Below are 115,343 nucleotides of genomic sequence, written 5' to 3' on the forward strand. Positions count from 1 at the left end.
TTGTTTTTAGTGCATACCCTCTATCGTATTGTTTTTGCAATTAATGCGGCAAGCCATTGCTGGCCTTGTTCCCAGCTGTCCAGACCGGATTCGCCGTTGATATGTCCTCTTGCACCAACGAGGTGCAGTTCCGCGCCCCAGTTTTTTGCCCATTCCTGTGTCAAAAGTAGCTCACACCAGGGATCATTCTCTGAAGCAACTACGCAAACCGGGAACGGAAAAACAACTAAAGGCATGGGAGCAAAACTGGCTGCCGGAAAATCTGCCCGGCCTACATCCGGCGGCGTCACCAGCAGGGCTGCCCTGACCTTGTTTTTGTCATTCACACCAGGCATGCCAGACGCCACCCACCATGCCGTCATGGCGCAACCGAGGCTATGGGCGACCAGCACCACCTCATCTGTTGCGGCATTGATGGCTGTTGACAAAGTTACCACCCATTCTGATCTTTGCGGCGTATCCCAATTTTGTTGCTGAACCCTGGATACGTCCGGCAACAACATTTCCCAGCGGGTTTGCCAGTGGCTGGCATCAGAATTATAGAGTCCCGGTAAAGTCAGTATCCGCATGATGGTTCTGTCAAACTTATTGGCCGCGTATCTTCAGGATGATGCCGTCGAGGCTGTCGAGGTCGGCAAAATCTATCACCAGTTGTCCCCTGCCCTTGCTACCCATTTTCAGGCTGACCTGAGTCACCAGCAAATCAGACAATTCCTCTTCCAGTCGCGTGATGTCACGTGATTTTTCTGCCTTGTCACGCGGCTTGCTGCTGGCACCCATTTCTGCCGTGGTTTTTGCTACCAGTTTTTCTGCTTCGCGTACCGACATGCGTTTGGCAACAATCTGGTTCGCCAGCTGAATTTGAGTGGCTGCGTCAGTGGCCAGCAGGGAACGCGCATGACCCATATCGATATCGCCAGCCATCAGCATGGTCTGTACCGGCTTGGCCAGGTTCAGCAAACGCAGCAGATTGGAAACGGCGCTACGCGAACGGCCCACTGCCGTTGCCGCCTGTTCGTGGGTAAAAGAAAAATCGGTGATCAGTCGATGTATACCTTGCGCTTCTTCCAGCGGATTCAAGTCTTCGCGCTGGATATTTTCGATCAGGGCCATGGCCGCCGCGGCCTGGTCGTCGACATCCTTGACCAATACCGGCACTTCATCCAGGCCCGCCATTTGTGAAGCACGGAAGCGGCGTTCACCGGCAATAATTTCGTAGCGGATCACGCCATTATTCTGACCGATAGGGCGAACCAGGATAGGCTGCATCAGGCCCTGGGCCTTGATGGATGCGGCCAGTTCGGTCAGTGCGCCTTCATCCATGCGCGTGCGTGGCTGGTATTTGCCAGCCTGCATTTGCGCCACATTCAGGCTGGTAGGTGCGCCGCTGACATTGGGTACGGCTTCAGCGAAATCGGCAGCACCGCCGAGTAAGGCATCGAGACCACGTCCCAGGCCCTTTTGTTTTTTTATTGCCATGCTCATTTTTCCAGTTGTTTAATTCTTTCCACCATTTCCGCGCCGAAAGCGATATACGCTTGCGCGCCCTTGGATGCCGGGTCGAATACGACCCCCGGGATACCATAAGACGGTGCTTCGGCCAGACGGACATTACGTGGAATCAGGGTTTTAAAGACCTTGTCGCCAAAATGCTGCTCCAGTTGATCCGACACCTGTTGCGACAGGGTCATGCGCGGGTCAAACATCACGCGCAGCAGACCAACTATCTTCAGATCCGGATTCAGGTTGGCCGATACTTTCTTGATCGTATTGGCCAGATCGGACAAGCCCTCAAGCGCATAGTATTCACACTGCATGGGAATGATCACGCCATTGGCGGCACACAGGCCGTTCAGTGTCAGCATGGACAAAGCCGGGGGACAATCAACCAGGATGAAATCATAGTCGCCATCGACTTTGGACAAGGCGTCACGCAGGCGCTTGTCACGGTTTTCCAGCGACACCATCTCGACTTCAGCACCGGCCAGTTCACGGTTGGCGGGCAAGACATCGAAACGGCCGGATTCTGAACGTACCCTGGCCGTCACCACATCCGACATGCCGAGCAAGACTTCATAGACAGAAGCAGTCAATTTGGATTTATTGATGCCCGCACCCATGGTGGCATTACCCTGGGGGTCAAGGTCAACCAGCAAGACCCTTTGATCCAGCATTGCCAGACCAGCGGCGAGGTTAACGGTGGTCGTGGTTTTGCCAACGCCACCTTTTTGATTTGCTACACAAAAGATTTTTGCCATGTTGGTTTTCTGTTAATTCAAGCCGGGGCCGGAGTTTTCTTGATAAAGACCAGGTGACGTTCGGCCTGCAAGCCAGGCACCGTCAAAGGCTGCAATTTTTCTACCTGCCAGCCAGCTGGCATACTATCGATTTCCTGATTCGGGGCAACACCTTTCATGGCGATGAATTGCCCATCCTCTGCCAACAAATGGCCAGACCAGTTGATGAAATTGCTGAGGTCGGAAAAAGCCCTGGAAGTAATCACGTCAAATTTATCTTTGACCTGCAAGGCTTCCACCCTGCCTGTATGTACTGTCACATTTTTCAGGCCCAGTTCAGTCTTGGCCTGGTTCAGAAAAGCAGTCTTCTTGCTTACTGTATCTATCATCGCCACTTTAAGCTGTGGATAAGTAATCGCCAGCATCATGCCTGGCAAGCCGCCACCTGCTCCCACATCCAGCACATTTTTTGCCTCTTTGAATGCGGGTGCGGCAGACAGGGAATCCAGCAAATGCTGCTTCACCATTTCTTTAGGGTCGCGGATTGCCGTCAGGTTATACACAGAGTTCCATTTTGACAACAATGTTAAATAAGCAAGCATCTGCTCAAGCTGGGCATCCGAGATATCCAGGCCTAATTCTTCGATACCTGATTTCAAGACTGGTTTTAATGCAGCACTATCGACATGGCTCATACTGCACCACCTTCAGCAGCGGCCTCTGTAACTACATCTGCATCCACCTCTATTAATGCATCGCTGTTAATAATGAATTCTTTAAAGCCGCGTTTTTTCAGGTGTACCAATAGCAGGGAGATAGCAGCAGGTGTCACGCCCGAAATACGGCCACACTGGCCCAGGCTTTCTGGCTGATGCTTGTTCAGCTTTTGCCTGACCTCTATCGACAAACCATTGACTTCCATATAGTCAAAACCGACTGGCATCTTGAGGTTTTCAAAGTGCACATGGCGCTCTACCTCTTTGGCCTGCCTGTCGATGTAACCAGCATATTTAACCTGTATCTCTACCTGCTCACGCACTGCGGGGTCTGCTACACCCGGACCAGCCAGTGCCTGCCCTTCGACCCCATGCAAGCTCATCAGGCTTTCATACGTGACTTGCGGACGACGCAATAAATCAGCGAGAGAATATTCACGCTCTAGCGCCTTGCCGACAACACGCTCTGCTTCGACATCTGCGAGTATGCGCGGATTAACCCAGGTAGAGCGCAGTCTTTCCATTTCACGTGAAACACTTTCACGCTTTTCTTCAAACTGCTGCCATTGTGCATCACTGACGCAACCCAGCTGACGGCCTATCTCGGTCAGGCGCATATCGGCATTGTCTTCACGCAGGCTGAGACGGAATTCGGCACGGCTGGTGAACATACGGTAAGGCTCTTGCACACCCTTGGTAATAAGGTCATCCACCAGCACACCCAGATAAGCTTCGTCACGGCGTGGCACCCAGGCTGACTTACCCTGCGTTTGCAAAGCGGCATTCAAGCCTGCCAGCATCCCCTGGGCTGCGGCTTCTTCGTAACCTGTCGTGCCGTTGATCTGGCCTGCAAAGAACAGACCCTCTATCTGACGGGTTTCCAGCGAAGACTTCAAACCGCGCGGATCAAAGTAATCATATTCAATTGCATAGCCAGGACGCAGGATGTAGGCGTTTTCCATACCGCGCATGGAACGCACCAGATCCAGCTGCACATCGAATGGCAGGCTGGTAGAGATACCGTTGGGGTAGAACTCATTCGTGGTCAGGCCTTCAGGCTCCAGGAAGATCTGATGTGACTCCTTGCTGGCGAAGCGGTGTATCTTGTCTTCTATCGACGGGCAATAGCGTGGCCCTACCCCTTCGATAACACCTGTGTACATGGGGCTGCGGTCCAGGCCGGCACGGATGATGTCGTGCGTTTTTTCATTCGTATGCGTAATCCAGCATGGCACCTGCCTTGGGTGCATGCTGGTGTTACCCATATACGAGAAGACGGGCACTGGATCAAGATCACCTGGCTGTTCCTGCATCAATGAGAAATCGATGCTGCGGCCATCAATACGAGGTGGCGTACCTGTTTTCAAACGTCCCTGTGGCAAAGCGAGTTCTTTCAAACGGGCAGACAGGGATATTGCTGGCGGGTCACCTGCCCTGCCAGCGGAATAATTATTCAGACCAACATGGATCTTCCCATCCAGAAAAGTACCTGCTGTCAGCACTACGGCACGGGCGCGGAACTTGATACCGACCTGGGTCACCGCACCAATAACACGGTTACCTTCGACCAGCAAATCATCGACGGCCTGCTGGAATAGCCATAAGTTAGGCTGATTTTCCAGGCGGCTGCGTATGGCCTGCTTGTACAGGATGCGGTCAGCCTGAGCGCGAGTGGCTCGCACTGCCGGGCCTTTGGAGGAATTCAATATGCGAAACTGTATACCAGCCTCATCTGTAGCAATCGCCATCGCACCACCCATCGCATCGACCTCCTTTACCAGGTGCCCCTTGCCTATACCGCCTATCGACGGATTGCAGGACATCTGACCAAGGGTCTCGATATTATGGCTTAACAATAGGGTAGATTGCCCCATGCGTGCAGCGGCAAGGGCGGCTTCAGTACCGGCGTGACCACCGCCGACGACGATGACATCGAATTCTTTTGGATAAAACATGGCTAGCTTCTGACAACTTGGATCTGGGAGGCACGATTATAGTTTGTTTTGGGAAGTAAACCTTTAGCCCGCTAAAGATTCTCTTCTTATTTGGCAAAACATTCGTTAAATTGTTTCACGTGAAACACCACCATAAAATAAAAAAGGGAAGGCCAAGCCTTCCCTGCTGATCCTACATGCACTGTTTCACGTGAAACAATTGCCAAACTACAGCCTGTTACTTCAAAAATGCATCATAGGAAGTCTTGCATATCAGTGCCACTACCACGCCCAGAAACATCTTTCGAACGAATGAAGTCCCATGTTTAATTGCCAAATGACTACCTAGTAGAGAACCAGCAATGCCGCATATTGCCATCAGTAAACCCAGCATCCAGATCACGTGCCCACTATAACCAAACCATGCAAGAGCAGCTGCATTACAGGCCACGTTCAACACTTTCGCCACAGCTGAGGCCCGTAAAAAATCATACCCAAAGATACGGACAAACAAGAACATGAAGAAGCTGCCTGTACCAGGGCCAAAAAAACCATCATAGAAACCTATCCCTGCACCCACCAGCATTGCCATCTGCGTTTCACGCTTACCTGCAAATACCGGTACATTGCTTGCACCGAACTCTTTCTTTTTAAAGGTATAGATCGCTACGCCCAGCAATATAAAGGGCAGGGCCTTGCGTAGATAAGTGGGTGGGATGTGCGTCACCATATAGGCACCCGCAAAGGAAAACAAAAATGCCATTACCGCCGCTGGCACGACCATTCCCCAGCGCAACTTCACGGTACGCAGATAGTTCCTCGCCGCGACTGTAGTACCCCAGATACCGGCAAATTTGTTCGTGCCCAGCAAGGTTGCTGGCGCTGTGCCTGGCAAGAAAGAGAACAGGGCTGGCACTTGTACCAAGCCACCACCACCGACGATAGAATCAACAAAGCCGGCAAAAAGTGCGGCCAGGGCTAAAAGAAAAATGTCCATTGCTTGTCTTATAGAGTTTGTTTTACTTGATTTTTTTGGCTGACAGATAAAAAGCAGGAAGGTCGCGCAGGAGCAAAGGCACTGCTACAATAAAGCCGCTCATCATGCACCCTCACCTTATCCCACGAGGCATGGCAAACACAAGATACAGCTCTTGAAGGTTTGCACAAAACAGATGGTTCAGTCTTTTACCCCCGACTGTCTCCGACACAAACACCTGAAAAACCAGCCCGCGGAATTTTCGCTTATAGTAGGCATGGAACACGCTCGACAATACAGAACGATTGGCAAACTTGGAAAACGAAAAATGAATGATTTTGAATTTAGGACCGTCCCCAGCCTGATCAATGAAACCGGTGCAGCAGCACGCCTGGGTAAAATTATTACGCAACAATTCTCAGGCATTCAGCATGTCTTGCTGGTGACCGATGCTGGTTTTCTGCGTACCGGCCTGGTGCAGCCTGTCATTGATAGCCTGGAAACGGAACAACTCAAAGTCAGCATTTTCTCAGACGTGATTGCTGATCCGCCAGAAGCAGTCGTCTTGCAAGCGGTGGACAATGCCCGTGGCTTGCAGGTAGAACTGGTCGTTGGCCTGGGTGGCGGCAGCTCCATGGACGTGGCCAAACTCATTGCCATCCTGGCGGGCAGCGACCAGAGCCTGTCCACCATGTATGGCATAGGCAATGTCAAAGGCAAGCGCCTGCCGTTGATACAAATACCAACCACGGCTGGTACCGGATCAGAAGTCACGCCCATCTCCATCGTCACCACCGGTGCCACTACCAAGATGGGCGTGGTCGCACCACAACTGTATGCCGACATCGCCATCCTTGATGCGCAACTGACAACAGGCCTGCCCCCCAAAGTCACTGCCGCCACCGGCATTGATGCCATGGTACATGCGATAGAAGCGTATACGACCAGGCACAAAAAGAACCCGCTGTCGGACATGCTGGCGGTACAAGCGTTAAAGTTACTCTGGAACAACATCGATGAAGCCTGTACCAATGGTAATAATCTGGCGGCAAGGCAGGCGATGTTGCTGGGTGCCATGCTGGCCGGCCAGTCCTTTGCCAATGCGCCCTGTGCTGCGGTGCATGCACTGGCCTATCCGGTAGGCGGCATCTTTCATGTGCCGCATGGTCTGTCGAACTCTCTGGTTTTGCCACACGTGCTGCGTTTCAATGCCAGCCATGCAGCAGACCTGTATGCCGAACTGGCCACCATCATCGCACCAGATGCGTCAGGCACGGCAGAACAGCGTTGCCACGCCATGATCAAGGCCATGGAAGACCTGGCAGTAAGAGTAGGCATAGAAACACGCCTGAGCCAGGTAGGCATCACCGAGAAAGACCTGGATCAGCTCGCCAGCGACGCCATGCTGCAAACGCGCCTGCTGGGGAATAATCCACGTGAAGTGACGAAGGAAGACGCCAGGGCAATTTACGCAGCAGCCCTGTAGAGAGAAATAAGGTCAGAATAAAGCCAGATGCTGCATGGGCGGCATCTGGTCACAGCGTCAAATAAGCGTCAAATAAGCATCAGATAGAATCAACCAGTACCGCATTCGCCTGATCTACAGGAGCACCACCTTCCATCACTACGATATGATTAATGGTGCCTGCACTTTTTCCCTCAGGCGCAACCAACTCCCTGACTGGCCCTATCATCGTGCCATTCACCGCGCCCTTCGCATCCGTCCTGAAGACACCACTCACACTCGCCTGCCCATTCACATACACGCTATAAGTCGTGCCCGGCTTCAGCTTGAACAGCGACACTTCCAGCGCATCGACCACACCCAGATTACGCAAGACCACAAAACCACGGGCATCACCCTTGACGGGCTGCAAACGGATATTGCTGGGCTCGCCATTGCCACGCGCTAACAGATTGGCGCTGCCGTCGCCGCTTTCCACCACATGCGACAAATACACCAGCGCCTGCGGTGCTTGGCCGCCCCCCATATGGGCAAGCACCTTGTTGCTGGCGGTATCGATGACTTCCACCCCATCGCCATTTTCGAGACCAACATACACACGACTGCTGTCATCAGAAGTCCAGATGCCATGCGGCAAAGCGCCGGTAGCAATTGTCGCCAGCAATTCTGTATTCTTGTCCGTGGTATAAACCTTGACCACATTCTCGCCACCTATGCTGACATAGGCCACAACTCTGCCACCGACTTTGGCAAAGGCAATGTGGTTAGTGATAAAGCCGGTATCAAACACGCCAATGACTTCCAGGGTACGTGTATCAATGCGTGTGACCTTGCCGACATCCTTATGCGTCATCCACATTTCCCGCCCGTCTGGCGTGAATTGCAGGAACGGTGAAAACGGGCTGACGACAGGAATCTTTTTTATTACCTCATGCGACCTGACATCCACCACATCGACAGCCGCCGTAAAACTGGAAACCACAAAAGCCAGTTTGCCATCAGGATGAAACTGCACCATGCCTGGCCCCAGACCAGTCTGTATACGGCGGGTTTCCTTGAAGCTGATGGGATCAATCACAGACACGTAATCTTCGCCACGCACCACCACCCAGACCTCTTTGCCATCGGCGCTGAAAAAACCTTCATGTGGCGAACGGCCAACATAAGTCGTGCCTTTGACTTTATTGGTGGCAGTGTCGATAAAACTCACCGCATTCGAACCATTCGAAATTGCCAGCAAGGTTTTATGGTCAGGCGAAAAACCCAGACCATGCACATTGATCTGCCCTTTGTACAAGGGAGACAGCACATCGGGGCGCGCATTGCCAAGGCGTATCTGCCCAACCAGGGTATTCGTGGCGGGATTGAATACAGACACCGTATTGCTGTTCTGATCTGCTGTGTAGACACGGTCTTGTGGTGGCGGCAGGGCCTGTGCAGATGGCAAAAGCAAACCCATTGCAGCGGCAGCCAGTAGATAAGAAGATTTTTTCATGAAATTCATTTTTCGTGAGGGAAGGATTTATTTTTTCTCTGAATCATCAGCGTGATGTTTCAGCCAGGCTTGCATGAGGCGGATTTCGTTTTGCTGTTCCGTAATGATGCCAAGCGCCAGATTGCGGATTTCCGGGTCTGTGGTGTACAGCAGCATCCCTTTAGCCATATCCACCGCACCCTGGTGATGCGGGATCATCATCGTGATGAAATCATGTTCCGAAACACCGTTCATATAGGCGCGCTGCATGCCGTCATCCATGACGGCCATGGCATCATCCATCAGCTTGGCGAAGGGCTTTGCTGTGCTGGCGACAAACACTGGTGGCGGGCCTGATGTCGTGGCATTACCGTGGTGGTGATGTGCTTCCTGGGCGCTGGTCACAGCAGCGGACAGGCCGAGACTAAGCGCTACTGCCAAATGCCATAAGAAGCTGGAATTGCAACTACGCATGAAAAACCCCTCTCAATGATGGAAAACTGTCCCCGCATCTTAAAAGGCAGATGCTGAACTTCTCATGTCTTTTGGATGACAAATTTGTCATCCTGAAATGCAGGGTCAGGAGGTAAAATCATTTTCATGATTTGTGTGCAGCAGCAATAACAGGACGACAAATGACCCTACTCGTCATTGAAGATGATCAAAAAACCGGTGACTACCTGAAGAAAGGTTTTCAGGAATCCGGCTATGCCGTTGACCTCGCCCGCAATGGCATAGATGGATTGCACCTGGCACTGGAAGGTGAGCATGAGCTGATTATCCTTGACGTCATGATGCCGGGCATGGATGGCTGGACCTTGCTCAGCGCGCTGCGTGCCAGGCGTGATGTGCCGGTAATTTTCCTGACCGCGAAAGACCGTCTCGACGACAAGATTAAAGGCCTGCAACTGGGTGCCGATGATTACCTCGTCAAACCATTTTCATTTGCAGAACTGTTATTGCGCGTGCGCACCATACTGCGTCGCGGCGTTACCCGTGACACCCGTGATGCAGATATGTTCCAGATCGGTGACCTGCAATTTGATGCGATCAAACACAGGGTCACACGGCAGGGCGTGCAGATCGTGCTGACAAAAAAAGAATTCATGCTGCTGCATTTGCTCATCAAACGACAGGGTGAAGCCCTGTCCCGCTCCGTTATCGCATCCCAGGTATGGGACATGAATTTTGACAGCGACACCAATGTCGTCGATGTGGCCGTGAAACGCCTGCGTGCAAAAATTGATGCGCCCTTTGAACAAAAACTCATCCATACCGTGCGCAGCGTAGGCTATATGTTTTCGGACCAGCCATGAGATTCTGGAACAACTGGGAACTGCGCTACCGCGTCGCTGCGCTGTTTGGCCTGGTGGCCTGTCTGGTCATGGCCGGACTGGGTTTCTACCTGTATGCGTCGGTAAGGCAGGCGATGGAGATGCGCGCTGACTATACCCTGATAGGCAGGGTGGAACATTTCCGCAATCTCTTCCATGACCTGTACGACATCCAGCAGATGGAAGAACGTCCGGGCTTGTTTGAAAGCATGCTAGGCAATGAACAAGACGTGCGCATTTTCAAACGTGTTGGTGACGCGCCGTTTATACAGGTGAACCCCGGCAAGCTGCCCCCACCCGCCATGCCTGCGGTGCCGGTAGGAACAGCCATCAGCATCGATGCACTGCATACCGGGCAATCCGACAATGGCGTGCGTGTGCGCTGGGTAAGCGCGCTGGCCAGGCTGGGTAGCAACAAGGATGAGATAGAGATCACGGCAGCCTACGTCATGACCCAGGAATCCAGGGTCCTGTCCACCTATCTGTACCGCGTCATGGCCGCAGTCGCCCTCACCGCCCTGCTGACCACGGCACTGGCTTTCATCATCCTTCGCCGTGGTCTGCGGCCCATCCAACTCATGCATGACAAAGCAGCAGAAATTACCCCGGCAAAATTGTCGGTGCGCTTTGGCATGCAAGACGCCCCGCCGGAATTACGCTCACTGACTGAGGCGTTTGATGCCATGCTCGACAGGCTGGAAAAAGGCTACCAGCATCTGAACCAGTTTTCTGCCGACCTCGCTCACGAAGTGCGTACGCCCGTCAACATCATGATGGGTCAGTCGCAAGTCGCCCTGCGCCAGGCCAGAAGTGCGACTGAATATGAGCAGGTACTGGAATCGAATGTGGAAGAATTATCCCGCATGGCACGCATCATAGAAAACATCCTGTTTCTCGCCAATGCCGACCAGGACACAGTGGTCGCAGACCGGGTAGAAATTGATATGGCGGCTGAGCTGGAAAAGATCGCCGACTATTTTGAACCACTGGCGGAAGAAAAACAGATGCGCTTTGAAGTCACGGCAAATGGCAGCATCTTTGCCAACCTCATCATGTGGCGTCGCGCTGTCAATAACCTGGTATTGAATGCCATACGCTATGGCAAATCCGGTACGGCAATCCAGCTGATCAGCGGCCAAAATGAAGGGGTTGCGGCGATCTCTGTCATCAATCAATGTGAGGCACCACAGCCACCCGATACAGACCGCATGTTCGATCGCTTTTATCGCGGCGATGCATCACGCAGTGCCTACACGGAATCGAACGGCCTGGGCCTGTCCATCGTGCGTGCCATCGTGCATCTGCATCATGGTGCGGCCGATGTGACCTATCTGACGCAGGAAAATACCCTCTGTTTTACCCTGTCGTTTCCAGACAAGGGCGTCAGCAAATGAAGTATGGCTATGGCTTCAGGCAACTAGCCTTGCTCTTCAGCATAAGAAAAATAAATCTTGTCTTTGGCGGCTTCGATGCCTGCTACGCGCCTTGGCCCGCCTTTTTTCAAGGGCTTCAAATTCCAGCTCACATCGCATGCACCACTTGTCTTGCCCGGCTTGCCAAAACGCTCGACCAGGATTTTTTTCATTGCCTCACACTTGTCGGCACCAGTAAAACTCGCCTGTATCATACTGACCGTTGGCGTCTCACTACCTGAAATTGTCAGGCTCTCGACATCGGTATTTTTAGTGCATTCAACGTTACCATTTTTAATCAGGTCAACACCGGTACGTGTACTTTTCTTGCACAAACCATTCAGCGGCGCCAGAATTTTGCTGAACGACATATCGAAAACCCTGGGGTTGCTGATGGCATCGAATACTTGTTCAAAGGGTGAGGTTTCTGCATGGGCATGCAATGCGGGAAAGGCAAACAAGAGGCACAGTAATTTTTTCACGAATTGGTTTTCTATATGTTGAATATATTATGTTGGCAAAGCAGATAATGAACGACGAATCATTTCCTGTCACCCTTGCATAAAAAAAGCCCCGCGAATTTCTTCGCGAGGCTGTCTTCAAGCAGAGCATGTTTATACCCTAACCTGTCTTGGTCTTTCCAGAGCGTTCCACATAAGCCATCAATTCACCTACAATACCGCGGCGGAAAGCCAGTACACAGACGATGAAAATCAGGCCGGTAACAATGGTGACGGAATCGCCGATAGTGCGGAACCATTCCACCGTCGTCACATTCGCCAGCAGGTTGCCCAGGTCACCGAGTTTGTTTTCCAGGGCGATGATGATGACAGCGCCAACTATCGGGCCCACCAGCGTGCCCAGACCGCCCACCAAGGTCATCAAGACCACCAGGCCTGACATGGACCAGTGCGCATCCGTCAGCGTCTCTGAGCTGAATATCAGCGTTTTGGTGGCACCTGCCAAGCCAGCGATGGCTGCAGACAAAACAAAGGCGAGCAATTTGTATTTATCAACGTCATAACCGAGCGAGATGGCGCGTGGTTCATTTTCTTTGACCGCCTTCAATACCTGGCCGAACGGCGATTGCACCGTGCGCATGATGATGGCGAAACCGGCAATGGCAATGGCCAGCACCAAGTAATACAGGTTCAAGTCTACTGTCAGATCTATCATGCCCAACAGCTTGCCACGCGGTATGCCTTGCAAGCCATCTTCGCCACCGGTGAACTTGGCCTGTAAAAACACAAAATACAGCATCTGCGCCAGCGCCAGTGTAATCATGGTGAAGTAAATACCCTGACGCCGTATCGCCAGCAAGCCCATCAACAAACCAATTAGAGCCGCCGCCCCCACGCCAAACAAAATACCTAGTTCGGTTGGCAAGCCAGCGTCACGCAATACCCAGCCGGTGATATAACCGGCACCGCCGAAAAACGCTGCATGGCCAAACGACAGCAGGCCGGTAAAACCGATGAGTAAATTGAAGGCACAGGCAAACAGGGCGAAACACAATAACTTCATCAGGAACACTGGATACACGACAAACGGTGCTGCCAGCAACAACGCAAAAGCGATACCGTATCCGACTTTTTTATTCATCATGGGTGCTCCCTTATTTTTCTTTACCGAACAGACCGGCAGGGCGGATCATGAGCACAATAGTCATGACGATAAAAACCACGGTGGCCGACAGCTCAGGATAAAACACCCGCGTCAGGCCTTCGATAATACCCAGGCCCAGACCTGTCAAAATCGAACCCAGGATAGAGCCCATGCCGCCTATCACCACCACCGCAAACACCGTGATAATCAGGTTGGAACCCATCAGTGGTGACACCTGTATGACAGGCGCTGCCAGCACGCCGGCAAAGGCGGCCAGTGCCACACCAAAGCCATAAGTCAGCGTGACCATCAGCGGTACATTGACACCAAAGGCTTCGACCAGTTTGGGGTTTTCAGTACCGGCACGCAGGTAAGCACCAAGCTTGGTTTTTTCGATGACGAACCAAGTGGCAAAGCACACCACCAAAGAAGCCACCACAACCCAGGCGCGGTAATTTGGCAAGATCATGAAGCCCAGATTGGTCGCCCCTGTCAATGCTTCCGGCACCTGATAAGGCTGGCCGGATACACCATAAATGGAACGGAACACACCTTCCAGCAGCAAAGTAATACCGAAAGTCAGCAACAACCCATACAGATGATCCAGCTTGTACAGCCAGCGCAGCATGGTCTTTTCTATGATGATGCCAAACAAGCCCACCAGCAAAGGCGCGGCGAGCAGCATGACCCAGTAATTGACGCCAAAATAATTCATGCCCATCCACGCAAGGAAGGCACCCATCATATACAGGGCACCATGGGCAAAGTTAATCACATTGAGCAAGCCAAAAATCACGGCCAGCCCCAGAGACAGCATCGCGTAAAACGAGCCGTTGACCAAGCCCAGCAAAAGCTGGCTCAGCATCGCTTGCAGCGGAATACCAAATATTTCCATGGCACGCTAAATAAAAATGGATGGAAAGGCGAAGACCTCTCAACACAGAGACATGGAATCATAGAGAAAAGCAAAGAGAAAATCCGACTCCTCCTTAACCACATTCTCATCAAATCCTGACGTCTCTCAATAAGATGGTTTCTACTTTTTACACAGTTGAAGCATCGTTTTTAAACGATGCTTCACGTAGCTAAAACAACGGCGATTTTGAAATTCAATTATCGGGATGCAGAGCAAGGCGCAAAACATAGCAATACGAAAGTATTGCGAGGCTTTGCAACGCCGCTATGCGCCCGAGAATTGGATTTCAATTATTTCCAAAGGGCACACTTGGATTCGGATTTTGTTGTGAAGGCCTGTTCACCCGGAATCGTCTGCGCCACTTTGTAATAATCCCATGGCTCTTTCGATTCAGCGCTGGTTTTCACCTGCATCAGATACATATCATGGATCATGCTGCCATCGCCGCGGACATAACCGTTTTTGGCATAGATGTCATTGATCTTCATGCTCTTCAGTTTTTCCATGACTTTTGCAGTGTCATCGCTACCGGCAGCCTTGACGGCATTGAGGTAAGTCAGCGTTGCAGAATAATCAGCCGCTTGCAGGCTGGAAGGCATCTTCTTCATTTTTTCGAAGTAACGGCGTGACCATTTGCGCGCCTCTTCATTCTGGTTCCAGTACCAGCTGTCAGTCAGGTACATGCCTTGCGTGGCGTTCAGGCCCAGTGAGTGGATGTCATTGATAAACATCAGCAAACCTGCCAGCTTCATGGTCTTGGTGACGCCAAATTCATTGGCGGCTTTGACCGCATTGATGGTGTCGCCACCGGCATTGGCCAGGCCCAGGATTTGTGCTTTGGAAGCTTGTGCCTGCAACAGGAAGGAAGAAAAATCAGATGCCGACAATGGATGTTTGACTGAACCTGCAACTGTACCGCCATTGGCTTTGACAACATTGGCCGTATCACTTTCCAGGGATGCGCCAAACGCATAATCGGCAGTCAGGAAATACCAGCTTTTACCACCTTGCTTGACGACGGCAGAACCTGTGCCTTTGGCCAATGCCACCGTGTCATAAGCATAGTGAACAGTATGTGGGGTGCATTCTTCATTGGTCAGGCGGGCAGAGCCAGCACCGATGGAGATAAAGACTTTCTTCTTTTCATTAGCCACTTTAGACATGGACAAAGACGTACCTGAATTGGTACCGCCTATCAACATATCAACGCCGTCACGGTCAAACCATTCCTGCGCTTTGGCAGAAGCAATATCAGCCTTGTTTTGATGATCAGCGGTAACCAATTCGATTTTTTTACCCAGGACAGTACCGCCAAAGTCGGCAATCGCCATGCGTATGGCTTCTGCACCGCCTTTGCCGTCGATATCAGAATACAAACCAGAAATATCAGTGATGAAACCGATTTTGACTACGTCACCAGAAATCTGCGCATTTGCATTAAGGGCAAAGCCAGCCAATGCGGCAGATACAGCGAGACTTGCTACTTTAATTTTTGCGAATTTTGCTTTCATGCGTCTTCTCCAATCACTTATTATCTAATCTGCATCACCAGGACGGCAAAGCAGTTTTGCTCAGTTTACCTACACACCCAACAACTCATTCAAGACCGGCATTTTTTCCTGCAACTGTGCGGCAGCAAAGGTTTCAACGATCTGCCCATGCTCCATCACATAAAACCTGTCCGCCAGCGGAGCAGCAAAGCGGAAATTCTGTTCCACCATGACGATGGTATAGCCCTTGGATTTCAAAGTCGTGATCATGCGCGCCAGCGCCTGCACGATGACCGGGGCCAGGCCTTCAGATATTTCATCGAGCAGCAATAAACGCGCACCCGTACGCAAGATGCGCGCAACGGCCAGCATTTGCTGTTCGCCGCCTGACAAGCGCGTACCCTGGCTGGTTTTACGCTCGGCCAAGTTGGGAAACATCTCGTAGATCTCGGCCACCGACATACCTTTGTGCTCGGTCGATACCGAAGGCGGCAGCATCAGGTTTTCTTCTGTGGATAAGGAGGAAAATATCCCTCGCTCTTCCGGGCAATAACCAACGCCCAGATGGGCCACCTTATAGGTAGGCAGGTTGATTGCCTCGTGACCGTTGATCTTGATCGAGCCTTTGCGGGTGCCCGTCAGGCCCATGATGGCGCGCATGGTGGTCGTACGGCCAGCGCCGTTGCGGCCAAGGATGGTGACGACTTCACCCTGGTTCACCTGCAGGTTCACATCATGCAGGATATGCGATTCACCGTACCAGGCTTGCAGGCCAGTGATTTCAAGTGCCGGGCTAGTATTCATACTCATGCATGTGCCCCTTCCAGTTCAGCACTGGTGCTGCCCATATAGGCTTCCATGACTTTGGGATTGGTAGAGACTTCTTTGTAAGTGCCCTCGGCCAGCATGGCACCCCGCTGCAAGACAGAGATCTTGTCGCAAATACCGGACACGACATTCATATTGTGTTCCACCATGAGGATGGTGCGACCAGCCGACACCTTCTTGATGAGCTCGGTCACGCGGTGCACATCTTCATGGCCCATACCCTGCGTCGGTTCATCGAGCAGCATCATTTCAGGTTCCATCGCCAGTGTGGTGGCAATTTCCAGCGCGCGCTTGCGGCCATACGGCAAATCAACAGTCACGGTATCAGCAAATGATGTCAGGTCAACTTCGGCCAGCAATTCCATGGCACGCGCATTGAGCTGGTTCAGCGACTGCTCACTCTTCCAGAAATGGAAAGAGGTGCCGAGTTTTCTTTGCAGGCCTATGCGCACGTTTTCCATCACCGTCAGATGCGGGAACACTGCCGATATCTGGAATGAACGTATGATGCCCTGTCGCGCAATCTGGGCTGGTTTGGCCGAGGTGATGTCGCGGCCATTGAACAGGATTTGTCCCGAAGTCGGGACAAGAAATTTGGTCAGTAAATTGAAACAGGTGGTCTTGCCGGCACCGTTAGGGCCGATCAGGGCGTGGATATGCCCACGCTGCACCTGCAAATTAACTTCGCTCACAGCAGTGAAGCCCTTGAACTCTTTGGTCAGGCGCTTTGTCTCCAGGATGACGTCGGTCATCTCTTCTCCTTATTGTCTGGCTTGTGTGGTACTCAAGCAAAACCAGCCCGCTATGTTGCAACTTGACCGCACGGTTCCGGTGCGGCTTCGCCTTAGCGGGGCAATTCTGTTCAAGTCCTGTGGCTCTTGGTCCAACGCGACAACTGTTCTGGCAATTTACCAGAATTTTTATTAGCTTTTGATAGTAACCAGCAAACTGTTCTCTCAACAATACGGTATAACTACTGTATGTGGTGTACAAAATTCTGTTTCAGGATTGCGAACGAGTCTAAACCGGGGCAGGTTCAGACGCAACATGCCTTGCAATTCGAAGGTGTTTTCCCAATCAAAACCGGCACGCCTCTTTCCAGGCAGAAAATTTAATCGTCAGTTAACCTTCCAATATACTCTTTGCCGCCTTCTCGGCAATCATTATTGTTGGTGAGTTGGTATTACCAGAAGTTATGGTTGGCATGACTGATGCATCTGCCACACGCAAACCCGCGATACCACGTACTCTCAAGGCGCTGTCGACCACAGCCATCTTGTCGTCCATCCGCCCCATCTTGCAGGTACCTACGGGGTGGAATATCGTCGTGCCTATGTCACCGGCAGCATTTGCCAGTTCTTCTTCGGTAATGAATTGTGCGCCCGGTTTCATTTCCTCAGGCCGGTATTTTTGCAAAGCTGGTGCAGCGACGATTTTGCGTGTCAGCGTCAAAGAAGCCGCAGCCACCTTGCGGTCTTCCTGCGTGGTCAGGTAATTCGGTACGATTTTGGGAGCAGCAAAGGCATCATTGTCAGCAATGCGCACATGGCCACGTGACGTAGGGCGCAAATTACAGACACTGGCCGTAAACGCAGGGAAATCATGCAAGGGATCGCCAAACTTTTCCAGAGACAATGGCTGTACATGGTATTGCAGGTTGGGCGCGACCTGGGAGGCATCTGAGCGGGTAAAGGCGCCCAGTTGCGAAGGTGCCATCGACATGGGTCCGCTTTGAAACAGCGCATATTCCAGGCCTATGCGTGCTTTGCCCAGCAGGCTGTTTGCCATCTTGTTCAGGGTCTTTGCGCCATTGATTTTGAACGATGAACGGATCTGCAAATGGTCTTGCAAATTCGCCCCGACACCAGGCAAATCATGTACAACAGGCACGCCAACGTGTTGCAGATGACCGGCATCACCTATGCCTGAATGTTGCAGGATTTGCGGTGAACCAATTGCACCGGCAGCCAGGACGGTTTCTTTCACTGATTCGGCAAACCAGGTGCGGCCGCCGCCGACAAATTCGACACCACTGCAACGCTTGCCCTGTTCGTCATTCACAATACACAAGCGTCTGACCTGGCAACCGGTCATGATGGTGAGATTGCTCCGTGTTGCGGCCGGTTTCAGAAAAGCCTTGGCCGCATTCCAGCGCACCCCGCGTTTCTGGTTCACATCGAAATAGCCACAACCTTCATTGTCGCCACGGTTGAAGTCATCGGTCTTGGGGATGCCCACTTCTGCTGCGGCATTGCGGAAAGCATCCAGGATTTCCCACGACAGGCGTTGTTTTTCCACCCGCCATTCACCACCGCTGCCATGGAACTCGGAACTGCCGTTGTAATGGTCTTCGCTCTTCTTAAACAGGGGCAAGACATTGTCCCAGCACCAGCTATCGTCGCCGGTCAGTTTAGCCCAATGCTGGTAATCGCCTTCCTGCCCGCGCATGTAAATCATGCCATTGATGGATGAAGACCCCCCCAGCACCTTGCCGCGCGGATAAATCAGGCTGCGCCCGTTCAACCCGGCCTCTGCCTCGGTACGGAACATCCAGTCGGTACGCGGATTATTGATGCAATACAGATAGCCTACCGGGATATGTATCCACATATAGTCATCCTTGCCACCAGCTTCGATCAGCAAGACACGATGACCAGGGTTTTTCGACAGGCGATTGGCCAGCACGCAACCTGCCGTACCTGCCCCGATGACGATGTAATCGAATTGTCCTGCTGCTTCCATGCTTATTTTCCTTTTTTCTTCTGATAAGCCCGGACTCAGGCTTGCATTTCAGCGACCAGCACGGCCATCAGTTCGGCCACCGGTAAGTCCCTGCTGGCAGCCACGCCCTGGCCTACCCACAGCGACATGAATTCTGTACGGTTGTCCTTGGCTGCCGCCGCACGTATGGCCCCGGTCAGCGCATTTTGTATGGGGTAGGCTGGTACCTTGTCGGCAACCTCGGCCATGACCTGCATGAAATGATTATCGAGGCCACGTGCAATCCGGCCTGAAAAAGCCCGTGTCTGCCGCGTCGTATCCGATCTTGCTTCCAGCAGGCGTTGTTTATAAGCCTGGTTGATACCCGATTCTCTGGTCGTCAAAAATGCCGAGCCCATCTGCACCATGTCAGCACCCGCTGCCAGCGCATCGGTAATTGCCTTGCCATCCATGATGCCGCCAGCCGCGATGACAGGGATATGCAGATGTGGCCGGCATGCTGCCAATAAGGCAGAAATGCCCAGGCTTGAGTCTTTTTGCGCGCCGATGAAAGTACCGCGGTGGCCACCGGCTTCAACGCCCTGCAAACATACGGCATCCGCCCCCATCGCTTGCCAGACGATGGCTTCAGGCAAATTGGTGGCCGTACCCACCACCAAAATCCCGGCATCATGCAGACGCTGCATCTGGCTACCATGCAAGACATCAAAAGTAAAACTGGCTACCGCCGGACGCGCCGTGATCAGGGCATCAAGCTGTGCCTCAAAATCTTCACACCAGCGGGTAGGCGTAGGCAGGCTATCCCAGCCCAGTTCCCTGCAAACCCCTTGCAGCAACAGCTTGGCTGATTCCAGCGCAGCAAAATCTATCTGTGGCCGCGTCTGCACAAACAGATTGATGGCAAATGGTTTGTCCGTCAGGCGACGGATATGCTCAGCCTGCTCGATGATTGCCAAAGGTGCCAGCAAAGGCGCCGCCAGCGACCCCAGCCCCCCGGCATTCGACACGGCCGCCACCAGTTCGGGTGTGGTCGCACCACCCGCCATAGGCGCCTGGATAATCGGATGAGGGCAGAGGGTTTGCATCGTCAGCATGGTGGCTCCGGTTGATGTTGGTTGAGTGACTCGGTCGTTTTCAGTTTCAATACGATGACTGATACTAGATGAAATTAACAAGCTATGGTGTTGTACTGCTGGTTTTGACTTTGCTTTTGATTTTCGCCTTTGATTCACCCCGCTTGGGACGCCGCCGTTTGTGCAGTACAGAAAATGGATCAGAAATGAAGGCTGTCTGAGCGCAGCGAGTTTCCTTCATTTCCCATTTTTTGTATTGCACAAACGGGCACTCCCGAAGGGAGCAAGTCTGCGGTCGCCTTTTCTTTGGATACTTACTTTTGGCGAAGCAAAGAAAGTATCTCGGCCGCCGGGCCGAGACCCGGCTCGTGTCCACAAAGGGCAAGCAACTGAATCAAAGCACGGCATGCAACGAACGCCGCTGGGCTCCAGCCTGCGCTGGAGCGACGTTAATTTAATTATCGCTTATTGGCAAACCCCTATCTCATCCCATCCTTCTTCTTGAAAGAGAAGGAGTAAATCAAATTATTTCGCTACCGGCATCGTAAACTCAGCACCCTTGCCTATGCTATCTGGCCAGCGCTGCATGATCGATTTATACCGCGTATAAAACCGTATCCCTTCTTCCCCATAGGCATGCACATCACCAAACAGCGAGCGCTTCCAGCCTCCAAAAGAATGCCAGGCCATAGGCACGGGAATCGGCACATTGATGCCCACCATGCCAACCTGTATGCGGCGGGAAAATTCGCGCGCGGTGTTACCGTCAGACGTGAACAGCGATACGCCATTGCCAAATTCATGACGGTTGATCAGTTCCAGCGCTGACGCAAAATCCGGCACACGGACTATGCACAAAACCGGGCCGAAAATTTCCTCGCGATGGATTTTCATGCCCTCTTTCACATGATCAAACAGACAGCCACCGAGGAAGAAACCGCCTTCATGCCCAGGCACCTGAATGCCACGGCCATCGACCAGCAACTGCGCGCCCTCGGCAATGCCTTCATCGATATACGAAATAATTTTGGCCTTGTGTTGTGCCGTCACCACCGGCCCCATTTCGGCATCAGCTTCCATGCCATTCTTGATGGTCAGGGCTTGCACGCGCGGTATCAGCGCATCGACGAGTTTGTCGGCAATATTACCGACAGCAACGGCAACAGAAATGGCCATGCAGCGTTCACCGGCAGATCCATAGGCAGCGCCCATCAGTGCATCCACAGCCTGTTCCAGATTGGCGTCAGGCATGACAACCAGGTGGTTTTTTGCGCCACCCAAAGCCTGCACGCGCTTGCCCATGCGTGTACCTTCGCTGTAGATGTATTCAGCGATCGGTGTAGAGCCGACAAAGGAAATGGCCGATACATCAGGGTGTTGCAACAAGCCATCAACCGCCACTTTGTCCCCTTGCAAGACATTGAAGACACCATCTGGCAAACCTGCCTTCTTCAGCAACTCGGCAATCAGCAATGCACATGAAGGGTCGCGCTCTGACGGCTTCAGGATGAAAGTATTACCAGTCGCAATCGCCAGCGGTGCCATCCACATCGGCACCATGAAAGGAAAATTGAAAGGTGTGATACCCGCCGTCACCCCCAGGGGCTGGCGCAGGTTGTAGTTATCGATACCACCACCGATATTGTCAGAAAATTGTGATTTCAACAGCTGCGGCATACCGCAGGCAAATTCAACAATTTCTATACCGCGTGTGACTTCGCCCATGGCGTCAGACAAGACCTTGCCATGTTCACGCGTGATCAGGGTGGCCAGCTCCTTATGATGCTGGTCGAGTAACTCCTTGAACTTGAACATGACGCGGGCACGCCTTAAGGGTGCTGTTTCAGCCCACGCAGGCGCGGCTGCTTTGGCAGCGGCGACCACGGCATTGACTTCACCCATATCCGCCAGCACCACGCTGGCGACGACTTCGCCGGTTGCCGGATTGAAGACATCTTGTTGACGGCCACTGGTCGAATTGAAAACCTGACCATTCATGAAATGCTGTAGTACGTCTGGCATAAGAAACCCTGATAAGAAAATCTGACAATGGAACAAGCCTGAAGCGTGAGATTAATTCACCAGTCTGGCAAAATCCAATGAGTTATTATCAAGCCAATCATAAGGATAGCTAATAATGGATCTGACACAGCTTCGTGCCTTTATCATGGTTGCCCGGGAAGGCAATCTGACGCGCGCCGCAGCGCATCTGCATGTCACCCAGCCCGCAGTCAGCCTGCAAATCAAGGCTTTGCAAGATGCTTTACAGCTGCAATTATTCAATCGCAGTGCCACAGGTATGAGTTTGACAAATGATGGTGCAAAACTATTGCCTTATGCCGAGCGGGTGGTAGCCGGCATGGCAGAATTTCGCCAGGCGGCCGATGCCCTGCACACTACCATCTCTGGTGAATTGGCCATAGGAACGATACTCGACCCCGAATTCACGCGTCTCGGGGTTTTTCTGAAGCGGCTGGTAGAAACTTATCCACAGTTATCCACAAAATTACAGCAGGGCATGTCTGGCACCGTATTACAGCAGATACGCGCCGGTACGCTGGATGTCGGTTTTTATCTGGGGCAGGCACCGGACGATGGCAAAACACCTTGCCATAGCCAGGTGTTGACGCAGTTCACTTATCGCGTAGTGGCCCCCAGTGGCTGGAAAAACCGGGTAGCCGGCCAGGGCTGGAAAAGCCTGGCAGCCTTGCCCTGGCTATGGACACCGCCAGAATCTGCCCATCACCGCCTGTTAAGCAAGATTTTCGCCGAACATGCTGTCACGCCAAACATTGTCGCCCTCGTTGACCAGGAACCATCGATGCTGGATCTGGTGAAATCCGGTGTCGGTTTAAGTCTGATACGCGATGCCATCGCCATACGCGAAGCCCATGCCCACGGCCTGGTGATTGCCGATGCAGTCAGCGTGCAAACCGAATTAAGCTTCATCTGCCAGGAAAAAAGACAACATGAAGCCATGATTGCGGCCAGTTTTGCCTTGCTGCGCCCAATCTGGGGCTAAAAGTCCACATATCCCATCAAAATATCCGCCAAAGACCAAAATTCAGCGGTATATTTCCAAAACTCAAAAAAATGTGGGAAGAACGGTAGTGAAATTTTTATCAATCAAGCTGATGTTTTGCCTGGCTGCCCTGCCAGCGCTGGCGCACGCCGAAAACATGAAGTTATTGATACAGGAATTTGCACCCTTCACGCATACCGACCCCAAAACCGGTGAAATTCAGGGAGCATTGACAGAAAAAATGCTGGAAATCGTCAGACGTGCGGGCGATACCAGCACCATCAGCAGTACCTCGCTGGCACGTGGTCTGCATGCTGCACTGAATGAAGACAATACCTGCCTGTTTGGTTTCCGCCGTACGCCAGACAGAGAAAATTTCTATAAATGGGTAGGCCCGCTGGTGAACGATAACTGGGTCTTGTATGGCCGCAAGAATGATGGCCGGGTATTGAAAAATTTTGAAGATGCCAAACCTTATTCCATCGGTTCTTACAAGAACGCGGCGACCGGGCTGCAACTGAGTGAGCAGGGTTATAAAATCGAATTTGCCAGCCAGGACGAAGATAATCCACGCCTGCTGGTCAATAACCGCCTGCATTACTGGATCGTTTCTGAATCGCATGGCATGGCTATCGCCCAGCAACAGGGCTTCGGCAATGATATTGTGCGTGCTGTTAAATACAAAAGCATAGAATTGAATATGCTGTGCAATATCCGCATGGACAAACAACGCATAGACCTCTATAACAAAATCAATAAAGACCTCGATAACGACGGCACCATGGAAAAAATCATGCGCAAATACGGTATCAAATAATGGCGCGCTCAACCCGGGTCAGCGCCGCAGTCAACCGCCTGCGCGAACGCAGCAACAATGCCCCCTATTCCATGGTCACCATGGCAGACGGGCGATTTTTTCTGATACTCGCCAATGGCGATGACGAAGCAGAACCGCTGAACGAACCCATGGAAATGGATGAGTTTGTCGCCTTCGTCAACAGCATCAAGAAACTGGCGCCAAAAAAAGCCAGCAAACTCGATATCGCCTTTGAAGCAAAGCTTCAGGCCTCAAAAAACAAGTAGGTAAAAAATAGACTGCTGCAATCCCATATCCACCTCAATAAGGATAAATACATGAAAAACCGTTTCCTGATGACCCTGACTGGCACTCTGTTGGCCTGTGCTTTCTTATACACGCCTGCCAGCAATGCCCAGACACCGGCTTCTGCACCGGCAGAAAGCATGGTCACCGGGCCGACAGTACAAAAAATTGACCAGGTCGTCGGGAATGGCAGGGAAGCACACACAGGCAATTCAGTATTCGTTCAATACACAGGCTGGCTGCATGATCCCTTTGCCAAAAAAGAGCAGGGCAAGCTGTTTGACAGTTCCAAAGGCCGCCCACCGTTCACGTTTACCCTGGGTGCTGGACGTGTCATCAAAGGCTGGGATCAGGGTGTCGAGGGCATGCGTGTGGGCGGAAAGCGCACGCTGATCATACCGGCCGAACTGGCCTACGGTGCACGCGGTGCGGGAAATGGCGTCATCCCCCCTAACGCCACACTGATTTTTGAAATTGAATTACTTGAAGTACGCTAATGAAGTATGCTGAAAATTCAGCTTAAAGGTCTGCCCAGGCCGACTCATAAGAATAAATCGCATAAAAGAAGCTGGAAACCGCCAGTACTGTTGCCAGCGTTCCGGTAAAAAATAGAATATTCAGGCCCTCTGGAAAAATATACTGATACCAGCCCAGCAAGGCCGCTGCGATCATGGCAAGAAACGCCATGCTCATCAGGTGGCGGCTTTTACGCATGATGCCAAAGGCAATGAGTATCAGGGCAAGTAGAGACAATACAAAACTGAATAATCCCGGCACGTTATACCTTTCTTGCTTTGCTCAATTGATAATAGTAAATTCATAACGACTATAGCAAATTCCAGGATTTTTGCCACAATTTGTCATGCCAACCAGAATATTTAAGGATATGAAGGACACATATGGCTTATCTGCTTGCTCTTGATCAGGGTACCTCCAGCTCGCGCAGCATTATTTTCAATGAAACGGGGCAACTGATTGCATCTGTCCAGCAGGAATTTCGCCAGATTTTTCCCCAGCCTGGCTGGGTCGAACATGACGCCAGTGAAATCTGGCAAAGCCAGCTCGCCACCTGCCAGCAGGTATTGGCAAAAGCCGGCCTGCAGGCCGCTGACATCGCTGCATTGGGTATCACCAATCAGCGCGAAACCACCGTCTTATGGGACAAGAAAACCGGGCAGGCCCTGGCCAATGCCATCGTCTGGCAAGACCGGCGCACTGAAGCGTATTGTGAACAACTGCGCCAACAAGGCCATGCGGCGCTGATACAGGCCAAAACCGGCCTTATCCTCGACCCGTATTTTTCAGCGACCAAATTGAAATGGCTGCTTGACCACCTGCCAGATGCAAGACGTCGTGCCCAGGCCGGTGAACTGGCTTTTGGCACGGTCGACAGCTGGCTGGCCTGGCAACTTAGTGAAGGCAAACTGCATGTCACTGATGTCAGCAATGCTTCGCGCACCATGCTGTTCAATATCCACCAGGGCCAGTGGGACCAGGAATTGCTCGACTGCTTTGATATTCCCGCTGCTGTCTTGCCCGAAGTTTTACCGTCCAGCCATATTTTTGGGGAAACCACTTTATTTGGCAAAGCCATACCCATCGCCGGTATTGCCGGTGACCAGCAGGCTGCCCTGTTTGGTCAGGCTTGTTTTACGCCGGGCATGGCAAAAAATACCTATGGCACGGGCTGCTTCATGCTCATGCATACGGGTGAAAATTGTCCGACCTCACAAAACGGCCTTATCAGCACAGCCGCCTGCCAGACGGATAGCCGGACGCAATATGCCCTCGAAGGCAGTGTATTTATTGGTGGTGCCGTCGTGCAATGGCTGCGTGATGGCCTGAAAGCGATACAACATTCGCCAGATGTCGAAGAACTGGCAGCCAGCGTGCCGGATTCAGGTGGCGTGGTATTCGTGCCTTCGTTCACCGGTCTTGGCGCACCGTATTGGGTACCGTCGGCCAAAGGTGCCATATTGGGTTTGAGCCGCGGCAGTACCGTTGCCCATATCGCCCGCGCTGCACTGGAATCCATAGCTTTTCAAAGCACGGCCTTATTGCAGGCCATGGTGAAGGATGCCGTTTTTCCGATTTCAGAGTTGCGTGTCGACGGTGGGGCGGCAGCCAATAATCTCTTGCTGCAATTCCAGGCAAATTTATTGGGCATACCCGTCATACGACCGAAAATCACGGAAACAACAGCGCTTGGTGCCGCCTACTTGGCGGGCCTGGCGACAGGTATTTATCAGGGTATCGATGAATGTGCATCTTTATGGCAGATGGACAGACAGTTTCTGCCAACCATGAGCCGTGATGAGGCCGGCACACTCATGCAAAACTGGGAAGTCGCTATAGGAAGAATACGTTAAGCAGTACAGAAGCTTGTTAAAACCTTTTCCACCCTTATGCAACTCGTATGCAATTCTTGTGCCGTTGTTGTACAACACGGTCTTACCCATCTCAACTGGAGCTAAAAAATGAAAATCATCAAATGGATAGCCGGTATTCTCCTGACCCTGGTCATCATCATTCTCGCCGTTGCGTACAGCCTGCCAAATGAATACGAGGTCAGCCGCAGTACGACCATCAGCGCCGCACCAGAAAAAATCTTTCCCTTGATCAGTGTGACCAAAGAATGGAAAAACTGGTCCGTCTGGAACCAGCGTGACCCTGCCATGGAAATGCAGTATTCAGGTCCGGAATCTGGCCCCGGTGCTGCCTGGGACTGGAAAAGCAAAAGTCAGGGTAATGGCGGCATGAAGTTTACTCAAGTCAACGCGCCGCAAAAACTCGACTATGAACTGCATTTCGAAGGCATGGGCAAACCTTCTACAGGTGCTTTCTTGCTTGAAAAACAAGGCGATGGCACGAAAGTCACCTGGAATATGCATGGAACCAGTGAAGGCAACCTGATGATGAAGCTATTCGCACCATTTATGGATAAAATGGTGGGTCCTGATTTTGAAGCTGGCCTGGCCAACCTGAAAAAAATCGCTGAACAAAAATAGTGAAAGCCTTTTATCCGGCAAGATCAGGGTAAACGGCTCTCTGTGAGTTTGAAATCCCTGGTCTGATTGCATCAATGAAATCCAAGTTTCCCCTGAAGTCTGCGTCTACATTTGTATTACTACTGGCAATGCAACTGCCGGGTGCAGCCATTTTCGCTGCACCGGCAGTGAATGCATCAACACCGTCCACGACGGTTAAACCTGGCCAGGGCACACAAGCTGTATTTGTCGTTGCTCCCGAAGATTTGTCCAAGCAGGGTGGTGTACAAATAGACACACCCAGGATGGCGGCACCGCCAAAAAGCAGCAAGCCTGATATTCCGATACAAGTCTGGTCGGGGCCGGTTCCTTTGTCAGGTGGCCTGTTTGTACTGGTGGCTTCAATGCCAGTGGTGGCGTCGCTGTATTTTGCCTATCAACTGATGTTGTTCATCCGCACGCGCAGACGCCGCTTGTCCACAGAACGCCCGGGCTGATACGTCAGGCGGAATATCCTTATCCGCCTTGCCGGAATAAGGTGGCATAAAGCTGGCATTCTGAACTTCGTTGTTTTTGTAGTTTACTTATCTGTTTTTCATCGAATATTCACAGAGCTGTCACTTGCCTGTCACCTGACCATCTTAAAGTCTTCCTTATCTAAACCATAAGCGGAGACCAGCATGTCCACCAAATCCTTGATAGACAGTGCCGTTTTCAATTCCACCACGTCCGGCCTCAAGGGTGTGGCAGACAAGCTGTTTGCGCACTGGTTCAGCCGCCTCGTCTATGCCCAGATCTGGGAAGATCCGCAATCTGACCTTGATGCCCTGCAACTCAAGCCAGGCGCGAATATCCTGACGATTTCTTCAGGTGGTTGCAATGCTCTCGCCTATTTGTCGGCAGAACCAGCGGCTGTGCATGCCGTAGATTTAAATGCCGCCCACCTCGCCATGCTGGACATGAAAAAAAAGGCGATCAAGCATTTGCCTGATTACCAGGCTGTGCTGGCTTTTCTTGGCGATGCCAATCACACTGACAACCTGAAAAGATATAAGCGGCATATACGTCAGCAATTGTCAGACGATGCCAGCAACTTCTGGGAAAGCCGCTCTTTATCAGGCAAGCCACGCTACCATTATTTCACCAGCCAGGCGTATCAGCATGGCCTGCTCGGCAATTTCATCGGTTTTGCCCATTTCTTCGTGCGCCTGATGGGTGGCGACATGAGCAAGATGATGCAGGCCCGCAATCTCGAAGACCAGGCCCGCCTGTTTGAACAATATATCGCGCCGGTATTCGAAACCCGCCTGTTCCGCCTGATCGCCAGCCAGCCGCTGGCCTTGTATAGCCTGGGTATCCCCCCTTCACAATTCCAGGAATTGAAACAGGATGCCAAACAGGGTCTGCATGTCTTGTTCAAGGAGAGAATGCGCCATCTTGCCTGCGATTTTCCGCTTGATGAAAACTGCTTCGCCCAGCAAGCTTTTGCACGCCGTTATGATTGCCAGAAGCAGGCCGCATTACCCATGTATTTGCAACGCCAGCATTTTTCCAGCCTGCGCAATAATGTAGACAGACTGCATCCCCACCACACTACACTGACTGATTTCTTGTTGGGACAGCCTCGGGCTTCCATGGATGCCTACCTGTTTTTGGATGCACAAGACTGGATGGACAAGCAACAGCTGACAGAATTATGGCGAGAAGTGACCCGCACGGCGGCACCCGGGGCCAAAGTTGTCTTCCGCACCGGGGGCACCGCATCGCCACTGGAAGCAAAATTGCCAGCAGAAATACTGTCTGTCTGGCATACAGACAGCGCGCATAACAGCGCCCTGTCTGCAACCGACCGTTCAGCCATCTATGGCGGCATGCACTTATACACAAAAATCTGATTTCATCTTTGAATACTTCATTACCGCCACGTGTGGTGGCTGATGCATTGTGGTTGCTGGCGGCACGTTCACGCGGTGGCCAGCACTGGGTCAATAATGCCAGTTGCAATATAGAATCCATCGATATTGCCGGCCTGCCCCAACCCGTCAGCCTGCTGGAGGGAAGCACATGGCAAGAAACCTATGTCTCCAGCCCACGCTCGACCTGGCTACGTTATTCACGCCAGGAAATGCTGCGCCAGCTCAGTCCGGCCCTGGCCATCGCCGCCCGGCTCGCGAGTTGTACCATTTTCGGCCCTTTATCAGCACTGCTCAATGGCAGCAAGCTGGACCAGGCAGCAATCGTTGGTAATCATCTGATATCCACAAATCTGTATCCCGACTGGGACACGCTCGATATCGCCATGGTGACCGAAAACTTGCTAACAAGTTATCAACAGCGTCCGCTGATGATGCGCAATATCTGCCCCGCAGTGAACCCCGGGCTGGCTAGTGCACTGACAGAAAGTGGCTGGCAAATGCTGCCTTCGCGCATGATTTACCTGTGCGATCCCCGGCAAGACAGTGTTTGGAAACATAATCATGTGAAACAGGATGTCCGCCTGCTAGCCAATGCTGACATGGAAACGCTAAGCCTGGACAGCCTGCAAACCCATGATATCCCGACATTGCGGCACTTGTTCAGACAGTTATTCATCGATAAGCATTCGTATCTGAACCCGGATTTCAGCCCGGCATTTTTTGAATTATGTCTGGAAAGCCAGTTCCTGGAACTGCATGCCTTGCGCTGGCAGGATCGCCTGGTGGGTGTGCTTGGCCTGTATTGCCACCCTGAAAGCGGCTGGATAACCACACCCCTCATTGGTTACGACACCAGTTTACCAAAAGAACTGGGACTTTATCGTCGTCTGATGGCTTTGCTATTGCAGAAAGCAAAAGAGAAACAGTTGAAACTGCACTACAGTTCTGGCGCCAGCCAGTTCAAACGTGCGCGAGGTGGTGTGCCACAACTGGAATACACGGCTATTTACAGCGCACACTTACCGGCACACCAGCGCCGCAATATCCAGATTTTCAGCAAACTCTTGCTTAATTGCGCACCCCCCTTGTTAAAACGGGCTGACAAGATTTAATTTTAAATACCATAAAGACAGCAAAAATGCCTGTTTCTGCTGTGGATAAGTCTATGCATATCCCCAGGATGAACTGTGCAAAACTGCCTGAACTGAGATAAGTCAGATTTTTATCCCAAAACTATACTTTTTTCATACAGGGCTTATCAGCACATCTATACATGGACTAAGTCATTGTTTATGTGGACAAATACGGACTTATCCACAAAAAATCGCGCCGTTAACTACTATTACTATGTATATATAAACTAAGTTATCTAATTAAAGCGTTTTTTTAAAATCTTGAAAAACAGCCTCGTTCAAACGAGATCACGGATAACAATCACAAAGTTTTAAAACAAAGCTCGTCAATTTTTAAAAATGCGAGTTATTCCATTTTTAAAACATTTTGCGCCTAGGCCAAACGACTGTTCATAAAGCCTGATTTCAAAAACTCAGTCCTTTTTTAAAAAACTGACACACATCTGCTGATTCTTTTTGATACCAGGCAGTCAATCCAATTTTTGGATCTTGGTCGTCAAAACAAATTCACTTGGCTGATGAAAAACATCTGAGCTACAAGCCTGTTTTTATAAAAAGTAATTTTCTGGTCGCTGAAATAGTGATTTTTGAGATTTTCATTAAAGAATTCAGACAATTTCAGCCTAAAAACAACAAATTTCAAAAAAACTTTGTGGATAAGTCAGTCGATATCCACTGCATGCATTGTGTGTAACTCAAAATTTGTTCATTCAAAAAGATTCTGTACAGATTTTGTCCTGTGGATATACAGACTTTTATCACCGCCTTATCATTTGTCTAAACTTTTGATTCTGTGGATGTTTACCGACTTATCCACAGCAAAGTGCCGCTGTTAACAACTACTACTATGTATATATAAACTTATTCAATTTAAGGTTTTCCACCGCTCAAAAAAAACGAAAAAACAAAAGTAAAAAATTCCCGTAGAATCCGTAACTCATTCTGGAACAAGGAAATTTTCATGAAACTTTGGTCGAAACTACTCATCGCAGCCATGCTGGTTTGTGGGTCTGCGCATGCTGAAAAACCAAGCGAAGCTTCACTGAAAGAAATGCTGACTTTGACCAACACCCAGCAAGTATTGAAAAGTGTGGAAGCCCAGATGGATGGCCTCATGAAAAACATGATGCAAAAAGCCATGAAAGATCAGCCGCTGAACGAGCAACAGCAAAAGATCATGGATAAATTCAGGAATAAAGTCATTGCCATCCACAAACAGGAAATGACCTGGGAAAAACTGGAACCGACGTTTATAGAAATTTACGGAAATTCCCTGTCACAGGAAGATGTTGACGGCATAATTGCCTTTTACAAATCACCGGCAGGCAAGTCTTATGTGAGCAAAATGCCTGTGCTGATACAGCAAAGTATGTCTTCCATGCAAAAAATGACGGCCCCTATGATGGAAAAAATTGCTGAAGCCGCCAAAGAAATGACAGCGGAAATGCAAAATTCAACGCAGAAAAAATAAGCCGAACTGTATTTGTCTTATAGATGATTTTAAAAATCAAGAAGATAGAAAGAATTGAAGATATTTAGACAGATGTAAGATACATTTACGATAAAAATGTGATTTTATAAGTAAAGTGACAAAAATGCATTTTCTTAGTAAATGACGCCTACTCTACTTTCTCCGAGACATTTTATTTTCATATGCATGGGGACTCTGGGGGACGTATTTCCCCTGTTAAGCCTGGCAGTTGAAATGCAGCGACGTGGCCATGTCTGTACCGTATTGCTGGCGCCAGTCCATGCAATCCATGCAGAAATGGCAGGAGTTGCCCACAAGATTATCGGTACGCAAGCAGAATACGATGCGGCCTTGCGTCATCCCGATATGTGGAACACCCGCAAGGGCATGGGCATAGTCCTTGAATCTTGCAAATGCGTATTTACCGAAATACCAGATTTTGTCGCCTCTTTGCCTGAAGATTAGGATTGTGTCCTGGTCGTTCATCCTCTGGGTCTGCCAGCCGCAGATCTGGTACGCAGTTTTCGTCCTGATATTGCTGTCATAGGTACTTACCTGGCACCATCCAATTTAAGGACAGTGCAAAATCCCCTGGTCATGGGTGACTTGTTCATCCCACCCTGGTTGCCAATATGGATGCGACAGTGGCTATGGACCTATGCGGACAAGAATTTTGTTGATCCGGTCGCGCTACCTATCATTAATCAGGCCAGGCGAAAATACAATTTACCGCCTGTCGCCAGTATGGCGATGTATATGTATGCCGTACCGGATCTCAGCATCTGTTTTTTTCCTGCATGGTTTGCCGCCGTGCAGCCTGACTGGCCAACACCCATGTGCATGGGCGAATTCCAGCTATATGACAGCAGCCCTGATACTGACTTATCCACAGAGTTGGAAGAATTTCTTGCTGTCGGCCCTGCACCAGTGATTTTTACACCGGGTTCCGGCAACCTGCAGGCAAACTATTATTTTCAATGCGCGCAACAGGTGGTACAAAAACTGGGTTTGCGTGCAATATTCCTCACTCCATACCGTGAACAGATCACGACTGAATTACCCGCAAACATACTCTGGCAAGCTTATCTGCCTTTACGCAGCATTTTGCCGCGTGCATCGGCAATCATCCATCATGGCGGCATAGGAACAACGGCAGAAACCTTAAAAGCGGGAATACCACAACTGATTACTGCCCTGGCTTTTGACCAGTTCGATAATGCCGCCCGCGTACAAAAACTCGGTGTCGGTGATTTTGTGGCCATGTCGCGTCTGACAACACGTCAACTGAGCCAGCGCTTGCAAGGCTTGCTCAGCTCAGAAGCAATTAAAACCAATTGTGCACTTGTTGCCGCAAAGTTCAAGAAAAGTGCGCATGCTGATTTTTTATGCGACGTGATTGAAGTAGCAAAATGCAGACAGAAAAGCTAAACAATCTGTATAAAAAATAAGGCATGACAAAGCAAATTAATCTGCCTTTCATACCTATCTTCCGTATTGTCTTTCCTTTTCAAACGCGAGCATTTTTGCTGCACAAGCTTAAAAATAAAATGAAAAAAAGGTGCAAAGCCACGTCCTGCCTGGCTTTCAGGGCTGTTTCATAGTAAGTGTTTTACGCGACTATTCGACATCAATGAAGACTTTTATCATATCCGGCATTGATCAATCGTTTATGTCAGGAGTTTTTTCTATGTCTTTATCATCCCCATCTTCAACGCCATTACCTACCGCTGCTGGCAGTACGGCAGTCACTGGCATTCATGTTTTTCTCAAGTTGCTTCCACTATCTCTTTCAGTTTTCATTGGCTTTCTGACCATGGGTATGCAGTTACCTGTACTTCCCCTGTACCTGCATGAAAGCCTGGGCATGAGTACATGGATAGTGGGACTGGTCATTGGTGCGCAGTTTATTGTTGCCCTGCTTTCACGTGCCTGGGCTGGCAATTTTGCCGATAGCCGTGGTGCCAAACGTGCGGTGGTGACAGGCTTGCTCATCATCGCAAGCTCAGGTCTGGCTTATCTTGCCTCATTGCCGTTTGTGACAACACCTGCAACATCGGTCTGGATATTACTGGCAGGGCGTGTCTTGCTAGCCATAGGCGAAAGCCTGGTCGTCACAGGCTCGCTCGGTTGGGGGATTGGTCTGGTGGGACCGCAAAATGCGGGCAAGGTCATGGCCTGGGTAGGCATTGCCATTTATGGTGCCTTTGCACTGGGTGCACCGATCGGTGTTGCCGTCAATGTAAGCTGGGGTTTTGCCGGTATCGCTATTGGCACCGTATTGATCCCTTTCGTGGCCCTGATGACGGCGATCAGCGTGACCGCTGTTCCTGCAACTACAAACACCCGGGTTCCATTTTATAAAGTATTGAGTCTGGTCTTGGTACCAGGCCTGGGTCTGGCACTGGCAAGTACAGGTTTTGGCATGATCACCGGTTTCATTGCATTGTTGTTTGCAGCCAGAGACTGGGGTAATTCTTCTTTGGCATTTACTGCTTTCGGGGTGGCTTTTATCGGCGCGCGCATTTTATTCGGGCATACACCTGACAAGCTTGGCGGAGCCAGGGTTGCGCTCGTCAGCGTAATCATTGAGGCAATCGGTTTAGTACTGATCTGGTGGGCCGATACGACCACTATTGCCTATCTTGGTGTCGCGCTGGCAGGATTTGGCTACTCGCTGGCTTTCCCAGGTTTTGGTGTTGAAGCCGCGCGCCGCGCACCACCGCAAAGCCGCAGCGTTGCCATGGGGGCTTACGTGGCATTCCTGGACATCTCGCTGGGGATCGCCAGCCCGCTGGCAGGTGTCGTTGCTGGCCACTGGGGTGTGAATACCGTATTTCTTGCTGCGGGTGTGGCCGTTGGCTTGTCCGTACTGGTGGCGCTGCGTTTGCTGGGTAAAACATCAGCAGGTGTCTAAGGTATTTACATTTCCAAGGGTGTGCGATGTGTGGCATGTATGCCATGCGCGCCCATAAAACTGGTACGACATGAATTGATCAGGCTTTCATGAAGCCTGATCAATTTCTTTTACAGGTTTGATGTCATCAGCTTTGCTTTTAAGCTTGCTCAGGTAGACGCAAAACATATCCGCCAAGGCATTGGCATAGTCATCTATCCTGTCAGCAGGATAGCCATTTGCTGAAATATGTTCGCCTGCGGCACTCAGCGTGGTCGATATCAGTTCTTCCAAAATGGAGCGTGTTGCTTCAGAGGCTGTGGGTAACAACTCTTCAATAAATATCTGCACGGTACGGTCCCAGGACAGCCATGCCTCCCTGGCTTCGGGATCATCGTTATACAGCGGGGCGATATCGGTGAGGGCCTTACGTATTTCTGCTTCTTCACATTCTGAGCGCACGAAAGCATGGACGAGATTGCGCAAACGATCCAGCGGTGCCTGTTGAGCATCCTGAAGGATGTCGCGTAACATCCCCCCGGTTTGCCGCCATTCATCGCTTTGCAGGCGAAACAGAATGGCCGCCTTGTTGGGAAAATACTGATACACAGAGCCTATGCTGACCCCCGCCCTTTCTGCCACCCGTGCCGTGGTAAATTTTTGCGCGCCTTCCCGCTGCAAAACCTGAAGGGCAGCTTCCAGTATGGTGGCCACCAGGTCAGCAGAGCGGTTTTGCTGGGGCCGCTTTCTTGAAGAAATAGTAGGAGTCCGGGGTTTGTTCATGAAAATATGAAATGAGATTTAAGCCAATTCTTTGAATGGATAAGTAGAGCGAATACCAGAAACATGCGTTCGCTCCTCCTCTCCTCCAGGGTTCATATCACACATCAAGGCTCAGCACAATTTTACCGCGGGTACGTCCGCTCCTGGACAGTTCAAAAGCTTCCTTGATTTTACTTAGCGGCAAAACGGTCTCGATATGGGTCTTTAATTTACCTGCTTCAAGCAATTGACTGATGGACTCAAGCTGTCCTGAATCAGGCTTGCACTGTACCCGTGCTACGTCTACACCATGTTGTAAGCCCTCGTCCTTCGGAAAGGCTACCGAAGTCACTAAAAAGCCTCCTTTTTTAAGCGTTGACAATGCCCGCTTAAAAGTATCGCCGCCAACGGTGTCGAAAACAACATCCATGTCTTGCGTCATGTCCCGCACGACCTGCTCAAATGGCTGCGCAGTGTAGTCGATAAAAGCGTCTGCACCCAGGCTGCGTATAAATTCCTCGTTGCGTCCCGAAGCCATGGCAGTCACATGCGCGCCTGCAGCTTTGGCCAGCTGGATAGCCATGGAACCGACACCGCCAGAACCACCAGTAATCAAAAGGCGTTGGCCGCTGGCGAGTTTTGCCAGATCGAACATTGCCTGCCATGCAGTCAGAGACGCAAGCGGAACAGCCGCCGCATGTATGAAATCAAGCTGGGCAGGTTTAATGACCATATCGGCTGCCTTGACCACAGCATAGTCAGCAAAAGCCCCGGATTTGACGATGCCGTAAACAGCATCTCCTTGCTTCAAGCTGGTGACGCCGTGGCCCAGCTTTACTATGGTGCCGCTTAATTCGCTGCCCAGATGGATAGGAAAAGTCATGCCCATACGCTCACCCGCGCCATCCCGGATTTTCCAGTCCACGGGATTGACGCCGGCAGCATGCACTTTCACTAAAACCTCATCATCTCCAACTTCAGGACGATCAATAACTATGCAATTCACCACGTCATTATTACCGTATTGCTTGATCACGACTGCTCTCATTTTTTCCCTGATGTTTTCGCTCATGTTTTCGTTCATGCTTTATTTCCCTGGTTAATTTGTTCTCGCTTGGTGAAGCCATGATAGGCTAATGGCTTTACGATGTGATGCCAGCATGCATCGCTGAAAGGCCAATTTGCAGCAAGCATCTTTTAGTCTTCACCGTGGTGTCAAATTGCAAGGTGGCGGCGAACCCATGCATTCCCATGGACAGGCGCAACTGACTTTTGCCGCCTCGGGGATGGTGCAAGTGCATACAGGAGAAGGTCGCTGGCTCGTGCCCTGCCAGCTTGCGGTGTGGATACCGGCAGGAGTTGAGCATCATGTAGAGGTGCTGACGGATGCCGAACTCTGGATGGTGCACTGGGAGCCATCGATCTTAAAAGCCTGGGCTCCGCCCATACCCCTGGAGCGGGCATTTGCATTGCAGATAACCCCGCTCATGCGCACCCTGCTTGATACAGCTTTTGCAGCCAATACCACAGTGGACAAGACCGAACTTGTCGTCAGGTTAATGCTGCATGAACTGACTGAAACAGCGCATGCGCCGACGTTTCTCCCTCTACCCAAGAGCGCTGTTGGGCAGCGCATTGCCAATGTTGCTTTGGGCGACCGTCGTAATCAATTGAGTGTAAATGAAATAGCCTCACGCGCCGCCACCTCAGTCCGTACCCTGAGCCGCGTGTTCCAGGCTGAAACCGGGCTCACTTTCAAACTTTGGCGGCAACGAGCGCGTATCGTGCTGGCGATGGACAGACTAGCCCGGGGAAGCGCGATTGCGCAGGTGGCTGCAGAATTAGGGTTTGCCAGTACAGCTTCATTTTCATGTGCGTTCCGACAGGTCACGATGCTCACGCCCACAGCTTTTATCGGTGCGGCGGACTAAGCAGCAGGTGAGACTGTCAGTCAGCTTCAGAGTGTCACACGGTCGATTTTTAAATAACGCCCTGGAGTTTCGCCAAGAACTTTGCGGAACATGACCACAAAATTGCTCGCGTTTTCGTACCCCAGACCATCTGCGACATCTTGGACCGTTGCACCCCTGGCCATCCATTGCAGGGCAAGCAAAATATGAAGTTGTCTACGCCAGCGTCCAAAACTCATGCCGGTTTCCCTGGAGACCAAGCGTGAGAGTGTACGCGGACTGATGTCCATCCGGCGCGCCCAGGAATCGATGCTTCCCGGATCAGACGGATTCGCCATGATCCACTCGATCAATTTACGAAGTCGCTTGTCCATCGGCAGTGGAAGATGAATTTGCCCGGACTTCGCCAAAGCCATTTCATCGAGAAGTAGCGTCATTATTCTTGACGCCATGCCGCCTTCTTCATAGCGCATCGGCAATGCGGCTGAGCGAATGACCAATTCACGCAACAAGGGGGTCGTTGACAATGTGCAGCAATCTCGCGGCAACGCACCGCTCACTGCAGGATCTACATAGACCACGTAACATTCGATAATGCCAGCAGTCTCCATTCGGTGCTGCACGCCACCGGGCACCCAAATGGCGCTTCCTGGTGGCACAAGCCAAAGGCCGCCTGCCACCTCGCAGGTGAGCACGCCACGCATCCAGAGCAGGAACTGCGCTTTTCGATGGTGGTGGAAATCCGCTTCCTTGCGGCCATCAATCGCAAGCGCATCGTCATGTCCTTTGACAGCCATGTCCACACCAGCTGCTCCAAGAGTGATCACTGGCCTTGGGACGACGTCAGGGTCCTCCCAATCGATAGACGAATCTCCACTGAGAACAGGCATTGGCAACTTTCAAGATGATGGATCAGCGTGGCAAGAATTCAATATAACATGGCATATTGGATTATTGTGTCCAGTGCATGGAGCGCCTAACATGGTCGTTGAAATCACAACCACGAAAGCTCTCAGCATGGAACCAAGGAAGAAAATATTGATCTGCGGCGGCGGGATCGCCGGCCCGGCATGTGCCTGGTGGTTGACCAAATACGGTTTCTCCGTGGTCGTCGTTGAAAAGGCCAGTACGTTCAGGGATGGCGGACAAAATGTCGATGTGAAGGGCGCAGGACAGCAAGTCATCAACCTCATGGGTTTGACAGAACAGATTGAGGCTCGCAACACGCTGGAATGCGGGCAAAAGTGGCTGGACGCGGCTGGCAAGGTAGTGGCAGTTTTTCCTAAGGGCGGTTTTGGCAGCCTGACCAGCGATTTCGAAATCCTTCGTGGCGATTTCGCACGCGTTCTGTTCGATGCAACCCGCAGCACTTGTGAATACCGTTTTGGCACCTCAGTCGCTGGCATTGAAGAGATTGAAGATGGTGTGCGTGTGACCTTCGTTGATGGCTCGACAGAGGAATTCGAGTTAATCATCTGCGCCGACGGATTGAGTTCGTCGACGAGGGACCTGGCGCTTGCCCAGGAGACCCGACTGCGTTACCTCGGTGCCTACATGGCGTTCTTCAAGATTCCCCGCCGTCCAGAAGACGACTTCTGGGCCTGCTCCGTCAACGGTATTGGCGGAACAATGATTCACCTAAGGCCTGGAGGCCCGACGGAGACAACCGTCCTGATCACCTATCCGGTCAGTGATTTTGTCCTGCAAAGGCCGTCGACGCTATCCCGGCAGGATATGCTCCGTACAGTTTTGAAAGGCCGGGGCGCGGTAGCCGAGCGTATCTTCGATGAACTTGATGAGGTACAAGACTTTTACTTTGGACCGATGAGCCAGGTGCAAGCATCTGCCTGGTCGAAAGGCAGGCTGGTTTTGCTGGGTGATGCGGCGCATTGCCCGACTCCGTTCACAGGGAAGGGTACAGCTTTGGCTCTCGTTGGAGCCTATGTCCTGGCGGGGGAGATCAAGATGCGCTCAACGCATGTCAAAGCCTTCCAGACATATGAAAGTATCCTCCGCCCGTATGCCGAGCGTTCGCAGCAGGAACTAAGCCCTCGACTCATCCGGCTCATGCACGTAAAGACCCGATTCGGAATCTTTGTCGCCCGTATTGTGCAACGGTTCTTCGGTAGCATGCTCATGCAGGCGCTATTGAAACCAAGCGCTGCGGCTAAAGCTCGCAAAATAGATGAGGACTTCGTGCTCCCAGTCTATTGGTGATGGGATAATGCACCGTACTATGTCCTATCTGGGTGCTACGTTGCTTGTTGTGCTGCAGCTTGTTCTCTGGCAGCTGTTAGCACTCTTCATATTGAAAGTGGCGCTTTGTCGTCTTAGCCCCGATTGTTTCCGTTTCCCCTCTTCGCCTCGGCTACAAATATTTACTATATGTTTCAGCTATAAAAAAAGCTCCTGATTTCAGGAGCTTTCCACTTACTGCGACGAGACAAAAAGCGATCAGGTCGCCAGTGTCATCAAACTCGCATTGCCACCGGCGGCTGTCGTATTCACACAGAGTGCCCGTTCAGCCATCAGACGCCACAAAGGTATTTCAGCATGGTCCTGGGTTTCGACGACAGAGACGATGGCTTCATCTAGCCCGGCAAACAAGAGTTTGTAATGCGACAGCAAGCCACCTTCTACCAAGGCCAGCTGGGCACCGCATTGTTCTGCTTCGGCAGCGATGATGAGCTTGCTGACTTCCGCTGGCAAACCAGCTGGCAGGATCGCCAGGGTTTGCGCTGGCAAGACAGGCAGGTTGCCAGTCGCCAGTGTTGCGGCCAGCTGGTTGATCGCGCAATTGACTGTCGTTGCCGCGCAAAAGATACGGCCACGTGGTGCGAATGACAGGGTATTACGTTCACCCGTCGGGCCAGGCAAGACCTGGGTTACTTTGTAAGGGCTGTTGTGGGCATAATGCTCACCCAGCTCGGCAATTTTTTGATGACCAAAGGTTTGCGCCCAGACCAGCAAGGCTTCCAGTGCTGGTGGGGACTGACGTTCATACACGGTATGTCCACCCAGACCGGTGACGGGTGTGCGTTGCAGGCGCTTCAGGTAAAGCGGGCCGCCAGCTTTGGGGCCGGTACCGGACTTGCCTTCACCGCCAAAAGGCTGTACACCCACTACCGCACCAACGATATTGCGGTTCACATAGATATTGCCGACATGAGCGCGGGAGATGATGAAATCTATGGTTTCATCGATGCGTGTATGGATGCCCAGCGTCAGGCCAAAACCGGTGCCATTGATCTGGTCTATCAATGCGGGTAAGTCATTGCGCTTGTAACGCAAGACATGCAGTACCGGGCCAAATACTTCTTTTTTCAGGTCGTCGAGGTTAGCGATTTCTATGACGGTAGGTGCAACAAAGGTACCAGCGCGGCAGTTGGCTGCCAGATCCAGCGTGTAGAAGGACTTGGCCTTGCCACGCATGCCATTGATATGGCTCATCAGGTTGTTTTGCGCTTCAGCATCGATGACAGGGCCAATATCAATAGCCAGCCGGTCGGGTTGGCCTATGCGCAATTCCTGCATGGCACCGTGCAGCATTTCTATGGTCTTGTCGGCGATATCTTCTTGCAGGCACAGCACGCGCAGGGCCGAGCAACGCTGGCCAGCACTGTCAAAAGCAGATGACAGCACATCATTGACGACTTGCTCAGGCAAGGCGCTGCTGTCAACGATCATGGCATTCTGGCCACCGGTTTCTGCAATCAGCGGGATATCGATGCCTTCAGCCACTGCACGTTTCGCCAGCGTGCGGTTGATGATTTGTGCGACTTCGGTAGAGCCTGTGAAAATCACACCCTTGACGCGGTGGTCGGCCACCAGTTGTGCACCAACGACTTCACCCGTACCTGGCAAGAATTGCAGCGCACCACGTGGTACACCAGCTTCATGCATCAGTTGTATGGCGCGATAAGCGATCAACGGGGTTTGCTCTGCCGGTTTGGCCAGCACCACATTACCAGCAGCCAGTGCGGCGCTGACTTCACCGATGAAGATCGCCAGCGGGAAATTCCATGGGCTGATACAAACGACCGGCCCCAGCGCCTGGGTATTTGGCAAACCTTCTACCTGGGCTGCGTAATAGCGTAAAAAATCTACTGCTTCGCGCACTTCTGCCAAGGCATTCGGCAGGGATTTACCGGCTTCACGTATTGCCAGTGCCATGAAATCCAGGGTTTGCGCTTCCAGCAAATCGGCGGCTTTTTTCAGGACGGCGGCGCGTTCTACCGGCGCTGTAGTTTGCCAATCCATGGCATATTGTTCTGCTGCATGCAGGGCGGTTTGCACATCCTGGGCATCGGCTTCGATGACTTCACCAACGACATCGAGCTGGTTCGCTGGGTTATTCACAGGGCGCGCCTGAGTAGCAGATACCTGGCCATGCAGGATAGGTGCGGCTGTCAAACTTTGCTGGCTACTCTCGGCAAAGTGTGCGCTGATTTTTTGCAGTTCCAGTTCATTCGAAAAATCCAGGCCAGAAGAATTTTTTCTTTCCTTGCCAAACAAATCCTTGGGCAAGGCGATGGCGGCATGCGGTGCGCCACCGAGTTCACGCGAGACCGCGATAGGGTCAGCCAGCATGGATTCTATCGATACGCTCTCATCAACGATCTGGTTGACGAAGGATGAGTTCGCGCCATTTTCCAGCAGGCGGCGTACCAGGTAAGCCAGCAAGGTCTGGTGAGACCCCACCGGTGCATAGATACGGCAAGGCTTGTCCAGCTTGTCTTTACCAACGACCTGGTCATACAAGGTCTCACCCATGCCATGCAGGCACTGGAATTCATAATCAGTGATACCGGCTTTTTGTGCCCAGGTATAAATAGTCGATAAAGTCAGGGCATTGTGCGTGGCAAACTGCGGATAAATCACATCCGTCGCAGCCAGCAGTTTTTGTGCGCAAGCCAGGTAAGACAAATCGGTATACACCTTGCGGGTGTAGACCGGGAAACCACTCATGCCATCGACCTGTGAACGCTTGATTTCCGCATCCCAGTATGCCCCCTTGACCAGGCGCACCATGAATTTGCTGCCACTGCGGTGTGCCAGATCAACCAGATAATCGATGACGAAGGGGCATCGTTTTTGATAGCCTTGCACAACAAAACCTATGCCTTCAAAACCTTTGAGGTCGTCATCAAAGGCCAGTGCTTCCATCAAATCCAGCGACAATTCCAGCCTGTCGGTTTCTTCTGCATCGATATTCAGGCCGATATTGTATTGCTTGGCCAGCAAAAGCAATTTTTTCAGCAGTGGCAGCAATTCACTCATCGTGCGCTCACGCTGGGCGCGAGAATAACGCGGGTGCAAGGCAGACAGTTTGACCGAGATACCAGGGCCATTCTTGATGCCACGGCCATTTGAGGCCTTGCCTATCGCATGGATCGCGGTTTCATAGGCCTTGTAATAGAAGGCCGCGTCCTTGGCTGTCAGCGCAGCTTCACCCAGCATGTCATAAGAATAACGATAACCACGTTTTTCATTGTCCTGGCTGTTTTTCAGCGCTTCTTCTATGGTCTGACCAGTGACAAACTGGTTACCCAGCATACGCATGGCCATATCAACACCCTTGCGTATCAGTGGCTCACCACCCTTGGCGATCAAACGTGTCAGGGCAGAGCCCAGGCTTTGTTCGCTATTCGTGCTGACCAGCTTGCCAGTCACCAGCAAGCCCCAGGTGGCGGCATTCACAAACAGCGAGGGTGATTCACCCAGATGCTTGCGCCAGTCGCCCTTGCTGATTTTGTCAGCAATCAGGCGGTCAGCGGTTTGATGATCGGGGATACGTAACAAGGCCTCGGCCAGGCACATCAGGGCCACGCCTTCTTCTGAAGACAAGGAAAATTCATGCATCAAAGCATCGACCCCAGAAGCGCGGGTGCGTTGCTGGCGTACATTGCTGACCAGACGGTGTGCCAGTTCTGCAACACTCTTTTGCTGTTCCTCATGGGGATTTACATTGCTGAGCAACCATTGCACGGCATCTGGCTCTGATCGGCGGTATGCTTCGGTAATGACAGTTCTGAGAGCACTGGCAGGGGGGAGCAGCTCTGCCTTCAGGGCAGAAAAAGGTGGGTTATTGGCTGGCACGATGGTCGCAATCATATATAAAAATAATTAAAACGAATATGATTTCATTGTATAGAGCCTTAGCTATGATTAATTCTGGAAATCAGAACATATATCGAAATTTTCTTTTTTGTGAGAAAATAATGCCGAATATTATTAACCACCACACTGACGATTTCTGACTTCTTATGCTCGACAAAATCAGTAAAAGAATTCTGGCCGAATTGCAAAACGACGGCCGTATCAGTAATGTAGAACTGGCAACACGGGTTAACCTGTCCCCTGCTGCCTGCCTGGAACGCGTGCGCAAGCTGCAAGAGTCCGGCTACATCCTTGGATACACAGCCCAGCTAAACCCGCATCTACTGGATGTGGCTTTGCTGGTTTTCATTGAAGTTGTACTGGACCGAACGACACCCGATGTCTTCGATGCTTTCCGGCGAGGCGTACAAGCCATACCCGAAGTGCTCGAATGTCATATGGTGGCCGGTGGCTTTGATTACCTCGTCAAGGCGCGTGTCAAAGACATGAATGCCTACCGCGACTTCCTAGGCAAATCCCTGCTGCAATTGAATGGTGTGCGCGAAACGCATACCTATGCAGTGATGGAAGAAGTGAAAAATACCAGTTGCCTGCCGATTAAATAAGCTGCTGGCAGCTTGCACTTCAGGCTTTGCTGAGTTTGTCATTCATGCCGCGTCCTGATGGAGGCGGCATGTTTTTATTTGCGCTCCTGACTCCTATCAATGTTTGTCAGACAGTGCCAGCTTAATGCCGAAAGAAACAAACATCAGACCAATGAAGCGGTTCATCCATAGCGTAACAGCCTGGTTGACGCGCATGCGCTGTCTGGCAAATGCCGTAGAGACCGCCAGAAAATGACACCACAGCATGCCATTGAAATTGAAAATACAGCCGAGTACGATCAGTGCCAGTGGTTTGTTGCTGGCATCTGCTGCGATAAATTGCGGCACAAAGGCGAGGAAGAAAATCGCCACCTTGGGATTAAGTACATTCGTCAAAAAGCCCTGCATGAAAATCTTGCGATAACTGAGTGCCGGCAAACTGGTTTTGGCAGACACTGTTTGTTCAGCAGATTTTGCCCTGCTCAATAACATGGCTGCACCCACATACAAAAGATATGCCGCGCCAGCCAGCTTGACGATGGTAAAAGCTGTGGCAGATGTGGCCAGCAAGGCCGACAAGCCCAGCGCCGCCGCCATGATATGCACCAGTGTGCCAGTACCAATGCCCAGCGCAGCTGCTGAGCCGGCTCGCCAGCCCTGCGTTGCACTGCGTGTCATGATCAGGATGGAATCAGGCCCGGGGGCAATATTGAGTAAGATACCGGCGATGACGAACTGGGCAAGGTCTTGTGTGCCAAACATGGAAACTCCTGGGTTGGTTGGGGCGGACAAGAACTTGATTATACTGGCAATTAACTAATCGCTTTTTGAGGTAAATTTTTGCATGTTCACTTATTCAAAAATGAAATCGCACTGGCAAAATTTATCTCCAGCCTGGAAGACGCTAGCGGTTTGCCTGATGACGGAAATGCTCTTGTTTGCCTTGTTGATGGTACTCAGCCAGTCATTGACGATCACGCTCATCCTGCAATTCATGGTGTTTGGTCCGATAAGTTTATTCCTCGCGCCTGCTGCGCACAGAAAATATCAGGCACCGCTCACCAGAAAAAAACGGTTTTCACTGTCAAGATGACGAGAATGAACTGCGGCTGGGTCTGCCACGCCTGCGTGGCAGAAAATAGTCAACAGCTACAGCAATGCCATGCTTGCGGATGCGCTGCTTTTGCCAGCGTACAGCAAATGGAAAAATATACTGTTGTAAAACGCAAATCAGATTTCAACCTGTCACGCGAATGGGCGGTCAGTGTCTTGTTTTGGGTGGTTGTAGCAAGCATCGCGCTCTTTCTCAGATTTATCATCTGAGCTTGTACGGGCCGTTTTGTGCTCCCGCAATAAACCCCATCCTTATTTGTTGCATAATGATGCTTTTAGCTGCCAAATTCGTTTAAAAGCGAATGGAAGTTTTTACCGGGTCCGGTTAAAGACTGGCGGCTTGATATTTCATTTCTCCTGCATTTCATGTCCACATCTGCTCATACAGTAACATCCACCGATTTATCCACATTGCATACCCTGGCAGAATTATTTGCCTGGCGGGTAGCGCAAACCCCTGACGCAGAAGCTTACCGGCAGTTTGATGAGCCTACTGCACAGTGGATATCCTATTCCTGGTTGCAGACGCAAGAACGCGTCAAGGGCTTTGTCAAAGCGCTGTCGCCGCTGGCACTGGACCATGGCTCGCGTATTGCGATCTTGTTGCCCAACGGCCTGCATGCGATATGCATGGACCAGGCGACCCAGGCTTGCGGTTTTGTACCGGTGCCCATGCATGCACTCGATAATCCGGCCAGTATTGCCTATATTCTATGTGACAGCGATGCTGCATTCTTAATCGCAGCGACTGACCAGCAATGGAAAGACATCGCTGATGCTGGCCTGGAATTGCCAGCCTTGCGCCAGGTCGTGGTTTTGCAAAAAACCTTGGATGCAGCCGCCTTGCCAGCCAATGTGCCGGTGCTTCAAATTGAAGAATGGCTGGCTGCTGCTGCGCATCTGCAAGTCACGGCGAAAGGCCCACAGGCTGAGGATCTGGCGGCCCTGGTCTATACCTCGGGTACGACAGGCAAGCCTAAAGGCGTGATGCTCACGCATACCAATGTCATGTCGAATGTGAAGGCAGTTGTGCACAGGGTTTCACCAGTCATTACGGATGTGTTTTTATCCTTCCTGCCTTTGTCGCATACCTTCGAGCGTACCGCCGGTTACTACCTGCCGGTTGCTGCCGGTGCTTGCGTCGCTTTCTCCCGTTCAGTCAAGCAATTGCCACAGGACTTGCTCGAAGTGCGGCCAACGATATTGATTTCTGTCCCCCGTATTTATGAGCGCGTGTATGGCGTGATCCAGACTAAACTCTCAGCATCAAAACTTCAGTCAGATTTGTTTAACCTGGCGATTGCCACTGGCTGGCGCCGCTTCAGCCGAGAACAGGGTTTGCTGAAAGGTGACGGTATGACCGCCTTGATGGACAGCTTGCGCTGGCTGGTACTGGAACCGCTGATCGCCAGCAAACTCAAGAAGCAGTTTGGTGGCCGCCTGCGGGTCGCAGTCAGTGGCGGCGCGGCCTTGTCGCAGGCGATTTCGCAATGCTTCCTCGGCCTGGGCATACCCATCGTCCAGGGATATGGCATGACAGAGACCGCACCTGTGGTGGCCTTCAACGCACCGGATGATAATGACCCTGCCACTGTGGGCCGTGCTGTCGAAAATGTTGAAGTGCGCATAGGTGAAAATGCTGAATTGCAGGTACGTGGCCCGAATGTCATGCGCGGTTACTGGAAACGTGAAGAAGATACTGCCAAGACCTTTATTGATGGCTGGTTGCGTACTGGCGACCAGGCGTCCATCGTCGAAGGACGTGTACGTATTTTAGGGCGCGTGAAAGAAATCATCGTCACCTCTACCGGTGAAAAAATTGCCCCGGTCGACCTGGAACTGGCAATCACCAACGATGCCGTGTTTGAGCAGGCCTATGCGTTTGGTGAAAATTCACCTTTCATTGCCTGTGCGGTTGTACTGAGCCGTGCGTACTGGCTGGAATTATCGACTTCGCTGGGTTTGAAACCGGATGATGCTGCCAGCCTGAAATCTGCCAAAGCAGTTGAAGAAGTGGTCAGGCGCATTCACGGGCTGACCAAAAACTTTCCGTATTATGCGCAGCCACGTGCGGCGATTTTGACACTGGACGCCTGGACCATAGAAAACACCCTCATTACCCCTACCTTGAAGCTTAAGCGCAATAACCTGCTCGCGCATTTTGCAGATGATATGAAGGCGATTTATAAGCGCTGAAGCGCTAGCAGCACTGCGTGCTTTAACTGAGCAGTCTTTACGGATGCGCATGCAGATCACATCTGATCCGCAGGCGCATCCGTATCTGTTTTATACAAACGGTATGAAGTCTATCCCGTTCTGGATTTTGGCAATCACCTGCGCCTGATTCTCTGTGCTTTCACTGAAACCGGCCAATGCGGTGGCCTGGGTGTCAGCACCGGTGCTTAATTGTTTCAGCCAGTAATCCAGTCCCGCCTGGTCTGGCGCACGGTGCAAGACGTTTTGATAATAGGCGTTAATCACCTGTTCATTGGTCGGGCTATTGCCATACAGGCGGTGGAATTCGTCTGAGGCCACAAAGCTCTTGGCAACATCCCGCAGGGTCTGCCCCTTGTCCATCTGCCCTATCCAGTAACCCAGGCCAGCGAGGTCGGGTGTGCGGTTAAAGGCTGCCTGGTAGATGCGGTAGGCAACCCCTGCCGTGCTGTTGATGTCCAGCGCTACCGTCATGTCGGCAAATTGCAGGCGTTCTACCTGGTTGACGGTATCCGTGCCTTCGGCGCCGGTCTTGTCCTGTACCGTAAAATTTGCACCTGCCGCCGTAATCGTGAAGTCGGCGCGTTTGCCGGCGTAAATGGCGGTATCCAGCCCGGCACCACCGCTGATGGTGTCATTGCCAGCCAGACCGGTAAATATGTCGTTGCCATTGGTGCCGGTCAGATTGTCATTCCCTGTCGTGCCAACGATGCCACCGGTCGTGATTTTGGTCGCGGTGGTGAAGGAATAACTGCTGGTACCGATGAAATCATTACCTGCCAGATCTTTGATGCTGCCAGAAGGAATGGACAGCTTGTAAGTGCTGCCGGCATTCAGGTCATTGGTCGGGTTAATGGTGACCGTGTTGCCGGATATGCTGACATTGCTGCTGTTAGCAATGTTGTAGCTGGCTACGATACTGCCATCTGCATTTTGCAAATTAATCACACCCGTGCCGGCTTTGACGGTTTCACTAAATGTCAGAACGATATCGGCACTGGTGGCTACGCCAGTTGCCAGAGTGGCAGGACTGAAGCTGATGACAGACGGCGGCGTAATATCGGTGCCACCAAAAAAACTCAGCAAATCAAGGGTATCCTGGCCATTGTTGAACACCAGTTTTTCCATGTTTAGCAGCGTGGCATGCAGTGCTCCGCTGGCGCTGGAAATGGAATCGACGTGAACTGCCCCATCGGCGCTTTTGGTGATGGTATAGCTGGAACGCAGGGAAGTACCCAGATTCAGCGTGTCGACACCGCCTTTACCGTCCAGCGTAAAGGTAGAAGGGTTGACGACTGTCCAGGTGTCATTGCCGTCGGTGCCGTTAATGGTTGCCATGATGTTCTCCGGTTACTGATGTAAAGCAAAACTGATTTACTGAATTTTAACTATCCTGCCGTACTGACCCCAGGACGCTGCATATGCATTTCACCATGCTGGTCTATCGCCAGGTAGCGCATGCCCTGCGCGTCCAGATAGGCCAGTGCATCGGCTTCCTTCAACATGGCAATCGTAGTGCAACTGCCTGCAACAGAAGTCAGCGGTGCCAATACACTGATACTGCGCCAACGCCTTACCGGCAAACCGCTATGCGGATTGAGAATATGGCAATAACGCTGACCTTCAACTTCAAAATACTTTTCATAATCCCCACTGGTTGCCAGTGCGCCTTCACGCAGAGGGATACTGGCAACAATTTTCCCTGTCTGCCGCGGATCTTGTATGCCCATGATCCAGGCTGTTCCATCCGGTTTGGGGCCTAGTACGCGTATGTCGCCTCCCAGATTCAGGTAGGCATGCACGGTGCCGCGCTCCTGCAAAATTGCAGCGGCCCGGTCGGCTGCGTATTCTTTTCCAAACCCGCCAAAATCGATTTCCATCCCTGCTTGCGGCAGCCGCAGGCTTTGCTCACCGCGTTCTACCTTGTTCCAGCCTATCTTTTCGCACAGAGCCTGTAATTCTTCCTGTGCCGGGAGGTGCTTACTCCTGAAATCCCAGGCGCGTCGCAAAATGCCTGCGGTGATATCGAACAAGCCATCACTGGCGGCATACAGGGCATCTGCATAATCAAGTAGCGACCAGGTTTCTTCATCGCATTCAACGGCTTGCCCACCGGCCTGGGCGTTGATGCGGGACACCATGCTGTCGTCGCGATAACGCGAATACTTGACTTCTATTCTTCTTACTTCCGCAATCGCTTCCTGCGCGATCGCAAACATCTGTTGCTGGTCTGCCGCCGCTATGACTACTTCACATGCGCAGGCCATTGCATGGAAGGGAATCCGGTAAATCTGCATGGCCTGGTCTGACTGCTTATCCAACATTATTTTTCAAAATAAAACACATTGAACTGACTAAAACTGACGTGACAAGCCCAGTTGCACGGTCTTCGCACTAAAGGGTAGTAAGCCAGTACTGCCGCTGCCAAACAGCCGCCATGAACTGCGCTGGTCATATTGTTCAAATTTGATATCCATCTGCCAGTCTTCATTGATCTGCTTCGCTACTTTTACGCCTATGGTGCGTGCGCCATAAGCGGATATCCGCTGGTCTTCTGAATAATTGAGGGCATTCTCAGGCAGATTGGGGGCGAAAGGGTAAATCGAAGGGTCCGCAGCGACATAAAATTCAGCCGCACTTTGCGTGTATAAACGCACGATCGGTGTGACACTCCAGCCCTGGCCAAATGGCTGTGTATATTCGGCATTCAGAGTATGGGCCTTGATTTTCCATGAATCGCCAAAATAGCGATAGCTGAGACGGGCACTGCCACCAGTTGCATCGAAATGGTGGTTCCAGCGCGCCATCAGGGTATAGCTGTCACGGTCTTTCGGCCTCTTGTCAAAAGCTTTATAGGGATCGGACAAGTAGCCGTGGCCGTGTGACAGGCCAGCATTCAGTTGCAGGATATCATTCGCCGTCAGTACCTGGGTCAGGCTCAGCAGGGCATCGACGACCTGCTTGTTTTCACCCTTGACAGCACCGGTAGATGCGCTGACCGTGTCATTGGCAAAGCCGATACCAGCGGTCCACGTTGTATTCTTGTCTTCGCTGAACTGGCTGCCTTGCAAACTCAGACCACGTGAAATGTAATCGGATTCACTTGAGACGCTGGCGCCCAGCGTGACAGAACTGTGCGGGAAATAACGGGTGACATCGGCATCAAATGCACGGCGGAAATCTCTGAGCTTGCTTAGGGCATAGCTGTGGAAAGCCGGTGATGCACCGGAAATACTGTCGGTGACATAGGTGGCGCCTACTGCCCATTCGTCTGATAGAGGGGCGACGATCTTCAATGCACTGGCCTGAACTTTCACCCGGTCTTCACCTGGCTGGCTATCCTGATAATCGAGCACTTTCAGGCTGATCAGGCCCTTGTCTGGCGCTGATTCTGCATGGGCGATGGTGGCGACATGCGCCAGCGGCAATACCAGTGCTGCGGCCAGCAGGCCCGAACCGCGCCTGTCGTTCCGGCTATTTTTATCCCTGGCTTGTGTCATCGCTGAACCTGCTTGTGCGTTTGATGTTGGTTTCATATGGCGTTTCCGTATTCATCAGTTGCAACCACAACCGCCACCGCCGACACCGGTGCCACCAAAAGCCGATTCCTTGCTTGAATAGATATGCTCGGCAAATTTGTTTTCCAGTGCATCATGGTCAAACGTCATTTCCTTTTTCGCCAGCTTGCCTTTTTCCCATGGCTGTACGGTTTGCATGCCTGTGCATGCCGTGCAGGCAGCAATCAGTAACAGCATCAGCAGTTTTTTCAGCAATCTGTTTTCAAGCGCATGGTTCATCATTTATTTCCTATGCTGGCAGCAATGGCCTGCTCGATTTTTGCCTTGCTGGCTTCATTAAAGCCCGCATGTTGCAGCAGGATCTTGCCATCGCGGTCTATCAATACACTGCTGGGCATGCCCTTGATGTCATATTGACGAGGCAATACACCTTTGGCGTCATAAGCGATATGAAAATTGGCTGGTACCGTTTTCAAGAACTGGCTGGCATCTTCTGCCTTGGTATCAAGATTGACCGCGACCACCTGAAAACCGTGTGGGCCGTATTTGGACTGCATGGCATTCATCCACGGGAAAGACTGTTTGCAGGGGCCACACCAGGATGCCCAGAAATCGAGGTAGACGATCTTTCCCTTGTAGTCGCTCAGCTGTATATTGCCGTTGCTGCCCGGCGTACTGAATTCAGGAGCGGGCTTGCCGGTTTCCAGCGCATAGGCGCTGCTGCACATCATGCCTGACAGCGCCATGATGGCTGAGAGCGCTAAGATCGATTTGAAGTATTTCATTATGAGAAACCTTGTTTTGAAACCTTGTAGAGATCGCGAAATAAACATCTTCAATGATGTCATTTGATTGGGCTTCTCATCCATCATAAGCGGTACAAGGCCCAAATCAATCTTACCTGAAGTAAATAAACCGGGTTTTTCGTAAATATCTGTAACCTCAAATGCTGTTCAGATAAGTCTGCCTACAGACAGATTGTTAAAAAGATATTTTATCCATTTTTGCTTTGCTACGAAAAAACAACATATTTATCCCTGGCTTTGACCCTATCGCCTGATGTAGCTAGGATTCCCCATCACTTTTGTACTGGAGCCAGTTTAGATGGATCAACAATTTGAAGCGGGTTTGCAGATGCGCAAACAAGTCATGGGCGAAGCTTTTGTCGAAAAGGCATTCAGCAATACCGATGCCTTTACCGCCCCTTTACAGGAATTCCTGACCCGCAATGCCTGGGGTACGGTCTGGTGTCGTGACGGCCTCGATCTGAAGACCCGCAGCCTGCTTACCCTGTCCATGCTGACAGCATTGGGGCGCTCACATGAAATCCGTGGTCATGTACGAGGCGCAGTGAATAACGGCGCCAGCATGCAGGAAATACAAGAGGTATTGTTGCATGCCAGCGTATATTGCGGCATGCCGTTGGCGGTAGATGCATTCCGTTCCGCCCATGAAGTACTGCTGGAAATGGAGAAAATAGATCATGAGTGAAACCAAAAAAGCCGTTGCCATCAATGCAGACGGTATTACAGAACCGTTCAGGATAGACGATGTGCCATGGGAAGAATATTCACACGGCGAAAGGTTTGGCAGCCGTTTTCGCCAGGTGGGTACGCATGGTGGTTGTCAGCGTGTCGGCGTGAGCATAGAAGAACTGTCACCCGGCAAGCGTGCTTGTCCGAATCACTATCACCATCTTGAAGAAGAACAGATGATGCTGCTCGAAGGCAGCCTGACTTTGCGCCTGGGTGACAAAACCCATGTTATGACGGCGGGTAGTTATGTGGTTTTCCCTGCCGGGCAAAAAGCCGGACATAGCTTGTATAACCACACCGGGACAGTTTGCCGTTATCTGCTGATAGGTGAGCGTAATCCGCATGATGTCGTGGTGTATCCCGATTCCAACCGCGTCAGCGTGCGCCTGACCGGTGAAGGTTATGACAAGGCTGCCACCATGGAATATTGGGAAGGTGAGCAAGTCTGAGCCAGGCAAACCCACCTGCCGATGTAAAACCAGAGCCAAATTAAGCGATTAGAAGCAATAAATCCTCAATTCGTGTCATGAGAAAAGCTGCTTGACCAAATTTGCGTAATACTTCGCCTATGGCATCAAACTGGTGAAAGGATTCCTGATGCGTCGCATGTGGCAATTTTACGGCCTGGCCTGGCTCGCGTATTCCATTCTGGTCTGTTTCGTGGTGCAGATTGACGGTTTGTCAAAAGGCCATTTTGATTTTACCGTCGCCCTGCAATCCGAAGTCAGCACCGTGCCGGCGGCCTTGATGCTGGCCCTGGTCTGGCCCTTGACAGGGTATATAGAGCGCAAAGACTATAGTGCTTTCACGATTGCCATCGTGCATATTCTGTTTTCACTGGTGTTTGGGCTGTGCTGGCATTTGCTGGTCAGTTTCTTCATGCAAAATGTCGAACACATGGAAAGTGCACAGCAGACCAGATCGCTGAGCGCCTATATCTGGCCGTTTTTATACAGCTTGATGATGTATGGCGTGGTTGCCAGTATTTTTCATACGGTGCGTTCTACAGAAGCCACACGCCAGCAGGCACTGGCAGTCAGCCAGGCGCAAAGCTTGCTGGTGGTGGCAGAACTGGCCAGCCTGCGTAATAAGCTTAATCCGCATTTCCTGTTCAATACCCTGCATTCCATCATCGCCCTGATGCGCAAGGACGGCAAGGCGGCCGAGGCTGCCTTATTCCGCTTTTCCGACATGCTGCGCTATGTGCTGGATACCGAAAAAGGTGGCAATGCCCACGTGACACTTGATGAGGAATTGAATTTTGTCCGTGATTACCTGAACCTGGAAGCATTGCGATTGGGTAATCGCTTGCATGTGGAGTGGGTGCTTGATAGCGAAGCTGCCAATTATTGCGTGCCTGCGCTGAGCATACAGCCACTGGTTGAAAACAGCATCAAGCATGCGTTTAATCCACGAAGCCAGCCTGGCAGGCTGTTGATAAAAACCCGGCTCAGGGCCATGCACGGGCAATTTGAAATCATTATCCGCGACGATGGCCCGGGCGCAGATATGGCGCAATTGCAAGCGTCCAATGGCATAGGTGTGAAAACTGTCGAAAGACGCCTGCAACTTGAATACGGTGCGCGCGCAGGCTTCCAGGTCAATACCGCTCCCGGACAGGGGTTTGAAGTCGTGCTGACCATCCCCTTAACTCCGGCCTGATTCAATACTACAGATGCAGGACATCTCTTATGAGCAAAATAAAAACGGCCTTCATTGCGGAAGACGAGCCGCTGGCACGTGAAGTCTTGCGTGATGCCGTCAGCAACCGGCCTGAACTGAGCCTCATAGGCGAAGCTGCCGATGGCGTCAGTGCACTGACACAAATCAATCTGTTAAAACCCGACGTGGTGTTCATGGATATACAGATGCCTGAAATGACCGGCCTGGAAGTCTTGCGCCGCCTTAGCCATGTGCCAGAAATTGTATTCACCACAGCCTATGACCAGTATGCGGTAACGGCATTTGAATTACATGCCATTGATTACCTGCTCAAACCGTTTACCATCGAGCGTTTCGATGCCGCGGTAGACCGCCTGCTGGAAGCCGCACCATCCGTACAAGTCATGGAACAGGCCCTGGCACAGGCGACAGGCCGTCACGGCGGCCATATTGAAAGAATTTTGGTGCGTGACCGTGGTCATATTTTCCCGGTCAACGTCAACGATATCGCCTATCTCAAAGCCGATGCAAAATACACCGCCATCATCGTTGGCGACAAAACCCACCTGGTCAGGCTGGGTATATCGGAACTGGAAACCAAACTCGACCCGGCACGCTTCATACGCATACACCGCTCGCTGCTGGTGAACCTGGATTTTGTCGAATCCATGAAGGCCGATGAACAATCACAACTGCGCCTGCATATGCGTGATGGCAGTGTGTTGCTGGCCAATCGCGAGGCGTCAAGGATGTTGCGGGATATGTCCATCTGAGTTGTTGTGGTTTTGCTCCTTCTCCTTCAAGGGGAAGGTTGGGATGGGGATGGGTTTCTGTCGATTGACGATGATCCTATTTTCTATGCCCCGTAGAAGCGACTTCAGCCGCGAACAATACGCCGTACCGCATATTCCCGTCTGTATCGACTATTCGCGACTGAAGTCACTCCTGCAACGCCTATCCGTCCCATCCCTGCATCATTTCACGCCCCCTGCCAGCAATTCGCGCCTTTCGGGTGCACCTTCGTCGCATACCCCGACAAGCCCGCTGCATTCGCATCAAGATATGGGTATCGCAAGTGGCGATACCAACTACGGGAGACAGACGGTGAAGCACTATTTTCAAACTATTATTTTGGCTGCGGGTGCTGTATTTGCAGCCACTGGCATGGCACAGGCAGCAGATTTGACAGTAGAAGTGACAGGGCTCAAAAGCGCCAGAGGCAAGATCATGGTCGCTGTGTATGACAAGTCAGAAAATTTCCTCAAACAGCCTTTCAGGGCGGCAGCAGTCGATGCCCAGACCGACAAAGTCAAACTGCTCATTACTGACCTGCCGCCTGGTGATTATGCCCTCAGTGTGTTTCAGGACGAGAACAATAATGGCAAGCTCGATACCAATCCCATAGGCATGCCTGTGGAGCCTTATGGCTTCAGCAATGATGCTGCTGGCAACTACGGGCCGCCTAGTTTTGCGCAGTCGCTGGTGCAATTACCAGATGCTGGCAAGCTCATCAGCATCAAACTGCGCTAAGGAGAACTAGCCATGGACAGGCGTCATTTCCTGCGCGGCGCATTGGCAGCGCTGCCAGCCATCTCATTGCCAGCCGGGGCATATGCAGACCAAACCAGGGACGCCTTTCTGGCGAGCCTGCCAGCTCATCAGCGCCTCGCCGCGCTCAGCAGCCACGATGCAGATATGCCCTTTGCCAGGGCAGTCATCGAAGGTCGCTGGCCTGCCGGGCTCAACGGTACTTTCTATCGGAATGGCCCGGCGCGCTTCGAGCTGGGTGACGAGCGCTATCATCACTGGTTTGACGGCGATGGTATGGTGCATGCGTGGCAAATGGAACATGGTCGTGTGCGGCATCAGGCGTATTTCGTGCGTACCAAAAAATTTGTCGACGAGTCGGCCGCCGGGCAATTTCTCTACCCCGCCTTTGGTACCGGCATCAACCGCCGCGCCGTCGGCAATAATGATACGGTCAATACTGCCAACACCAATGTCGTGCCGCACGCAGGCAAGCTGTATGCGCTGTGGGAGGGCGGCTCAGCGACAGAGCTCGACCCTGCCAGCCTGGCTACCCAGGGGATCAAGACCTGGCGCGAAGATCTCGCGGCCATGCCATTTTCTGCTCATCCGAGGGTCGCACCGGATGGCGTGCTGTGGAATTTTGGCGTCGCACCAGGTGCCAACAAACTCCTGTTATGGCGCATAGCTGCGGATGGCAGCCTCGGTAAGTTCGGCATGATCAACATACCTCACTTGCCCATGGTGCATGATTTCGTATTGACGGCGAAGTATATGGTCTTTCTGGTGCCACCGTTTGACATGCGCAATTCGCCAGACCAGAGTTATCTGGGCTCGCATATCTGGAATGCCAAGCGCCCCATGCGAGCCGTGGTGGTGGATCGCGCAGATTTCAGCCTGCGCCGCATCATAGAAATGCCCGCAGGCATGGTCTTCCATTCCGGTAATGGCTGGGATGAAGGCAATATGATACGGCTGGATGCCAGTATGGCGGCAGATGACAGCAGTCTTAGGGCGTTGGCAGGCATCATGCGTGGTGAAACCAGGCATTTGCAGAATGCTGATACGGTGCTCATCACACTGGATCTGAACAAAGGCATTGCACGCAGTGAGCGCCTGATGAGCGGGACAGAATTTCCCCGTGTCGCACCTGCCGACATGGGTTTGCGCAACCGCCAGCTCTTCGTCACGACTGGTGATAAATCGCCGGAATTTGGCATGACAGGCGTAGCCCGCATTGATATGGAAACTGGCCGCCAGGACAGATACGACTATGGCCAGGACTGGGTCGTGGAAGAGCACATTCCCGTACCCAAAGCGAAGGGCAAAGGTGTATGGCTGCTCGGTGTGGCTTACGACGTGAGAAAGTCGCAGACTGCGCTGAGTGTGTATGACGGGGCACATTTGTCGCAAGGCCCGCTGGCCCGCGCGCGTCTGCCCTATGCGGCACCGCTATGCTTTCATGGTAATTTTTTGGCGGCCTGAGCCTGCCCCGAAACAGGGGTTGGCTTGCCAGTCCCTGCTCACCTGTTTAGACTGTCATGATGAAACTAGCACCTGCCAATCCAGCCAAGCCAGCCAAGCCAGCCCGCCCAGCCAACACTTCAACCAGTAGCAAGGAGGCCAGCGACCATCCCCTTGCATTGATCCCCATTTTCCGTCGCTGGCAGCCGGGCATACTGCGTGACCTCGTCTATACCTTCATACTGGGCCTGGGTTTTGCCCTGTTCTTTTTTTCCCTGTATGCGTATAACCTGTCGCGAGATCAGTTGGCGGCGCAGTTGTGGAATGATCTTGTCATCGCGATGTCGATCTCTTATTCCATCCATCTCTTGTTCGGGCTCAGTTCTTTTTTGCTCGGGCCAGAGCTGGAGAATATACGTGGCTGGAAGTGGGCAGCTTATTACACTGTTGTGCCTAGCGGCGGTGTTTTTGCTGGCTATTTTCTTGCTGTCATACTCATCAATCCGGCGGCGTTGCATCTGAATTTTTTCAAGCCCGGCGTCATTTTTAACTTCGCCATCATTTCCATGCTGGTTTCCTGCGTGCTCCTGTTTGCCTATCTGATACGGGAGCGCGAGTTGCTGGACAAGGAAAAAATCGCGACTGAACAGCGGCGTGCACTGGAATCCGAACGCCGTGCGCTTGAAGCCCAGCTACGCATGCTGCAAGCGCAGATAGAGCCGCATTTCCTGTATAACACCCTGGCCAATGCCGTAGGCCTGATTGCGCCTGATCCGGCGCGTGCCCGTCTTTTGCTGGAGCGTCTCATCGATTACCTGCGCGCCACCCTGTCGGCCAGTCGTGACAGCGACACTCTGCTACAGAGCGAGATCGATACGATCACCGCCTACTTGGAACTGATGAAGCTGCGCATGGGCGAACGCCTGCGCTATCGTATAGAACTGGCGGACGAGGCGCTTAAGCTTCCCATCCCGCCCATGCTGTTACAACCCGTTGTGGAAAACGCCATCAGCCATGGCCTGGAACCGAAAATCGAAGGTGGCGAAATCCTGTTGAAGGCGCACTTGGAAGTGAATCATCTGCATGTCGTCATCAGCGATACCGGCGTGGGTTTTCAGACTGTTGCCAGCAGCAAGCCAGGTGGCGGGGTAGGCCTGTCGAATTTGCGCGAACGCATAGCAGCGCTGTATGGCAAACAGGGCAGCCTGAACATCACGGAAAATGCCGCAGGCGGCGTCAGCGTGAGCCTGTATCTGCCTTTGCCGTCTGCCACCCTCATTCAACTTTAAATCCAACTTTAAGCTTTAAGCCCGTACATAAAACATGCATACAGCATTGATCGCAGACGATGAAGTCACCCTCGTCAATTTTCTCAAGGCCGAGCTGGCAGTGCTCTGGCCTGAACTGAAGATCGTTGGCCTGGCCTGCAATGGAATAGATGCGATGCGCTTGATCGATGAGCTGTTGCCTTCCGTCGCCTTTCTGGATATCCGCATGCCAGGTATGAGCGGGCTGGAGCTCGCAGGCAAATTGCACCAGACAAAGGGGGCACCGCTGGTGGTCTTTGTGACTGCTTACAACCAGTATGCGGTAGATGCATTCGAGCGCGAAGCTGTTGATTATCTTCTCAAGCCGCCGACCAGGGAAAGGCTGGGCCGCACCGTGGAAAAACTCAAACGACAACTCACCGTGTCAGATGGGGCAGCACCTGCTGCTGATGTACTGGCAAGGCTGATGGCCGCAGTAACGCAGATACCTGCTCCAGCTACAGGCCGCCTGGACTGGATACGTGCTGCCTACGGTAACGAGACGCGATTGATCGCCATTGATGAGGTGGTTTATTTTGAGGCCAACGACAAGTATGTGTCTGTTTTTACCGAGACGGACGAGTCGCTGATACGCACACCGCTCAAGGAGTTGATGGATGGGCTGGATGCAAGCCGCTTCTGGCAGGTACACCGCCGCACCGTCGTGGCGGTCAGGCATATCGCCAGCACCACGCGTGATTTCCGTGGCCGCACCTTGCTCAAACTTAAAGGGCGGCCAGAAGAACTGCTGGTCAGCCGCGCGTATCTGCATTTGTTCAAACAGATGTAGGCAGGAGGATGACACTGCTATCCAGAATAATTATCCCGGTTGACACTAAACAGCAATGAAGTCAGAGTTCGCGCTTAAAACGCCTTTTCTTGAAAGGGAGAAAAATTACGCCATACTCCAGTTGGCGAAATAAGGACTCATCTCACACCACGCCGCCAAACCTGTCCCTGAAAAATCCGGGTGCCGTTCCCAGATGCTTCATGAAACTGCGGTGCAGGGTATCGAGACTGTTATAGCCTGAATGGTCGGCAATTCTGGCCAGCGGCCAGTTTGTCGTGATCAAAAGGTTCTTCGCAAACTCCAGCCGTGCCGCATCGACAAAACGGGCCGGGGTGTTGCCTGTTTCCTGCTGGAAGATGCGCGAGAATGTGCGTTCGCTCATGTGCACCCGGGCGGCCAGTGCCGGGGTGCGCAGGTCACCAGTAGGCTGGGTCAGTATCTCGTTAAGTAATTGCTGCAGTCTGGTGCTGGTCGTCGTCTGTGATGAGACCTGGCTTTTCAGGGTGTGGCTGTATTGCGATTGTCCACCGGCGCGGCGCATGTACAACACCAGTTCACGTGCTACCGTCAGGCTCAGGGCAGAGCCACCATCTGCTTCCAGCAGGGACAGGCACAGGTCTATGCCAGCGGTGACACCTGCCGAGGTATAGATGGGGCCGTCAGCAGTGAAGATCGCATCGGCATCGAGTTTCACATCAGGGAATAGCTTTTGCAGCAAGGCGCAGCAATTCCAGTGTGTGGTGGCGCGGCGGCCATTGAGCAAACCGGCAGCAGCCAGCACCAGTGCGCCTATGCAGACGCTGGCAATACGACGCGTGGTGCTTGCAGTGCTGCGCTCCCGCAACCAGGGCAGCAAGATGTTTTCAGCAGCGGCTTCGCGCATTGCAGCTTCGCTGCCACTGGTGACGATGATGGTGTCTATGTCTGCTGGCAAATCCCTGAGCGCAGATATCCCATGTATTTCCAGCCCGGCATGGGTAGTGATATTGCCCCCATGCGGGCTGGCGACTATCAGGCGGTAGGCAGGCATGCCGGGCGGTTTGTGCAGGTTTGCCATGGCAAACACTTCCATCGGGCCGGTGAGGTCCAGGCTTTGTACGCCATCCAGGGTAATGAAGACGATCGTGCGGGTATTGTTATCCATGGCAGAATTTGCGACAAAATTGGCATTTTAGCCATGTTACAAGGGATTATAGTGTGCCTGCAGATAAATCGCACTGCGCATTGATGCAAATATTGATGAAAACAAAATCCCTACTTTTCCTGTTCCTGATTTTCAGCTGTTCCATGGTCAGTGCCGAAGCATTACCTGTCTACCAGCCACGTTTCGGTCGTGCGCAGCCTGTTGTAGCCGTAGTCGCCGATAATGAAATGACCGAGCTTACCGATTTTGTCGTGCCGTATGCCGTGCTCAAGGCTTCGGGTGCCGCGCAAGTCTTGTCTGTGGCAACGGGTAGCGGTGTGGTCAATCTCTACCCTGCGCTCAAAATGCAGGCTGAGACAACGATGGCAGAATTTGACAAGAATTATTCACAGGGGGCTGATTATGTCATCGTCCCGGCGCTGCACAATGTGCAGGCAGCAGCCCTGCAAAACTGGGTCAAGGCCCAGGCTGCCAAGGGGGCGGTCATCGTTGGTATCTGTGACGGGGTCTGGGTACTGGCGCACGCGGGTTTGCTGGAACAGCACCGCGCTGTGGGCTTCTGGTATTCCATGGACAGCCTGCAAAAACAATTTCCCGCGACGACCTGGGTACGCAACCAGCGTTACCTTGCTGATGGCAAGATCATCACCACAACCGGGGTAACAGCATCCCTGCCTGCATCGCTGGCCCTGGTTGCCGCTATCGCCGGCCACGAGCGTGCCACGGCCCTTGCCAATGAACTGGGGATAAGAAATTACTTATCCACACACGACAGCCAGCAATTCAAAATGAGTGTCGCCCATGCCACAACCATCGCAGGCAACTGGTTGCGCTTCTGGTCACATGATGAAATTGCCCTGCCCCTGAGCGCAGGGGTCAATGATATCGCCCTGGCCCTGTATGCGGATGCCTGGTCGCGTACTTACCGTTCGCAAGTCAAAGCCTATGCGAGCAGCATGCAGGCTGTGCAGACCCGATACGGCCTGCAACTGTTGCCAGATGCCGTGGCAGATGCAAGTACGATGGACAGGATCAAAAAAGAGCACAACTGGCTGGCCGACATCGCCCCGGCCCAAGCCATGGACAAGGCCTTGCAGCAAATAGGCAAGACCTATGGACAGGCAAGCAGAGCCATGGTCAGTACTTTCATGGAATATCCGCAATAACATCTCGTCGTAGATAATCAGTGCTAGCGTAAGTAGTTGAAAAAAAACGATAGTGAAGTTAATGGAAAAAAAATGAATTTAAAAAAAATCTTGGCAACATCAGCAATGCTAGTGTTTGGACCTGCCCTGGCTGATCCCCTTACTGTCACTAACGGAAAATTTACAAAAGATGGAAAGCCGTTCAATGGTGTTGGAGTCAATTATTTTGATGCGTTCACGCGTTATGCAGAAAATAAGTATGACACTAGCTGGAAAGATGGGCTGAAAACCCTCAATCATTATGGCATCCCATTCATCCGCATCAACACCTTTGGCTACTGGTCAGAAGAGATAAAAACACACTATCTGAATAACAAGCCGCAATTTTATACTCGCCTTGACGAGTTCATGAATGAAGCAGATAAACAGCATGTTGGCGTGATTCTGAATCTGTTTTTCAATCTCTCAGCCTTCACAGAATTGAATAGCAATGACTACAGTGAACTGGCCAATAAAGACAGCCGGACACGGAAAATGATGCGGGACATCACGGCTGAAATAGTTGATCGTTATAAGAATCATCCTGCTCTGTGGGGGTGGGAATTCGCCAATGAAACCAATCAGCTGGTGGACTTGCCTGCCAACCTCAACAACAGCCAGTATTTACCGCGCAGAGACCCGGAGGGGAAACTGCAAAGAACAACGCGAGATAATTATGGCGTAAGTGCAATTATCCCCACCATGACGGAGTTTGCTGAAATCATCAGACAAAGGGATATGAAAACACCGGTTTTTACCGGCAATGGCGCGTCGCGCGAATACTCGTATCACGTGTCCCAGCTCAATAAGTGGGATCAGGATACGCCTGAGCAGTTTGGCTTCATTGTAGGGCGCGATAATCCGGGGAAAGTCAATACGCTTACCATGCACGTTTATCCAGAGCAGGAAGGGCATTATTTTGGCAGCCCGGCAAATAGCAGCTACTCAGCCATTATTGCTGCTGTGATGGCCCGCTCGAAGATTGATAGCAAGCCCTTCTTCCTAGGGGAATTTGGTGTCAACGAAAAAAAAGCCGACACATATAACATCAAGACAAAATTCAAGGAAGTCACCTCTGCCATCATGAGCAACCGTGTCCCCTTGTCAGCACTTTGGGTATTTGATAAACCGCAGGAAGGTGAAAAGGAGAAATTCAATGTCAATACACCTGAGCGTATCTATCAGCTTGAAGCCATTCAGAAAATGAATAAAGACATGCAATCCTGGTGAGCAGGTGCCAGGGGGTACCTGATGCCCAAACCGTGATCACCCAGGAAGAATTAAAACCTTTAATAAACCGCTATGCATGGCTACATGCCGATGCAGCAGCCAGCACGCAAAACCAGGCAGCATTGCAGGAAATGGCTCTGCGCTATAGTGCCGCCAGCCGCAAACTGGGCAGTCTGTTCATGGAATATCCCCAGCAGGTAGAATAGAGCAATAGAGCGTTACATTTCTGTCAGGGCTGTCAAGGAACCAATCGACATGCCGTGCGGTCATTGAACTACCCTGATCTACATCGTGCTGAAGAAATGAACATACCTGCTCGCATGAAAACTTTTATCCGCCTTCCGCATTTACTGATTTCATATCTGTTGTCCGGTGCGCTGACACTGGCCACACCAGTGCATGCACAGGATGCCGCTGCGCATTTTCCCGGGAGCACATGGGAAGACCTGCCTGTCAGTGCGCTGAAGGCAGAATGTAGCCAGAGCCTGCAAACACTTGATACTGAACTGCACAAAGGCCACACCACAAGCCTGTTCGCGGCCAGGGGCGGGCGCGTATTGTTCAGCTATGGTGCGGTGGATAAAACCAGCGTTATAGAATCAGCTCGCAAAAGCATCTTGTCCATGTTGTATGGCAAATATGTCGCAAATGGCACGATAGATCTGGAGCAAAACCTGGCTGCGGCAGGTATAGACGATATCGGCGGTTTGTCCACTCTGGAAAAACAGGCGCGTATACGTGATCTGCTGACTGCACGCTCAGGCATCTATCACCCGGCCTCAAACAGTGGTGATGACACCCAGTACGCGCCGCCTCGCGACTCACAAAAACCGGGCAGCTATTTTTTGTATAACAACTGGGATTTCAATGCCGCCGGTGCCGTGCTGGAAAATGCCACGCATCAAAATATTTACCGCCTGTTTGACCACGATATCGCCGCCACTTTGCAGTTGCAGGATTTCAGATTGCAGGACCAGAAAAAACTCGGCGATAAAAATAAATCGCAGTATATGGCTTACCATTTCACCCTGTCCACCCGCGACATGGCACGCCTCGGGCAGTTGGCGCTGCACCAGGGTAACTGGCGCGGCCAGCAGTTGATACCGGCAGACTGGATGGCGTTGACTACACACACGGTGACCCCTTCTTCAGACATGCATCCAGCCAGTGCGGTTGCGCGCAAGATCGGCTATGGTTATCTGTGGTGGGTGCTCGAAGAACCTGCTGATTCAGCCCTGCATGGGGCGTATATGGCCTGGGGCTTGCATGGGCAATATATTCTCGTGATACCGAAAGCAGACATGGTCATTGCCCACCAGCGCCAGGTGCCGGTCGATGGTAATTGGGATATGCCCAAAGTGGATAAAAATACCTTTATCCACCTGGCAAAAATGCTGATTGATCATTGCCAGCAATAATTCAACTTTTAAAAGTATAGCTATGGCGATCATTACACTGGAACAGGTCGTTGAGGACGATGCCGATCTGCTGGCTGATTTGCGTGTTCTGGCGATGCGTGAAAGCCTGGAAAGAATCGGGCGCTTTGATGCACAGCGGGCAAGGCAACGCTTGCTGACTGACTTTTCCGCAGGCTGGACGCGGCATATTATTTGCGAATTGCAAAGAGTGGGCTTTGTCGTCGTCAAACCCAAAGCCGATGATCTTTTGCTGGATCATTTGTATCTGCACCCCGATTTTCAGGGTGGTGGCATTGGTGCTGCAACACTGGCGATATTGTTTGCCGAAGCGGATGCGCAAGGCAAGATACTGCATGTGGGGGCATTGCGCGAAAGCGTCGCCAACCATTTTTACGTACGCCATGGTTTTGTTTTGTGCGAACAGGCGCAATACGACAATTACTATATCCGCCAGCCGCAAAAGGGCGGATGATATTGACAGGCAGCCTTGATGGAAAAGCGCTACCTGTCAATGCATGCTGGCGACTACGTCACTTCATTTCTTTGGCGGTGCTGCCTCTTCCCTGGCTGGTGGCGGACCGGGTGGATGCTCAGGGCGGGCAAACAGACCCTTGGCTGAATTGGTGCAGGTGGCCGCAATCTTGCCTTCACGTGGCGTGGTGATTTGCACGACAGCACCCTCTTTTTTGCCTTTGCAATCTTCATAGGCTTGCGGTGGTGGTTCGCGGGGTGGCCTGTCGTCTTTGCCTGCCTCAGGTGGTTTTTTCTGGTCGCCACCGGGTGGCTGGGCGTGAGCGGACAGGCTGGCAGCCAATGCCGCCATAAATATACTGGCACGGGCTACGGAGAGCAGCGTTTTCATCCTGTTTCCTTTCAATGGTGTTGATGACAGTTTGTATCTTCTCCTGAAAATATGGAGGAAAGATGAAGGAGTAAAAAAAACTTCATTCTTTCCGCTGCTCACTTAACGTGCCACGCTGATGCTTATCCTGTCATACCGGCCATAGCTGTCAAAAGCAGTAATATCATAACGCCCCGCATCGGGAAATTCGATGATTTGTGACTGGCTGGCCAGTTTGCTGGCGACCAGGTGGCCATTCACCATCCAGCTGACCTCGGCCTGTGAACCGCGTATTTCCAGCCTGGCTTTAGGTATTTCCTTGCCGTTAACGCGGTGCAGGATTTCACCGTCGCTAAGCCCGACGATCTTGATGCTCTCATCAGCGTTATAGATGGCCGCACATTCGGTTGACCAGGCCGGCGGCAAGGCAATCTTGCGCAGGCCGGCATCAAGCCAGGGTTCCAGTGAAGATGGCCAGCGGGCGGCCTGGCGTTTTTCCATACTGCGTTTGGAACATTCGGGTGCGACCCGCAGGCCGGTTTGCGTATCGACAAAATAACTGAAAACCGGTGAGGCTGTCTTCAGGCGGTCGGCAAAACTGGGTGGTGCCGCACCGTTCAATACCCAGGCGGTGCGCTGTATGGGGCACAGGTGGTCAGGCTGGTCGCTGGCACGGGTACCCAGTGGCCAGCAGATTTTTTCCTGGCTGACAGAAGCCGGTGCCTGGTTGGGGCTGAGGTTGCGGCCATCAGGCAAGGCCGTAAAAATATCGACGAGCAAGGGTGCCGCCACATTCGCACCAAAAAAGCCAGGGTTGGGTGTGCCGTCTGGCCGCCCTACCCATACACCCACGGTATAGCGATTGCTGACACCGACTGCCCAGGCATCGCGAAAGCCAAAGCTGGTACCGGTCTTCCAGGCAATGCCACGATAGCTGCCATTGCCTTCCACCGCCCTGGCCACCGGGCCGCCGGTTTCCAGGATATCGCGTACGATAAAGGCAGCGCCTTCGCTCATCATGCGTTGTTCCTTGCGCGCAGCAGAGGGCGTCATGCGTGGTACCGCCGCCATGCCCTTGCGTGCCAGTGAAGAATAGGCTCCGACCATGTCTTCCAGCCTGGCACCAGCGCCGCCCAGTATCACGCTGAGATTGGGTGTCGCGCCGCGCGGAAATTCCAGCTTCAGGCCACCACGCCTGAGCATGGAGACAAAAGTGGTCGAACCCAGTTGTTCGAGCACTTCAACGGCTGGCACATTCAGTGATTTCACCAGTGCTTCTGATACGCTGACCGGCCCGTGGAAATTTTGCTGGAAATTACCCGGCTGGTAACCGGAGAAAGATTGCGGTGTGTCCGATAATAATGATTCGGAATGAATCAAGCCTTCATCAATTGCAAAGGCATACAGGAAAGGTTTCAGGGCAGACCCCGGTGAGCGTGCCGCGCGCACCATATCGACATCGCTGAAGCGTTCCCTGTCAGTGAAATCGGCAGATCCGGCATATGCCAGTACTTCAAACGTCGTGTTGTCCATCACCATACTGGCGATGGACACATGCGGCGGCAGTTGCCGTATGCGGTCGGCCAGCAAGGTTTCCACAGTCTGCTGGGCTGCCGTATCGACCGTGGTCTGGATGACGCTTTTCTGTTCCCGGTCACGTCGCGCCTGCTGTTTCATGCGCAAGGCCAGTAAGGGGGCAAGCAAGGGTTCGCGCACGACCTGCGCGCTGACCGGCTCTGTCAATGCATCGGCAATGACGTCTTTGCTCCAGTTGCCTTCCATGCGGTGTATGACCTTGTCACGTGCCAGTTGCGCCCGTGCCGGGTAGCGGTCAGGGCGCAGTACCGAAGGCAGTTGCGGCAATACTGTCAGCAGCGCCGCTTCGGCATGGGTGAGCCGGCTGGCTGGCTTACCCAGGTAAGCGCGGCTGGCCGCTTCGACACCTTCCAGCACGCCGCCCATGGGCGCATAGTTCAGATACAGGGTCAGGATTTCTTTTTTTGAATAATGCAATTCCAGTTGCACGGCGCGGGCAATCTGTTTCAACTTGCCGCGCACCGTATGCGGTGTCGGGTCAATGATGCGGGCTACCTGCATGGTGATGGTCGAGCCGCCAGAAACAATTTTTCCATTGTGCAACCATTGCCAGGCAGCGCGTGTCAGCGCCAGCGGGTTGACACCCGGGTGCCACCAGAACGAGCGGTCTTCATATTGCGTCAATGCATCGATGTAATACGGTGAGACTTCCTGCAAACTGATCGCATGCCGCCAGATATGGTCCTTGTCCGGAAAAGCGCGCAGGGGTGTGCCGTCTCGCGCCAGAACGACCATGGCGTAGGGCGAATCACGGCCAGGTTTGGGCAATGGGTAAATCTGGTCGGCAATCAGGCATGCCAGCACGATGACAGCGATGGTCGCCCAGGTTTTTTTGTAGGAGAGCAGGTGTTGACGGATGAGGGAGAAGTTGAAGTACTTCTTGAAATTGATTGTCATTCGGGTAGGTCTTTGCTAACGCAGCATACAGAAAAAATAAGATAAAAGAACGAGATGTGGAACGATGCTTACGTAGACCAAATTACCTTGACTCTTGATGTTGTCTTTGACTCTGTTCTTGACCTTCAACCGCTTGGGACGTAGCAATTTGTGCATCACAGAAAATGGATAAGAAAGTTTTGTTGTCTGAGCCGAAGGCGAGTTTCGAAACTTTCCCATTTTTTGCGATGCACAAATTGTGCTGAAGCGTAGCGCAAGCACCCGAAGGGCAAGTCTGCGGTCGCCTTTCTTTGATTCCTTTCTTTGGCGAAGCAAAGAAAGGAATTCGGCCGCCGGGCCGAGACCCGGCTTGTGTCTAGGAGGGCAATCCCTTTAATAATTACTCAGGCATACAATCAACGCCGCTGGGCTCCTGCCTGCGCAGGAGCGGCGATTTTATGATTACCATTTGTCTATGGGTACTTCTCCACATTTTCCTCTGTGTCTCGTGGTAAGTGGTGTTAACCAGGCTTTGATAAACGAATATATGATCAAGCGCCCAGTGCTGGGCTGGTAAAACTTAGCCCAACCTACAGCCGCAAATGTTTTCTACTTCCCGCTCTCCACCACCGTCAACACATCCGTCCCGCCAGTCTGTCCATACAAATCCGGCCTGTACATATCTTCTGCATACAGGGGTGGGATGACAAATTTACCTGGTGTTACCACACGTGCACGGTAGAACAGGTTGAGCACGTTCCAGTCCATACGTACGGCGGCAACAAAACGGTCATCGCGGAATTCCACATGCTTGATGCGCGGGTCCTGCATGACTTCTGCCGGGTTCAGTTTGTCTATGGTCACGCCACTCATCTGCTCACCCTGGACGATGTTGAGGTTTTCAATTTCCAGCCCGGCCGGGATGCGGTCGACGATCATGCCTGTGCCCATGACATTGCGGGTTCTGGCGGTGATGCGCATGATGACGGTTTCCCCTACTTTCAACGCCCTGCCGCTGATTTCTGAACCATCAGGTGCGTACATCTTGCGACTCAGTTCAATCACATCGCTTTTCGCCGGTGGCAGCTTGACCGGGTTGCCAGTCATGGACAATTCCACATAAAGATTGTCTTTGCCGCTATTGCTGATTTTCACACCAGCGGCCAGTTCAGCCGCAGGCAATTCGCGGAACACGCTGGCCTTGGAAGTCAGGTCTTCGGTCTTGCCAGCCATGTTCAGACTGCCTGTCCATGTCGCGCCATCAACCGTGCTGTAGGTACGGCCCACCAGGAACAGGGCGAGTTTTTCCTGGGTGCTGTAGTAACGGTATTTTTCCATTTCACCAGCAATGACAGGGATCAGGTTATCGCGCCCGCTGATGGTGATCTGGTGCCTGTCGAGCAGGGCATAGGACAGGGCAGCATCACGCAAATTGCTGCCGTAGTCATACCACCAGTAACCATTGTCACGGCCTTTTTTCACACCTTCTGCCAGTGCGATATCGCTCCTGTTCTTGTCGCCCATCTGTTTCAGGGCAATACCCAGTTGTATCAATGCCAGTCCTGATTGCGCATTGCCACGTGATTCATGCATCTGGCGCAAGGTGGCCAGTGGTGCCTTGTTCTGCCGTGACAGCACGTAGGCGCCATACGCCAATACCCCAAAGCGGCCATTGTCACGCACGCGGTTTTCTTCCCACAAACCGGTGTTGTTGGCATTCGTCGTGGTAGTCGTGGCAGCAGCGGCCGAAGCAGCCGCAGCCGGTGCTGTCGCTGGCAGACGGGCAACCCCTTCCTGCAAGCCACGCAACAGGAAGTCGAGTGCCTTGTTGTACATGGCATCTGGTACGCCAAAGCCCTGTTCACGTGCATCTACCAAAAAGCCGGTGACATAGGCAGACAGCCAGTACTCATATTCAGACACATTACCCCACAGGCTGAAACCACCATTCGGTGCCTGCATGGTCGCCAGGCGGGCAATTGCCTTGTCCAGCATTTCTACCCTTTGCTCGCGAGTGTAGGGTTTCAGGCCAAAGCGTCTGGCTGCCTCTTCATCGACAAATACATGCGGGTAAGCGGTACTGGTGGTTTGTTCCGCACAACCATACGGATAAGTCAGCAAGCCTTGTATCGCTGCACGTATGTCTATCGGTGCCTTGTTCGACACCACCAGGTGCGCCAGCAGTGAAGCACGGTGCAAGCCGGCCAGTTCAGCTTCCTTGACATCAATCGCTTCACCAGGTTTGACTGTAAAGCGTTTGGTCATCTGGGTTTGCGGTGTCGGTGCCTGCACTGTCAGCGCAAAACCGCGTTCGAGCTTGATGCCGGAACCGCTGCCACCGCTGATATGGACGCTGATATTGTGCAGTCCCGGCAAGGCTTTTGCCTCTATAGGGAAACGCAGGGTACGTTTTTCCTGGTCTTTCAGGCTCAGCGTACGGTCTGCTTCTGTCAGTTTCAGTGCTTCGCCGCCATCTATACTGACTTTCAGATCTTGCGGTTTGCCAGATAGATTATGCAAATCGAGCGCGACGATGGCATTGTCACCAAATGACAGGAAGCGTGGTGTCGCCAGTTCAGCGATCAGTGGTGCAGCGACGATCATTTCTGCATCTTTGGCACCAAAGCGTTCGCTGCCCGCTACCACGGCCATCAGGCGCAAGGTGCCGTTGAAATCCGGGATAGCCAGCGTGATTTCAGCCTCACCCTGTTCATTCAACTGTACCGGCCCGCTGAAAATATCCACCAGCTTGACCTTCTTCGGCAGGCTCTTGGTGGCTTTCGGCGTGTTATCACCACCAAACTTCAGTTTACCTTTCTGACCCTGCATTTTTTCTATCAGGCGGCCATAGATATCATGCTGATCCGGGCCATAACGCAATTTGGCAAAGAAGAAGGCATGCGGGTCAGGCGAAACAAACTTGGTGATGTTGAGGATGCCCACATCCACTGCTGACAGGGTCACCATGGTTTTTTGACCCTTGGCTTCCGGTACTTTTATCTTGACCTTGACTGGTGTGTCAGGCAATACCTTAACGGGCGCTTCCATGGTCACGCTGTATTTGCGGTCTGCTCTTTCCAGCGGTATATGCGCCAGGCCCAGTGCCCTGGCCGGTGTTACCTTATCGCCTTCATTACCGGGGCGCAATACCACGGCTGACACGTACAGGTCATGGCGTTTCCAGTCCTTGTTGAGCGGGATATCAATGCTTGTCGCATCAGCACCGACGGACAGGCGTTTTACCCATAGTGTACGGTCGCCTTCCACCGTGATCAGGGCTTCGCCCTTATGTGGCGGTGTGATGGTCAGGTGGACGGTATCACCATCTTTATAGCCTGGCTTGTCGAGTTTCATGGCGACTTTATCGAGGCGTACACCCTGGGTTTCATCGCTGCGGGCACTCCAGCCTACATAGAAGCGGTAAACCGCTTGCTGTTTGGTATCCGGGTCCAGCACTTCGAGGCGGTAGCGGCCATAACGCACGGGCAGGCGCAGCTTGCCGCGGCCAGTGGCCGGCACGGCAACGGCTGCGGTTTCCACCAGTTCATCGGTTTCGGTAAAGCCAGACTGCCAGCCGCGCTGGTCTTCAAAACGCCAGTAGTAGTTACGGTCTTCGCGGAACAGGCGCACCGGCAAAGTCGGCGAAGCCTGCAATTTGCCATCCTTGTCGGCGCGTATCACTTCAAATTCCACCGGGCTGCCTTCGGGCGCGTATTCACCCGTGAACAGGGGGCGCAGACCGATCAGTACCGGCGCTGGCCAGACCACGCGTTCCAGACTGCGTACGACCGGGCGGCCACCGCTTTCCAGCAGGCTCAGGGTTGTGCGCACGGTGAAAGGTGAGCGGCGCTTGGCGACAGGCGACAAGTCCACATCCACCGTTGCCTTGCCCTGGTCATCGAGCTTGCTTTCATCAAGTTCGGTCCGGGTTTTGGCTTCGTTTTCTGTGACATCGCCAAATTCAAAGCCAGGATATTGTTTTGCCAGTGGGTTTTTATTGCGTTCAAACTGCGCTACTCCCAGCAGGCGGTTACCGGCTGCCGGTGCGCCGTACAGATAATTGCCGACCACATCGACGCTGTAGTCTGAATCCGCAGCCAGTGTGGCCTGCTTGCTGCTCAAGTCCAGCTTCATGCGTTCAGGCAGAAACTCTTCCACACCAAAGCGAAACACGGTGCCTGGCACTTTATCGGCCGGGTCGGCGCGCAATTCCAGCGTCCAGAAACCGGTAGGTGCATCAGCAGGCAATTCCAGTTGCTTGACCAGGTAACCGGCAAAGCGCTGGTCTGGCCGCCAGGTGGCGGTGAACTGGTCTTTGCCATCGGGGCGTTTCAGGCGTGCCTGTATGGCTTGCGCAGGTACGGCGCGGCCATCCGCATCACGCGCCATCACCGACAGATCAAAACGTTCACCAGGGCGGTACAGGTTACGGCCAGAATAGGCAAACAGGCGCATGGCCTTGAATGGCGCGCCGGTAATATCATATTCAGATAAATCCAGCGCCGGTTCTTTCAGGGCCAGTACAGAAATCTGTTCGCCCTTTTTTGCCAGCAAGACCTTGGCATTTTTTGGTTGTTCAGCAAACGTCGCATGGCCATCGCCATTGGTTTCAGCACGTGCGAGCACTTTGCCCTGTTCATCCATCCATGAAATTTCTACACCACTGACGGCCTTGCCATCTGTGAGCGAGCTGACAAAGGTATCGGCTGCCTTGTCATACAGACGTGTTTGCAGGCCTAGGTCGGAGACATAAAAATAGGTGGTCTGGGACTCATAGCGGAAACGTCCTGGCTGGCTCATGACGGCGACATAGACGCCGGGTTCCTTGATTTCCTTGATGTCTTCTACCGAGATATAAGTAACGCTGCGTTTATTGGGCTTTTGCTCGGTCATGAAGCGACCCAGATACACGCTGTCCGCCATATTGTGCAAATCATCGAGCTGATAGCTTTGTACCGCGCCTTTCAAGGTGCTGCGGCGCCAGTCATAATTGGCATAGTCCTCGCCCTCGCCTTCTTCACCATTGGCTTTGCTGTCGTCCGCCTTCTTGGGTTTGCCATTGATGACGCGATCCAGGAAGCGAGGCAACTGGTCGTTTTTGACGCGCAAAAATTGTACGTCGACTTCAGGCACATTGACTGTGACGACAGGCAGGCCACCATTCTGTTTGGCAGGCAGGACCATGCCATTGCTGGCGAAATAATACGAAGGTGAGACCGGCGCAGACACGATGGAATAGCGCGCTTCGCCTCCCAGGGTCTTGCCATTGTGCGCAGGCAGGCCAACCTGCACCTGTATCACATAGCGGGTTTGCGGCTTGATGTGGGGGAAGAACAATAAACGCGGGTTTTCACCAAGCACCCAGGCGCCGCTGACCAGCTTGCCACCCTTGCTGTCGGTATCTTCCGGTTTGGTGCTGACGGTACTGAGCTTGCCTTTGCCTGTGCTTTGGCTATCACCATCGACATCGTTGTCATCGTCACTCTGGGTTTTGGTTTCTGCCTTCTTCAGGTCCGCAGCGGACGGCGGCATTTCAAAGACCTGCAGGTATTTTTCATAGGTCTTGCCACTATCCAGTGGTAGGCTGAAAGTCAGCGCCAGTGCCGGTGCGCCGTCAAGGCCGCGGTCTGCTGCATCAACGAGGGTGAAAGGCGCATTTGGATCATCATTGCTTTCCAGGCCACCAGCTGTCGTCGGGCTTTTGTTTTTATACCAGTATGTGCCGCCTATGATGGCGACAAGTACGGCGAACAGCATCGCCATTTTGAACGATTTGCTTTGCATGTGGCTTCCCTGAAATATCTGGATGATGACTCTGATTTTGCACAATGATTATGACATGGGCGTTGTCAATATTTTCACTTGTTACGATATCTTCCGGTGTTACGATTTCTTCCGCGGGGGTAAATGCAACACACTTTCACAAGAGAAAGTTCAGGTGTAGGCGGGGCAGATTGAGCACTCAGGGAGTGGGTCGCAGATACGTAAAATAGGCCACCATCAATAGCAAGGCCAGGGCAAGGACACCAGTAATGATAAAGAAAGCGATGTGGGCTTTGCCATACGTTGCGTTGCACATGGCCGCTATGCACAGGCAAATCGCGCGTATGACAGCCAGCGAGCTCAGAAAAGTAATCAGACCAAATAACTTGGCGTAGTCAAATGCAGAGTTAAAGAATTCTGTATTGCCGGGGTTGCTGCCATGCCCACCCTGTCCGGCGAAACCCGCAAGAACGACGATGCCAACCACGACGACGGTAGAGACGATAAGAAAGAGTACGAAAACCGGTATCGAGACCAGCAGGGCGCGTGTGGCCTGTCCACAAGTAACGATGTGTTCGTTCCTGACGGCGTTGCTCAGGTATTCAATCACGATATTCCACCTTGTCCATGTCAAAACGGATGCAGTCTGTCCATGCGCCTGATACAGGTAACATGATTGCAATCATGGCCATACTAAAGGAGTGGAATGCAAAAACATAGCCGACCAAAGTATGGGGTGGCTTAGAGTAACCGCAGGATGTCAAACTTTACGGCAATCTGGAATCAGTAAGGTTCAAAATTGACCTTGTGCTTTTGCAGGACATCCAGCATCAGTTTTTTCCATGGCCCGCTGGGTGCCCATACCTTGCTCACGGCTTCATAGGCGAGGACGGGGTCTTCTTTGCCTATCACGACGCGATACAGGAAGACCATGGTGGACGCACGCATATTGACCTGGCAATGCACAAGTACTTTTTTATCGCCCAGGCTTTGCAGGATACCAGCGAAAGTATCAAAGTCTTTTGTGGTCGGGTTATTGAAAATGATCGGTATATTCACGAAGGTCAGCCCCTGGCGACTGACAATCAGGTGTTCATCGCGTACAGCATCTGACACGTTTGGTGGCGCCAGATAGATGACGGCGTCTATGCCTTGCGCTCCCAGGCCCTCCAGCGCCCTGGCAGTAGGCTGCCCTGAGCTGATCAGTTGCTCAGAAACAGGCACCACATTCGGGGCGGCCAGTTCTATCGCCTGTGCCAGGGTGCTTGCAGACAAGCCAAGGCTAAGACAAATGCCGGCCAGTGCATAACTCAGCGGGCCTTTGAAGCCGGAACAGAATTTTTTCATGCTTCCAGTCCCAGCATATTGGCATCGCGGTAAATACGCCAGCTATTGTCGGTCTGACGCCGCCATACCGATAACACATGGCCGCTGCGGCGTATGGTCTTGCCGCCCTGCTCTGGATGCTTTGGCGTGATCTCCACCTTCAGCCAGCTCCAGCTATAAGCCAGGTCGTCAGCGATTTCTATTTCCTGGATATCTGATTGCGAACTGATGCTGTGGGTGTTCAATACAGCACGCAGGGTATCGGCAAATTGCTGGCGGCCACGCATGGGGGCACTGTCAGCAACCAGGAAAACCACATCATCTTCCATCAGGTTCAACAGGCTGTCCACATCGCCTGCCGCACTGGCTGTTTGCCATTGCATGATCAAATCGCGTATTGCCAGCTGTTCAGTATGCATGATTGCTATTACTCCGGTTTTTCAGCTTTTATCGTGTCCGTTTTCAACATGCCGGTTACTTGATGCAGGTCCTGTCCCTGCTGTGCCAGCAATTTCTCCAGTGCCGGCAACAAGGGCCCCAGGGTTTCACTCAGCATATTGCGCACGGTATCGACCACAATTTGCGTGCTTCGTTCAATTTCTATGTTCAGGCTAGCACCAGTTTTTTTCTCGGCAAAGACGGTCATGCGCAAGGTCTCAGGTATCAGCCAGACTTCAAACCAGCTTTCTTCCCGGTTGACTTCTGCTATCGTCAGGCTGGCACCATTGATGGCGATATAGCCTTTGGCAAAGATATAGCGCAGCCATTCTGGCGGTACGGCGATGCGTATGACGTAGTTGTTTTCCAGCTCGCGTATCTGCGCGATATGGGCCTTGAAATCAATATGACCAGACAAGGGGTGGCCGCCGATTTCTGCGCCGTCCCTGGCGGCGCGCTCTACATTCACACGGCCATTTTGCGCATATTCACCCAGTGTCGTGATGGCCAGGCTTTGTTGCATGACATCGAATTCGGCACCGTTCTCACCATGCAATGTGGTCACCGTCAGGCATACCCCATCAACGGCGACACTGGCACCAATTTCCAGATCCTGGCAAAAGCCGACCGGAAATTCCAGCTGATAAGTACGTAGCCCGGTTTTATCGGTGAGTTGTGCAATGCGGGCGATGCCCTGGACGATACCTGTGAACATGATGGAGTGCGATCAGAATGAAGGGTGAGCGAATATGAACGAGTTTCAGTAAATTTCAGCGATTGTAAGCGATGTAGGTTTTTCTTTCGGTTTGCGCTTAATTCTCTTGTTCAGATACAGTGCTTGCCAATGGCAACTCGATTGTGAAGCTGCAACCCTGGCCGACTGCGCTTTCGCAATGCACGCTGCCGCCACAGGCTTCGCTGAGTTTCTTGACAATGGACAGGCCCAGACCGGTCGAATGTTCGCCCGCCGTGGGCAGGCTGGACAGGCGGGAAAATTTTTCGAACAGATGGGACTGGTCTTCTTGCGACAAACCCGGTCCTTCATCGCGTACCTGGAAAACACCGTACTTCCCTTTGGCATGGACGCTTAACCAGATATGCTTGCCCAGCGGTGAATACTTGATGGCGTTGGAGATGAGATTGTCGACAATCTGCACGCAGGCATCCAGGTCAGCGTTGATCATGACGGCTTCTTCCATATTCTGGATAACCTGCAAATCCTTGGCTTTAAGCATTTCAGCATATTGTGCTGTAACGTCTTGCTGTATCTTGCGCAGGTCCAGGTCTTGCAGATTCAGGTGCAGGTGGCCGGTATCAAGCGCATTCACATCCAGCAGATTGCTGATGATGCGCATCATGCGCTGGCCGCTGTTGCTGATGCGTTCCAGATAATGCTGGCGCTGCGCCTCTGGCATGTCTTGCTGTAATTTGCGCAGCAGATCGCTCATGCCGATGATGCTGGTCAGCGGATTTTTCAAATCATGGGCGGCAATGCCCAAAAAGTCATTTTTGTCTTTATCGAGTTTTTGCAATCGCGTGACCGCTTCAGCCAGCTCTGCCGTGCGCTGCCTGACCTTGGCATCAAGTTCCAGCTCGGCCTTTTGCGAGATTTCCAGCAATTTTGCCTGCGTGATCGCGTGTTCCTTTTTCATCAGGCGGATATGTTCAGCCTGTGCCAGCGCCAGTAAAATGACTTCGATGGCTGAACCTATCTGGAAACCATAGTCGGTCGCCCAGCTTGATTCAATGACGCCCAGGTTGCGCAGCGCCACCATCAGTACGCCACCTATCCAGGCTGTCGAGGCAACAAAGACGATGTAGCCAGGCCGGTAACCGCGTATGCCCGTCGCCAGGCAAACCGGCAATATCAGCAGCATCTGCAACAGCCCTACGCTTTGTACGAAAGGCGCAACGATATGGTTATAGCCAGCCAATACTACCAGCGCGGTAATGCCGAAGAAAACTTGCAGCACCAAAAAAACCTTATAGACCCAAGGCATTTTTTCGCGCAGGTGCAGAAAGCGGCTGATGAACAGCGAAGCCGTCAGCACGATCAGCGGCGATGTCAGCCCTGGCAAGATATCGACCAGCGCAGGCCAGTTGGGGGCGATATACATGCCTATATGGCCGTTCACGCTCATGCCCGCCATCAGCGTGGACAAGGACAACAGCAGATAGTAGCGCATTGCCCCGTCGCGGTAGGTCATGGCCAGCAAGAGGTTATACACAATCATCGCCAGCATGATGCCGTAATATACACCCATCATATTAGAGATGAAATTCGACTCTTCGACAAAAGTCTGCGGTGTCCATAACGTGGCACGCAGGAAAACCGAGCTCGTGCTCTGGATGCGCAGATACACCACGTTCGGTGCCGTGGACGGCAGATTGAGCAGGAAAACCGGGAAATGGTGACGGATTTCCAGCGACGAAAATGCCATGCGGTCACCGGCCTGTTGCATGCCCATGCTGCCATCGACCTTGCTGTGATACAGGCGGATGTCGTCGAGCATGACGGGCGTCATTTCCATCAGCCATTGCTGGCCCACGCTGGTGCTGGCGCGTTGCAGGTCCAGCCGTAGCCAGTAGGCAGATTTTGAATACGAAGCGCTGAGATTGCCTTTCAGGGGCTTGAACTGCCTGGCAATTTCAGGCCGCAAGATATCCTGTATCGTCAATTGCCCGCCTTTATCTTCAAGCAATTGAAATTGCGAAGCCAAAGAGAATTTACCGGTTTGACCATCAAGGCTCAGTGTCGTCGCATACACAGGTAAGGCACGTATGCAAAAACACAGTGCGAACAGTACTGCACACCAGACATGGATGGCACGGGCTTTGAGCATCTTTTACGGACGATTTTTCATCAGACGCAGGCGTTAGGAAAAAGACGGTGTCTTTCTACAGCAAAACAATACCTCAGACTAACAAGTTTTCCATGACGCAGCAATAGCTGAACATAGGCATCTATCACGATGATCTGGATGCCTGTGATTTGTATGTGCAATATTTTCCGTGTGGAAATTAATTCACAAGAGACTCATGCCAGTGTTTTCATTCAGGTATCCAGTTGCACATCATGCTCAAGTTCAGGGATCAGGTTGGAATGCGTCATGTCAATCAGGTTTTGCCGCAGCCATTGATGGGCCGGGTTGCGGCCATCCCTTTCATGCCACAGCATATCAATATGCACATCAGGCATGCTGAAGGGCAATTCCTGCCATACCAGTGCATCGGTCATGCCTGTTGCAGAAATCAGGTGCTTTGGTAATACCGTCAGCAAATCAGAATTGGCCACGACGCGCCCGCCTGTGAAAAATTGGTTCACGGTCAGCAAGATGCGACGTTCGCGCCCCATCTGCGCCAATGCCTCGTCCACCAGGCCATGGGCACGGCCAGAAAAACTGACGAGCAGGTGTTTGGCATTGCAATAGTCATCCAGCGTCAGGCGGCCTGCTGCCAGTGGATGGTCTTTACGCATTACACAGACATAATGACCGGAATACAGGCGTTCATGCCGGATCGCACTGCTGACCGATCCCTGGCCCGCAGTCAGCTGGGCCACCACACCCGGGAAAAACCCCACGGCAATATCAATATCACCACGCATCAGCATAGGACGCGGTTCGCGCGTGGTCAGTGGCACCATGCGTGCTGTCACGCCAGGCGCATTTTTTTCTATGTCCCTGACGAGGGTTGGCATCCATAATGCGGCAGTCGCATCGGCCATCGCCATGCGAAAAGTCACCTGCGCTTTGGATACATCAAAATTGCTGGGCGCAATCGCCGCTTCCAGATTCGACAAGGCCTGGCGAATGGCCGGCCACAGGGTTTCTGCCCGTGGTGTCGGTTTCACGCCGTAGGCGGTACGTATCAATAATTCATCGCCTAGTGAATAACGCAGGCGTTTCAGGGCATTTGATACTGCAGGCTGGGTCATTGCCAGTTTATCAGCAGCACGGGTCAGGTTTTGTTCAATCATGACTGCATCAAAGACACGCAGGAGATTCAGATCCAATGTCAGAAAATTCACTTTATTTTCCCCGGCTCATAAGTTATTGACCATTATTCACGAAAAGCATAATTGATATGATAAATCAAAATTAGAATTATATGATGCAGTGCAATATTATGATGCTATTACAAAGTGAATTAAGAGTGGAGAAACATCATGACTTTCCTGAATATAGCATTTCCAATTGCCAACGCATTACCAGTTTCCCAAATGGCAATCAGCACTGTTGTTGGCGCAGCACGTCCTTTACTGGGCCTGGGCATCGTTGCCACCATGCTGGTTGTTTTTAAACCCATGTTGATGGGTATGTTGCGCGCTGCCTTGCTGGTCATCACCCCAAGGCAGTCACGTGAAGAAAAAACAGCAGGCCGTAATTTGCGCAATATGCTGACTATCCGTCGTATTGCCAATGATCTTGACGGTACTTCGCCAAACATGGCAGCAGAACTGCGCGCCCTGGCAGCACGCGGCTAAACAGCAAGTTTCATACAGCCCACGGGATTTGTCGCTATGCAGCATTCCTCAGTGTATACAGGCGCGAGAACAGAGGTAGTTCATGCACCTCGCTCTGCCACCGTGAGCCGCCAGCCACGTTCTGTGGCTGGTTCGCGCAGTCTGGCTTCGATGTTGCCGACGATATTGACGACGGGTGTCATCAGCCTGGTCGCAACAGCAGTGCTGCGCTTGCTGTGGATGGGTTTCAATAATGATTTTTTCGGTGCCTGGATGGAAGCCTGGCTGACCGTCTGGCCGATCGCGTTTCCTGTCGCCTATATCAGCAAACCTCTTGTTGATCAGCTGACACGCAAACTCAGCAAACCGCTAGCCAGCGCAAATGGTCACGCTGGCAGTGGCTTGAATGTCGCCGATGTCATGCACGCCAATGAGCAGGCGACACTGAAGAGCGGCTTGAAACGCACACCAATTATTTTACCGATCGTGCATCGTTGACACAGGATGCGCGGTTCAGCCTGCAAAGCATGATCGTAAGCCATTCAAAAAAGCCGCAATCTGAATTCAGACTTGCGGCTTTTTAACGCGAGTGTGACTACTGCTACTGGCATTGCAGCATATGGTCCTGTATCGCTTCGTCCTGAATTTTTTTGATACTTCCATCTTTTTCCATATTACGCAAAACAGCTTCAATTGCGGGCACCAGTTGCTGATGCCGAATATGCAGAAAATGATAGCCCAGACGCTTTTCCAACGATGGTTCGAGTATATGAATATTATTCAAACCCAGCTTGTGTACCACGCAAAAGCTGAAGCGTGAATCAACCGCAACATCAGTTCGCCCGGCCTCAAGTTTCCTGAACATCGATTCCAGGCCAGGTGCAGTTTCCCTTTGCGGCACATTCTTCAACCTGTCTTCCAGGTAAGTGATACCGCTGACATAGCCGACGACATACGGTTTCAGGCTGTCAAAACCATCCACTGCGATACTCTTTTTTGTGGCAAATACCACCACCTCTTCAAAAGCGATAGGCACACTGACTTTCACCGAGTCTGGCAAACCGCTGTCTATGATCTTGGCTGCAATGGCATCAAGCTGCCCTGAATTCCACATGCTTAAAGCCCGCGCACCTGGTACGGCTATAAAATTGACTTTGATACCCAGTTGCCCGTAGGCCCTGCTCAAGACTCTTTGCGCAGTGGTGGTACTGGGGCGATTGGTATCTGGCAAGGAAATAGTCAAACTCTGCTCTGCGCGATTTTGAGCCAGACCCGGCAAGCTGCTTGTGAGCAGTAGCATCAACAGGCATGGTTTATAAAGGTGCATGAGGTTTCCGGGAAATAGTTTGCCATTTTCAATGGACGTAGTTGCTATTTATACACCTGATTACCCCGTATTTCCAGTAGCTCAAAAAAACAAAAACGCGACCGTGGTCGCGTTTTGTTTTTTTGAGCTACTGCTTGAAGAGGCAATCTACATATGTAACTCAGGCTGCCAGGCGTTTTTCCAGGGCGATACGGGTCGCTTCCAGATCGGCTGGCAAGTGGTAAGCCAGTTTTTCAAACAGCTCGGCATGCAGTTTCAATTCTGCATCCCAGGCGGCTTTGTCGATGGAAGTGATGGTATCGAACTGCGCTTGCGTGAAGTTCAGGCCTTCCCAGTTCAGGTCAGCAAAGGTAGGCGTGACACCAAAGATGTTTTCCACACCATTGGCCTGGCCTTCAATACGCTCCAGCATCCATTTCAAAACGCGCATATTGTCGCCAAAACCTGGCCAGACAAATTTGCCGTTTTCATCCGTACGGAACCAGTTGACGCAGAAAATCGCTGGCTGTGTTGCGCCCGCCGCTGCTATCTTCTTGCCCATGTCCAGCCAGTGCTGGAAATAGTCGCTCATGTTGTAGCCCATGAAAGGCAACATGGCGAAAGGATCACGACGCACCACGCCTTGCTGGCCAACCGCAGCAGCCGTGGTTTCAGAACCCATGGTCGCTGCCATGTAGACGCCTTCTACCCAGTTGCGTGCTTCTGTCACCAGAGGCACGGTCGTTGAACGGCGGCCACCAAAGATGAAGGCAGAGATAGGTACGCCAGCCGGGTCATCCCAGGCTGCGTCAATGACAGGGTTCTGCGTTGCCGCCACCGTGAAACGCGCATTGGGATGGGCGGCTTTACGGCCTGTCTCTTTGGCGATTTCTGGTGTCCAGTCCTTGCCTTGCCAGTCGATCAGGTGTGCTGGTGCTTCCTTGCTCATGCCTTCCCACCAGACATCACCATCATCGGTCAGGCCGACGTTAGTAAATATAGTGTTGGCGGTCAGAGACGCCATGCAGTTGGAATTGGTGGCGGTATTGGTGCCAGGTGCAACGCCAAAATAACCAGCTTCAGGGTTGATCGCATACAAACGGCCATCCGCACCAGGTTTGATCCAGGCGATGTCGTCACCAATCGTTGTAACTTTCCAGCCCTTGATGGCGGGGATCAGCATAGCGAAATTGGTCTTGCCGCAGGCAGACGGGAAGGCCGCTGCGACATAATGCTTTTTGCCTTCTGGTGACTCTACACCGAGGATCAGCATATGTTCTGCCAGCCAGCCCTGGTCACGGCCCATGGTGGAGGCGATACGCAGTGCAAAGCATTTCTTGCCCAGCAGTGCATTGCCACCGTAACCGGAACCAAAAGACCAGATTTCGCGCGTTTCTGGATAATGCACGATGTATTTGGTGTTATTGCAAGGCCATGCCACATCAGCCTGGCCTTCAGCCAAAGGTGCGCCGACTGTATGTACGCAAGGGACGAAATCGCCGTCTGTACCCAGTACCTCATATACAGCCTGGCCCATGCGCGTCATGATGCGCATGTTGACGGCAACGTAAGGCGAGTCAGACAGTTCCACGCCGATATGGGCGATAGGAGAACCCAGCGGGCCCATGGAAAAAGGCACGACATACATGGTGCGGCCACGCATGCAGCCATCAAACATGGGGTTCAGGGTGGCGCGCATTTCTGCGGGGGCCATCCAGTTATTGGTCGGGCCTGCATCTTCTTTGTTGGTCGAGCAGATATAGGTGCGGTCTTCGACACGGGCCACGTCCGACGGATCAGAGCAGGCCAGGTAACTGTTGGGGCGCTTGGCTTCATTCAGCTTTTTCATGGTGCCAGCGGCAACCATCAGTGCGCACAGACGGTCGTACTCTTCTTGCGAGCCGTCACACCAATAGATATTGTCAGGCTTGGTCAAAGCCGCCATTTCGGCGATCCAGTTGATCAATTTCTGATGTTTCACGTAAGCGGGTGCGTTCAATGCAGCCACACCTTTCATGATGGGTTGATTCACGATACTACCTCCAATGCCATTTCAATAAAAAAACCGGTGTAGCGGCACGGCAGGATCGTCGTTAGATTGTGGCGATGCGATCGCAGGAGCGCTCAAGCAAGGCGAACACCATAGCGGCGGTTCTGTCGGATAATACGAAGACAAGAGGGTGTCTTGGCTCCTGGCTTGCGCCCGGCAGGATGGCGCGGGGCGGAAGAATCTAAAAGCTACGTAGGCGAACATTGTACACGCGAGTCTGGCCGGAAGCGAATTTTGCATCAGTTTCATTATCATAATAATACGTTTTATGAAAGTGAAGATTTTTCAGCTTGTCTTCCAGGCAAGTGGGTCTCTGCCCGGGTATTCAACAGCGTTACCAGTTACCATTCAGCCTGGAGGAAATAATTCATGAAAATTGCCATACTTGATGATTATCAGGACGCTGTACGTCATTTGCCCTGTTTTGACTTGTTGAAGGGCCATGAGGTCAAGGTTTTCAACAATACTGCCACCGGTGTCGGCCAGCTCGCTATACGCCTGGCACCTTATGAGGCGGTGGTATTGATACGCGAGCGTACTCGTCTGAGCAAAGCCCTGCTGCAAAAGCTGCCGAATCTCAAACTGATATCGCAGACCGGCAAGGTGGCAGGCAATATCGATGTCCCAGCCGCTACGGAAGCCGGTATCGCCATAGCCGAAGGGATTGGCGACCCCACTGCGCCGGCAGAACTGACATGGGCGCTGATCATGGCGGCTTCGCGCAAGATACCGGCTTATGCACAGTTATTGCGGCAAGGCGCATGGCAAACTGCCTCCTTCAACCTCAGCCATAACCAGTTGGGACGGGTGTTGAAGAAGCGCACTCTGGGCATCTGGGGTTACGGCAAAATCGGCAAGATCATTGCGGGATACGCTAAAGCCTTTGGCATGCAGGTCATGGTATGGGGGCGGGCACCCAGCCTGGCCCAGGCGGCTGCCGATGGTTTGCTGGTCGCTGATTCCAAAGCCAGCTTTTTTGCACAATGCGACATCATTACCATGCATCTGCGTTTGAACGAGGCCACCCGTGGCATCGTCAGTGCGGCTGACCTGGCCTTGATGAAGCCGGATGCCTTATTTGTTAACACCAGCCGCGCCGAACTGGTGGAAGCGGGTGCGCTGGAAAAAGCACTGGATGCAGGCTGCCCCGGCGGCGCGGCAATTGATGTCTTCGAATCTGAACCACTTGATGCCAGCCATTCTTTACTACGGCGTGAGAATGTATTGGCAACGCCGCATCTGGGCTATGTGGAGCAGGACAGCTATGACTTGTATTTCCGTATTGCATTCCAGAATATCCTGGATTTTGCTGCCGGCGAACCCAGGAATATATTGAATCCGGCTTAACCCACATCATCATTGCCAGCGGACGACGCACGCTGTCTCAAGTGTGCGCCTGTCCGTTCAAGCTGCTTTGCTTTCCCATGTTCGTGCCTGTGTATTTCAGCGCACAAACCATATCCCTGCTAAATCCCCGTTTCGAATAAATATTTAAAAAATAACATTGTAAATACTTTAATTTTGTAAAAAATACACTAAACTGCAAAACCAATGAGGCTTGATCGGTAAAAGCAAAAAGGCAAAGTGTATTTGCCTGGAGATAAAACTTGGAAGGAGAAGCTGGCGATGAGACGTAATGTGTTGCGCTTCGGGATGTTGAAAGACATGCTCACCAGGGATATGTTTACTTTTGACGAGCGACGACGTTATGTCAGGCTGCTGATCTATTTGTCGGCCATGATCACGCTGATTTTCGCGACAGAAAACTATCTGCAATTCGGTTATCCGGTACTTGGCCTGGTCGAAGCCGGCGTGGCGATTTTCTTGCTGGGGCTGGCCTTCCTGTTATCTGCCAGCGAGCGCCTGCTGGACTATGCTGAATCCGTAGTGCTGCTGTATGCCCTGATCATTTCCGTGGCAATTGGGTTTTTGGGCGGGATGCAGGGCACGGCGACCTTATGGGTATTCAGTTTTCCTTTCCTGGCATTCTGGCTGAAGGACAGGAAAGTGGGTGTGCAATGGAACCTGGCATGGCTGGTATTGATGGTGCTGGCACTCAAGTTTTCCGGGGAATTTTTGTTTGGCCGTCCTTATCCCGACTCCTTTGTCGAACAGGCAATCGCTGCTTTGGTTTTCTATGCCTGTATTGCACTCATATTCCGTACCAGACGTGTACAGGAAGTGAAAAAGTTGCCCGACAGCGAACGTGGCTATCAGCTCACTCAGGAAAAATCTGACGGCTATCTGCTGAAGCTGGAACAGGCGGCTTACCATGATGTCATCACCGGTCTGCCAAACCGCCTGCGCCTGTCAGAAATACTCAGCAGCGAAATAGCCACTGCTGCAGAGCGCGGTCATACCCTGCTTATCGTCAATATACGTTTGCAAAAGATGTTCGACACCATGAACATTCTGGGTAATGACGCCAGCGATAAATTAATTCGTTCGGTGGCATCGACCATGACAGCAGCAGTGGGCTCGCGTGGCATCTTTGCGCGCATACGGCGTGACGAATTTGTCTGCATCTATCGCAAGCATTCAGAAGATATCAGTGCCACCGAAATCATTAAAGAAATCCTGGCCTTCCGGCTCGAATACAAGATCAGCGATTACGCCATCCATATCGATCACACTATCGGTATAGCTGCCTACCCTGGGCATGCAGCCGACGCAGAATCTCTCCTCAAAAAAGCCGCTCAGGCGATGGTGCAGGCACAATTCGCCAATCTGAAACTGGCTTTTTATGATGAACAGCTGGAACAGCAATCACAGCGGCGGCGGCTGTTGTTCGGGCAATTGCATGAGGCCTTGCAAAACGGCAGCCTGAGCCTGCATTATCAGGGGCAAATCGATATGGAAACTGGGGCCATAGTCGGTGTAGAGGCACTGGCCCGCTGGACGGACGCCGTATCGGGCGTGATTGCACCTGCGGAATTCATACCGATTGCAGAAAAATCGGGGTTGATCAAACCCTTTACGGCATGGGTGATGCGTGAAGCCATCGGGCAGCTTGCCAGATGGCGTACCGAAGGTCTGGACATTTGCATGTCCATCAATTTATCGGCACGCAGCATGACCGATCCTGAATTTCTTGCTGATGTACGCGGGTTGCTCAAAGAATTTGGCTTGCCACCCGAATATATTGTATTCGAACTCACAGAGAGTGCATTTGCCGACTTGCCGGAGATCGCCAGCCAATCACTGCAAAACCTGCATGACCTGGGTTGCCGGCTGTCGATAGATGATTTCGGCAAGGGATATTCGTCCTTGTCTTCCCTGAAAAACCTGAAGGTGAACGAACTCAAGCTGGACCAGGGTTTTGTGTCTACTTTAGCGGATGCAGGCAGCCGTGCCATCGTGCAGTCGAGCATACAGCTGGCGCACAATCTGAATTTGAAAGTGGTGGCAGAAGGCATAGAAAGCATAGAACAAGAGCAACAATTAAAAGCCATGGGTTGCGATATCGGCCAGGGCTTTTACTTCTGCAAACCGATGGCAGCCGATACCTTCAGCTTGTGGACGCGTACCTGGGAAGCCCGCATGACGTCAGCACTTTCTGCATAAGTTTGCCTGCCACTTCCAAAGCCACTTGTTAATTTGGCGGCTTTGACGTATTTTCATAGTCCCAATTCGGGATCATATGAAAATACCATGCCAGTTTCCTTAAAAAAAAGAATCATGCAGCTCAGTCTCAGTCTGCTTCTCTGTCTCTTGCTGATGGCTGCTGCCATCAGCCTGCTGGGTTTGCGTGACCAGCTTGCGACCGCTGATCTGGCCGTTGTGCCTGGCAATACCGTCAATGCTGACGGCACACCGTCAAAACGCTTGCAGGCGCGGCTGGATGCGGCTATAAAATTATTCAAGGCCGGGCAGTGCAAGGCTATTCTGGTCAGCGGTGCCACTGGCGAAGAAGGGCTCGATGAAGCGACCGTCATGAAAGCCTATCTGCTCAAACAGGGTGTGCCCGAAACCGCTATTTATACTGACAGCCATGGCATCAATACCTTTGAAACCGCCCGCTACACGGCGCTCTTGTTGAAGGAAAAAGGCTGGAATTCGACCATCCTGGTCAGCCAGTTCTTCCATATGGCGCGTTTTCAGCTGGCGATGAAAAAGTTTGGCGTAGCAACTTCCGGTCATGTGCATGCTGATTATTTTGAGCTGCGAGACATCTATTCACTGACGCGTGAAGTGTTTGCCTATTTCGAATATACGTTCAGAAATCCGCAATTGGGCTGATGCCGGCTGAGTTGTGCTGAAGTCTTTCTCCGGGTTTTGTAATATTAAGTGATGGACAGAGACTAATTCACATCTGTAATATGATTCATGCTTGTTGAAGTGCATCTCTTTAGAAAGTTTAAAACGTGAACAAAAGAAAATTAGTCGGTATGGTTGCTGCAGGTTTGCTGGCAATTGCCAGTTTTTCTGTTTCTGCACAGCAAAATAAAGACACTCAGCTTATGAGTTTTCAAGGCGCAGAATTGAATGGCAAGAAAATCGCCATGAGTGATTTTGCCGGGAAAACTGTCCTGGTGAGTTTTTTTACCGCAGGCTGCAACCTCTGCGCGCGCGACCTGAAATTGATGCGCGAATTTTATGTCGGCAATATGAAGCGCAATTTCGTTTTGCTCGCAATCAATATTGATCAGGACAAAAAAGACTATGATTCTTATGTGCAATTAATCAATCTTGCCGTCCCGGCCGATCAGCGCTTCCCTATCATCTGGCGCAATACCCCAGGTTATAAGGACAATTTCGGCAGTATCGTCAGCCAGCCTACCCATTTTGTGATTAATCCCAAGGGACAACTGGTGTTGAAGCGCGAAGGCAGCTTCCAGCCGAATGACTGGGATAATCTGTGGGAATCGCTGGACGCCAAATCCTGATCTGTGTAGGTTCGCGTCATTTTGAGTACTTTGTTCCTGTTTTATCAGACTCAGGGAATCGCAATTGAAATATGAAGTCAACATCGTCGATACAAGCCGGATAGAAAACCTGCTTCAGTGTTTTACCGTATTTGCCTATCTGAGACCGCATCTGGATGAAACAGAATTTGTACGCCGGGTGCAGGTTCAGGCGGCAGAGGGATATCACATCGCCTGCATACAAATGGATGGAGAAGTGGTGGCTGCCGCGGGTTACCGTGTGCAGCATTATCTGGCCTGGGGCAAGATATTTTATCTTGATGACCTGATTACCCTTCCACAAAAGAAAAATGCCGGTTTGGGATCAGCGCTGATGGAGTGGGTGACGCGGCAGGCAAAAATTCTGGGCTGCGATGAATTGCATCTTGATACTGGTTATCAAAGGCATGATGCGCACAGGCTGTACCTGAAAAATGACTTCGACCTCAGTTGCCACCATCTTTCAAAGAAAATAAACTGACCGTTTATTTTTAAAACTCCAGAGGCAAGCTCCATCCAGACGGGATCACGTCATGCCTGACCACGGCCCTTTGCTGGTGACGGCGCATCAGGCTGTCTGGGCTCCAGGTCTGCTCCCAGCCGGGTGGGTAAGCCAGGCCCTGAGCTTCCCATTCTGGCTGACGCTGGCGCACGGCTATCACTGGCAAATACAGCGGCAGGGGGTGTTCCGGCGTGTCCGCACCGAGACTGTAAGCATAGTTGGGCAACAAGGCATCACAGACCTGAGCAAACCATGCCGTATGGTCTTCATCATGCCCCAGCGCCTGCGCCAGGCCAGCCGGGTCAAAGCGTGCCAGTGCATCAATTAATTCTGCTGCTGTGGCACCCGGTGCATCACCCCAGCCCATCACCGGGTTGAAATTGTAATCAGCTCCTGAGCCATACCAGCCTTCGCGCCAGGGTCTTTGCATCCAGTTGCGCGTACCGGTCAATAATTGCCAGCGCCAGTGCAGGCCGGATGGTTTTGGCCAGCTATACAGATACAGTTTCTGATAACCGGCAGCATGCAATTCGCGCACCATTGCCATCAGTCGTGCATGCGGCATGCGTTCTGGTGGCGAACGGCGAAACAGGATGGCTTCACCATCTGCATGCTGTACGTCATCGGTAGACAGGTTCAGATCGAGCGTGCGTTTCTCATCACCAAAACGCGCTGCTACCCAGCCGCTTAACAAGTTGACGGATGTCAGTACGCCAAAACCACGATGGCGGTGAAAAATAACAGTTCCGGGGGCGATGGGCTTCATATATCGATGGTGTATCAGCGCAATGTTATATCAGCGATCAAAAATCTTAAACAAGTCACAATTCACGTACAAGTCACACACAAACAACGCAGAATCGTTCTCGCCTAGTTTAGCAGTTTTCACTCCCTGCCCTGGCGCGTTACAATGCATTTATTCAGAATTTATTTACATTCAACTAGAGACGACAACATGACTTTGCGCATCCTCGCCACCGGCGGTACTTTCGATAAACACTATGATGAACTGGCGGGCAAGCTGAGCTTTGCCGACAGCCATTTGCCGGATGTGCTGCAAAGGGCACGTCTGACCATCCCGGTGGCACTCGAAGTCTGCATGCTGATGGATTCGCTGGACATGGACGACAGCCATCGCCAGACCATCCTGCAAGCTTGCCAGAACTCTGCCGAAAATGCGATTGTCATCATCCACGGTACCGATACCATGCGTGAAACTGCCGAGGTACTTGGTGCGGCAAACCTGGGCAAGACCATCGTCTTTACTGGCGCCATGATCCCTTACGAAATTGCTAATTCAGATGCCTTGTTTAACCTGGGTTTTGCCTGTAGCGCCGCGCAATTATTACCAGCCGGTGTGCATGTGGCCATGAACGGCAAGGTATTTGCCTGGGACAATGTGCAAAAAAACCGTACGGCTGGTGTCTTTGTTACCAAGTAAAACCCACTACAAGGCTATCTATGAAACTGCTGCTGGCGACCCTGCTATTTTGTTTTTCCACGCTGACGCAAGCAGCAGATACGCGTTTTGATTCCATTTATTTTTTCCAGTCGCAAAAAGAACTGGAAGCCAAAGGCATCAATGTCGATACTTTTGGCCGTTACTCACGCAATCTGCAATTGCAGATTTACCGTGCCCTGAAAAAAGCCAAAATGCCCGAAAGCGCCGGTTACCTCGTGGTGGCCATACGTGCTGATGGCGTCGTCACTTCGTGGCTGGACATGGCACCGGCTGTGCATGAATATTACGATAACCAAATCTATGAAGTCGTGCAAAAAGTGCCACCGGTTGATGTGACTGCCGGTGTACTGGTGTTTGGCATCAAGATGGCAATCAATACTGCCGTGCACACCAAAAAAGCCATACCGGCACCACCTGACTGGGCCGACGCCAAAAAGAAAATCAACGACCCGAATAATATCGAAGAACTGGTTTTATCGATCTGGCCTGAATAAAAACCAGCCTGATTATTTTGCCAGCAGTATACGCAAGGCCGAAACCAGCGCCGTGCACTCGACATCCGTCCCTATCGATATGCGCAAGAAATCACTGATGCGTGGTAGTTTGAAATGACGCACGATAATGCCGGACGTTCGCAAGTCTTGCGCCAGGATCTGCGCGTCAAAATCCGGGTGACGGGCAAAAACAAAATTGGCTGCTGACGGCAAGACCTGGAAACCAAGTTTGCGCAAATCCTCAGTCAGCCTTTCCCGGCTGGCGATAACCGCATCGCAGTTTCGTCTGAAATAATCGTGGTCTTCAAAAGCGGCTATTGCGCCCGCCATTGCCAGCCTGTCCAATGGGTAAGAATTGAAGCTGTTCTTCACGCGGTTCAATCCGGCAATCAAATCAACATGGCCTGCGGCAAAGCCCACACGCAATCCTGCCAGTGAGCGTGATTTTGACAGGGTTTGCACCACCAGCAAATTCGGATACTGGTTGATCAGCGCAATCGCGGTTTCGCCGCCAAAATCAATATACGCCTCATCAATGATGACCACCGTATTCCTGTTGTTTTGCAACAGGCTTTCTATGCTTGCCAGGTTCAGCAGGCAGCCTGTAGGCGCATTTGGGTTAGGGAAAATAATGCCCCCGTTTGCCTGCGCATAATCAGCAATATTGATCTGGAATTGGGCATCCAACGGTACGGCGCGTGCAGTGATTTCATACAGGCCGCAATACACAGGATAAAAACTGTAACTGATGTCAGGAAACAAGATAGCTAAATCATGCTTGAGCAAAGCCTGGAAAACATGCGCCAGCACCTCGTCTGAACTATTGCCGACAAATACCTGGTCTGCCTGCAAGCCATGATAGTGGGCAATCACCCCACGCAAGCTGTCAGCGCCAGGATCAGGGTAGAGCCGCAAGTCGGCAGTCGTCGCTTGCTGTATTGCTGCCAGCACTTTCGGTGAAGGCGGGTAAGGGTTTTCGTTGGTATTAAGCTTGATTAATTTTTCCAGCTTCGGCTGCTCGCCTGGCACATACGGTGTCAGATTGTGTACGACTTTACTCCAGTATCGACTCATGATGAAGGTAGGCCTATGCTAAAAATTCAGGTTTATTTGTCACTGTCCAGATTGGTTTTTACCTGACGCAAAAGCTGTAATAGCTGTTCTTGCTCTGCGCTGGCAAGGCCGCTCACAGCTTGCGTGTTGAGCCGCTTTGCCTGTTGTCTTAGCTCACTCAATACCGCCTGGCCATCGCTGGTCAGCGTCAGTTTGACATTGCGGCGGTCAGCTTCATCGGCGACACCCTCCAGCAAGCCGCGGTCACGCAAACTCTTGATCAGGCGCGCCAGTTGCGCCTTGTCGCGGCCAGAATCTTTGGCCAGATCGCTCTGGGTGGCACAGGCATTTTTGCCAAAATAGGAAAGCACCTTGCTTTCCATATGCGTGATGTCGTACGGGCCGTCACGCAAAGTCTGATACTGCAAAGAGCGGTACTGGTGCATGACGGTATGGATCAAATCCAGCACGCCATCCTCATTATTTTTCTGAGAATGGTTGACATTGTCATTTGTTTTGCGCATTATAGTAGATATTGTCAACTAATTCGATGGAGTAAGTCATGAGTATAGACCCTAGACCAAGCCGCGTACAACGCTTGCGCCATGAGATAAAACGCCGCGACCTTGAAGTTGTCCGTGTGGAAACACTAAGTCCGCATTTCCGTCGCATCACTCTGGGTGGCGCCGCTCTTGCCGGTTTTATCAGTGCTTCGTTTGATGACCATATCAAACTGATACTGGATGCTGATAGTGAACAATCCGTCAAACGCGATTACACGCCGCGGCACTATGATGCCGCCAGGGGTGAACTGGTGCTGGAATTTGCCATTCACGATGAAGGCCCTGCGACTGCGTGGGCAGAGCAGGCACAGCCCGGACAGACCGTGACCGTGGCAGGGCCGCGTGGTTCACTCGTCATACCAAGCGATTATGCCTGGCATTTGCTGGTTGGCGATGAAACGGCAATGCCCGCGATCAGCAGGCGGCTGGAAGAATTGCCTGCTGGTGAAAATGTCACTGTCATCATCCTGACAGCCGACCCGGCTGACCGCCGCAAGCTGACCAGCGCTGCCAACGTCAACATCAGCTGGGTCGGTACACCGGAAGAATTATTGTCCAGCGTACGCGCGCTGCAATTGCCTGATACAGACGGTTATTCATGGTGTGCGGGCGAAGCTGCTACCATGGCGGCTGTACGGCGCATACTTGCAGAAGAAAAAGGTCAGAGCAATGCGGCCATGCGGGTAGCCGCCTACTGGAAACGTGGCCTGATCGCCCACCATGAAAACCTGGAAGGCTGAGCTGGCTTTACCTGTCGCAGCCAGCCGATTTATCAAATTTGAGGACCTGCATGTCAAATCAAACATTAAATCTCGACGATGACTTGTATCAGTATGTGCTGGCCAATTCCCTGCGTGAACTGCCGGTACAGACAGCTCTGCGGGCCGCCATGACTGAGCATCGCTTTGGTCGCATGCAGATTTCGCCTGAGCAGGGTCAGTTCATGGCCATGCTGATCAAATTGCTGGGCGCCAGAAAAACCATAGAAATCGGCGTGTTCACTGGCTATAGCACCCTGGCAACAGCGCTGGCCCTGCCGGCAGATGGCAGCATCCTGGCTTGCGACATCAACGATGAATATACCAGCATCGCCAAAGAATATTGGGAAAGGGCAGAAGTGTCACACAAGATCAATCTGCGTCTGCAATCTGCCGTGCTGACACTGGATGAACGCTTGGCCGCTGGCGAAGCAGAACAATATGATTTCGCTTTCATTGACGCTGACAAGGTGTCTTATGACGCGTATTACGAACGTTGCCTGAAGCTGGTGCGCCGTGGCGGCCTGATTGCCATCGACAATACCTTGTGGAGCGGCAAAGTGACTGCTTTTGCTGATGATGCTGATACCCTGGCCTTGCAGAAGCTCAATACCAAACTGCATACTGACCAGCGTGTGGATCTGTCCCTGCTACCGATAGGTGATGGCCTGACTCTGGCGCGCAAGCGTTAGCGACATGCCTATACGCTGATCAATATTGGCGCAGATTGACACAGCTCAGCACAGCTCAACACAGTTCAATAAGCGAAGGGGAGAAACCTGTTTGATTTCTCCCCTTCATTTTTACCGCTGCAGATACAAGACACAGACAAGACACAAATAAGACAGGGGCAATCAAGCCTTCAATCCGTCTTCCTTGAACATGCTCTTCAAGCCACGCAAAGCCTGGCGTATGCGTGATTCATTTTCTATCAATGCAAAACGCACATACTCATCACCATATTCACCAAAGCCTATGCCTGGTGACACACAGAGTTTGGCTTTTTCCAAAACTTGTTTGGAAAATTCCAGTGAACCGAGGTGGCGGTAATGTTCAGGTATATGCGCCCAGATATACATTGAGGCTTTTGGCTTTTCCACCATCCAGCCCAGTTCGTGCAGGCCCTTGACCAGGACATCACGACGGCTCTGGTATTGATCACGGATTTTTTCCACACAACTCTGATCACCTTCCAGCGCAGCAATCGCTGCCACTTGCACGGGTGTGAAACTACCATAATCATGATAGCTCTTGATACGTGCCAGTGCCGCTACCAGTTCTTTATTGCCGACCATGAAACCGATGCGCCAGCCAGCCATGTTATAGCTTTTTGATAGCGTAAAAAATTCCACGGCAACGTCACGTGCACCGGCTACCTGCATGATGGAGGGCGCTTTCCAGCCGTCGTAGACGATATCGGCATAGGCCAGGTCATGCACGACCAGGATATTGTGTTCTTTGGCCAGCTTGATGACACGTTCAAAAAATTCCAGCTCCACGCATTGCGCCGTCGGGTTGGACGGGAAACCAAAAATCATCATTTTCGGTTTTGGATAGGTTTCGCGTATTGCCCTCTCCAGCTCGGCAAAAAAATCCACGCCAGGGCTCATGCGTATCGAACGTATATCCGCACCGGCAATCACTGCGCCGTAGATATGAATGGGATAACTGGGGTTGGGCACCAGCACGGTGTCCCCCTTGTCCAGCGTCGCCAGCATCAGATGGGCGAGACCTTCCTTGGAGCCGATCGTGACGATGGTTTCGGTATCGGGGTTGAGCTCAACCTCATAACGTTTTTTGTACCAGTGGGCAATCGCACGGCGCAGGCGCGGTATGCCTTTCGATGCAGAATAACCATGGGTGTCGGGGCGCTGCGCCACTTCGACAAGTTTTTCGACAATGTGCGCAGGCGTTGCACCGTCAGGGTTACCCATGGACATATCAATAATATCTTCGCCACGACGGCGTGCCGCCATTTTCAGTTCGGCAGTGATATTGAATACGTAAGGAGGGAGACGATTGATACGAGCGAAAGAGAACTTTGTTGCAGGCGCAGACGTGCCTTCAACAGCAGAACCCCGACCCGGCGGAGTAGATGTATTTGTCATGATCTAAATTGTACGTAGTCCGGCTTGCCTGTCTTGTTTATACAGAAAAGCTGAACGGGCGCCCGGAACCGTCCGAGCGACGCTGAAGCGATGGCTTCGCGTTTGATAGTAGCAAGCAATCAAAAGTTTGACAAGCTGGGGTATGCTTGGGCAAATTTATTTTTTCAAACTTCAACACACGCATAAGCACGAGGAGTTATTCATGTCGCTGTATCAGGAAGGCATTTTGCAGGCAGTTCCTGCCCATGCCGTTTATCTCACATTGAAGCTAAAAAACGACAGTTCTGCGGCTTTGCTTCAACAGGTACTACGCGAACTGGCCGCGCATGCAGATGGCAACACGCTGGTCATCGGCATTGGTGCAAGCCTGGCTGCCGCACTGGGTCAACCTATAGAAGGTCTCGTAGAATTTAAGGACGTAGCTGACAGTCGTGTACGCCTGCCTGCCACACCAGCAGCTTTATGGTGCTGGTTGCGTCAGACTGAACGTGGTGCACTCGTCATGCAACTGCATCAGCTCTTGAAAATGCTGGCACCGGCCTTTGAAGTGCAGCAACAGCTTGATGCCTTTAAATACAAGGAAGGGCGCGACCTCAGTGGCTATGAAGACGGTACTGAAAACCCGCATGGCGATGCGGCTATCGCGGCGGCGTTTGTTGACGAGGAAACTCCCGGCCTGGCCGGTTCCAGCTTTGTCGCTGTCCAGCAATGGACACACCGTTTTGAACGTTTTGATGCGATGTCCACAGAACAGCAGGACAATGCAGTAGGCCGTCGCAGATCAGATAATGAAGAACTGGAAGACGCACCAGAATCTGCCCATGTGAAACGTACCGCGCAGGAAGATTTCACGCCGGAAGCCTTCATGCTCAGACGTTCCATGCCGTGGGCAGCCCAGGATCAGGCCGGTTTGATGTTTGTCGCCTTTGCGCATTCTTTTTATCCGTTTGAAGTGCAACTGCGTCGCATGTCAGGTGCTGAAGATGGGATTGTTGATGCCCTGTTCCAATTTACCCAGCCACAGACAGGCAGTTATTTCTGGTGTCCACCGATGAAGAACGGCAAGCCGGACTTAAGCCTGCTCGATATCGTTTGATTGCGGCGCTTTCAGCAAGGCCAGGAAGCCTTCCAGCGGTAGGGGTTTGGAAAAGAAATAGCCCTGGAAGGCATAGCAATTGTGCTCAATCAGGAAAGCCCGCTGGGCGCTGGTTTCCACCCCTTCGGCGATCACGTTCAAGCCCAGGTTGACGCCCAGTGAAATGATGGCACGCACGATGGTGGCATCATTTTCATCATGGCTGAGATCACGAACAAACGACTGGTCTATCTTCAACTGATTTAGTGGCAGACGTTGCAGGTAGGCCAGCGAAGAATAGCCGGTACCAAAGTCATCCATGGAAAAAGCAATGCCCAGTTTTTTCAACTGATGCATTTTTTCCGTGGTGGCGTCGACGTTGTCCAGTATCGTGCTCTCTGTCAGTTCGATTTTCAGGCGTGTGGCATCTATCGCATGACGCGCAATAATTTCGCTCAGGGTTTCGACGAAATCGGCTTGCTGGAATTGCTTGGCGCTGACGTTGACCGCCAGTGTCAGGTGCCGGGTTTCCGGTTCGTCTTCCCATTGCTTGATCTGTTTGCAGGCGGTTTCCAGTACCCATAAACCGATGGGAATGATGAGCCCGGTCTCTTCCGCGAGGGGGATAAATTCTGCCGGTGAAATAAAGCCGCGGTCAGGGTGTACCCAGCGCAACAGGGCTTCGGCACCGATGAGTTTGCCATCGGAATTCACCTGCACCTGGTAGTAAAGCTGGAACTGGTTATTGATCAGGGCAATGCGCAAATTTGATTCCAGCAGCATGCGCACGACCAGTATGGCCTGCATGGCAGGATCAAAGAAACGCACGGCATTGCGGCCCGCCGTCTTGGCTTCATACATGGCGGTATCGGCACGCTTGAACAGGTCTTTGACGGTAATGTCGCCGCCCTGGAACAGGCAGACGCCAATGCTGCTTGAGCCGTGGTGTTCGAAATCAGTGATCTGGTACGGCTGGCTGAGCAACTGGCGTATTTTCTCTGCAATCCGATCAGCCTGGCGCAAGGCATCATCACGTATGCTGCTCAGTTCTTCCAGCACCACCACAAATTCATCCCCACCCAGCCTGGCGACGGTATCGCTGTCGCGTACACAGGTTTGCAGGCGGCTGGCGGTTTCTATCAGCAGCAGGTCGCCAGCATCATGGCCGCGCGTGTCATTCAGTGTCTTGAAATTGTCCAGGTCAATAAACAGGATGGCGCTATGGCTTTCTGAGCGGTTACTCAATGAGATCAGGTGCTGCAACCTGTCCATCAGCAGACGACGGTTCGGTAATTGCGTCAGTGAATCATAAAATGCCAGGTTGCGAATTTCAGCTTCATACCCTTTATTGCGGCTGATGTCCGTGAATGAGCAAATGTAGTTGCTGACTTCACCACGGTTGTCGGTGATGGCAGTCAGGGTGATCATTTGAGGATAGATTTCGCCGTTTTTGCGGCGGCTCCATAATTCCCCATGCCAGTAGCGGTATTGTGCCAGCGAGGCATTGATATCTTCAAAGAAGGCACGGCTTTGCTGCTTGTTTTTGTGCAGGGGTGGACGCTTGCCTATCAGGTCATCGGCGGTATAGCCGGTAATGCGGGTAAATGCCTGGTTCAGCCGCAATATGGCCCAGTCAGGGTCGGTGACAAAGATGCCTTCCTGTGATTCAAAAGTGCAGGCTGCGATACGCAAATCCTGTTCTGCCTGCTTGCGCTCGGTGATGTCGGTGACAAAGCAATGCCATAGCATGGCACCGTCGGGTTCCGGTTCTGGCAAGCCGTCGAGATACAGCCAGCGTATGCTGCCATCCTTGCGACGCAGGCGGAATTCACTTTGCCATGGCGACAGATTACGCATGGCTTCACGAATGACTTCTGTACCAGTTTCAGTATCGCGGCTGTCAATACGGGAAAACAGGTGCAGGGCATCATCCCTTACTTCGGCATGCGTGACTTCAAACAGCTGCACGATCGCATCGCTGGCGAAGGGAATGGACGCACTGTGATCAGGCCGTATGCGGTATTGCATGACCAGGCCGGGCAGACGTGAGGCCACCTTGTTGATGCGCTGATAGGCTTCCTGGATTTGTCGCGTGGCGTCTATGCTTTCGGTCTGCAAGGCGGTGATGATCAGGGTGATCAGCACCATGGTCGTCATATACGCCCACAGGATCAGCAGATTGGCCTGGCCGCCGCTATAAAACGGCCCCATTCCATGCGAACTGGCCCAAGCGGCAAACATCGACGTGGCAAGTACCGCAAAAGACGCACCGGATATACCAAAGCGCATGGCTGCCCAGATCATGATGCCGACCGTAATGAAAGTCAGGTGCAGATGGCTGTAAGGCGAGGCAAAGATCAACCAGTTTGCCAGGATGAAAATGAGAACGAAGCCGATGATTTCTTTGCGTCTTTGCAATAATTCGATCAGCGACTGCTTGGAAAACGAGAGTAATAAAGGACCCGCCAGCAAGGCACCGACGGTATCACCCGCCCACCAGGTGAGCCAGACTGTACTCAGTTCTTTGGACAAGCCATGCATCCACAGCGTCAGCACGCCACCAGTGGCAGATATGCACATGCCTGCCATCACAGCCAGGCTAAAACCGATCACATCACGTCTGCGGGAAAAATCGCGGCGAAAAAATTGTTTGCGCAAAAGCCAGCTGGCCAAAAAGGGCCCCAGCGTATTCCCTATGGCCAGGCTGACCGATGCCAGAACGCTGAAGCCAGCCGACATTTCCAGTAACAGTACCGACAGAAAAATCGCAAATGCCATGCTTCTGCCATACCGCAGCAAACCGGCAACCGCAATCCCGGTTGGCAGCCAGATCAGGCTGACATTGGGATTCACATAAGGAATCGCCAGTCCGATACGTCCGGCGGCAAAGTAAGCCAGCAAAACCAACAGAAAATGACCTGCCCATATTTCCTTGCGGAAATTTCTGGAACGGGCAAATTGTTGTGACTTCGACATGACATCGTCCTGTTTGAACTTTGTCAATTATGCGGCATAGTCAGGAAAATATTGGTGAACTTTTGATACACGCAGGCATTTCCCTGTATTTATCACTGACACATCAGTCTGGCAGACCAGTGGGCATTTCATGCGCTTGTTCCTGGCATTCAAGGTCAATAACAGGTTTTGAGAAGATGGCTTTATATAAATTGCTCAGTAACAAACTACTATTGGGCGGGATGAAAATGAAGCGCAGGCCGGGTACTTTTTCAAAGAACCTGTTAATCATCGCTTGTGCTGACAGGCTCTTTACTTCGTCAACAATCATCAGTACAGACATATCCTGGTGGCAGGATCTGGCAAGATTAAGCTGTTTTATGCAACGCGTGCATTTGTCTTTATTCCATGTCGCTGGTGGTATGGCCAGCACCAGCGTGTCGGTCATGGAAAAAATGGTTTTTGCATCAGCACCCTGTAGTTTGGGCATTTCAATGACAATATCGTGATAGGTATTTGCGCTCACATGACATGCATTGAACAATTCACCGAAACATAAGGGGTGGGGCCTGGCAGCGTCTTTCATTTCTGTTGCCAGCCATTCCTCCCCTTGTTTTTCCTTGCTGTATTGGTTTGCCTGCTTCAGGGCTTTTTGCTGTTGCAGCAATAGCACATTACGGCCTGCGTTTGCCCTGCGCAGCGCCAGTGTGGTCGCGATGGTGCGCGCATTGCCGTCTGCTTCGTGAGTGATCACTGTTAGCACGCTCATGTCTGCACATTGCCTGTGACTAGCGCCGCTTCATGCAGAAAAGCAGTCATGTGCGCTCATCAGTATCCTGTCCACTGCAACCAGCGCAAGTACCAGCCCCATCAGACGTTGCAGGCTTTTGATGGCGATAAGCAAACCAGAGTTGGGATGGTAAATTGCCATTGATAAAAAATGGGCAGACGCCGCGCAGGCAAAGGCGATCAATAAAGCCGAATAACAGGCAGGCTCAGAGCAGCGTGACAGCATGAAATTACCTGCCAAGACCAGCAAGACACCATAGCCGGATGGGTAAGTCTTCTTGGAAAAAAACAGGTGTACAGAAAACAGGAACAGCAGTAATCCTGAAACAACTTGCAGGCTTGCCCATGTAAAAACCGCAGGAAAAAATTGAACATGCATACGCTTAGCCAGGTATGGCAAACACTTCGCTGAACAAGTCCTGCATTTCTGATATTGCTGCGTGATCAGCGGGCAAATATTCGCTGACAGACAAGCCACCCTGGAAGGCACAGTGTAATGCGGCAGTGGAATGAAGCAAGCCGGGAAATAACTGTGCCGCAGGAATTTGCTGAACAAAGTTCTGTATGCGGGCCTTATCCATAGATGCCGGAAATTTTTCAGTGCTGGTCATCACCACCAAAATGCGCAAGTCAGGATTCGTTTGCCTTGCGATTTGTATGCGATTGATCAGTACTGCTTCATTAAACTGCGCAAGGTTTTCAAGATCAATAGCGATCAGTGCCACATGGGCAGCAAGCAATGCCGAGCGGCTACCCATGCAATCGCGCGATTCGGTATCAATCAGTATGTCGTGATAATGACAGCTCAGGTTTTCCAGTTCGGGTTGCAGTCCTTTGCCGCTGATGGATCGTGCTGCCACCGGCGGGCAATGGCCATGCAGGCGTCTTTCGCTACTCCAGCTCAGCGATGTGTGTCCGGGATCATTGTCGAGTACGATAACCTTGTGCCCTGCAAGAGCACGCAAGGCGGCCAGGTTGTCTGTCAGAATGGATTTCGCACTGCCACCTGATCCATTGGCGATGGTGATGATCATGATGAAGAATTTTCTTTTCAGAATGAATGAAGTTTTATTGAAGAATTACTTTTCCAGCGCATATGAACCGAGCTTATTTTTGACAAGGCTCAGTGTCCCTGGCAGTTTGTGTGGTACAGGTATGGCCATGACTTTTTCCTGTTCCCTTGCCAATCGGGTCTTGCCTTCGGCTGACATGGGCGTCATGGGCAAGCGTAATTCTTCCCTCAGTTGGCCTTGCATCGCCAGCGCTGCCTTGAGCGGCGCCGGATTGGATTCTGAAAACAATAGTTGTATCAGGGGCAGCAACTGATTGAAAAGCGCACCCGCTTCCCTGGTATGGCCCGTGTGCATCAATTCATAGAGGTGGACGAACAGATCTGGCCGCACATGGGCGGCGGCGGAAATGGCAGCATGCCCACCGACGCACAGGGCATCAAACAGCATGGCGTCGTCACCGCACATCACTTGCAGATGGGTGCAATTGATCAGCCCCCTGATCTGTGTCAGTGTGCCGCCACATTCTTTGATGGCAACGATGTTGCGCTGTTGCTGCAATGCGATTACTGTTCCCAGGTCAATGTTGACGCCAGTTCGCGCGGGTATGTTGTAAAGAACGATGGCTTTTTCAGTCGCACGGGCAAGCGCCTCAAAATGTTGCCTTATACCTTCCTGGGAAGGACGTACATATGAGGGGGCAGAAACCAGGAAGCCGGTTTGTGCCTGATGGCTGAAGCGCATGACTTTTTCTGTCAGCACCTGAGTATCACTGCCGCTGATGCCCATCAACACCGGGCAACTGCCGGCTGTCACTTCGAGAATCGCCGCCAGTAAAAGGCTTTGTTCATTTTCATTCAGCGTTGCTGCTTCACCCGTAGTGCCGCACACCACCAGCCCATGTACACCGGAAGCCATTAGCCTTATAGCCAGTTGTTGCGCCGTATCGAAATCGATTTTACCCTGCTTAAAGGGCGTGACAAGTGGAACCCAGATGCCTTCGTAAGTGGACATGATGTTTTCAGATCAGATGGTAAGTGTGAGGTGTCAGCTGTATTTAAACAGATAACAGGGGCGTGAATTTTCCAAACTCTGCCTGTGGCAAGGCGCGCATGATATTGCTGGTCATGGTATCAACGGACGATTGGCTAAGGCATAGCCATACTTTCATCTTTGTCGCATGATCTACCGGTTTGACACGCATGAACTGCACCAGGTCACCGCAGGTTCTGAGTATCAGCTGGCGTAGTTCTGTAATGGCATGCGCATCTACAGTAATGCGCATGACAAAGTCGTTTTGCGTGGTTTTTGGCGCTGGACGTGAACGACGTGGCAAGGCGGTTTCAAATAGGAACTTTTCCCGTTTGGATGACTGCAAGGCGTCGGAGAAGTCATCAGGGAAAGAAATGCGATGTTCAGTCCCTGACATGCCTGTGTGCTGGTTCATGGATAATCTCTCTGTGTTTGACACAATGAAAGATTAGCAGTTGAGGCGTAAAGATTCTCTAAAGAAAACGGGCGTCTGGTGTAAACGAGTTATAAAGTTTGGCCGCCCGATTAGTTAAAGCCGTTTCAATATAGCCACAGCTTGTCAGCATCCAGTTGCAGATAATAGTCGCCTGCTGCCAGCTTGTACGGTGAATAAGCGCGCAAGCCATCTTCAGCATGGCCAAACAGGCATTCCCAGCGATCACCCAGATACATGCAGGTCGTCAATGGCAATTTGATTGAATTTTCAGTATGACTATCGGTGATCCTGACTTTTTCAAGACGGATGATGGCGGTGACTTCTTCCCCTGTGTCTTTACCGCGTACACTGGCTTTGAGGATTTCGCCTTTGACATTCACGCTGGCAAATTCACCATCGCGTTGTACTACTTTGCCCTTGAGTTTGTTATTGCTACCCATGAATTCAGCGGTGAACAGGGTGTGCGGTGTTTCATACATGCTCTGCGGTGTACCCTGCTGTTCGATGACACCATTATTCAATAACAAGATGCGGTCGGAAATGGCCATCGCTTCACCCTGATCATGGGTCACCATCAGCGCAGACAGGTTCAGTCTGACGATCAGTTCGCGCAGGAAGGCACGCGCCTCTTCGCGCAACTTGGCATCCAGGTTGGACAGGGGTTCGTCCAGCAAAATTACGGGCGGGTTGTAGACCAGTGCGCGCGCAATCGCCACACGCTGCTGTTGCCCGCCTGATAATTGATGCGGGAACCGTTCGCCCAGATGACCAAGGCCCAACTGCCCCAGCACGTCTTTCACCCTGGCAGCGATGTCACTGCCATTCATCTTGCGCAATTTCAAACCGTAAGCGACATTGTCGAAGACAGTCTTGTGCGGCCACAAGGCATAGGACTGGAATACCAGGCCAAGGTTGCGCTGTTCGGCCGGTACTTCCAGGCCCTTGCTGCCATCAAACATGGCGCGTTCACCGATATGGATGGTACCGGTCTTTGGTGACTCCAGCCCTGCGACAGCGCGCAGCAAGGTGGTTTTGCCGCTGCCGGAAGGACCAAGCAGGGCGACCACTTCACCACGCTGCAAATCCATCGACACCCCTTTCAGGATGGGGTTGGCCGTTGCACCGGAACCGTATTCCAGGGTTAAATTTTGTACGCTTAATTCAGACATAGTGTGCTCTCGTATTTTTATATGACTAATGTGGAGTTGACGGGGGGCTGTGCTGCCGCTTAATGGCTCAATTTCACGCCAAAGCGCAAGGCCAGCCCCAGGCCGATCGCAACCAGAGTGATATTGATAAACGACAGTGCGGCTACCAGATCAACCGAGCCACCAGCCCACAGGGACACGATCAGCGCACCGATCACTTCCGTACCCGGAGACAGCAGATACACGCCAGTCGAATATTCACGCTCGAAAATCAGGAACACCATGAGCCAGGCACCCAGCAAACCAAACTTGACTAAAGGCAGGGTCACATCACGCGTGACCTGGCCACGGCTGGCACCCACTGCCCTTGCCGCTTCTTCCAGTTCAGGCCCGACTTGCAGCAAGGCAGTGGAGATCAGGCGCAGGCCATAGGCCATCCACACAACGGAATAGGCAATCCATACCGAAAAGATGGTAGAGCGCAAGGCGCGCAATTGCGGTATCACATTTTCTATCAGCCAGAGACAGAAGGCATTGTCAAAGCCCTTCAAACCACTTTCCAGCCAGCTCGGTACAAACAGGAAGACCCATAAGAAAGACAGACCCGCCAGCAGGCCGGGAATGGCACGTGGCACCAGTACGCTATAGTCAAGCAGGCGGGTGATGCCGTCAGGCTTGCGATGCATGGCCAGCGCTACGCCGGCATAGCAGATGACCGCCAGTGCGCCCCCGATGATGCCGATCAGCACGGTATTGAAAATGCCGCGCATCAGTGACGGTTGCTCCAGTATGTCTTTGAAATGCTGTAAGGTAATCACGTCTGCCAGCCTGACGCCCTCACCCCAGTAAGACACAAAGGCGCGCAAGACGATGCCTGACAATGGCAAGACGATAGTGAAAATCAGCCAGGCTGCCAGCACGGCAAACGCCAGCCATTTCCACTTGCCCAGCGGCAGCGGTTTCTGGCGTGAACCCTTGCCCTTGATCGATACATATTTGTTCGCTGATTTCAGCAGCCAGCGTTGCACCATCACCAGCGGCATGGTCACCGCCACCAGACAAACAGCGGCGGCGGCCATCAGGTGATACGAAGGCGTACCCAGTTTGTTGGTCAGCTTGTACAGATAAGTCGCCAATACCAGATGACCTTCCGGGTCACCCAGTACCAGCACCAGGCCGAAAACTTCAAAGCCCAGGAAGAACACCAGCACGGCAGCAAAGGCCAGCGCAGGCATGATCATCGGCAAAGACACATGCAGCGCCACCTGGAAGGGTGAAGCACCGGCTACACGAGCGGCTTCTTCCACATCTGATCCCAGGCTTTTCAGCGCGGCCGATGAGTACAGATACACATGCGGTACATGGGTCAGACCGGCGATCAGTACAATACTGAAGAAGGAATAAATATTCCAGGGTTCAACGCCCGTCAACTGCTTGACCCATAGCGTATAGAAGCCGACTGGTCCCATCGATACCACATAGCCAAAGGCCATCACCATCGGCGATACAAAAATCGGTACCAGCAACATCGGTTCTATCCAGCTGCGGCCAGGCAGGTCAGTGCGTATCATCAGAAAGGCCAGCAAACCACCTAGCGGCACGGCAATACCGGCCAGACCTGACGCAAGGATCAGGCCATTCCAGAAAGCCTGGACAAAATCCGGGTCATCAAAAATAAAGCGGTAAGAATCCAGCCCAAGTTCTTTGACTGGCGAGAAAAACGGCGCATTCAAAAAACTTTGAAACAGGATCAGTGACAATGGCGTAAAAATTGCCAGCAGTGTCAGGGTCACAACCAGGCCGCGCGGCCAGTTGAATTGCGACCACCGGCTACGCGGAGGAAGACTCAGGGTGCTCATGCTCAGCCCAATAGGAAATGTTGAGTTCAGTCAGAGTGGGCAAAAACCCACGGTACGGGAAATGCTGGGTGCCAGATGCAGGCGCATGTACACCCAGGCTGAAGACTTATTTTTTGCCTGCTGCCTCTTTCCATTGTTTCAGGAAAGCGAGACGTTTGCCTTGATCCAGATATTGCAAAAGCATGGGGTTCACAGGCAAGGGTTTAAGACCGATACCGATGAGTTTTGCCAGATCAGAATAGGTGGTTTCACCTTTCACATCGGCGCGTATCGCATACAGTTTGGCTTCATTGGCGATCATGGTCTGACCACGTTTGGACAAGGTGTAATCGAGCCACAGTTTGGCTGCATTCGGGTGTTTTGCCGCTTTGCTGATAAACATCACGCGTGACATGACCAGCGTGTAGTCTTTGGGTATCTGTACGCCGATGGAAGGGTCTTTGGCGGCACGCACCAGTGCATACGAACCAAGGATGTTATAACCCAGAAGGTTTTCGCCGGAAGAAATACGCTCCAGCATGGTGCCAGTTGAAGACTGCACACGTATGCTGGCATTGCCGAAGGCCTTCGCCAGTTCCCAGAAATCCTTGTTTTCACGGCTGTCTTGCGTGATGAACATGAAGCCCACGCCGGATTTTTCGATATCGTAGGTGGTGACCTTGTTCTTGAATTTGTCGAGCTTGCTATTGATCAGTTTGGCAAATTCCGCATGCGTCTTTGGCACTTCCTCGGCGCTGACCAGGCGTTTGTTATACACGAACACGGCAGGTTCAAAGGTGGTGCCATAGGCTGCGTTATTCCATACGGCCCATTGCGGTATGCCGCTGATTTCCGGTGAGGCGTAGACCAGGCCATAACCGTCAGAGACCAGCTTGGTCTGCAAATCCATGGCGGATGACCACATCAGGTCGGCACTATTGCCACCGGCCGCCATTTCCGAGATATAGCGGTTATACACTTCGGTGGAATTCATGTCATTGTATTCGACCTGTACGTCGGGATACATGCTGCGAAAATCCTTGATCAGCGGTTCAACGGCCTTGGTATCCGTGGCGCTATAAATGACCAGCTTGGCTTCTTTTTTTGCGCCATCGACGATTTTGGCATAGTCAGCCGGGTAGCCAGCCGGGGTCTGGGCTTGGGCCTGGGCATTCATTATCATGATGCTGCCAACGGCCAGAGCGGCCATGCTTTTAACGAAATAATTTTGTGTTTTCATGTGTCTTCTCCTCTTATTTTATTGGTTTTCTGCTTGAATCCTGAACCTTGAATCTGCTATCGCACCATGCCAAATTCCTTTGCCTGCTGGCGGTAATTGCTGACCGCCTTGTTGATGTAGTCAGTCAGTTCTTTCCCCGTCATGGCAAAGGGAAACAGACCGTGTGCCTTTCTTTGTTCTTCAAATGCCGGTGTGGTCATCGCCTGCCGGAAATGATCTACCCATCGCTGGTAATCGCTGTCGCTGACTTGCGGCCCCATGTAGACACCACGGATAATCGGCCAGGTCACGTCAAAACCCTGTTCGCGTGCAGTTGGTACATTCGATAGCGGGCCGGGCAGGCGGGCATCTGACAGCACGGCCAGCACCCGGATCTTGCCGTCGCGTGCATGCAGACTGGCCTCGGATGCATCACCCGAAACGGCTTGCACATGGTCAGCCAGCAGAGCCGTAAATGACTCACCACCACCCTCAAAAGCCACCAGGCGCATACTTTTGGAATCAATGCCGACTTGTTTGCCAATCTGGGCCATTTTCAGCCAGTCCTGGCTACCCACCGTACCACCAGCACCGATAGAGATTTGCGAGGGCTTGTTCTTGATGGCATCCATCAGTTCACGCAGGTTTTTGTAGGGGGAGTCCTCGCCTACGGCGATCATGCCGTAATCCGTCCCTATGGCAGCGACCCAGCGTACATTGCTGGCTTCGGACTTACCGAATTTGCCTTCGGCCAGGTTCAGCAGTGAACCGCCGGAATAGGCAACCAGTGTATTGGCTTCGGCTTTTCTTTGCGAAATGATCGTGGTCCAGGCGATGGCACCGACCCCGCCAGGCAGGTAGCTGATCTGCATTTGCTGGCTGGCAGATGCGGCTTGCGCCAGTTTGCAGGTCAGGTCCATGCCGCCACCAGGTTTGGCCGGTACCAGGCAAACCGCTTTGCCCGCACCCGCATTGTTGTCCAGCGGGCCTGCTGCGGCGCTGGCGGCAGTAGCCGCCGCTGCACCAGTGGGCATGCTGACAAGGAGGCTTGCCAGTATCAATGTCAAATGGATGTGCCGGATTTGCATGAAATGCCATGTGTTTTAGAGTACATGGATCATACCGGACTGAATCTTTCAGTACGCTTTCACAAATTGCCGATATGGCTGACTGCAATGCGTGGAGTTGCCTGAATCACATATATCCATGAAAAACTGTCGTCACCACGCCGCTAAGCTACCGTTGACACCCTAATAACGCATCTCGTGTGCCAGTTCGGCACCGACTGTTTGGGCAAACAGGCGTTCCATGCTGCCGTCTTCACGCATTTCGCGTACATGCTTTTCCAGCAGATCGACAACGGCCTTGCTCACTCTTTCTTTCGACACGATCAGTGAAAACACGGTGCGGTCATTGGGAGACCAGTCCCTGATCAGCATCTGGTTCCAGATGTCTTTTTGTTTTTGCAGTGGCAGCCAGCCCGTTGGCAAGGCCAGCATGGCGGCGACCCGGTGCGCGGCGAACAGGCGGGTAACGGTATTGAAGTCGGCAACTTCGTAGACACGGTTTTGTGCACGTAATTTATCCAGCCAGGCGTCATAGGCCGTGCCATGGCGAAAACCTTTCACAATGGCGACTTTCAGAGATGGGTCTGCCAGAAAACCATCCATGGTCTTTGCTGCCGCGGGTAGTTTTTTATGCAATATTGCATAATTGCGCGTGGCAAAATAGGGAATAAAATGGGCAAACTTCTCTCTTTCTGGCGTGGCAATGCCTGAAACAGACATATCCAGTACGTTTTCGCTGAGCCTGGTCCAGATGCGTATGCGCGATTCGACACTGGTTTTAAACTGGCAGCCACTGCGCCTTCCCAGTTCTTCAATGACATCTTTATCGATGCCGGCATACATGCCATTACCGAGGCCATAAAACAGATTGCCATCTTCATAATAGGCAAGATTGATACTGCCACAGGGCAGGTCTTTGATTTCACGCGCTTGCAAAAGGCCAGACATGAAAATGGTGAGTAATGCGAACAGGATTTGTGACAAGGAATATTTAATGAGTGTTGACATACTGTTAGGGTAAGCGCCGGCAGGCGGGGATACAATAGCAGAAATTATAAAATCATGAGACATGGATTGTTTGCCAATGCGAAGCAGGCGCAAACGTTCAAATTCTTCCAGTACCGTTATCAGGCCCGGGGATGCGTCAAAGCAAGTCTATGGGCTTGCCAATCATTTGATGGCATGTCTTATGTGGCGCGCTGGAACAATGCGTCAGGCCTGTCTGGACATTCAGAAAACAATTAATTATGCGCATCTTATTGGTTGAAGATCATCTCGAATTATCTCATTGGTTGTCAAAGGCCTTGCGTGATGCCCACCTGACCGTGGAAACCGCGACCAACGGTGCGGATGCAGACGCCCTTTTGCATACCCAGGAATATGCATTGATTATCCTGGACCTGAGTTTGCCAAAAATGGATGGGCTGGAAGTCTTGAAACGCATGCGCGCGCGTGGCAGCAAGACGCCGGTGCTGATACTGACAGCACGTGGCGGCCTGAATGACCGTGTCCATGGGCTGAATTCCGGCGCAGATGATTACCTGCCCAAGCCTTTCGAACTGGCAGAACTGGAAGCGCGCGTCAAAGCCCTGTTGCGTCGCGCCCAGGGAAATGAAGCGGTGACCCTGACCTGTGGCGCGCTCAGTTTTGATACCATCACGCGCCAATTTCATTACGACGGGCAAGCCCTGTCACTGACACCGCGTGAATATGCCGTGCTGGAAACCCTGATCAGCCGGCTCGGGCAGGCAATCTCCAAGGACAAACTGTTTGACCAGGTGTTTTCTCTTGATGATGATGCCAATCTTGATGCGATAGAGATCTACATTCACCGTTTGCGTAAAAAACTGGATGCAGTCAGCGCCGGTAAAGTGGGGATCGTGACACTGCGCGGTATCGGTTATTTGCTGGAAGCGCGCTGATGGCAGCAACTGACCGCCTGGGCAGCCTGCGCGGCCAGTTTTTACGCTGGTTGCTCATACCGCTGGTTCTGCTGGTGGCACTGAATGCTTTCTCGGTCTACAGGAACGCCCTGGATGCGGCTGACCTGGCCTATGACCGTTCACTATTGTCTTCCGCCCGCGCGCTGGCTGAAAGAGTGGAAATCGTCAACGGCAAAGTGGTGGCAAATGTGCCCTATGTCGCCCTCGACAGTTTTGAAACCGATACGCTGGGACGCTTGTATTACAAGGTAACCGGCGTGAATGGTGAATTTGTCTCGGGCTATGAAGATTTGCCTGATTTGCCCAAAAATGTACCACGCTCGGAAATTTATCCAGCCCTCGTCCATTTTTTTCAGGCCGATTACCAGGAGCAGCCGGTACGCATTGCTGCCCTGCATCAGCCCGTCTATGACGATCAGATGCGTGGCATTGCGCTGATTGAAGTCGGCGAAACCCTGGACGCGCGACGCGGCCTGTCGCGCAAGATCCTGATCGATACCCTGTTGCGCCAGGCTGCCCTGGTGCTGGCCGTTGCCCTGATGGTGTGGGTGGCCTTGCGTTTCGTGCTGGCACCCATCATGCAATTGCGTGCCGACGTTGAGGCGCGTGAACCGACTGACCTGTCGGATTTCGACCCCAGTGTCGTGCATAAGGAAATTCGCCCGCTGGTCAGTGCCATGAATGGCTATATGGCACGCTTGCAGACCCTGATCAACGGTCAGAAACGCTTCATTGCCGATGCCTCGCACCAACTGCGCACACCCTTGACGGTATTGAAAACGCAGGCCGAACTGGCTTTGCGTGAAAATGACCCGGTCGCCATGCGCCACATTGTTGAAAGCATCGCCACTACCACCGATGCGACCGTGCATCTGGCCAATCGCCTGCTGACACTGGCGCGTACTGGCCATGGTGCCGCAACGGCTGAAATGGAAGCGTTGTCACTGAATAAGCTGGCGCATCAGGTTTGTCTGGAATTAGCCTTGCCCGCCGTACGCAAGCAGATCGACCTGGCGCTGGAAGCTGACCACGAAGTACCCGTCATGGGCCAAGCCTTGCTGCTGCATGAAATGCTCAGCAATCTGCTCGACAATGCCATTCGCTATACCCCCGCGCATGGACGCATTTTGCTCAGTGTATTTCAACAACATGGTCAGGCAATGATAGAGATGGAAGACAGTGGCCCCGGCATTGCAGAAGCCGAGCGGGAAAAAGTTTTTGAACCCTTTTACCGCGCCTCTGGCAGTAGTGTCATGAATCCTGGCGGCACCGGGCTGGGGCTGTGCATCGTGTATGACATCGTCAGCCTGCATGGCGGCGATATTGCACTTGACGATGCCCAGGTGCCTGATGACGACCCAGCGCAGGCAAGAGGTTTGCGCGTCAGCATCCGTTTTCCGCGCCTGCCTTGATTGATGTTAGGATACTCAGTACAGTATCAAAAAAACTTCAAATTTCGTGCACAGTAACATTGCGAAGGAGCACTATCATGGCAGATACTCCCCCACTGAAAATAGTGCAAGGTACCGCTTTAAACGAGCAGCAAAAGAAAGACCTGTTGCACAGGCTGGCAAGGGTGGAAGGGCAGTTGCGCGGCGTGCAGAAGCTCATTGCCAAGGCCGCAGTACCGGCGGACTGCGAAGCCGTGGCGCAGCAGATGTCAGCGGCACGCAAGGCGCTTGACCGTTCTTTTGTGACTCTGCTGACCAGTGCCCTTGTTACCCATGCAGAAAAAGCCAGCAGCACGGAAGAAGCGATCGAGAGCACCAGACGGCTCGCATCCCTGCTGGAAAAATTCGCCTGATTGACAGCGACTCATACATTTGCTTCAGGAAAAGCCATGCGCATGACGAAATCTGATCGTCAACATCGCAGACACCGGTGGTCTGCGATGGCTGCATTGCCGGCCCTGTTTTTGACGCTGGCTTTGCTGATCACAAACCAGGGCTTTGCCGCAGAAGCAATCAAGACAGAAAAGCTGGTGTTACTGGTCAGGGAGCTGCGTAACGATAACGGTGAAGTCGTGCCGATACGCGATGAAATTCGCCAATTACTCGCCTATTTCGAACGTGAATTGCATGTGCAATTTGATATTCGACGTTATCCGTGGACGCGACTACTGGTCAATGCCAGAAACGGCGAGGGGATTGTTTTTGGCTTGTCCAGGACACGTGAACGTCTCACCATTTTTCATTTTTCCGAACCCATTTACGCCAACTATGTATGGCTGGTAACCCGCAGCGACGCGACGTTTACTTTCAACAGCATGCAGGATTTAAAAGGGAAAACGGTAGGCATAGTCCGTGGTACCAGTTATGGTGATGAATTTGATGCCAATCGTAACAGTCTGTTCCAGGTAGAAGAAGACACAGGTTCACATGGCGCACGCCTGAAAAAATTACTGAATAGACGTATGGATGTGATGGTCTTTGGTGACCGGCGTTCACAGGCAGAAGATGTAGAGCATTTACTTTTGCAGATACTGCGCAAGGACAGCAGCGCGGCAGAACGGACGATGGATAAAACGCTTGAGACCAGCTTCAAGGTGTTGACAAAACCCATGTCGGTTGATGACCTGCATTTCGCCGCGGTTTCTCCACAATATGATGTGTGGATCAAAAAATTGAGTCAGGCGATTATTGCCGGTAAAAGATCCGGTGAAATCAACCGCATACTCATTCCCGAAAAATAAGCAGGTCTGGCGTTAGTTCTTGTACAGACCTCACGCCGCCATATGACGCGCCTGTCTTTGCGGTGTAGAACGCACTGTTTCCCTGACATCCGCCGCAGTCGTCGATTTGCTGCCGCCCTGCTTATGCCTGTTTTGCCCGGCATAATCAAGCGACAGGGTGGCCTGCACCAGGGCCGTATCCATGCCACGGACATCTTGCAACCAGGTGGTCACCAGCGCCACCAGCTTGTCCAAGGCTATCCTGTGGGTTGCGTCGGTGTTGTTGTACATCCAGTCCGACAGGTCCATGAAATTTTCAAAAGCTGATTCACCCAGTATCACTGGCAGCGTATGTGTGAACCGCCCGGAATTGGCAACCAGATCCCAGTAACGCGCAAAACGTATCAGCCTTTGCATGTCTGCAAAAGCAATGTGCTTGTTGGCCAGTATGGTGTAAGGCGGTTGCGGATCAAATGCCAGCTCATAAGCTTCCGTGTGCCGGATGATGGGTGTGCCGCGCAGGCGTTTCAAAATGCCGAACTGGATTTCATGCGGGCCCAGTCCGACCAGCTGGTTAAAACCCTGGGCAAAACTTTCCATGGTTTCGCCAGGCAGACCGGCGATCAGGTCAACATGCAAATGCGCATGTGAATGCTGGCACAGCCAGCGTATGTTTTCAGCAGCCTTGTCATTATTCTGCTTGCGGCTGATCAGTGCCTGCACTTCGGGGTTGAAACTCTGTATGCCGATTTCAAATTGCAGACTGCCTTCAGGGAATTTCTGTATGCCTTCTTTCAAGGCATCCGGCAAATGATCGGGCACCACTTCAAAGTGGGCAAACACCGGGTCATGTGGTGCGGCTTCGAGTTTATCGAGAAAGAACTGCATGATCTTCAAACTGGTTTTGATATTCAGATTGAAGGTGCGGTCGACAAATTTAAACAGCCGGGCGCCACGCTGGTACAGCCCTTCCATTTCCTGCAAAAACAGGTCAATATCAAATGGCCAGGCCGTTTTATCCAGTGCAGACAGGCAAAACTCACACTTGAAAGGACAGCCACGGGAGGCTTCCACATACATCGTGCGATGGCGAATATCCTGGTCGCTGTATAACTGATAGGGTAATTTGATCTCGGCCATCGGCGGCTGTACACCAGCATGTACTTTCATCAGCGGTTTTGGGCCGTGAATGATTTGCTGACAGAGCGCAGGGAAACTGACATCACCCCAGCCAGTAATCACATAATCGGCCAGGCGTACAATTTCCTGTTCGCTGGTTTCATGCGATACCTCGGGGCCGCCAAGTATGACGATGACTTCTGGCGCAACCCGTTTCAATACCGCGACGATTTGCGTGGTCTCAACGACATTCCAGATATAGACGCCAAAGCCGACGATGAATTTCTCGCCAGCCTGCTGATGTGTGAGAATTTTTTCGACGATATCGGTACTGCGGGCACCAGTGACAAATTCCTGTATCTTCGTGTCTGGCTGCAAATCCCCCATATTGGCGAGCAAATAGCGCAAGCCCAGCGAAGCGTGGGTATAGCGGGCATTGAGGGTGGTCAGCAGGATAGTCATTGAATGCAACAGCCGTATAAATAGCGCTATTGTACGCTGTCAGCCTGTGCTATCCGCGCTAATCGGATACCACGCAGACACAGCGCAGATACAGCGAATCACGCACAGGTCAGATACCAATGCCATCTTATTATCAATTCTTATCAATGGCTTGCTGTGCTTTGTCAGAGTAGTTCGCAGCGCAGGGGCTGAACATCACTCTGACAAAATCATTGCCTCAGGCATGGGAGCTGAGTCAGTTGGCGATAGCTGCTCGCCGTAGTGCAACTAGACATATATGAGGTTCTATGAACCAGTGCAACTTTGCTAAAGCAATTGCTTGCATCCAGTCGCATGCAAAGCCTTATTTTTACAACTATCAGTCTGCGAATGCAGCTGTCAACATAACAATAGTAGCGGTTAATTGAGCAAAAACAATCAGGGTAATCATGGTGCATTTCCTTTATAAATGAAGAACATACACATCATAAAATAAAGAAAATTGCCAATCCAATCACATATTTAGATGTCTGTTATGTGATTTGTGAATGTCATTGATGTGTAATATTTTCCGTGGTGATGATTAACCTTTTTTTTTGCACTGGCTTCGGGCAATACTGCACCGGCTCTTACCAGAGAGATGCACCAAAAAAACTTCGCCTGAGATGTCTTGCCAATCCGGGGCAGGCGTTTCAAGCTGGATTTTCATAGGGAAATTTTCTGCGACTGACCTGTGCCACGGCAAGACCGTACTCGCGGTGCTTGCATTTGATGCTCGTATTCCGTCGCCATTTCTGCGTATTTCTAACGCGTCAAAACAAATTGGTGATGCCTTTTCTGCACTTCAATCTTCGATTCCTGCATTTCGTCGCATAGGCCTCGCAGCTTGACGAGACAAACTCTAAAGTACACACATCAACCAACCACAAAGAGGAAAACGAAATGAAAAACACATTTAAAAACAGCCTGATTTTGTCCACTGCCTTGTTCGCAGGCGTGCTTGCAATCGGCTCTGCGTTTCAACAAGTCAAAGCAGAAGACGGCAGCGATATCCCTAGCGTCACCATCGTTGCAAAACGCTTGAATGCAGAACAAAAACTGGCTTATGACGAAACACAAACTGCCATGCAGACCGTGCTGGTCAGTGCCAAAAGACTGAGCCCAGAACAAAAAATGGCGATGGATAAAGAAGATCAGTTTGAACGTCAGCAAGTCGCTGAAAGGGAGCTCGCCCGCAAGCACGTTCAGGGTTGATCATCATGCGTTTCCAGAACTGGAACCATGTAATAGCAAGCGCAAAATTTGGTATAAGAACCGAGTTTTTTTCCAAGCTCAAAGCCCGTTTTTAAAACAAAAATTTTCGATGTTTCAACGGAAATTTTTGTTTTGAAAATGGGCTTTGTATTATTTTGATTCAGCTTGAATTGACCCGGCCTGAATTGGCTCCACTTGCATTGATTCAAATCCCGCATCTGGGTTTTCTATTGCGAAACCTGATTCAGCGTGAGAAAGATATTTTGTATCTGGTCGCCTGGAGAAAATGCCAGTTCTTCATCTTGCTCAGAAATGACACCGGCATTGACCAGCATGCGCAATTTGCTGAGATCGCCAGCCTGCCTGACAACCAGCGCCAGACCTTGCAAAGGATCGCTGCTGCCAAACTGCTGCTTCAATGCCTCAGTGACCAGCGGTGGGAAATCCCATTGCTGGGCGATACGATACGAAAGTATTTGTGCCATATGCAGAAAGCGCAGGCGAAATTCTGTGGATAAAGACATGGCCTGATTCGGCATGCTCTGATCTACCGTCCGAAAGGCGATTATCAAACCGACGTTTTGTAACAGCCCGGCCAAAAAACCATGAAACGCATCCAGTTGTCTTTCCTGCGCCAGCAGACGACAGGCAAGC

The 115,343-nt window shown here is 52.0% G+C and carries 108 protein-coding genes (1 of these 108 cut by a window edge); 51 read left to right on the plus strand and 57 right to left on the minus strand.

The features are described 5' to 3' along the window. Window positions 1–20: 20 nt before the first annotated feature. The 6 genes from ACO0LH_RS07325 to ACO0LH_RS07350 all read right to left on the minus strand — a co-directional run bounded on the left by ACO0LH_RS07325 (window position 21) and on the right by ACO0LH_RS07350 (window position 5,884). Window positions 21–569 carry an RBBP9/YdeN family alpha/beta hydrolase gene (locus ACO0LH_RS07325; RefSeq protein ID WP_422940374.1) on the minus strand — a complete coding sequence of 183 codons (549 nt, stop codon included), beginning with the start codon at window positions 567–569 and terminating at the stop codon, window positions 21–23. 16 nt (window positions 570–585) lie between these two features. Then, window positions 586–1,479, minus strand: coding sequence for a ParB/RepB/Spo0J family partition protein (locus ACO0LH_RS07330; RefSeq protein WP_422940375.1), 894 nt, complete (start codon window positions 1,477–1,479; stop codon window positions 586–588). Window positions 1,480–1,481: 2 nt separating this feature from the next. Then, window positions 1,482–2,258 carry a ParA family protein gene (locus ACO0LH_RS07335; protein WP_422940376.1) on the minus strand — a complete coding sequence of 259 codons (777 nt, stop codon included), beginning with the start codon at window positions 2,256–2,258 and terminating at the stop codon, window positions 1,482–1,484. A 17-nt stretch (window positions 2,259–2,275) separates the two neighbouring features. Further along, a complete protein-coding gene (rsmG, locus tag ACO0LH_RS07340; protein WP_422940377.1) occupies window positions 2,276–2,932 on the minus strand; it encodes a 16S rRNA (guanine(527)-N(7))-methyltransferase RsmG in 657 nt (218 codons plus the stop codon). Next, window positions 2,929–4,908, minus strand: coding sequence for a tRNA uridine-5-carboxymethylaminomethyl(34) synthesis enzyme MnmG (mnmG, locus tag ACO0LH_RS07345; RefSeq protein WP_422940378.1), 1,980 nt, complete (start codon window positions 4,906–4,908; stop codon window positions 2,929–2,931). Before mnmG ends, rsmG begins: the two co-directional genes overlap by 4 nt. A gap of 217 nt (window positions 4,909–5,125) precedes the next feature. Next, window positions 5,126–5,884: a sulfite exporter TauE/SafE family protein gene (locus tag ACO0LH_RS07350; RefSeq protein ID WP_422940379.1), complete on the minus strand. Its 759-nt coding sequence runs from the start codon at window positions 5,882–5,884 to the stop codon at window positions 5,126–5,128. A gap of 307 nt (window positions 5,885–6,191) precedes the next feature. Between ACO0LH_RS07350 and ACO0LH_RS07355 the strand changes: the two genes are divergently transcribed. Beyond that, window positions 6,192–7,349: an iron-containing alcohol dehydrogenase gene (locus tag ACO0LH_RS07355; protein WP_422940380.1), complete on the plus strand. Its 1,158-nt coding sequence runs from the start codon at window positions 6,192–6,194 to the stop codon at window positions 7,347–7,349. A 79-nt stretch (window positions 7,350–7,428) separates the two neighbouring features. Here the strand turns inward: ACO0LH_RS07355 and ACO0LH_RS07360 are convergent, their stop codons facing one another. Further along, complete coding sequence (locus ACO0LH_RS07360) at window positions 7,429–8,823, minus strand: beta-propeller fold lactonase family protein (RefSeq protein WP_422940381.1); 1,395 nt, start codon at window positions 8,821–8,823, stop codon at window positions 7,429–7,431. A 27-nt stretch (window positions 8,824–8,850) separates the two neighbouring features. Further along, window positions 8,851–9,276, minus strand: coding sequence for a DUF305 domain-containing protein (locus ACO0LH_RS07365; protein WP_422940382.1), 426 nt, complete (start codon window positions 9,274–9,276; stop codon window positions 8,851–8,853). A gap of 161 nt (window positions 9,277–9,437) precedes the next feature. Here ACO0LH_RS07365 and ACO0LH_RS07370 point away from each other — a divergent pair, with 161 nt between their 5' ends. Both ACO0LH_RS07370 and ACO0LH_RS07375 read left to right on the plus strand, forming a co-directional pair. Further along, window positions 9,438–10,118 (plus strand): heavy metal response regulator transcription factor, encoded by a 681-nt coding sequence (locus ACO0LH_RS07370; RefSeq protein WP_422940383.1) that lies wholly within the window; start codon window positions 9,438–9,440, stop codon window positions 10,116–10,118. Further along, window positions 10,115–11,530 carry a heavy metal sensor histidine kinase gene (locus ACO0LH_RS07375; RefSeq protein WP_422940384.1) on the plus strand — a complete coding sequence of 472 codons (1,416 nt, stop codon included), beginning with the start codon at window positions 10,115–10,117 and terminating at the stop codon, window positions 11,528–11,530. Before ACO0LH_RS07370 ends, ACO0LH_RS07375 begins: the two co-directional genes overlap by 4 nt. Before the next feature lie 23 nt (window positions 11,531–11,553). On the opposite strand, the gene ACO0LH_RS07380 is transcribed toward ACO0LH_RS07375, so the two are convergent. The 9 genes from ACO0LH_RS07380 to ACO0LH_RS07420 form a co-directional block, all read right to left on the minus strand. Next, complete coding sequence (locus tag ACO0LH_RS07380) at window positions 11,554–12,030, minus strand: hypothetical protein (RefSeq protein ID WP_422940385.1); 477 nt, start codon at window positions 12,028–12,030, stop codon at window positions 11,554–11,556. A gap of 139 nt (window positions 12,031–12,169) precedes the next feature. Next, window positions 12,170–13,150, minus strand: coding sequence for a branched-chain amino acid ABC transporter permease (locus tag ACO0LH_RS07385; RefSeq protein WP_422940580.1), 981 nt, complete (start codon window positions 13,148–13,150; stop codon window positions 12,170–12,172). Window positions 13,151–13,163: 13 nt separating this feature from the next. Next, complete coding sequence (locus ACO0LH_RS07390) at window positions 13,164–14,048, minus strand: branched-chain amino acid ABC transporter permease (RefSeq protein ID WP_422940386.1); 885 nt, start codon at window positions 14,046–14,048, stop codon at window positions 13,164–13,166. A gap of 311 nt (window positions 14,049–14,359) precedes the next feature. After that, window positions 14,360–15,580, minus strand: a complete 1,221-nt coding sequence (locus tag ACO0LH_RS07395; protein WP_422940387.1) for an ABC transporter substrate-binding protein — start codon at window positions 15,578–15,580, stop codon at window positions 14,360–14,362. A gap of 69 nt (window positions 15,581–15,649) precedes the next feature. Next, a complete protein-coding gene (locus ACO0LH_RS07400; RefSeq protein ID WP_422940388.1) occupies window positions 15,650–16,369 on the minus strand; it encodes an ABC transporter ATP-binding protein in 720 nt (239 codons plus the stop codon). Then, on the minus strand, window positions 16,366–17,139 hold the full coding sequence (locus tag ACO0LH_RS07405; RefSeq protein ID WP_422940389.1) for an ABC transporter ATP-binding protein: 774 nt from the start codon (window positions 17,137–17,139) through the stop codon (window positions 16,366–16,368). Before ACO0LH_RS07405 ends, ACO0LH_RS07400 begins: the two co-directional genes overlap by 4 nt. A 370-nt stretch (window positions 17,140–17,509) precedes the next feature. Next, window positions 17,510–19,129: a GMC family oxidoreductase gene (locus ACO0LH_RS07410; protein ID WP_422940390.1), complete on the minus strand. Its 1,620-nt coding sequence runs from the start codon at window positions 19,127–19,129 to the stop codon at window positions 17,510–17,512. A gap of 35 nt (window positions 19,130–19,164) precedes the next feature. Further along, window positions 19,165–20,202 (minus strand): NAD(P)H-dependent flavin oxidoreductase, encoded by a 1,038-nt coding sequence (locus ACO0LH_RS07415; protein ID WP_422940391.1) that lies wholly within the window; start codon window positions 20,200–20,202, stop codon window positions 19,165–19,167. A 504-nt stretch (window positions 20,203–20,706) separates the two neighbouring features. Beyond that, entirely contained in the window at window positions 20,707–22,203 is a 1,497-nt protein-coding gene (locus tag ACO0LH_RS07420; RefSeq protein ID WP_422940392.1) for a CoA-acylating methylmalonate-semialdehyde dehydrogenase, read from the minus strand. Between the two features lie 115 nt (window positions 22,204–22,318). Between ACO0LH_RS07420 and ACO0LH_RS07425 the strand changes: the two genes are divergently transcribed. The 4 genes from ACO0LH_RS07425 (at window position 22,319) to ACO0LH_RS07440 (ending at window position 24,802) form a co-directional block, all read left to right on the plus strand. After that, entirely contained in the window at window positions 22,319–23,203 is an 885-nt protein-coding gene (locus ACO0LH_RS07425; protein ID WP_422940393.1) for a LysR family transcriptional regulator, read from the plus strand. An 88-nt stretch (window positions 23,204–23,291) separates the two neighbouring features. Next, on the plus strand, window positions 23,292–24,020 hold the full coding sequence (locus ACO0LH_RS07430; RefSeq protein ID WP_422940394.1) for a substrate-binding periplasmic protein: 729 nt from the start codon (window positions 23,292–23,294) through the stop codon (window positions 24,018–24,020). Beyond that, window positions 24,020–24,286: a hypothetical protein gene (locus ACO0LH_RS07435; RefSeq protein ID WP_422940395.1), complete on the plus strand. Its 267-nt coding sequence runs from the start codon at window positions 24,020–24,022 to the stop codon at window positions 24,284–24,286. The genes ACO0LH_RS07430 and ACO0LH_RS07435 overlap by 1 nt, the downstream gene beginning before the upstream one ends. A 51-nt stretch (window positions 24,287–24,337) precedes the next feature. Beyond that, window positions 24,338–24,802 (plus strand): FKBP-type peptidyl-prolyl cis-trans isomerase, encoded by a 465-nt coding sequence (locus ACO0LH_RS07440; RefSeq protein WP_422940396.1) that lies wholly within the window; start codon window positions 24,338–24,340, stop codon window positions 24,800–24,802. A gap of 22 nt (window positions 24,803–24,824) precedes the next feature. Here the strand turns inward: ACO0LH_RS07440 and ACO0LH_RS07445 are convergent, their stop codons facing one another. Continuing rightward, the gene (locus ACO0LH_RS07445) at window positions 24,825–25,082 is read right to left on the minus strand and encodes a hypothetical protein (RefSeq protein ID WP_422940397.1); all 258 of its coding nucleotides are present in this window, start codon (window positions 25,080–25,082) and stop codon (window positions 24,825–24,827) included. A gap of 122 nt (window positions 25,083–25,204) precedes the next feature. On the opposite strand from ACO0LH_RS07445, the gene glpK reads away from it, so the two are divergent. The 9 genes from glpK to ACO0LH_RS07490 all read left to right on the plus strand — a co-directional run bounded on the left by glpK (window position 25,205) and on the right by ACO0LH_RS07490 (window position 34,726). Next, complete coding sequence (gene glpK, locus ACO0LH_RS07450) at window positions 25,205–26,674, plus strand: glycerol kinase GlpK (protein WP_422940398.1); 1,470 nt, start codon at window positions 25,205–25,207, stop codon at window positions 26,672–26,674. Window positions 26,675–26,782: 108 nt separating this feature from the next. Then, window positions 26,783–27,313 (plus strand): SRPBCC family protein, encoded by a 531-nt coding sequence (locus ACO0LH_RS07455; protein WP_422940399.1) that lies wholly within the window; start codon window positions 26,783–26,785, stop codon window positions 27,311–27,313. 74 nt (window positions 27,314–27,387) lie between these two features. Then, complete coding sequence (locus tag ACO0LH_RS07460; RefSeq protein WP_422940400.1) at window positions 27,388–27,789, plus strand: hypothetical protein; 402 nt, start codon at window positions 27,388–27,390, stop codon at window positions 27,787–27,789. 183 nt (window positions 27,790–27,972) lie between these two features. Further along, entirely contained in the window at window positions 27,973–29,187 is a 1,215-nt protein-coding gene (locus ACO0LH_RS07465; protein WP_422940401.1) for a DUF3419 family protein, read from the plus strand. A gap of 8 nt (window positions 29,188–29,195) precedes the next feature. Beyond that, window positions 29,196–30,320 carry a hypothetical protein gene (locus tag ACO0LH_RS07470; RefSeq protein ID WP_422940402.1) on the plus strand — a complete coding sequence of 375 codons (1,125 nt, stop codon included), beginning with the start codon at window positions 29,196–29,198 and terminating at the stop codon, window positions 30,318–30,320. 982 nt (window positions 30,321–31,302) lie between these two features. Further along, complete coding sequence (locus ACO0LH_RS07475; protein WP_422940403.1) at window positions 31,303–31,812, plus strand: DUF2059 domain-containing protein; 510 nt, start codon at window positions 31,303–31,305, stop codon at window positions 31,810–31,812. Between the two features lie 186 nt (window positions 31,813–31,998). Further along, on the plus strand, window positions 31,999–32,277 hold the full coding sequence (locus ACO0LH_RS07480; RefSeq protein WP_422940404.1) for a hypothetical protein: 279 nt from the start codon (window positions 31,999–32,001) through the stop codon (window positions 32,275–32,277). A gap of 114 nt (window positions 32,278–32,391) precedes the next feature. Further along, entirely contained in the window at window positions 32,392–33,240 is an 849-nt protein-coding gene (locus tag ACO0LH_RS07485; RefSeq protein WP_422940405.1) for a glycosyltransferase, read from the plus strand. Between the two features lie 259 nt (window positions 33,241–33,499). Then, on the plus strand, window positions 33,500–34,726 hold the full coding sequence (locus ACO0LH_RS07490) for an arabinose transporter (protein WP_422940406.1): 1,227 nt from the start codon (window positions 33,500–33,502) through the stop codon (window positions 34,724–34,726). 87 nt (window positions 34,727–34,813) lie between these two features. Here ACO0LH_RS07490 and ACO0LH_RS07495 read toward each other — a convergent pair whose 3' ends face one another. Continuing rightward, complete coding sequence (locus ACO0LH_RS07495; RefSeq protein ID WP_422940407.1) at window positions 34,814–35,488, minus strand: TetR family transcriptional regulator; 675 nt, start codon at window positions 35,486–35,488, stop codon at window positions 34,814–34,816. A gap of 97 nt (window positions 35,489–35,585) precedes the next feature. Further along, window positions 35,586–36,551: an NADP-dependent oxidoreductase gene (locus ACO0LH_RS07500; protein WP_422940408.1), complete on the minus strand. Its 966-nt coding sequence runs from the start codon at window positions 36,549–36,551 to the stop codon at window positions 35,586–35,588. A 157-nt stretch (window positions 36,552–36,708) separates the two neighbouring features. On the opposite strand from ACO0LH_RS07500, the gene ACO0LH_RS07505 reads away from it, so the two are divergent. Further along, window positions 36,709–37,398, plus strand: a complete 690-nt coding sequence (locus ACO0LH_RS07505; protein WP_422940409.1) for an AraC family transcriptional regulator — start codon at window positions 36,709–36,711, stop codon at window positions 37,396–37,398. A 26-nt stretch (window positions 37,399–37,424) separates the two neighbouring features. Here the strand turns inward: ACO0LH_RS07505 and ACO0LH_RS07510 are convergent, their stop codons facing one another. Beyond that, on the minus strand, window positions 37,425–38,174 hold the full coding sequence (locus ACO0LH_RS07510; protein WP_422940410.1) for an AraC family transcriptional regulator: 750 nt from the start codon (window positions 38,172–38,174) through the stop codon (window positions 37,425–37,427). Between the two features lie 184 nt (window positions 38,175–38,358). Between ACO0LH_RS07510 and ACO0LH_RS07515 the strand changes: the two genes are divergently transcribed. Next, complete coding sequence (locus ACO0LH_RS07515; RefSeq protein WP_422940411.1) at window positions 38,359–39,594, plus strand: FAD-dependent monooxygenase; 1,236 nt, start codon at window positions 38,359–38,361, stop codon at window positions 39,592–39,594. Between the two features lie 237 nt (window positions 39,595–39,831). Here the strand turns inward: ACO0LH_RS07515 and putA are convergent, their stop codons facing one another. Continuing rightward, window positions 39,832–43,491 carry a trifunctional transcriptional regulator/proline dehydrogenase/L-glutamate gamma-semialdehyde dehydrogenase gene (gene putA / locus ACO0LH_RS07520; protein WP_422940412.1) on the minus strand — a complete coding sequence of 1,220 codons (3,660 nt, stop codon included), beginning with the start codon at window positions 43,489–43,491 and terminating at the stop codon, window positions 39,832–39,834. Between the two features lie 152 nt (window positions 43,492–43,643). On the opposite strand from putA, the gene ACO0LH_RS07525 reads away from it, so the two are divergent. Next, the gene (locus tag ACO0LH_RS07525) at window positions 43,644–44,102 is read left to right on the plus strand and encodes an Lrp/AsnC ligand binding domain-containing protein (protein WP_110254407.1); all 459 of its coding nucleotides are present in this window, start codon (window positions 43,644–43,646) and stop codon (window positions 44,100–44,102) included. A 96-nt stretch (window positions 44,103–44,198) separates the two neighbouring features. Here the strand turns inward: ACO0LH_RS07525 and ACO0LH_RS07530 are convergent, their stop codons facing one another. Further along, entirely contained in the window at window positions 44,199–44,843 is a 645-nt protein-coding gene (locus ACO0LH_RS07530; protein WP_422940413.1) for a LysE family translocator, read from the minus strand. A gap of 78 nt (window positions 44,844–44,921) precedes the next feature. Between ACO0LH_RS07530 and ACO0LH_RS07535 the strand changes: the two genes are divergently transcribed. Further along, window positions 44,922–45,404: a hypothetical protein gene (locus ACO0LH_RS07535; RefSeq protein WP_422940414.1), complete on the plus strand. Its 483-nt coding sequence runs from the start codon at window positions 44,922–44,924 to the stop codon at window positions 45,402–45,404. A 156-nt stretch (window positions 45,405–45,560) separates the two neighbouring features. After that, window positions 45,561–47,390 (plus strand): AMP-dependent synthetase/ligase, encoded by a 1,830-nt coding sequence (locus ACO0LH_RS07540; RefSeq protein WP_422940415.1) that lies wholly within the window; start codon window positions 45,561–45,563, stop codon window positions 47,388–47,390. Window positions 47,391–47,480: 90 nt separating this feature from the next. Here ACO0LH_RS07540 and ACO0LH_RS07545 read toward each other — a convergent pair whose 3' ends face one another. Genes ACO0LH_RS07545 through ACO0LH_RS07565 form a run of 5 tightly spaced genes read right to left on the minus strand, consistent with a single transcriptional unit; the run spans window position 47,481 to window position 51,711 of the window. Further along, window positions 47,481–48,746, minus strand: coding sequence for a DUF4214 domain-containing protein (locus ACO0LH_RS07545; RefSeq protein WP_422940416.1), 1,266 nt, complete (start codon window positions 48,744–48,746; stop codon window positions 47,481–47,483). A gap of 50 nt (window positions 48,747–48,796) precedes the next feature. Next, complete coding sequence (locus tag ACO0LH_RS07550) at window positions 48,797–49,732, minus strand: FAD:protein FMN transferase (RefSeq protein WP_422940417.1); 936 nt, start codon at window positions 49,730–49,732, stop codon at window positions 48,797–48,799. A 30-nt stretch (window positions 49,733–49,762) separates the two neighbouring features. Further along, a complete protein-coding gene (locus ACO0LH_RS07555) occupies window positions 49,763–50,944 on the minus strand; it encodes a DUF3570 domain-containing protein (protein ID WP_422940418.1) in 1,182 nt (393 codons plus the stop codon). 18 nt (window positions 50,945–50,962) lie between these two features. Further along, window positions 50,963–51,205: a DUF4266 domain-containing protein gene (locus ACO0LH_RS07560; protein ID WP_422940419.1), complete on the minus strand. Its 243-nt coding sequence runs from the start codon at window positions 51,203–51,205 to the stop codon at window positions 50,963–50,965. Continuing rightward, window positions 51,205–51,711, minus strand: a complete 507-nt coding sequence (locus ACO0LH_RS07565) for a TlpA family protein disulfide reductase (protein ID WP_422940420.1) — start codon at window positions 51,709–51,711, stop codon at window positions 51,205–51,207. The genes ACO0LH_RS07560 and ACO0LH_RS07565 overlap by 1 nt, the downstream gene beginning before the upstream one ends. A gap of 319 nt (window positions 51,712–52,030) precedes the next feature. On the opposite strand from ACO0LH_RS07565, the gene ACO0LH_RS07570 reads away from it, so the two are divergent. The 8 genes from ACO0LH_RS07570 to ACO0LH_RS07605 all read left to right on the plus strand — a co-directional run bounded on the left by ACO0LH_RS07570 (window position 52,031) and on the right by ACO0LH_RS07605 (window position 59,211). Further along, window positions 52,031–52,417, plus strand: coding sequence for a carboxymuconolactone decarboxylase family protein (locus ACO0LH_RS07570; protein WP_422940421.1), 387 nt, complete (start codon window positions 52,031–52,033; stop codon window positions 52,415–52,417). Continuing rightward, the gene (locus ACO0LH_RS07575; RefSeq protein WP_422940422.1) at window positions 52,410–52,910 is read left to right on the plus strand and encodes a cupin domain-containing protein; all 501 of its coding nucleotides are present in this window, start codon (window positions 52,410–52,412) and stop codon (window positions 52,908–52,910) included. The genes ACO0LH_RS07570 and ACO0LH_RS07575 overlap by 8 nt, the downstream gene beginning before the upstream one ends. A gap of 148 nt (window positions 52,911–53,058) precedes the next feature. Beyond that, window positions 53,059–54,123: a sensor histidine kinase gene (locus tag ACO0LH_RS07580; protein WP_422940423.1), complete on the plus strand. Its 1,065-nt coding sequence runs from the start codon at window positions 53,059–53,061 to the stop codon at window positions 54,121–54,123. Between the two features lie 29 nt (window positions 54,124–54,152). Beyond that, entirely contained in the window at window positions 54,153–54,896 is a 744-nt protein-coding gene (locus ACO0LH_RS07585) for a LytR/AlgR family response regulator transcription factor (protein WP_422940424.1), read from the plus strand. A 331-nt stretch (window positions 54,897–55,227) separates the two neighbouring features. Next, the gene (locus tag ACO0LH_RS07590; protein ID WP_422940425.1) at window positions 55,228–55,653 is read left to right on the plus strand and encodes a DUF2141 domain-containing protein; all 426 of its coding nucleotides are present in this window, start codon (window positions 55,228–55,230) and stop codon (window positions 55,651–55,653) included. Window positions 55,654–55,665: 12 nt separating this feature from the next. Then, complete coding sequence (locus ACO0LH_RS07595; RefSeq protein ID WP_422940426.1) at window positions 55,666–57,135, plus strand: carotenoid oxygenase family protein; 1,470 nt, start codon at window positions 55,666–55,668, stop codon at window positions 57,133–57,135. A 59-nt stretch (window positions 57,136–57,194) separates the two neighbouring features. Next, entirely contained in the window at window positions 57,195–58,403 is a 1,209-nt protein-coding gene (locus ACO0LH_RS07600) for a sensor histidine kinase (protein WP_422940427.1), read from the plus strand. 34 nt (window positions 58,404–58,437) lie between these two features. Then, window positions 58,438–59,211, plus strand: a complete 774-nt coding sequence (locus ACO0LH_RS07605; protein WP_422940428.1) for a LytR/AlgR family response regulator transcription factor — start codon at window positions 58,438–58,440, stop codon at window positions 59,209–59,211. 142 nt (window positions 59,212–59,353) lie between these two features. Here ACO0LH_RS07605 and ACO0LH_RS07610 read toward each other — a convergent pair whose 3' ends face one another. Further along, the gene (locus ACO0LH_RS07610; RefSeq protein WP_422940429.1) at window positions 59,354–60,355 is read right to left on the minus strand and encodes a GlxA family transcriptional regulator; all 1,002 of its coding nucleotides are present in this window, start codon (window positions 60,353–60,355) and stop codon (window positions 59,354–59,356) included. 95 nt (window positions 60,356–60,450) lie between these two features. On the opposite strand from ACO0LH_RS07610, the gene ACO0LH_RS07615 reads away from it, so the two are divergent. The 5 genes from ACO0LH_RS07615 to ACO0LH_RS07635 all read left to right on the plus strand — a co-directional run bounded on the left by ACO0LH_RS07615 (window position 60,451) and on the right by ACO0LH_RS07635 (window position 64,659). Further along, on the plus strand, window positions 60,451–61,521 hold the full coding sequence (locus ACO0LH_RS07615; RefSeq protein WP_422940430.1) for a DJ-1/PfpI family protein: 1,071 nt from the start codon (window positions 60,451–60,453) through the stop codon (window positions 61,519–61,521). Between the two features lie 72 nt (window positions 61,522–61,593). Next, the gene (locus ACO0LH_RS07620; RefSeq protein ID WP_422940431.1) at window positions 61,594–62,769 is read left to right on the plus strand and encodes a hypothetical protein; all 1,176 of its coding nucleotides are present in this window, start codon (window positions 61,594–61,596) and stop codon (window positions 62,767–62,769) included. Between the two features lie 32 nt (window positions 62,770–62,801). Next, window positions 62,802–62,975, plus strand: coding sequence for a hypothetical protein (locus tag ACO0LH_RS07625; RefSeq protein WP_422940432.1), 174 nt, complete (start codon window positions 62,802–62,804; stop codon window positions 62,973–62,975). Window positions 62,976–63,089: 114 nt separating this feature from the next. Next, window positions 63,090–64,187 (plus strand): serine hydrolase domain-containing protein, encoded by a 1,098-nt coding sequence (locus ACO0LH_RS07630; protein WP_422940433.1) that lies wholly within the window; start codon window positions 63,090–63,092, stop codon window positions 64,185–64,187. Window positions 64,188–64,209: 22 nt separating this feature from the next. Then, complete coding sequence (locus ACO0LH_RS07635; protein ID WP_422940434.1) at window positions 64,210–64,659, plus strand: GNAT family N-acetyltransferase; 450 nt, start codon at window positions 64,210–64,212, stop codon at window positions 64,657–64,659. A gap of 63 nt (window positions 64,660–64,722) precedes the next feature. On the opposite strand, the gene ACO0LH_RS07640 is transcribed toward ACO0LH_RS07635, so the two are convergent. The 9 genes from ACO0LH_RS07640 to ACO0LH_RS07680 form a co-directional block, all read right to left on the minus strand. Continuing rightward, window positions 64,723–65,049: a hypothetical protein gene (locus ACO0LH_RS07640; RefSeq protein WP_422940435.1), complete on the minus strand. Its 327-nt coding sequence runs from the start codon at window positions 65,047–65,049 to the stop codon at window positions 64,723–64,725. A gap of 102 nt (window positions 65,050–65,151) precedes the next feature. Further along, a complete protein-coding gene (pbpC, locus tag ACO0LH_RS07645; RefSeq protein WP_422940436.1) occupies window positions 65,152–67,521 on the minus strand; it encodes a penicillin-binding protein 1C in 2,370 nt (789 codons plus the stop codon). Window positions 67,522–68,109: 588 nt separating this feature from the next. Further along, entirely contained in the window at window positions 68,110–73,284 is a 5,175-nt protein-coding gene (locus ACO0LH_RS07650; protein WP_422940437.1) for an MG2 domain-containing protein, read from the minus strand. Between the two features lie 178 nt (window positions 73,285–73,462). Then, window positions 73,463–73,873, minus strand: a complete 411-nt coding sequence (locus ACO0LH_RS07655; protein WP_422940438.1) for a hypothetical protein — start codon at window positions 73,871–73,873, stop codon at window positions 73,463–73,465. 173 nt (window positions 73,874–74,046) lie between these two features. Then, on the minus strand, window positions 74,047–74,610 hold the full coding sequence (locus ACO0LH_RS07660) for a protein tyrosine phosphatase family protein (protein ID WP_422940439.1): 564 nt from the start codon (window positions 74,608–74,610) through the stop codon (window positions 74,047–74,049). Continuing rightward, entirely contained in the window at window positions 74,607–75,008 is a 402-nt protein-coding gene (locus ACO0LH_RS07665; RefSeq protein WP_422940440.1) for a YybH family protein, read from the minus strand. Before ACO0LH_RS07665 ends, ACO0LH_RS07660 begins: the two co-directional genes overlap by 4 nt. A gap of 8 nt (window positions 75,009–75,016) precedes the next feature. Further along, complete coding sequence (locus ACO0LH_RS07670; RefSeq protein ID WP_422940441.1) at window positions 75,017–75,742, minus strand: riboflavin synthase subunit alpha; 726 nt, start codon at window positions 75,740–75,742, stop codon at window positions 75,017–75,019. 97 nt (window positions 75,743–75,839) lie between these two features. Beyond that, the gene (locus ACO0LH_RS07675; protein WP_422940442.1) at window positions 75,840–77,870 is read right to left on the minus strand and encodes a sensor histidine kinase; all 2,031 of its coding nucleotides are present in this window, start codon (window positions 77,868–77,870) and stop codon (window positions 75,840–75,842) included. A gap of 212 nt (window positions 77,871–78,082) precedes the next feature. Continuing rightward, window positions 78,083–79,057: a LysR family transcriptional regulator gene (locus ACO0LH_RS07680; RefSeq protein ID WP_422940443.1), complete on the minus strand. Its 975-nt coding sequence runs from the start codon at window positions 79,055–79,057 to the stop codon at window positions 78,083–78,085. A 138-nt stretch (window positions 79,058–79,195) separates the two neighbouring features. Here ACO0LH_RS07680 and ACO0LH_RS07685 point away from each other — a divergent pair, with 138 nt between their 5' ends. Together ACO0LH_RS07685 and ACO0LH_RS07690 are read left to right on the plus strand one after the other, a co-directional pair. Then, window positions 79,196–79,513, plus strand: a complete 318-nt coding sequence (locus ACO0LH_RS07685; protein ID WP_422940444.1) for a hypothetical protein — start codon at window positions 79,196–79,198, stop codon at window positions 79,511–79,513. Window positions 79,514–79,549: 36 nt separating this feature from the next. Further along, complete coding sequence (locus ACO0LH_RS07690; protein WP_422940445.1) at window positions 79,550–79,990, plus strand: DUF2798 domain-containing protein; 441 nt, start codon at window positions 79,550–79,552, stop codon at window positions 79,988–79,990. Between the two features lie 103 nt (window positions 79,991–80,093). On the opposite strand, the gene ACO0LH_RS07695 is transcribed toward ACO0LH_RS07690, so the two are convergent. After that, a complete protein-coding gene (locus ACO0LH_RS07695) occupies window positions 80,094–80,819 on the minus strand; it encodes a substrate-binding periplasmic protein (RefSeq protein ID WP_422940446.1) in 726 nt (241 codons plus the stop codon). A 160-nt stretch (window positions 80,820–80,979) separates the two neighbouring features. Then, complete coding sequence (locus tag ACO0LH_RS07700) at window positions 80,980–82,830, minus strand: phosphoenolpyruvate carboxykinase (GTP) (RefSeq protein ID WP_422940447.1); 1,851 nt, start codon at window positions 82,828–82,830, stop codon at window positions 80,980–80,982. A 387-nt stretch (window positions 82,831–83,217) separates the two neighbouring features. On the opposite strand from ACO0LH_RS07700, the gene ACO0LH_RS07705 reads away from it, so the two are divergent. The 5 genes from ACO0LH_RS07705 to ACO0LH_RS07725 all read left to right on the plus strand — a co-directional run bounded on the left by ACO0LH_RS07705 (window position 83,218) and on the right by ACO0LH_RS07725 (window position 88,233). Beyond that, window positions 83,218–84,195: a D-2-hydroxyacid dehydrogenase family protein gene (locus ACO0LH_RS07705; protein WP_422940448.1), complete on the plus strand. Its 978-nt coding sequence runs from the start codon at window positions 83,218–83,220 to the stop codon at window positions 84,193–84,195. 279 nt (window positions 84,196–84,474) lie between these two features. Continuing rightward, a complete protein-coding gene (locus tag ACO0LH_RS07710) occupies window positions 84,475–86,412 on the plus strand; it encodes a putative bifunctional diguanylate cyclase/phosphodiesterase (protein ID WP_422940449.1) in 1,938 nt (645 codons plus the stop codon). Between the two features lie 87 nt (window positions 86,413–86,499). After that, window positions 86,500–87,087 carry a YdcF family protein gene (locus tag ACO0LH_RS07715; protein ID WP_422940450.1) on the plus strand — a complete coding sequence of 196 codons (588 nt, stop codon included), beginning with the start codon at window positions 86,500–86,502 and terminating at the stop codon, window positions 87,085–87,087. A 125-nt stretch (window positions 87,088–87,212) separates the two neighbouring features. Next, the gene (locus ACO0LH_RS07720; protein ID WP_422940451.1) at window positions 87,213–87,734 is read left to right on the plus strand and encodes a TlpA family protein disulfide reductase; all 522 of its coding nucleotides are present in this window, start codon (window positions 87,213–87,215) and stop codon (window positions 87,732–87,734) included. A 64-nt stretch (window positions 87,735–87,798) separates the two neighbouring features. After that, window positions 87,799–88,233 (plus strand): GNAT family N-acetyltransferase, encoded by a 435-nt coding sequence (locus ACO0LH_RS07725; RefSeq protein ID WP_422940452.1) that lies wholly within the window; start codon window positions 87,799–87,801, stop codon window positions 88,231–88,233. 10 nt (window positions 88,234–88,243) lie between these two features. Here the strand turns inward: ACO0LH_RS07725 and ACO0LH_RS07730 are convergent, their stop codons facing one another. Then, window positions 88,244–89,020 (minus strand): L-asparaginase, encoded by a 777-nt coding sequence (locus tag ACO0LH_RS07730; RefSeq protein ID WP_422940453.1) that lies wholly within the window; start codon window positions 89,018–89,020, stop codon window positions 88,244–88,246. A gap of 189 nt (window positions 89,021–89,209) precedes the next feature. On the opposite strand from ACO0LH_RS07730, the gene ACO0LH_RS07735 reads away from it, so the two are divergent. Further along, a complete protein-coding gene (locus ACO0LH_RS07735; RefSeq protein WP_422940454.1) occupies window positions 89,210–89,695 on the plus strand; it encodes an asparaginase domain-containing protein in 486 nt (161 codons plus the stop codon). A gap of 20 nt (window positions 89,696–89,715) precedes the next feature. Further along, window positions 89,716–90,210, plus strand: a complete 495-nt coding sequence (locus ACO0LH_RS07740; protein ID WP_422940455.1) for a hypothetical protein — start codon at window positions 89,716–89,718, stop codon at window positions 90,208–90,210. A 12-nt stretch (window positions 90,211–90,222) separates the two neighbouring features. Here ACO0LH_RS07740 and hisC read toward each other — a convergent pair whose 3' ends face one another. Together hisC and ACO0LH_RS07750 are read right to left on the minus strand one after the other, a co-directional pair. After that, window positions 90,223–91,284, minus strand: coding sequence for a histidinol-phosphate transaminase (gene hisC / locus ACO0LH_RS07745; RefSeq protein WP_422940456.1), 1,062 nt, complete (start codon window positions 91,282–91,284; stop codon window positions 90,223–90,225). A gap of 32 nt (window positions 91,285–91,316) precedes the next feature. Beyond that, window positions 91,317–91,787 carry a MarR family winged helix-turn-helix transcriptional regulator gene (locus ACO0LH_RS07750; RefSeq protein WP_422940457.1) on the minus strand — a complete coding sequence of 157 codons (471 nt, stop codon included), beginning with the start codon at window positions 91,785–91,787 and terminating at the stop codon, window positions 91,317–91,319. A gap of 38 nt (window positions 91,788–91,825) precedes the next feature. On the opposite strand from ACO0LH_RS07750, the gene ACO0LH_RS07755 reads away from it, so the two are divergent. Both ACO0LH_RS07755 and ACO0LH_RS07760 read left to right on the plus strand, forming a co-directional pair. Further along, window positions 91,826–92,566 (plus strand): siderophore-interacting protein, encoded by a 741-nt coding sequence (locus ACO0LH_RS07755; protein WP_422940458.1) that lies wholly within the window; start codon window positions 91,826–91,828, stop codon window positions 92,564–92,566. A 50-nt stretch (window positions 92,567–92,616) separates the two neighbouring features. After that, a complete protein-coding gene (locus ACO0LH_RS07760) occupies window positions 92,617–93,276 on the plus strand; it encodes a class I SAM-dependent methyltransferase (RefSeq protein WP_422940459.1) in 660 nt (219 codons plus the stop codon). Between the two features lie 162 nt (window positions 93,277–93,438). Here ACO0LH_RS07760 and alaC read toward each other — a convergent pair whose 3' ends face one another. Further along, on the minus strand, window positions 93,439–94,692 hold the full coding sequence (gene alaC / locus ACO0LH_RS07765) for an alanine transaminase (protein ID WP_422940460.1): 1,254 nt from the start codon (window positions 94,690–94,692) through the stop codon (window positions 93,439–93,441). Between the two features lie 202 nt (window positions 94,693–94,894). Here alaC and ACO0LH_RS07770 point away from each other — a divergent pair, with 202 nt between their 5' ends. After that, window positions 94,895–95,788, plus strand: coding sequence for a Dyp-type peroxidase (locus tag ACO0LH_RS07770; protein ID WP_422940461.1), 894 nt, complete (start codon window positions 94,895–94,897; stop codon window positions 95,786–95,788). Here the strand turns inward: ACO0LH_RS07770 and ACO0LH_RS07775 are convergent. From ACO0LH_RS07775 to ACO0LH_RS07825, 11 genes are all read right to left on the minus strand, one after another. Continuing rightward, the gene (locus tag ACO0LH_RS07775) at window positions 95,765–98,743 is read right to left on the minus strand and encodes an EAL domain-containing protein (RefSeq protein WP_422940462.1); all 2,979 of its coding nucleotides are present in this window, start codon (window positions 98,741–98,743) and stop codon (window positions 95,765–95,767) included. The two genes, ACO0LH_RS07770 and ACO0LH_RS07775, sit on opposite strands and share 24 nt — an antisense overlap. 103 nt (window positions 98,744–98,846) lie before the next feature. Further along, window positions 98,847–99,491, minus strand: coding sequence for a hypothetical protein (locus ACO0LH_RS07780; RefSeq protein WP_422940463.1), 645 nt, complete (start codon window positions 99,489–99,491; stop codon window positions 98,847–98,849). 30 nt (window positions 99,492–99,521) lie between these two features. Continuing rightward, on the minus strand, window positions 99,522–99,890 hold the full coding sequence (locus ACO0LH_RS07785) for a hypothetical protein (RefSeq protein ID WP_422940464.1): 369 nt from the start codon (window positions 99,888–99,890) through the stop codon (window positions 99,522–99,524). Between the two features lie 4 nt (window positions 99,891–99,894). Further along, on the minus strand, window positions 99,895–100,545 hold the full coding sequence (locus tag ACO0LH_RS07790; protein ID WP_422940465.1) for a cobyrinic acid ac-diamide synthase: 651 nt from the start codon (window positions 100,543–100,545) through the stop codon (window positions 99,895–99,897). A 45-nt stretch (window positions 100,546–100,590) separates the two neighbouring features. Next, window positions 100,591–101,535 carry a 4-hydroxy-tetrahydrodipicolinate synthase gene (gene dapA, locus ACO0LH_RS07795; RefSeq protein ID WP_422940466.1) on the minus strand — a complete coding sequence of 315 codons (945 nt, stop codon included), beginning with the start codon at window positions 101,533–101,535 and terminating at the stop codon, window positions 100,591–100,593. Window positions 101,536–101,578: 43 nt separating this feature from the next. Next, the gene (locus tag ACO0LH_RS07800; protein WP_422940467.1) at window positions 101,579–101,968 is read right to left on the minus strand and encodes a hypothetical protein; all 390 of its coding nucleotides are present in this window, start codon (window positions 101,966–101,968) and stop codon (window positions 101,579–101,581) included. Between the two features lie 125 nt (window positions 101,969–102,093). Then, a complete protein-coding gene (locus ACO0LH_RS07805; protein ID WP_422940468.1) occupies window positions 102,094–103,158 on the minus strand; it encodes an ABC transporter ATP-binding protein in 1,065 nt (354 codons plus the stop codon). A gap of 59 nt (window positions 103,159–103,217) precedes the next feature. Continuing rightward, window positions 103,218–104,996: an ABC transporter permease gene (locus ACO0LH_RS07810; protein ID WP_422940469.1), complete on the minus strand. Its 1,779-nt coding sequence runs from the start codon at window positions 104,994–104,996 to the stop codon at window positions 103,218–103,220. Window positions 104,997–105,102: 106 nt separating this feature from the next. After that, complete coding sequence (locus tag ACO0LH_RS07815) at window positions 105,103–106,185, minus strand: ABC transporter substrate-binding protein (RefSeq protein WP_422940581.1); 1,083 nt, start codon at window positions 106,183–106,185, stop codon at window positions 105,103–105,105. Between the two features lie 86 nt (window positions 106,186–106,271). Beyond that, entirely contained in the window at window positions 106,272–107,228 is a 957-nt protein-coding gene (locus tag ACO0LH_RS07820) for a Bug family tripartite tricarboxylate transporter substrate binding protein (protein WP_422940582.1), read from the minus strand. 216 nt (window positions 107,229–107,444) lie between these two features. Continuing rightward, window positions 107,445–108,269, minus strand: coding sequence for a substrate-binding periplasmic protein (locus ACO0LH_RS07825; protein WP_422940470.1), 825 nt, complete (start codon window positions 108,267–108,269; stop codon window positions 107,445–107,447). 239 nt (window positions 108,270–108,508) lie between these two features. Here ACO0LH_RS07825 and ACO0LH_RS07830 point away from each other — a divergent pair, with 239 nt between their 5' ends. From ACO0LH_RS07830 to ACO0LH_RS07845, 4 genes are all read left to right on the plus strand, one after another. After that, window positions 108,509–109,183: a response regulator gene (locus ACO0LH_RS07830; protein ID WP_422940471.1), complete on the plus strand. Its 675-nt coding sequence runs from the start codon at window positions 108,509–108,511 to the stop codon at window positions 109,181–109,183. Beyond that, window positions 109,183–110,616 carry a sensor histidine kinase gene (locus tag ACO0LH_RS07835; protein WP_422940472.1) on the plus strand — a complete coding sequence of 478 codons (1,434 nt, stop codon included), beginning with the start codon at window positions 109,183–109,185 and terminating at the stop codon, window positions 110,614–110,616. Before ACO0LH_RS07830 ends, ACO0LH_RS07835 begins: the two co-directional genes overlap by 1 nt. Window positions 110,617–110,693: 77 nt before the next feature. Next, complete coding sequence (locus ACO0LH_RS07840) at window positions 110,694–111,008, plus strand: metal-sensitive transcriptional regulator (protein ID WP_422940473.1); 315 nt, start codon at window positions 110,694–110,696, stop codon at window positions 111,006–111,008. A 36-nt stretch (window positions 111,009–111,044) separates the two neighbouring features. Beyond that, window positions 111,045–111,896: a substrate-binding periplasmic protein gene (locus ACO0LH_RS07845; RefSeq protein ID WP_422940474.1), complete on the plus strand. Its 852-nt coding sequence runs from the start codon at window positions 111,045–111,047 to the stop codon at window positions 111,894–111,896. A gap of 30 nt (window positions 111,897–111,926) precedes the next feature. Here the strand turns inward: ACO0LH_RS07845 and ACO0LH_RS07850 are convergent, their stop codons facing one another. Next, the gene (locus ACO0LH_RS07850) at window positions 111,927–113,456 is read right to left on the minus strand and encodes a DUF4080 domain-containing protein (protein WP_422940475.1); all 1,530 of its coding nucleotides are present in this window, start codon (window positions 113,454–113,456) and stop codon (window positions 111,927–111,929) included. Window positions 113,457–114,377: 921 nt separating this feature from the next. Between ACO0LH_RS07850 and ACO0LH_RS07855 the strand changes: the two genes are divergently transcribed. Further along, window positions 114,378–114,689 (plus strand): hypothetical protein, encoded by a 312-nt coding sequence (locus ACO0LH_RS07855; protein WP_422940476.1) that lies wholly within the window; start codon window positions 114,378–114,380, stop codon window positions 114,687–114,689. 227 nt (window positions 114,690–114,916) lie between these two features. On the opposite strand, the gene ACO0LH_RS07860 is transcribed toward ACO0LH_RS07855, so the two are convergent. Then, window positions 114,917–115,343, minus strand: the 3' end of a protein-coding gene (locus ACO0LH_RS07860) for an HDOD domain-containing protein (protein ID WP_422940477.1). It continues 578 nt past the right edge of the window; the window shows 427 of its 1,005 coding nt (coding positions 579–1,005); its start codon lies beyond the right edge, outside the window; the stop codon is at window positions 114,917–114,919.

This window comes from Undibacterium sp. TJN19, from assembly GCF_049339485.1.
Classification (GTDB): Bacteria; Pseudomonadota; Gammaproteobacteria; order Burkholderiales; family Burkholderiaceae_D; genus Undibacterium.

Coding starts and splice junctions, on each gene's coding strand:
- ACO0LH_RS07755 (WP_422940458.1), top strand. CDS start 91,826: ATGAGTATAGACCCTAGACCAAGCCGCGTACAACGCTTGCGCCATGAG.
- ACO0LH_RS07395 (WP_422940387.1), bottom strand. CDS start 15,580: ATGAAAGCAAAATTCGCAAAAATTAAAGTAGCAAGTCTCGCTGTATCT.
- ACO0LH_RS07325 (WP_422940374.1), bottom strand. CDS start 569: ATGCGGATACTGACTTTACCGGGACTCTATAATTCTGATGCCAGCCAC.
- ACO0LH_RS07595 (WP_422940426.1), top strand. CDS start 55,666: ATGGACAGGCGTCATTTCCTGCGCGGCGCATTGGCAGCGCTGCCAGCC.
- ACO0LH_RS07565 (WP_422940420.1), bottom strand. CDS start 51,711: ATGAAATACTTCAAATCGATCTTAGCGCTCTCAGCCATCATGGCGCTG.
- hisC (WP_422940456.1), bottom strand. CDS start 91,284: ATGAGTCGATACTGGAGTAAAGTCGTACACAATCTGACACCGTATGTG.
- ACO0LH_RS07500 (WP_422940408.1), bottom strand. CDS start 36,551: ATGAACGAAAACATGAGCGAAAACATCAGGGAAAAAATGAGAGCAGTC.
- ACO0LH_RS07785 (WP_422940464.1), bottom strand. CDS start 99,890: ATGCATGTTCAATTTTTTCCTGCGGTTTTTACATGGGCAAGCCTGCAA.
- ACO0LH_RS07330 (WP_422940375.1), bottom strand. CDS start 1,479: ATGGCAATAAAAAAACAAAAGGGCCTGGGACGTGGTCTCGATGCCTTA.
- ACO0LH_RS07810 (WP_422940469.1), bottom strand. CDS start 104,996: ATGAGCACCCTGAGTCTTCCTCCGCGTAGCCGGTGGTCGCAATTCAAC.
- ACO0LH_RS07630 (WP_422940433.1), top strand. CDS start 63,090: ATGAAAACTTTTATCCGCCTTCCGCATTTACTGATTTCATATCTGTTG.
- ACO0LH_RS07600 (WP_422940427.1), top strand. CDS start 57,195: ATGAAACTAGCACCTGCCAATCCAGCCAAGCCAGCCAAGCCAGCCCGC.
- ACO0LH_RS07465 (WP_422940401.1), top strand. CDS start 27,973: ATGTCCACCAAATCCTTGATAGACAGTGCCGTTTTCAATTCCACCACG.
- ACO0LH_RS07495 (WP_422940407.1), bottom strand. CDS start 35,488: ATGAACAAACCCCGGACTCCTACTATTTCTTCAAGAAAGCGGCCCCAG.
- ACO0LH_RS07735 (WP_422940454.1), top strand. CDS start 89,210: ATGACTTTGCGCATCCTCGCCACCGGCGGTACTTTCGATAAACACTAT.
- ACO0LH_RS07505 (WP_422940409.1), top strand. CDS start 36,709: ATGCATTCCCATGGACAGGCGCAACTGACTTTTGCCGCCTCGGGGATG.
- ACO0LH_RS07355 (WP_422940380.1), top strand. CDS start 6,192: ATGAATGATTTTGAATTTAGGACCGTCCCCAGCCTGATCAATGAAACC.
- ACO0LH_RS07490 (WP_422940406.1), top strand. CDS start 33,500: ATGTCTTTATCATCCCCATCTTCAACGCCATTACCTACCGCTGCTGGC.
- ACO0LH_RS07400 (WP_422940388.1), bottom strand. CDS start 16,369: ATGAGTATGAATACTAGCCCGGCACTTGAAATCACTGGCCTGCAAGCC.
- ACO0LH_RS07375 (WP_422940384.1), top strand. CDS start 10,115: ATGAGATTCTGGAACAACTGGGAACTGCGCTACCGCGTCGCTGCGCTG.
- ACO0LH_RS07560 (WP_422940419.1), bottom strand. CDS start 51,205: ATGAACCATGCGCTTGAAAACAGATTGCTGAAAAAACTGCTGATGCTG.
- ACO0LH_RS07815 (WP_422940581.1), bottom strand. CDS start 106,185: ATGGCCGCTCTGGCCGTTGGCAGCATCATGATAATGAATGCCCAGGCC.
- ACO0LH_RS07575 (WP_422940422.1), top strand. CDS start 52,410: ATGAGTGAAACCAAAAAAGCCGTTGCCATCAATGCAGACGGTATTACA.
- ACO0LH_RS07580 (WP_422940423.1), top strand. CDS start 53,059: ATGCGTCGCATGTGGCAATTTTACGGCCTGGCCTGGCTCGCGTATTCC.
- ACO0LH_RS07420 (WP_422940392.1), bottom strand. CDS start 22,203: ATGCCAGACGTACTACAGCATTTCATGAATGGTCAGGTTTTCAATTCG.
- ACO0LH_RS07825 (WP_422940470.1), bottom strand. CDS start 108,269: ATGTCAACACTCATTAAATATTCCTTGTCACAAATCCTGTTCGCATTA.
- ACO0LH_RS07585 (WP_422940424.1), top strand. CDS start 54,153: ATGAGCAAAATAAAAACGGCCTTCATTGCGGAAGACGAGCCGCTGGCA.
- ACO0LH_RS07685 (WP_422940444.1), top strand. CDS start 79,196: ATGACTTTCCTGAATATAGCATTTCCAATTGCCAACGCATTACCAGTT.
- ACO0LH_RS07480 (WP_422940404.1), top strand. CDS start 31,999: ATGGGGACTCTGGGGGACGTATTTCCCCTGTTAAGCCTGGCAGTTGAA.
- glpK (WP_422940398.1), top strand. CDS start 25,205: ATGGCTTATCTGCTTGCTCTTGATCAGGGTACCTCCAGCTCGCGCAGC.
- ACO0LH_RS07550 (WP_422940417.1), bottom strand. CDS start 49,732: ATGTTGGATAAGCAGTCAGACCAGGCCATGCAGATTTACCGGATTCCC.
- ACO0LH_RS07370 (WP_422940383.1), top strand. CDS start 9,438: ATGACCCTACTCGTCATTGAAGATGATCAAAAAACCGGTGACTACCTG.
- ACO0LH_RS07790 (WP_422940465.1), bottom strand. CDS start 100,545: ATGATCATCACCATCGCCAATGGATCAGGTGGCAGTGCGAAATCCATT.
- ACO0LH_RS07775 (WP_422940462.1), bottom strand. CDS start 98,743: ATGTCGAAGTCACAACAATTTGCCCGTTCCAGAAATTTCCGCAAGGAA.
- ACO0LH_RS07360 (WP_422940381.1), bottom strand. CDS start 8,823: ATGAAAAAATCTTCTTATCTACTGGCTGCCGCTGCAATGGGTTTGCTT.
- ACO0LH_RS07845 (WP_422940474.1), top strand. CDS start 111,045: ATGCGCATGACGAAATCTGATCGTCAACATCGCAGACACCGGTGGTCT.
- ACO0LH_RS07850 (WP_422940475.1), bottom strand. CDS start 113,456: ATGACTATCCTGCTGACCACCCTCAATGCCCGCTATACCCACGCTTCG.
- mnmG (WP_422940378.1), bottom strand. CDS start 4,908: ATGTTTTATCCAAAAGAATTCGATGTCATCGTCGTCGGCGGTGGTCAC.
- ACO0LH_RS07690 (WP_422940445.1), top strand. CDS start 79,550: ATGCAGCATTCCTCAGTGTATACAGGCGCGAGAACAGAGGTAGTTCAT.
- ACO0LH_RS07610 (WP_422940429.1), bottom strand. CDS start 60,355: ATGGATAACAATACCCGCACGATCGTCTTCATTACCCTGGATGGCGTA.
- ACO0LH_RS07650 (WP_422940437.1), bottom strand. CDS start 73,284: ATGCAAAGCAAATCGTTCAAAATGGCGATGCTGTTCGCCGTACTTGTC.
- ACO0LH_RS07770 (WP_422940461.1), top strand. CDS start 94,895: ATGTCGCTGTATCAGGAAGGCATTTTGCAGGCAGTTCCTGCCCATGCC.
- ACO0LH_RS07390 (WP_422940386.1), bottom strand. CDS start 14,048: ATGGAAATATTTGGTATTCCGCTGCAAGCGATGCTGAGCCAGCTTTTG.
- ACO0LH_RS07460 (WP_422940400.1), top strand. CDS start 27,388: ATGAAATCCAAGTTTCCCCTGAAGTCTGCGTCTACATTTGTATTACTA.
- ACO0LH_RS07715 (WP_422940450.1), top strand. CDS start 86,500: ATGCCAGTTTCCTTAAAAAAAAGAATCATGCAGCTCAGTCTCAGTCTG.
- ACO0LH_RS07475 (WP_422940403.1), top strand. CDS start 31,303: ATGAAACTTTGGTCGAAACTACTCATCGCAGCCATGCTGGTTTGTGGG.
- ACO0LH_RS07440 (WP_422940396.1), top strand. CDS start 24,338: ATGAAAAACCGTTTCCTGATGACCCTGACTGGCACTCTGTTGGCCTGT.
- ACO0LH_RS07665 (WP_422940440.1), bottom strand. CDS start 75,008: ATGCATACTGAACAGCTGGCAATACGCGATTTGATCATGCAATGGCAA.
- ACO0LH_RS07855 (WP_422940476.1), top strand. CDS start 114,378: ATGAAAAACACATTTAAAAACAGCCTGATTTTGTCCACTGCCTTGTTC.
- ACO0LH_RS07455 (WP_422940399.1), top strand. CDS start 26,783: ATGAAAATCATCAAATGGATAGCCGGTATTCTCCTGACCCTGGTCATC.
- ACO0LH_RS07780 (WP_422940463.1), bottom strand. CDS start 99,491: ATGAGCGTGCTAACAGTGATCACTCACGAAGCAGACGGCAATGCGCGC.
- ACO0LH_RS07835 (WP_422940472.1), top strand. CDS start 109,183: ATGGCAGCAACTGACCGCCTGGGCAGCCTGCGCGGCCAGTTTTTACGC.
- ACO0LH_RS07555 (WP_422940418.1), bottom strand. CDS start 50,944: ATGAAACCAACATCAAACGCACAAGCAGGTTCAGCGATGACACAAGCC.
- ACO0LH_RS07570 (WP_422940421.1), top strand. CDS start 52,031: ATGGATCAACAATTTGAAGCGGGTTTGCAGATGCGCAAACAAGTCATG.
- ACO0LH_RS07515 (WP_422940411.1), top strand. CDS start 38,359: ATGGTCGTTGAAATCACAACCACGAAAGCTCTCAGCATGGAACCAAGG.
- ACO0LH_RS07740 (WP_422940455.1), top strand. CDS start 89,716: ATGAAACTGCTGCTGGCGACCCTGCTATTTTGTTTTTCCACGCTGACG.
- ACO0LH_RS07820 (WP_422940582.1), bottom strand. CDS start 107,228: ATGCCCACTGGTGCAGCGGCGGCTACTGCCGCCAGCGCCGCAGCAGGC.
- ACO0LH_RS07415 (WP_422940391.1), bottom strand. CDS start 20,202: ATGCTGACGATGCAAACCCTCTGCCCTCATCCGATTATCCAGGCGCCT.
- ACO0LH_RS07660 (WP_422940439.1), bottom strand. CDS start 74,610: ATGAAAAAATTCTGTTCCGGCTTCAAAGGCCCGCTGAGTTATGCACTG.
- alaC (WP_422940460.1), bottom strand. CDS start 94,692: ATGACAAATACATCTACTCCGCCGGGTCGGGGTTCTGCTGTTGAAGGC.
- ACO0LH_RS07545 (WP_422940416.1), bottom strand. CDS start 48,746: ATGGCAACCATTAACGGCACCGACGGCAATGACACCTGGACAGTCGTC.
- ACO0LH_RS07830 (WP_422940471.1), top strand. CDS start 108,509: ATGCGCATCTTATTGGTTGAAGATCATCTCGAATTATCTCATTGGTTG.
- ACO0LH_RS07760 (WP_422940459.1), top strand. CDS start 92,617: ATGTCAAATCAAACATTAAATCTCGACGATGACTTGTATCAGTATGTG.
- ACO0LH_RS07695 (WP_422940446.1), bottom strand. CDS start 80,819: ATGCACCTTTATAAACCATGCCTGTTGATGCTACTGCTCACAAGCAGC.
- ACO0LH_RS07605 (WP_422940428.1), top strand. CDS start 58,438: ATGCATACAGCATTGATCGCAGACGATGAAGTCACCCTCGTCAATTTT.
- ACO0LH_RS07530 (WP_422940413.1), bottom strand. CDS start 44,843: ATGTTTGGCACACAAGACCTTGCCCAGTTCGTCATCGCCGGTATCTTA.
- ACO0LH_RS07350 (WP_422940379.1), bottom strand. CDS start 5,884: ATGGACATTTTTCTTTTAGCCCTGGCCGCACTTTTTGCCGGCTTTGTT.
- pbpC (WP_422940436.1), bottom strand. CDS start 67,521: ATGACAATCAATTTCAAGAAGTACTTCAACTTCTCCCTCATCCGTCAA.
- ACO0LH_RS07540 (WP_422940415.1), top strand. CDS start 45,561: ATGTCCACATCTGCTCATACAGTAACATCCACCGATTTATCCACATTG.
- ACO0LH_RS07405 (WP_422940389.1), bottom strand. CDS start 17,139: ATGACCGACGTCATCCTGGAGACAAAGCGCCTGACCAAAGAGTTCAAG.
- ACO0LH_RS07615 (WP_422940430.1), top strand. CDS start 60,451: ATGAAAACAAAATCCCTACTTTTCCTGTTCCTGATTTTCAGCTGTTCC.
- rsmG (WP_422940377.1), bottom strand. CDS start 2,932: ATGAGCCATGTCGATAGTGCTGCATTAAAACCAGTCTTGAAATCAGGT.
- ACO0LH_RS07425 (WP_422940393.1), top strand. CDS start 22,319: ATGGATCTGACACAGCTTCGTGCCTTTATCATGGTTGCCCGGGAAGGC.
- ACO0LH_RS07840 (WP_422940473.1), top strand. CDS start 110,694: ATGGCAGATACTCCCCCACTGAAAATAGTGCAAGGTACCGCTTTAAAC.
- ACO0LH_RS07675 (WP_422940442.1), bottom strand. CDS start 77,870: ATGCTCAAAGCCCGTGCCATCCATGTCTGGTGTGCAGTACTGTTCGCA.
- ACO0LH_RS07710 (WP_422940449.1), top strand. CDS start 84,475: ATGAGACGTAATGTGTTGCGCTTCGGGATGTTGAAAGACATGCTCACC.
- ACO0LH_RS07620 (WP_422940431.1), top strand. CDS start 61,594: ATGAATTTAAAAAAAATCTTGGCAACATCAGCAATGCTAGTGTTTGGA.
- ACO0LH_RS07635 (WP_422940434.1), top strand. CDS start 64,210: ATGGCGATCATTACACTGGAACAGGTCGTTGAGGACGATGCCGATCTG.
- putA (WP_422940412.1), bottom strand. CDS start 43,491: ATGATTGCGACCATCGTGCCAGCCAATAACCCACCTTTTTCTGCCCTG.
- ACO0LH_RS07640 (WP_422940435.1), bottom strand. CDS start 65,049: ATGAAAACGCTGCTCTCCGTAGCCCGTGCCAGTATATTTATGGCGGCA.
- ACO0LH_RS07510 (WP_422940410.1), bottom strand. CDS start 38,174: ATGGCTGTCAAAGGACATGACGATGCGCTTGCGATTGATGGCCGCAAG.
- ACO0LH_RS07335 (WP_422940376.1), bottom strand. CDS start 2,258: ATGGCAAAAATCTTTTGTGTAGCAAATCAAAAAGGTGGCGTTGGCAAA.
- ACO0LH_RS07670 (WP_422940441.1), bottom strand. CDS start 75,742: ATGTTCACAGGTATCGTCCAGGGCATCGCCCGCATTGCACAACTCACC.
- ACO0LH_RS07705 (WP_422940448.1), top strand. CDS start 83,218: ATGAAAATTGCCATACTTGATGATTATCAGGACGCTGTACGTCATTTG.
- ACO0LH_RS07410 (WP_422940390.1), bottom strand. CDS start 19,129: ATGGAAGCAGCAGGACAATTCGATTACATCGTCATCGGGGCAGGTACG.
- ACO0LH_RS07805 (WP_422940468.1), bottom strand. CDS start 103,158: ATGTCTGAATTAAGCGTACAAAATTTAACCCTGGAATACGGTTCCGGT.
- ACO0LH_RS07730 (WP_422940453.1), bottom strand. CDS start 89,020: ATGAAGCCCATCGCCCCCGGAACTGTTATTTTTCACCGCCATCGTGGT.
- ACO0LH_RS07525 (WP_110254407.1), top strand. CDS start 43,644: ATGCTCGACAAAATCAGTAAAAGAATTCTGGCCGAATTGCAAAACGAC.
- ACO0LH_RS07800 (WP_422940467.1), bottom strand. CDS start 101,968: ATGAACCAGCACACAGGCATGTCAGGGACTGAACATCGCATTTCTTTC.
- ACO0LH_RS07750 (WP_422940457.1), bottom strand. CDS start 91,787: ATGCGCAAAACAAATGACAATGTCAACCATTCTCAGAAAAATAATGAG.
- ACO0LH_RS07365 (WP_422940382.1), bottom strand. CDS start 9,276: ATGCGTAGTTGCAATTCCAGCTTCTTATGGCATTTGGCAGTAGCGCTT.
- dapA (WP_422940466.1), bottom strand. CDS start 101,535: ATGTCCACTTACGAAGGCATCTGGGTTCCACTTGTCACGCCCTTTAAG.
- ACO0LH_RS07435 (WP_422940395.1), top strand. CDS start 24,020: ATGGCGCGCTCAACCCGGGTCAGCGCCGCAGTCAACCGCCTGCGCGAA.
- ACO0LH_RS07385 (WP_422940580.1), bottom strand. CDS start 13,150: ATGAATAAAAAAGTCGGATACGGTATCGCTTTTGCGTTGTTGCTGGCA.